The following is a 115,343-nucleotide window of genomic DNA, read 5'->3' on the forward strand; positions in this document are numbered from 1 at the left end:
AATGTATTGCTTTAGTTCCTTTGGAAATCTATTTTCAGCCTGATAATTTAATATGCAGTCTAGTTTAGGATTTCCAAGTGAAATAACCTTTTTATCAAATATAGTTCCAGCAAACTGTTTCTTCACCCAATCGTTTTGAACAACGATATTATCACAATGAATGTATGCAACCATTTCCAGATGAATGTCAGGATAGAGTTTATTTGTATAAAAGTAGGGAACATATACCAATTTATCTGTATACTTTTTTATTTCTTCCGTGAAAAAAGATGGATGTACGCAAGTAACATAATTATAATGGTCATAAGGATTATGAATGAATACAACATCTGGTTTATGCACCGATAATATATACTGTTTCCATGATTCAATAGGTACATATTCTGGATAATCTGCACCTTCATAATGCATATCAAGGAGCTCTCCTTTTGAATTTCTATCATAGTAGGGTATCGGCACCACATGACATTCAACATACGGATTCTGATATGCTGCTTTCCAAATACTCTCCATTGAATCCCACATAGAAACTTTGTATGGTAAAAATACTACCTCTTTAACATCAGTAGATAATTGATATTTAATACCATTTCGTATAACTGATAACATTTTTATCAATTGATTAACTCTTTTTTTCAATTCTTTAAAATTTTGCAAATACTGGGTCAACAGGTAAAGATCTTCACAAAACTCCTCAAGTTGATGAACGATACTATTGCTGCTTGATCCACGCTGTTCGATATCATTTCCTATATTAATTGCACATTGCTGGCATTCTGATAAAACCTCTAAACAGTCAACTTCGGTTGCAGAGTTATTCAAGATTTCTTTCAATGCATTTTCCATTATGTTTATATACTCAAGCAATTGTACTTTTTTCACCTATTCATTTCCTCACGTTCCAATTATCTGCTGTTCTTCCTGTAGTTCATATAATGCTCTGTAAATATAATAATCTGCTGCTTCTGTTATTTTAATATTGTTTTTTGAACTTTTAACCATATACAAAGACACACCGTAACGTCTGCACATACTAGCCGCATCCCAAAATATAACATTTTCCTTTTTTGCTCGATCATAAAGTTCCTTGATCATCCCATATCGAAACGCCTGTGGTGCTTTAATTGCATACATTTCCTGCCTCTCAGGGATAGCTTTGATGCAATTTCCATCCAAACTCTGTGCTATACTTTCTTTAACTGCTTCCACTGTAATGCCATTTCCATACTTTTCCACAGATTCAATACAATCGGAAATTAACTCGCATTGAATTAACGGTCTTACTCCATCATGTAGTAAGACTATATCACTTTCACTGCAATCATCCTTCATAGCAATAATCCCGTTATATATGGATTCATGCCCGGAATCTCCACCTGGAACAATAGATACTACTTTAGTAATATCATAACGTAATATCATTTTTTTAAGCTCGTTTATTTTATCTTCGATACACACAACTACAATCTGATCAATCAAGTCACTGTTTTGAAAGTGCTCCAGAGTATATATAATTATTGGTTTTCCTTGCATTTCTAAAAACTGCTTTGGTTTTGATTTTGTATTCATTCTTTTTCCGACACCACCTGCGAATATAAGTGCTGTTACCATAACATTCCTCCAATCTAATTCTTAGTAATTCAACTTGGCTTTATCTATCTATATGCAAATGTATAATTCACTTGCTAACATCATATATCTCACAAGTTCCTTTTCGAGAGATACTACCAATTTTATAGGAGTATTATTTTTGAGACATACTGACTATGACTTGTTATTGTTTTCAAGCAGTTCAATAAATCCATATCTGCAAAGTTATATCTCCTCTAAATATGCTAAATACCCTTAGATTAATATTCTCTCAAAAATTATTTTAATGTCTTCCTCGAACTTATTTTCTTCCTGTATAATTTTATTTTTATACTCTTTAAAAGCCTCTACTTCTATCTCATATTTTTCTATCATCTCTTTTATTTTATATATAATCTGCTGAATATTCTCCTCTCTATCATATATTTTATAGTCTTCCGGTATCGGTATATCAACTTCATTAGCAGCAGCACCTCTCCGACCGGTCAATATACACAACCCACATAATACTGCTTCTCTAGGGATTCTGTCTTTCCCCGGATGATTTCCAAAATCGATATATATCATACTCCGATTCATTAATATTCGCATTTCTTCTGGTGTATAGTTAATTAAAGGAATCCAGTTAAGCTCTGGAGAAGCTTTAATTATTTTGCTTGTAAATTTATAACCTTTAATCGGATTATATAAAATATTCGGATATCTGTACTTTTCTTTTTTATCACTACACGATTTTTTTACGAACTCATCATTTATATAATCTGAAAGATAATACATTTCATTATCTTTTATTCCGTTCTGTTTTAAATAATCTATTGCATATCGGGATTGTGCAAAGTGCAAGAGACGATTATTCTGATCCTTTTTTTTAATTATATCAAATACATCATCTTCTTTAAAAGAAGTATAACTTATGTTCTTACAAAAGTTATCAACGCTTAACCACCATATAATTATTTTCTTTGCCACCATTGAAAACGTGTATCGAACTAATATCTCAGGTACTATAATTATACTACTCTCTGTATTAATAATTTTAGTAACATACTTATTTCTGTATATTTTATAACTTTCATGAACCGGATTCTCAGGGTTGCTATAATAATACATATATACTTCATATCCTAAGTGATTTAATTTGTAACACAATTGATGTAAAAGCTCCGGTCCTCCCGTAGCCATCCCTCCGGGACACAGAATATATATTACATCATCATTATCTTTTCGTGCCAAGTTCAAAAAGTCTACTGAATTTCCTTCACCAAGGTTTTCCAGCATTTCATAAACAATTCTTCGATGCTCCTCACCAGCACATGCTTTAAAAGCTTTAACTAAGAAACGTTTTGCTGCATTATTATCATGTAATATATTATAAACATAAGCCAGATTATACAATATATCGAAGTTATGTCTATCCATTGTATATGCTTCCAGTAAAAGTAAAGCTGCTGCCTCGAATTCACTCTCCTGAATAGCTATGACTGATTTCATTGAATATATATCTATGTCATTACATTTATCCATTTTCTCATATTCAGCTATGGCTTTTTTAGCATCAGAAAGCATATTATTATGAATCATCCACTCTATGTTGGTTTTAAGTTCTTTTTTTAGCTTATCTATTTCATCACTTCTATCATCTTGATATTCACTACACATATCATTCATATATTTTCTCCTGATCACAGATGTATACTTTATATTTCTTTATCCAATTCATTCAATCTTATTTGTGCAGCCCTATAATCACCGCATTTATTATAATATAACTGCGCTTCCCTTTTTTGGTTCATGCATTCATAGATTACTCCTATATTATAATAGGACAGATAACTATTAACACCCTCCATTTTAGCATTCGAGAATTTTGTTGCTTTAAAAAATTCAGTGATTGCTTCATTAAACTTACTATTGTTCATTAGTATTAAAGCAACTAAGAATAGAAAGTCGGCAGAATTGCTAAATTCATCATATAGATTTAATATTAGCAGAGCTTCCTGTTGCTTTCCCGAATTTAGCATCGCATATCCATAGCTTTCTATCATATCCTGAACAAACTCTAATCGAGTATTTACTACATACATTAATGCTTTTTCAAAATAACAACAAGCTGATATATAATCCTCCTCCATATAATAACTCTTTCCTAATTGATAGAGAATATATGGATCTTCTGGAGTAATTTTTAATACATTTTGTAACAACTCTATATTCCTCTTAGATTTCTTTTTTAAAGTAGGCAAATCACCCTCATAACCGTTATGCAATAAAGTAATAGGAGTATTATACAGTTTACCGCTTTTTTCAAATTGTAGATCAACGCCTTCTTTTAATATAATCTGCTCATGGATGATTCCTTGATATTGATAATATTCCTTGGAAAATACACGGTTGACTCTTTCTTGATATCTGTATTTATTACCTTTTCTTGTATATTCATTTATACGCAGAATCCTACCTATATGTGCTGGATACTCTTCTATTCGTCGTTTCATATCAGCTATATCAATTTCCTGCAAAAACTCATCGCTATCAAGTATTAATACATATTCATTACTAGCTTTACTAATTGAATAGTTTCTGGCTGCAGAAAAATCTTGATTCCAAATGTAGTCAAATACACTTTCTGTGTATTTTCGAGCAATTTCTTTTGTCCTATCTGACGAACCTGTATCTACAATTATAATCTCATCCATATAACCAGCTATCCTACTCAGTGATTTTTCTAAATTCACTTCTTCATCTCTAACTATCATGCACAGACTAATTTCAACCATGTAATCCTACCACTTTCATCATCGCTTTTAATGTCTTTACATAGGTATGATTCTTTTCAACCTTGTCTCTTCCATTTTGTGCTATCTTCCGTCTTTCATTGTCATGTTTTAAATACCAGCTTACCTTATCTTCTAATTCTTCAATACTACCATAATAAACAAAATCAACATCAGGTTCAAAATGTTGTAAAAAATCCTCTTGATAATTTGTAAGCAAAAAACCTCCAGCCCCTAAAATATCCATGGCACGTAAAGGTATTCCTGTTTTAATACTTCTTAAAGTCATATTTAGGTTTATCTTAGCAAATCGAAATGCTAATGGCATTTCATCATAATAATCCACTTTTCCTTTGTTAATTACTTTACCTATTGTAGCAGTATTTGTTGTATAATGATACACTTGGTAATTCTCAGCCAATCGGGTTAATATTCTCGTTCGTTCCAGATATGCCATTCGACGGCAAAGGAAATAATCTGTATAAATCGATTCACAATCAGTTAAGGCTCCCTCCGGTATTTCTACTGGCATACACTTTCTTATTTTTTGTACAATCTGAGGGGATAGACTTTCTTTCAAAAAATTATAGCCATAGACCTTCATTTGAGCTTCCATGATACCTTCAAGATATCCAAGGAGATAGGGATCTTTTGCTTTCTCTTCTAACCGTTCATAAAAATTATGCCCTTCGTTATAAAGCGACCCTACAAATCCCACCTCACATTGATAACGTTTTCTATCCAATTCATTTACCTTTAAACGTGATAATCTATGAATGTTTACAGCCAACGGACTATAAAAGACTGTCGCAACACCCTTTTGCTGCAATTCAATAGCAACCGCACGGTCAAAAATAAATACATAATTACATTCATTAATTATACTTGGATAATATACTTTGAGACTTGGGCTATCATATACCCAAGACATGTATTTTCTACCATACCTATAACATGCTTCTGAAAGGGTAGGGAAAAAATTAAAGGAGAATATTATGTCTATCTTATTATTTTCAAGTATAATTCCTAATGATATAACGAAATCCCAATCAATACGTTCATGACTGGGATCACTAATTTCAACCTCAAAAACAGATGCTCCCATTTCTTGAAATGCTTCTATTACATCTGTTGCACCTAAACACTGCCAATTAGCATATAATATATTCAAATATTACCACCCATTCTTCTCTTGTACTATTTCATTTCTTTTATCAGCTATTTTTCACTTGCTTTTCAAAAGTGTGACTTTCTGTTATACGTCTTTGACCATTTATCTAGGTAATCTATACATCTCATCTCTATAGGTAATTGTACCACAATTTACTATATTTTTGTTCTCTTATCTTTTCACTAGTTTATCCTTGTAAAATTTTATCTTCGTAATTTTCTAAATCAAATCCCAATTTCAGTCCCATAGTTTTATTTTATTATCCGCTAGCTAAGTAAATAAAACATATCTGCTATCCTGTGCTCTAAAGCATAGAACTCATTAACTTTTTTCTTTCCTTTACTAGCAATTTCTCTACGTTCCTCTTCATGTAACATATAATAGTTTATTTTATCTATTAAATCTTTATTATCCTCATAAACTACTATTTCATCACCTATACGAAAATATTCTTCCATACCATGTTGATAATTCGTTATTAAAAATCCGCCCGATCCTATTATTTGAAGAATATCATACGGTATTCCCGTTTTCCATTTTCTTGACGTTATATTTACATTAATCTGACTAATACCTTTATTAATTTTATACGTTCCTTGTTCTTCAATAACTTTTACCACTTCGTCCCGTTCATCTTTTGTAATCGTATCGCATAGAAAATCATCAATCATGTCAGAAACGGCTTTCTTAGTATAATCCTTTCCTCTTTCAGCTTCTGATAAAACTCCTTCTATTTCATTTCTTAATTTCTTTGACAAGAGCTTCGGAAGAAAGTGGTATCCATGAATGCGTTTTTGGGCTTCTACCATCCCTCTGATGTACCCCTTAAGGTATTCTCTACTTTCTTCTTTCATATAGTAACTGGGATACTTAACATCTAAAAACCAAAGTCCTACAGTTTCAGGTATTGTGATTACTTCTTTTATCGCTGCTCCTGGTGATAAGTAGAAAATATGTCCGGGGTTATTCTTATAAAATTTTTCTGCAATTGTTTCTTCACCTATAAAAATATAATTAATAGAATTCTTTATTGTATTCGAGTATAATGTATTCCAGGACTCCCTTATAATCCATGAAATATATAGTTTATGTTTCAGACTACAGACCCTTGAAATTATAGGAAGATAGTCTATGCTCCAAGCCATATCAATTGACTTTTCATCGATAAAATTTACTAGATCTTGAAGATATTCCAAATCATAATCTTGATCTTTTATTTCTTTGCGAAATTCATATATTATATGTCCCAACTTTTTCAGAACCTCTGCTATAGATATCTCTATCTCATGTCCCACACTGCAAATAACTATATTCATCCTCGTTGCTCCACTTCCTCAACTATCTGAAACATTTCTTTTAATCTAATTTTATAGCTATGGTATTTTTTAACCTTCTCATATCCATTTTTCGCTATTTTCCTACGTTCCTCATCATGTTCTAGATAGTAATCAATTTTTCTCATCATATCCTCTTCGTCTATAAAATAATCAAAATCAACTCCAGGTTCAAAATGTTTTAAGAAATCAGCCTGATAATTCGTTAATAAAAAGCCTCCTGCCCCCATAATATCCCATGCTCTAAGAGGAATACCCGTCTGAATGGATCGCAGGGTCATATTCAGGTTTATTTTACTCAAACGAAATACTAAAGGCATTTCTTTATAGTAATCAACAGCTCCTTTATTTATAACTTTTTTAAATTTCTTGATATTGCTATGCGTATAAACGTTAAGATTGTATTTCTGTGAAATACATTTTATCATATTGCTTCGTTCTTTTAATGTCACTGCTTGTCCTAGGTAATAATTAGCATATATCATATTTTTTGATGCAAGCTCACCATGTCCATGCAATTTAACTACTAGCTTATCTACCATATCACTGATATCTTTGGGTTCTAAAATTTCTTCTAAAAAGTTCACTCCTTGAATCATTGTTTGGGCATCTATCACTGCATCCAAATATCCTTTATGGAACTCTAAATTGTTCTTTTTAATTAACTTCGGAAATATACTTTTTTTATCATATAGAGATCCAACAAATGCTACATCTCCTTTAAATTGCTCTTTTTGACTATCAGTTGCTTGAATTTCGTCTAATTTTGCAGTCTCAACTGCTAATGGCATATAGTATACTTTGGGAATTCCTTCTTTTTTCAAACTATCACATAACTTCTGATCAAATGAAAATATATAACATTCCGGATAATATGCCGTTGTGTCCCAGACCCTTGCATAAGGACTATCATAAAGCCAGGATATATATATTATACTATTTTCATGGCATGCATTTGCTATAGCAGGAAAATAATTAGAGCTAAATACTAAATCATAGTATTTGTATGATAAAAGTTCTTTCGCCTTATCTTCATATATGCTATTATCATCTTTTTGATGATCAAATAATATTCTTTCTACTTCAAATCCGAGATCTATTAATCCTTTTACTAAATGTTCTTTCCCATAACTTTTCCAATCAAAAAACAGTATTCTCATGTTATTACCTCTTGAGCTATTCATAGACTATAAAACTAAACTATTACTCTTTTATTCAAATTTTCAGTACCCCAGCTTCTATCGTTAGTATAATCAATTCATCTCATTATTCTTCCAGTACTAGCTATATCGACATTTTTCTTCTCTGATATAACATTAGTATGTATATTTCTTCATAAAAAAAAAGCCGATATAAATATCGACTCTTTTTTTATGAAAATAATTATCTTAATAATGAAAGAACGCCCTGTGTTGCCTGATTTGCCTGAGCAAGCATAGACTGAGCAGCCTGCTGAAGGATACTGTCTTTTGAGTATCCAACCATTTCCTTTGCCATATCTACATCACGGATACGGGACTCAGATGCCTGTAAATTCTCAGCTGTGTTATCAGCATTAGCAATTGTATGCTCCAGACGATTCTGCATAGCACCCATTAAAGAACGTTGCTTAGATACAGACTCTAATGCAGTATCAATTGTTGTAAGTGCTGCTGTTGCTGCTGCATAATCAGATACCTCTCCACTTAAAGAATCTACACTTAAGTTAGTAGCATCCATAGAATCAATTGAGAAAGAGATGCTCTGATCTTCATTGGCACCTACCTGAAGATTAACAGCTGTTAAGGAACCATCTAATAATTTCTGCTTATTGAACTCAGTTTGTGTTGCAATTCTGCTAAGCTCTGATGATAACTGTCCGATTTCTTCCTTAATTGCATCACGGTCAGCAGTTACATTTGTATCATTAGCTGCCTGAACAGTTAACTCTCTCATTCTTTGAAGAATGGAGTGAGTCTCATTTAAAGCTCCTTCTGCTGTCTGGATAAGAGAGATACCATCCTGAGCATTAGTTGAAGCCTGCTCTAAACCTCTAATCTGTCCACGCATTTTCTCTGAAATTGAAAGACCAGCTGCATCATCACCTGCACGGTTAATTTTGTAACCAGATGATAATTTCTCTGTTTTCTTAGCAAGATTGCTATTTGTGATACCTAACTGTCTGTTTGTGTTGGCTGCTGCCATATTGTGCTGTACTATCATAATTAATTCCTCCTTGAATGTTCAGCAGCGTCCATGCTGCTGTTGTTGTAAGTAAATTTGATTTACTTATATTATATATCGACATTATTTTCTTGGACTTAATAGCTTTAGTAAAAAATTATTTTATTTTTTTACTTTTTTTTATCAAGAAAATAAGATTGTCCTTCTTGATGCTGATTAGCCATATTTTGATGATATCTATCAGCTGCAAGGTTAGTTGCTTTAAAACTGCGTATTTCTTGTCGTCTTCCTGCCAGCTGCATAATTAATTTCTCTTTATTTTTTGACTCCAATGCCTGAATGGTCATGCTCTTATCTGTAATATTTCGAATTAGCTTTTGTATCTCCAAAATTTCTCTTTTAATCTGTTCTTTATTAGCAGGAAGTTCTTTCTCTACTCTCTGGTAGATTACCTCAAATCCATTCTCTACCTGGTTTAGCTGATTGATAACTTTATCTTTATCTTGCATAATTGAATCAAATCTATCTAATGAAAATTTACTCTCTGCAAGAATACTATCTTGCTCTTTTGTAAGTTCTATAAGAGTGTTTAATAGTTCCTCTTTTTTACGTAATGTATCAATAAGAACATTCAGGTAAATTGTATTTTGATTCTCTGACATCCCATACTCTTTCTTATTTCTTCTTAGTTGTCTTCATAACTTCTTTCCAAGTATCTCTCATCTCACGGATAAATCCTAGAGCCTCTTCTAATTTCCATTTATCTTTTTTAACATTAGCATCTACAAGACATCTATAAATATAATCATATACCCTATCAAAATCTTCTGCCACCGGATACTTATGATCAAGGGTTGAACGTAGTTCTAGTATAATATTTTCAACTTTTACAATATTCAAATGTACTTTTTCAACATTACCTTCCTCTATTGCCATCAATGCTATATTGGTAAACTTTATAGCACCTTCATATAACATCAATGTGAGTTCTGCGGGAGATGCTGTCTGTATCGCATTATTCTGATATGCTAAAGCTGCGTTTATTGCCATTATTTTGTCCTCCGCTAATTTTAATTTCAATTAATTACATTTCTAATAATTATCAATTACCAAATAATCCAGATAAAGAGTTACTACTTGATTGTAATTTCGCAAGAGCCGTCTCCATAGCTGAATACTGTTTATAATATCGATCTTCCATATCTTGAAGCCTGGTTTCCCATACGGATATTTGCTTTGTGTAATTAGTAACCTGATTCTTCATTTCTTTGTCGTTGTAGAAGGTCATTGCACTGCTTACTGAACTACTCTTCATTTTATCTTGCATAGCAGTATATAAATTAGTGGTAATGCTTGACAAAACACTAGCAACTGCATCTGGGTCTGAAGATAATGCTTCTTTTAACTTATTTGTTTTATCTGAATAAGTAGCATCATCAGAATCTCCTTGAATATGAAGCAGACCCTTTTCTGTGTAAGCACCGGTCGTAATACCCAAACTGGCTAATGAGTAATTCTTGCCGTTTACAGACACACTTCCTTGAAGAGAAGTTCTAAGAGTATTTATTACGCCTCCCAACTTATCATCCCTGCGCAGAAGAGAATCCTTAATCTTATCCTCCCACATCTCAATCTGTTTATCCGACATGGCTTCTTTTTGTTCATCTGTAAGGGGTTCATAACCTTTAGCTGATGTTGCATTATACAATGTATTCATTTCTGTTAAAATTTCATTATAACTTTTAACAAAATTTTTAACCATATCATATACAGCTTGTGTATCATTCGTTACACTTACATTCACAGTAGTCCCCTCTTGGGCATTTTTAAGATTATAGGTAACTCCTGCTGCTGTAAAAGTATTTCCTGCATTGGTAATTGTAGCACCATCTAATAAAATTGTTGAATCAACTGCTGCCTTAAGCTGAAAATCTGATGGTCCGCCGGAACTCACCACAGAAGTCTTCCCATTTACTACGTCTACCTTTATATCAGCAAGTCCTATCGCGGAAAGTTGTCCTGTTTCCACATCAATTGCATTATTGACTGCATTGGCATAATCAACTCTTGCTGTTTTATAATTACTCAGAGCTGTTGAGATTGCCCCGTCTGCTTTTAATGCTTCAACCTCTGTCTTTACCTTAGAAGTTCCTTCTGATGTAGAAGGATATATATTAGCAGAATTGTTCATAGCTGTATCTAGTTGCTTATTATATAGTTCTTGTGTTTTTTTTGCAAGTGCTGTTGTTTCATCAGCATCAATATCATTTAGCAGGCTTGTATATTTATCTTGTATTGCTTGATTTCTTTCCTCAACAGTATCAAATGTTAGAGTACCATCATTCATCCCTTTATTGATGTATGCTGTCGCTTCACTCATTATTGCTGCTTTTGAACTGTTTATTGCAGCCTGGGAGAATGTTTCAGGTGATTTAACCTTGCCATCCGTATCTAACTCATAATATTTCTTTTTTACTGCTGTTTCGATTTCACCATAGACTTTTTTCGCTTCTTCTGAACCATTTCCAGTTGCTGCTTCCTTTAATTCTTCGAGACGTTCAGCTATAACATTTTTACTGGCAGCAGTAGTATAAAAGCTTTCTTCTGTATCTGTAACCTTTTGCTTTGCAGTCTGAAGTTCCATCCATGCCGTAACCTTATCTGTTGCAGCATTATAGGCACTTTCTTTCTTCGCTACATCTTCTAACAAAGACTGATAGGTTGATATTTGAGAATCCGTTACTCCTGCTGCTGACTTTAATGCCTCTGAGGCTGATTTTAAAGCTGCACTTTCTGCAGTATTCAATTTAAAGGTTTGAATAGAAAAAGCATTCGCTTCACCACTGTTTTTACCTGTAATGAAGAATCTTCCCTGTGCTTCGTCAAAACTTGCGGTAAGCCCAGCTGCTTTCATGGTATTTACAAGATCATTAATTGTAGTAGTAGCTGTAATCTCAAGATTTTTAGTAGTTGCGGTACTGCCTGTGCCAGAAGTAATCTTTATTACATTTCCCACATCCATACCGGCATCTTTTAAAGTACTGCTGCCCTTAAGCCCAGTTTTACTACCACCTGTTATGTATTGAGCCGAAGCAAGCTGCTTTATCTCAATCGTATGTGATCCACTACCAGCTGAGGCGCTTGCCGTTGCAGTAACCATATTCTCATTCGAGGAAGTTACTTTCTTGGTAGCATAATTACCCGCCAGACGTACCTTGGAAAGCTGATCTGTATATAATTTATACAGCTTTGTATTTAGGTCTGACCATATCTCCTGTTTCCATTCCACCTTTGTCTTCTGTTGTACAAGTTTCGTCTTCTTGGCAGATTTAGCAGACATAAGCTCTTTTATTATAGAATCCGTATCCAATCCTGATATCATTCCAGACATTCTAATTGCCATGAATATTCACCTCTTTCGTATAACTATCTCTTCTCATCAACAAGTAATCCGGCCAGTTCCCAAACCTTTGCCAACATTTCCAGGCTCTTCTCCGGCGGTATTTCCTTTATTACCTCATCTGTTTGCTCATCGATTAATTTTATTGAAATTCGGTTGGTCTTTTCCTCTACAGAATATTCGCAACGAGTTCTGGTTGCTTTGAAATTAGCTTCCGTCACCGTTGCTTTAATCTGTCTTGCCGCAATTTCACCTTCTTTAGCAGCGTCATCAGCCTTAGTACCATCCAGTCCACTGTCTTTATAAACCGCTGCCTTTGTTCCAGACGTACTGGTTCTGGTTAAGCTAACGGGTGCCTGTTTTACAGGTGCTGCTGCCACATGTGCCGTTTCTTTCTGTACTCTTTTAGCAGCATCACCATAAACACCTGAGTTAATATTATCGATTGCCATAAAAATACACCTCCATGTAATTACTTTTTAAGCTTCCTTGCTTATTGTTGAAGTAATAATAATTTAACATTTACTTATTTTATTCTATTTATTGTTTTATCGGCATTTTTTCCTAATTGTTTATAGTATTCTTTCACAATGCTTTATTTCCCTAAACAGTTATCTTATTCATTTATGAAATAAGTTCTTTAAGCCTTCAACGGTAATCTCACTTTTTGCTGCTTCTTTATTGGATTCCTGAATTTGAAGATAGATTTCCTTACGGTAGACAGGAACCGATTTTGGAGCACTAATTCCTACCTTTACCTGGTCACCCTTCACCTCAAGAATTGTAAGCTCTATATCATTTCCTATTATAATAGATTCTCCAATTTTTCTGGATAGTGCCAGCATAATTTATTTCTCCCCTTTCATGTTCTGAACGGCATCATACACATTATATTTAACGGGGTAGTCATTGTTTTCGACAATTATCTGACACCCTTTACAGGTATCTGTATTGATAATAAACGGTGCTTTAAGATTAACTGTCATTTTTGTAGCGTCTGCAGGTACTGTTACAGTAACCAGAACCAGCGTATTGTCATCATTCATAACACCAAAGGATGTTAACAAAGAATCCTCAATTACCGGGTTATAATCTTCTTTTATATAGAGAGGATTCATAACAGGAATAGCAAGTCCTGGTTCTTCTATACATTGCAGCCAAGATACCAGTGGCCGTTCACCCTCTTCGATATCATATAGCAAGGTGTATTTGTGAACTCCTTCAAATCCCATAATTCCTTGAGGAAATTCAATTATTTTATCTTCTTCAAGATCAATCTCACCAAAAAATTTGGTTGCTATCAACATCTTTCGCTACTTCCCTTCTCTTATATATACCAATTTACATTCTTTCTATATTATTACACTTCTTACAGGAAATCCAGCAGATTTGCTCTTACCACTTTTCCTGCTGCGTTTAATGATGCCGTGTAGATAGTCTCTGCTGAATTTAACTTAATATACGTCTCTGCAATGTCTGCGTCTTCGTTGTTTGACATTAAGTCTTCAAAATCCACTTGCTGGCTTGATAATCTGTCTTCTGTCAGATCCAATCGAATAGTTCGTGTTCCCAAATCCGCAATTGCTGTATTCAGACCATCCTGTGCCTTACTGCTTCCGCGAATACCAATATTGAATTTGCTCTGCATAATATTAGTCTTTAGCTTGAATTCAGTCTCTAAATTCTGCTGTGTTATCTTTAAGGCATCTATTTGTGTCTGTGTAAGGCTTTTATCCTCTAATTGCTTCTTTACTTCTGCTAATTTACTTTCCGTAAGCTCTACATCTTTTACAGCAGATAAAATTTCATCGATATCTCTGCCGATTCCGTGGTCAAAAGCATCCTTGGCCTGCGTATTAACGGTTAGTTTCTGGTTGAAGTTTATTTCATACTGTATCTGCTGATCAGCTACGGTGTAATTCACAATGTTTTTGTTATCTGTACAGTCAAAATAATTTTCCGGCTTTAAATCCCCGGCTTCAAAATTTGTCTTACCATAAGTAACTGAAATCTGTTGCGCTCCTTGCAAAGAGGCATACACCGAATCTGAGAGAATCAACTCTCCGGTTTCCGGTATATAATTTATAGTACCTGCTGCAGGAGAGTATGGATCGATGGTTGTATTACTTAAGGAGGCACTTACTATATTGGCAGCAGCAATCGTTCCCGGATTACCATCTTTATCGATATATGTAATACTTGTAGGGTTCGCCGTATCCAAATTATCGTAAGAAAGCCTTAATCTATGTGTATTTATAGTACTGGGTGCAGAGGTTTCAGGACCGCCTGTTAATCCATAAGTCACTTTTGATATGGCGTTCAGATCTTCCCCGGTAAAATTCTCTTTAATAGTATAGCTGTTTACTGTATCTTCTTCAAAACTCAAAGCTGAATTCGTCTTATATCCGGTAAATACATATCTTCCGGCATAATTGGCATTGCCTTCCTGATATATCTGCTTTTTCATTTCCTCGAGAGTTTCCACAATACTTGAACGGTCGGAAGCGGTAAGAGAGTCAGTGGCACCCTGTACACAGCTGGAATTTATCTTAGTCAGGATTTCATTCATATTTTTCATAGCTTCTTCCGTAACACTCATCCAGGATCTAGCATCCGGAATATTTTTTTCATAATATTGATTCAGCTCTGATAGATTGGTTCTTAGCTTTAAGGCTCTGACCGCTACGATAGGGTCCTCGGAAGGACGCTGAATTTTCTTTCCGGTAGAATACTGCTCGTCCAGTTTGCTTAATAAATTTTTATTCTTATTGATGTTAGACATCATATTATTGGTCATCATCTTATTTGTAATTCGCATCTATAAATCCCTCCAATTTCACCCTTACAGTCTCTCTCTAATGTCAAATCAGTAATATGATATTCCCATAATCCTAATTGAGAAAGCAGCCGTTGATTTTTCAAAGCAGCCCTTTCAGACTAAGGCAAATTATACTCCGGTGTCGTTGATCAGTTTATCATAAATTTCATTCATTACAGAAATTGCTTTTGCAGAAAGATTATAAGCCTTCTGAAATTTCACCATATTCATCGCTTCTTCATCGATATCGACTCCTGATACAGATAGTCTTTGATTTTTAACCAAATCCAGGATATCTTCCTGATTCTTAGCGTTATCCGTAGCTTTTTTTGAGTCGATTCCTATCTCTGCCACGAGGGTTTGGAAATAGGAGGCCGGCGTTCCCTGCTTGAACATTGCGGTTTTGTCCTTTAATGCAAATAGCTTTTGTGCAATTTTACTATTCTCCACTCCATCTGTTATTACTGCATCTGCCGTTACTATCTTTGAGGGATCCTTATATACTTCCTGCGCTACAGTAAAGTTAGCAGCAGTTAGGTACTGATATCCAACAACAGGTTTCGTTGTATTGGTAGCATCATCCAGATTATAATCATCACCCGTCGCAGGCATCTTGGCTGCAAAGAAATTAACACCTTGAGCACCTTTTAGATCGTAACCACTTTTATGAACAGCATTGAACTCCATTGCAAAGGTACGAACTAATTCATTCAGCTGACTCATGTAATAAGGAATTCCTTTATATGCCACACTTTCACCTACTCCAGCGGAGTAGGCTGCGTTAGCTGGGTCAGTGGGATCTGGCAGAACAGATACATCCTCTTCCATCTCAAAAGTATAAGATAGTTTTCCGGCAGTTTCTGTTACCGTATAACTCTTATAGGTAAATGCACGGTTATTAATTGTTATGCTTCCGCTTTCCGGTATATTTAATTTGGCTATATCATTGATTGTACTATTCTCAAGTGTTATGGTATTTGCAGTCGTATCCCGTCCGGTTACAGTACCATTCAGATACACTCCATTATTACCATCTCTCACCTGAAAAAGCGAGTTAAGATAGGAACCGGATACGGTGTTCTGGAATGCAAAATCATTTCCGTTGCTCCATTGGATGTCATATAATCCATCTGCATCATTCTGATTTATCTTATCTTCTCTTGGTACTACCTTCAGAGTATTATAATCATTTGAATTAACAAGAATCTGTCCTTCGATTTTCACCATATAGCTGGTAACACCAACGCCCTGGCCCACTACATTTTCAGAGACTGAGACATTTACTATCTTTGATAATTCATCCACTAAAACATTTCTCTGGTCTCTTAAATCATTAGCAAATCCGCCGCCGGCTTCCAGTGTATTAATCTGCTTTGTTACACCTGCTATCTGCTGCCCCAGTGAATTAATTCGATCTACCTGTGTCTTGATTTCAAAATTACTTTCTTCCTGAATACTTTTGAGACTATTAGCCATTCCGTTGAAATATTCCGTCATATTCTTAGCATAGTTTACAAGCTGTGTCCTTGTTGTCAGACTGGACGGATTCTTTGTAAGCTCCTGCAAGCTGTCAAACACGGAGTTAAAGGAGGTTGTGAAGCCCTTTACTGATACCTCATTAAAATAATTCTCTATTTCTGTTGCATAATACTGTTTCGCACTGTAATCGCCCAAGGCCGCATTGTTCTTGCGATATTTCAGGTCGTAATAGGCATCTCTTGTCTGGCTGATACCAGTAGCATTAACTCCAGCGCCTACCATACCATAAGAACCATTTACCCTGATTGCATCGGCTGCCTTCTGGTTTAATACCTGTCTTGTATATCCTTCTGTCTCTGTATTGGTAATATTGTGGTAGGTTGTATTTAAGGCTGCCTGATATGTATATAACCCGGACGTTCCAATATTTAATCCAAAAAATGTTGACGGCATATTTCCACCTCTTCTCTTATAATCGTGTCAATAAATGTTCCAGCATCTGATCAATAACGGTAATATATCTGGATGAAGCATTATAGGCATGCTGGAATTTTATAAGGTTTGTCAATTCTTCATCAGAAGAGACTCCCATTATTGCCTGTCGTTGATCATCAATATTCTGTGCCATGATAGCCTGATTCTGACTGATGGTATTTAACTCATCCCCTTTTGTTGCAAGCTCACCGGTAAAATTCGTATAGTAGTCCTTAAAGGTACTCACTGCAAGGCTGTTCGGTGAAAGTGAAGCAAATGGTTTACTCCAGAGATCTGTTAAGGCCTGGGCAGTTTTCATATCGACTTCGTTGCCTTCTTTGCTGGTGCTTAACGGGATCTTTGAATAATTATTTTTTATATTAGGATTGATTTCAATCTCTCCGAGTGTAAAAAGAGAATATATATCGGAAGGATCTTCCTCATTATATTTCTTTACGGTTATGGTCTGCAATGTTCCGCTGGCATCATAAACCTGTATGGATTCTTCACTGTATCTCTCAGTAGATTTACGATTAAACAGTGCTTCACCCTGTGTATGATCCGGTAAATCCATACCATAAGGAGCTTTTTCTTCGTCGAGGACCTTAATCTTCTTGACGATCGTGCCGTCGGGTTTTACAATGGCATCCTTTACAACATCTCCGCCGACAGTTACTATTTGATTACCATCTGCATCAACGGTTACCATTCCGCCAATTACGGCCTGCTCGATTTCTTTATTGGGAGCTAGAATGTCATTAATGGCGGTTACCATACCATGTATCAATTGATCAAACTGAGCTTGGGTGGTCATAATGACAGATACATTTACATTTTTGTTATATTCCGCTGCTTTTACTTCATAAGCCGCCAGATCTGCTTTATACTTATTCTGATCCGTATAATCTGCTTCTACGGGTTTAACAGGTATATCCGTATAATTGGCTTTTTCTGAACCCCTTGCTACAAGAAGGCCTCTTAAAGAGCCTATATCAGATTGATTTTCAGTGGTACTGGGTCTGTCTAAGTTAAACACATCCGTATTAAAAGCTACCCACACCGGTTTAAGAAAATCTGATGATTCACTAACCTTGGCAACACCCATTTTGTTGGTTCCGGTTTCGGTTACTAATGGCATATCCTCCGCTGAAACAGTAACTACACCATTTGCGTTTTCCTTATAGGAAATATTTATCAATCCGCCCAATTCATCTAAAAGATTGTTTCTCTCATCTCTTAAATCATTGGCATTTTCTACGCCATTACTTTCATACAGACTTATTCTTCTGTTTAAATCACTGATGCCGGTAGCAATTTCATTTATTCTTGAAACTTTATCCGATATCTGTTTGTTCAGATTCAGCTGATATTCATTCAGCTGCTTGTATATAGTGTTTGCTCTTTCCAGTAAACTCTCAGCATTCTGTACAAGAGTGGCTCTTACTTCGATTGCATCGGGCTGCTTTGACAACTCCTGAATAGAGGTCCAAAAATTCTTAAGTGAATCTTGAAATGCTACTCCTTCCAATTCACCGAACATGCTCTCTACTTCCTGAACACTTTCATACTGAGCTTCGTAAAAAGCCTGACGTCCTACCTCTGTGCGATAGGATTTGTCATAGAAGATACTCCTGACCTGCCGGACAGTTTCAATGTTAACGCCCAGGCCGGTCTGAAGTGTGGAAATGTGGTTAACGCCCCACTTCTGGTAAGCAAAATCCGCCATCACCACCTGTTGTCTTGTATAACCCTTGGTTCCAACATTAGCCAGATTATGGGCAGTAGTGTTTAATGCATTCTGGCTTGCTGTAAGACCTGATACTCCTACCTGTAAACTACTTGATAAGCTCATAAGATTTCACCTTCTTTTGTAAATTTGTGTGTTGGATGTTTCCATTCAAATTTGTTATATGCATTACAATGAAGCAATCACTGTTTTGCGTCAAACATCCCCGCCTGACCCTGGAGTACATCCACTTCAGATGCTCCTCTGTTATAGCTGTGATTCCCCGGTGACATCCTTGTACTCTGTATAAAATTCATATTGAATTCTATCATCTCTAGGGATTGTTGGATTAACGACTTGTTATGATTATTAATTTCTACAAGATTTTGAACGGTTCTTTTTAGAGTGTCATGAATTTCGATTAGTTTGTTCTTTTCTACTGGCTGCTTGTCCATCATTTGGATAACAGCTTTGATATTTATTGTTGCCGGATCTTTGCTGACTACAACTCCAATGTTTCGAATGATCTCTTCACGCCTTTTCTCCAAGGCATTGATGTCATCTGCCAAATGCTGTTCTTTCTCGGTGATTGCGTGAAGAGCATTTAAGTCATTCTTTACAATAATCTGTGTTTTCTCTCTTGCCATGGGGAGAAGCTCTTTATAGATCTCACATTCATGGTCTAATGTTGTGATTAATTCTTCAATCAAACTAGCCACAGCTCAACCTCTTTCTAATACGGATTAAATGGTTTTCTCAAAGTATCTGTCCAGGATATGGGAAGCTACTTCTTCCATGTTTACATTGTACGTTCCGGATTGCATTTTGTTTTTGATATCCTTAACTTTATCTTCCCTGACATCCGGTGCCTGACTGAGAGCCAGTTTCGCTGTCTGGTAGTCCTTTGCTGTATTTGAGATTTCCAGCTTATCTTTTCCAGCTGCATTTACGCTTTTGGAAGTCTTTTGTATGTTATTGGTCTGATACACTTGTGAAATTTTGTTATATGCATCAATTCTCATTTTATTCACCACCTGTCTAATTACTGTATGCTTATCATGTTATATTTATCGGACGTATGACCTATTATATTAAGAGCAAATTGAATTTTTTTATCGGTATTAAGCTTTTTTATAGAGGATTCGTAAGAAATATCCTATATTACAAGGCTTCGTTTCAAGCTTTTGCAATCCAAATAATACCATGGCAAGACAAAAAAGTCCTATGCGACGACTTAATAAATTCGTACTGTCTGTCTATTATATTATATACAATAAATCGATAATTGATTGCATTTATATACAGAAACAAAATTTAACAGGTATAAGGCCGCTTCACAGAACTTAATTAGCTAACTACTAATGTTGTCCTTACCTTAAATTATATGCGAGTACTATGCTGATTTTACTGGTGTATTCATTATCAGCAGCAAAGTATATTGTGTAATGGTCAGTTGTAGTCAGTGCAGATGTCAAGTAAAGTTATATGACTCAGTTTGACAGTTTCACTAATCAGTTGTCATTTTCATGCTGAAAAAAACAGGATCTGGCGCATGCCAAACCCTGTCTCTAATCATTTATTTTACTGACCTTCAAATTATGTCTAATAAATTTTTTCTTATCTAGTATTACTTTTAATACTTCATATCCTTTAAAACATCGCAGAAATCAAAGGTGCTGAAATAGTCCTTAGGCGTTTCTTTTCTTCTTATTAATTTAACAGAACCATCCTCCTGCAGTAAAAGCTCCGCTGATTTTAATTTACCATTATAGTTATATCCCATGGCATAACCATGAGCTCCGGTATCATGAATGACAACAAAATCACCTATATCAATCTTTGGAAGCATGCGGTCTACCGCAAATTTGTCATTGTTTTCGCAAAGAGAGCCGGTAACATCATATTTACAATCACAAGGTTCATTCTCCTTGCCCATTACTGTAATATGGTGATATGCACCGTACATAGCCGGTCTCATAAGGTCTACTGCACAAGCATCAAGGCCAATATATTCCTTATAGATATGCTTCTCATGAATGGCAGTTGTCACAAGATGACCATATGGAGCAAGCATGAAACGGCCAAGCTCCGTAAAGATAGCTACCTCCTCCATACCGGCAGGTACCATTACCTCTTGAAAGGCTTTTCTTACGCCTTCACCGATTACCAGAATATCATTAGGCTCCTGCTCCGGTCTGTAGGGGATACCCACACCACCTGAAAGGTTGATGAATTTAATATCTGCCCCGGTCTTTTCCTTTAACTCAACTGCCAGTTCAAACATTATTTTAGCAAGAACCGGATAGTATTCATTGGTAACTGTATTGCTGGCAAGGAAGGAGTGGATACCAAAGTGCTTGGCACCAAGACCTTTAAGCTTCTTAAACCCTTCAATAAGCTGTTCTTTTGTAAACCCGTATTTAGCATCACCGGGGTTATCCATAATACCGTTGCTTATGGTGAATACACCTCCGGGATTATAACGGCAGCAGATTGTCTCCGGTATTCCTCCAAGCTTATCCAGAAATTCTATATGTGTAAAATCATCCAGATTTATAATGGCATTTAATTCTTTCGCTTTAATATATTCTTCCGGAGGTGTGGTATTTGATGAAAACATAATGTCTGAGTCAGTAAAGCCCAGCGCATCCGACATCATAAGTTCTGTCATGGAGGAGCAGTCCGCCCCGCAGCCTTCCTCCTGTAAGATTTTAAGAATAAATGGGTTGGGAGTTGCTTTTACTGCAAAATATTCTTTAAAGCCCTTATTCCAGGCAAAAGCCTGCTTCAACTTTCTGGCATTCTCTCTGATACCTTTCTCATCATAGAGATGAAAAGGTGTGGGATACTCTTTTACAATTTCCTGTAATTGTTCTTTCGTCACAAAGGTTTTCTTCATACGGCTTCATCCTTTCCACATAAATTGCCTGTACATCTAAGTTAAATATTACCCGTTATTGGCGCTTTGGAAGCGCTCCGAAAAATGTTATTTCATATAAGGAACACTATATTATATCAGATGGCACTTGTCAATATGTTAATAGCCATAAAAGGTCGTTTATTTGAGAAAGATTATCAATATTTATTATTTTACCACAAATGGGATGATTTCTTCTATCTTTCGCTCCTCAACCACCGCCATATAATCCTGTATTGTTAATAAGGGAGCCGTTACCAGTATTCCGCCATGCCTGTCTCTTTTGTGATGTGCATCGGAGCCGCCTGTTACCGGCTTGTCCCACTTAACAGCATAATCTTCTGCCAGATGGTTGAACAGAGCTTCTTTATTCCCTCCGTTCATAACCTCTATAGCATCTGCCAATTCAGGTACAGGCTTTAAGTCTGCTAAAAGCCTGCGGTTTCTGTAAGGATGTGCATGAACTATAAAACCTCCGCTTTCCTTAATCTTCTGATAATGAGTTTGCAGATCCATGTACAGGATATTACGGTTTTCAAGAAGCCACTCTTTACCCAATCCATAAATTAAGAAATCCATTCCTTTTATGCTCTCTTCCCATCCAAAAAATACAGAAAGCCCTATTTCATTTCCTTCTTTCAGAGCCTCTTCATAGCCCTTCACAAAACCATTCACCCACTGTTCCCAGGATAGTTTTCTTGATACGGCAGTGTTACCGTTATAAAAATGATCTGTAATAATTATTCCGTCATACCCAAGTTTTTTATATAACCTCGCCTGATCCCTGCCGCTAAAATCAGCACAGGCGCTTCCTTCTCTTGTGTGAACATGGGTATCATATTTATATAATTTCATGGTTATATACCTTTCCTTCTGTCAACCTATGTAAATAGGTTCCGCTGCTGTTAACTTCTGTTAATATGAAAGCTGTTTTAAATTGTTAATTCCTTTGATTAGTATATCTCCATTGTAATGAAAATAACAGTTCTTTTCATGCATAACATAAGGGAATAATAATTCAATAGAAATCTATATTTACTTTTATTTGCATCAAGTATATACTTTTTATAACCCTAAGTGGTTCTGATGTTTTTTAATTTTTCAGAACTACCAAGGTAATGCATGTAGGGCCTTTTACTACTTGACAATGATCTGAAAAATTGTATGATATGGACTTATACCATAATACCAGATAATTATACAAAAAATTATATATTAATCTGTAATAAACAACAGAAAGGATACTAGGATGGAGTTAGTTGAACAATTAATACATTTCGGGCTTACCAGGCAGGAATCTACCATCTACCTGACACTGCAGGTAAACGGAGAACTAACCGGATATGAGGTTGCAAAGCTGACTGGTATATCCCGCTCCAATACCTATAATGCATTAGCCGGCATAGTAGAAAAAGGGGCAGCTTATGTTATGGAGGGCAATGTAACAAAATATACTGCAGTTCCTTTCGAAGAATTCAGCCGCAATATCATACGCAATCTGGACAGTATACGAGAAATGATTATCAAAAACATGCCCGCCAGAAAAAAAGAAACCGATGGCTATATTACAATTAAAGGAGAAGAAAATATTTTAAATAAACTCCGTAATATGTTAGAGGAATGCCAGAAACGTATTTACATATCTGTCTCTTCCTATATTCTGGATATTATAAAAGCTGACCTTAAAAAGCTCGTGGAACGAGACATTAAGGTTGTTATCCTTACGGATAAGCCACTGAAGCTGGAAGGTGCCATAATATACGGAAAAGAACAGGTTAACTGCCAGGTCCGGTTAATTGTGGATTCCTACAAAGTCCTGACAGGGGAAGTAAATGATAAAGAGTTTTCAACCTGCCTGTATTCAAAGAATCAGAATCTGGTGGATGTATTTAAAGAGATGCTGCAAAACGAGATTACACTGATTCAGATGGCAGAGCAAGCCCATAAGAACTAATATGTATACTACATTCAAAGAAGAAATGACTTATGCGTGGTTGTTTCTTTTTTTGTCCCAGTGTTTAAATATTGATTAAATGCATTATACTCCTTATCATATACTCCTCCCACTGAATCCTTACTCCTTAAATTCAGCACTGTCTAATACCTTACAGGTATAGAAATTCTGGATTTTCACCTTTAAATATGTTAGAATAGAAATAATTGATTGATTTACGAAAGGAAATAAATGTATGGAACAATATACCGGCAGTCAGATAGTAGTCCTTGAAGGTTTGGAGGCTGTAAGAAAGCGCCCTGGTATGTATATCGGCAGTACCGGCTCCAGAGGCCTTCATCATCTTATCTGGGAAATCCTTGATAACGGCATAGATGAGCACCTTGGAGGTTACTGCACACAGATACATGTAACACTGAAAAAGGATGGAGGAATCACATTACGGGATAACGGACGTGGTGTTCCTGTTGATATCCATCCCACCAAACATATTCCTACCGCCCGTGTGGTATATACCATTTTACATGCCGGCGGAAAGTTCGGCGGTACAGCCTATAAGGTATCCGGAGGACTTCACGGCGTAGGCGCTTCCGTTGTAAATGCCTTATCAAAGCGTATGATCGTTGAAATTCATCAGGACGGAAAAATTTATCAGGACGAATACCAAAACGGTGGACATCCTGTCACTGAACTGGTAGACGGTTATCTTCCTGTTGTCGGAAAGTGCAATAAGAGCGACACCGGAACCCAGGTGACCTTCTACCCTGATGATACCATATTTGAAACCGTAGAATTCAAAGCTGATACCATTAAGAAAAAACTAAAAGAAGTAGCTTATTTAAATAAAAATCTCTATATCCGTTTTCAGGATGAGAATACCGGAGAAGATGTAACTTACCAGGAGGAGTTCGGAATCAAAAGCTTCGTTGCTTATTTAAATCGTGATACGGAAATCCTCCACGAAGAACCGGTCTATATTTCAGGTCAGAACGGTGATATTGAAGTTGAAGTGGCTTTTCAGTATACCCAGTCTTACAATGAACAGATTAATGCCTATTGCAACCGTATAAATGTCGTTGACGGCGGAACCCTTGTTACCGGCTTTAAAACAGCCTTAACCAGAGTAATAAATCAGTATGCCAGAGAACTTGGCACCTTAAAGGATAAGGACGAGAATCTGGACGGTAAGGATATCCGTAATGGCCTGGTGGCGATTATATCTATCAAGCATCCGGATCCTCAGTTTGAGGGACAGACAAAAACCAAGCTTGGCAATACCGACGCCAAAAGTGCTGTTGATGATGTTTTTTCCACTGAAGTCCAGAGATATTTTGATAAAAATATAGAAGTATTAAAACGCATAATCGATAACTCCATGAAATCCTACAACGCAAGAAAAGCCGGAGACAAAGCAAGGCTTGCAGTATTAAAACAACTTTCAGACTCAGATGCCAAGACGAAACTTGCCTCCTGTTCCTCCAAAAAAGCAGAGGAATGCGAAGTATATATCGTAGAGGGCGATTCTGCAGGTGGAACTGTAAAAACCGCAAGAGACAGACGTACTCAGGCAGTACTTCCTTTAAGAGGTAAAATCTTAAATGTGGAGAAATCCTCTCTAGAGAAGATCTTAGTAAACAATGAGATCAAATCAATGATTGCCTCCTTTGGCTGCGGTATCGGGGATGATTTTGATATCAATAAATTGCGTTATGGCAAGATAATCATCTTAACCGATGCAGACGTGGACGGTGCACATATCAGTACTCTCCTAATGACTTTCTTTTACCGGTTTATGCCTGAATTGATTCTGGAAGGAAAGATATACAGAGGACTGCCGCCTTTATACAAGGTGGACTACGAAACTACCGTAAAAAATAAGAAAAAGAAGCAATCAGAATATCTCTTTAACGATTTTGAACTGGAGAAATTCCGAAAAATAAAAGAAAATAAGATAATAGCCCTTCAGCGTTATAAAGGTCTTGGTGAAATGGACGCCTCCCAGCTCTGGGAAACCACACTGAACCCGGATACCCGCGTACTTGCTCAGGTTACCATCAGTGATACCATGGAAGCAGATGAAATAACTTCTCTCCTTATGAGCAATAACGTTCCTCCCAGACGAAATTTTATAATGGAAGAAGCAAAATACGCAAAGCTTGATATATAAACGATGACACCATGAATTATGAGAGCGTATAAACTATCATCCTGCTTAGTGTCAGTGCAACATCCGCAGACAAACGCAGTATGTGATAAATGATGTAGGGATTAGTAAGAGTTTTCCACTTTAGATTAGAACATTCCAGGCATGAATAGGTGTTTTGTTTGGAAATTACAGCAATTCCGCTTTTGATTAATACATTCAAAGGCACAAATGGATGCCAGTGTGGAAATTAAACAATTTTCACCTTTGACTGAAGCACGCCTAGATTCCAATGGGTATTAAAAAGCCCAAATAAGCTCAGAGAGTGCAAATCCTGACTTTTTCAGGAATCATATAGGTAACAGAAAAGCACGACATCATGTCGTAAGAAGTGAAGGAAAATTTATTAGAAAGGCTGCCACGCTAAGATTCTTTCACTCATTTTGATTTGTGGCAGTATCGCAGCCTGGCCTGCGATAGACAATGGGTATACACATGAAAGAGACAACGGAAAATATCATACAGCTTGACTATTCGGAGGAAATGCGTAATTCCTTTAGAGATTATGCCATAAGCGTAATTATCGCAAGAGCTCTTCCTGATGTCAGGGACGGCTTGAAGCCGGTACAAAGAAGAATATTGTATGCTATGAAGGAACTGGGCCTGGACCCACAGAAACCGCATCGTAAAAGTGCCCGTATCGTAGGTGATACCATGGGTAAATACCACCCCCACGGTGACAGTTCCATTTATGATGCCCTGGTACGAATGACAGAGGACTATTCCATGTCCATTCCTTTAGTAGACGGCCACGGAAACTTTGGCTCCATTGACGGTGACGGCAGTGCGGCAATGCGTTATACAGAGGCCAGATTATCCGATGGTGCTATGACAATGCTTGACCATCTGGAAAAGGGGCTGGTACCCTTCATTCCCAACTTTGACGACAGCGAGAAAGAACCGGTTGTACTGCCGGCAATGATTCCGAATCTTTTAATCAACGGCTCTACAGGAATTGCTGTAGGTATGGCAACGAACATACCTCCCCATAACCCGGCAGAGGTAATAGACGGTGCCATTGCTTATCTGGACAACCCCGAAATCACCCTTGATAAATTAATGAAATATATACCCGGCCCTGATTTCCCTACGGGCGGTATTATCATAAACCAGGAAGATATCCGTAACATCTATGAAACCGGAGAAGGAAAAATTCGTCTTCGTGCCGCTACGGAAATTGAAAACGGAGAAAACGGCCGTAAAAACATCATAATCACAGAGATTCCCTATACTGTAGCCGGTAATAAGACCAAACTGGTAGAAAATCTGGTTATCCTAATGAAAGACAAGGTCTTTGATGAAATCTATGATGTAAGGGATGAATCCTCAAAAGAAGGAATTCGTGTCGTAATCGAAGTTAAAAAAGACCGTGATACAGAAAATCTGCTTAACGGACTATATAAGAAGACTCTGATGGAAGATACTTACGGTGTTAATATGCTGGCCGTAAAAGAACAGCAGCCTATGGTTTTCTCCTTAAAAGCCATGCTGAAGGAATTTATTGTATTCCAGGAGGAGCTTTATACCAAAGAGTACGAACATCTACTGGCTAAGACAGAAAACAGGCTGGAAATCGTAGACGGATTAATTCGTGCTACCGATGTAATAGACCTGATTATAGAAATACTGCGAGGCAGCTCTTCTATCGGACAAGCCAAAGCCTGTCTGACCGCCGGAGACATTACAGATATCAAGTTCAAATCCAAAGCTTCCGAAAAGCAGGCCAAAACCCTTGACTTTACAGAACGTCAGGCGGAAGCAATCCTTGCCATGCCATTGAGCCGATTAATCGGACTGGAGATTCTTAAACTGCATGAGGAAAATGATTCCTTAAGAAACAGTATAGAAAATTACAAGCTAATCCTAAGTGACAAAGCAGAATTGTACAGGGTAATAAAAACCACCCTGAAAGAATATAAAAAGACTTTTAACATACCAAGAAGAACGCAGCTATCCTCTATAACAAACGTAGATTATGTGGAAGAAGTAAAAATAGAAGACCTATATATCCTCATAGACCGGTTCGGCTATACCAAATCCATAGATTCCGTTTCTTATACAAGGCTTTCAGAGGATACCATAAAGGAATATCCGAATATTATCCTATGCAAAAATACAGATAAGCTATGCCTCTTTACTGCGGAAAGTAATATGCATCAGGTCAAAGTATCACAGATACCCAAATGCAAGATTAAGGATAAAGGCGCCCTGATTCATACGCTTTGCAAGGTAGATAAAGAGAATATCCTCTTATATACCTCCTTCGAACAGCTCTTTGAGTCACAATTAGTATTTTCAACCAAAGCCGGTTTTATAAAACTGGTATCCGGAATAGAGTTTGAGACAATTCGCTCTACGATCTCGGCTACGAAACTGGAAGCGGGAGATGAAATCGTAAGTATCATAATGTTATCAGCCAGTGAAGCACTGGCAAAAGATTCAAAAGTTATACTTCTGACAGAAAAAGGTGCCTCCTTAGGCTTCCAGTTAGAGGAGATACCTGAAATGAAGAAAACCGGCAGAGGTGTTAAATCTATTGAACTTGAAAAAGGTGATTCTGTTGTCCTAACTGTCATCCCCAAACCGACGGATGAATATTTCCTGTTCAAGGAAAAAGAATTATGCATCAAGAAAGTCCGCCTAAGAAAGAGAGCGCAAAAAGGACAGAAGGCACAGCTAGAGAAATAAATTTTAATTACTGATAAGTTTATTACTAATGTCCCGCAACCTTTATCATAGAACCTTAAAACAATTTAATTATAGTTCAAGAGTGTCAAAAACCCATACTTCCATACGATTTCAGGAGAGTTACGCAAAACAGAAAGAACGAATGCGCCTATGGAAAGGCATTAGAAGTCCTTTTCTCTGATGATTTCGTGCTATATTATAAAACTGATTGTTTGAGCGAAGCGAGTTATCAGTTTTATAATATGCCAAGCACAAAATCATCAGAGAATTAGGACTTCTTATGCCTTGGAATTGAAGCATGAGTTCTTTCTGTTTTGCGTAACTCGCCGTCCCCTTGTGAAAACCTCTCTTTTGCCCTAAAATGATAAATTCTTAAATACCAAAAAAACAACCGCCTGGTCTTAAATCTTGTGTTAATACCTTTCATCAGACACATAATTATGTCTAACAATTGTTATTAACTCCATACTTTAAAAACCTGGCGGTTATTTTATTCAGATTTATCTTAAATACACCTATCCTCGAGTCTAGCAGTATTCAGCACAGTGCAATAAGTCCCCAGATACACCCCGGCACTGAAACATCCCGCTCTTATCTGCTTCCTTTATCATAAGGAATTCCTTCCGCCTTAGGCGCCTGCGAATTCCTGGAAGAGAAAGCAAGAATAACAAGAGTCGCAATATAAGGAATCATCTTATACACTTCCGTTGAAATAGGAAGTGTCTTCAAAACCGGAACAACAGAATATGCGGAAGCAAAAGTCTTCATGATACCAAAGAAGAAAGCAGCTGCAATAATCTTGTTTGTTCTCCACTGACCAAAGATCAGTACTGCAAGTGCAAGGAAACCATAACCAGCTACACTGGCATTAAAATTCGTGGAGGTCGGTACGATAAATACCAATCCACCTATACCGGCTAACGCACCGGAAATCACCACACCGGCATAACGAATTTTGTAAACATTGATACCTACAGAATCTGCTGCCTGGGGATGTTCGCCACAAGCCCGCAGTCTTAAACCGAATCTGGTCTTGTTGATAACAATACCAGCCACAATAGCAATACCTAATCCGATATAGGTTGTAATATAAGCATTTCTGAATAATAACGGTCCGATAAACGGAATATCTCCCAGAAACGGAACCTTATTCATATGAAAAGTATCTTTAAACTGGATCTGCTGTACACCCTGAAGCATTCTGGCTACGAATACTACAAAAGCCGGTGCAAATAAATTCAGGGCAGTACCGCTGATGGTCTGATCAGCTTTAAGATTAATAGACGCAAATGCATGTAACAGAGAGAATATACCACCTGATATGGCTGCTACCAATAAAGCCAGTAACAGAAGGAGCTGACCGCTCATCCTGGACTCAAAGATATGGATGAAGCCGATACCAAAGAATCCTCCCATAACCATTATACCTTCTAAGGCAATGTTAACTACACCGCTTCGTTCGGAGAACATTCCTCCTAAGGCCACGATTAAGAGAGGAATTGCGAAAAACATGGTCTGCTGTACGATAAAATATAAAATATCCATTATTTTTCCTCCTTTACTGCGGCTGTCTCAGAAGGTTTTCTTCTTATTTTGCCGATGATACTCTTTATTAACAACGCGAAAGCACCAAAGTATATGATAGTAGCGATAATAATATCTACGATCTCAGGCACGAAATCATAGAGCTGTATATTGTTTCCGCCTACTGTAATGTGTCCGATAAAAAGTCCTGCAAACAGTATACCGATGGGATTGGACATACCAAGGAGCGCTACCGATATACCATTAAAGCCCTGTGGAGCCAGTACATCCAGAACCTGCATATACTTACCGGAACCTGCAAGGTAGAGAAGTCCGCCGCCAAGTCCGGATAATGCTCCGGCTATGGTCATGGATAGAATAATGTTTCGTTTTGCATTGATTCCGGCATAACGGCTGGCATCAGGACTCAATCCGCAGGCTTTCAGCTCAAAACCAAAGGTTGTTTTGTTCAATACAATATAAACGATAATAACAGCTAAGACAGCGATAAAAATACTGATATTTATGTTATTGGATTTGAATAATTTGTCCAGTCCGGCTTTTGGTATAATTGCTGTCTTGGCAACGGGTACGGACTGACTCTTAATAGGATCGTATACGAACTTAACAATTAAGATATTTACCAGATACATACCGATATAATTCATCATAATAGAGGTAATTACTTCATTAACATTTGCAACTGCTTTTAAGATACCGGGAACCATTCCCCATAAAGCTCCGGCTATCAGAGCTCCGATAAGTGCTACCACCCAGTGAATTTCCCCAGGTAAAAAGGTCCATTTTACACCAATGTAAACTGCTGCAAAAGCTCCGCAGGTAAACTGGCCGGAGGAACCTATGTTAAAAAGTCCTGTTTTAAAGGCAAAGCCTACGGATAAACCGGTCAGTATAATGGGTGTGGACAGATAAAATACCTGTGCAATGCCCACCAGACCATCGGTAAATCCTCCCTTTAGTATCATTCCGAAAGCCGGGAAAGCCTGCTTGGAATTACTAAAAAGCAATATGATCAATCCGATAAGAAGTCCGGCAGCAATTGCTATAATGGATGCAATAAAATCCTTGCCGCCCTTGCTTAACATAAATTTCCGCTTCTTCATATATATCCTCTTTCCTGCTCTTGGCATAATTCTTATTTCAGTACCCGAAAATAACTTAAGCGGTTTAACGGAAACCGTCTATTTTAACTGTTTCAGGTTCAGCTGACAGACAACCATACTGCAAAGTTATCCGTTAATAACCGTTTAAATACAAGAATTAAGCACCCGGCTTTTCATTCGCAATTTTTCTTTTGGAGCCGGACATATAAAGTCCAAGTTCCTGTACAGTTACCTCTTTCGGATTAAGGTCAGCAACAATCTCACCCTCATACATAACAAGAATGCGGTCACTGACATCCATTACTTCATCTAATTCAAGGGAAACTAAAAGTACGGCTTTTCCATTATCCCTCTGTTTTATCAGCTGTTTGTGTATATATTCCGTAGCACCGATATCAAGTCCTCTGGTAGGCTGTACGGCAAGTACGATATCCGGGTCCCTGTCAAGTTCCCTGGCAATGATAACTTTCTGCTGGTTACCACCTGACATGCCCCTGGTAACTGATTCTTCGTCCTGAGAACTTCTGATATCATATTGCTTAATCAGTTTTCTTGCATATTCTCTTATGGCATCAAAACGGATAAAGCCCGCTTTTTGAAATCTTGGTTCAAAATATGTCTGAAGTACTGCATTCTGCTGAAGGGTATAGTCAAGAACTAATCCATGTTTGTGTCTGTCCTCCGGTATATGTGCCATACCTGCCAGACTTCTTTTTCTGATGGAATCCTTTGTAATATCCTTACCGTTTAATGATATTTTACCGGATTGTATTGGCATAAGTCCGGTAATACCATATACAAGTTCAGACTGTCCGTTGCCATCAATACCGGCAATGCAAACAATTTCACCTTTTTTTACTTCAAAAGAAACGTCATTGACAACTTTCTTATGAGAAATTTTTGAACTAACGGAAAGCCCTTCTACTTTTAAAGTTACATTTCCTAACTTCTCTTCCGCTTTGTCAAGGTTGAAACTAAGCTTACGGCCAACCATCATCTCTGACATGGTCTCTTTGGTGGCTGTTTCCACATCGATGGTTCCGATGTATTTGCCTTTACGCAAAACAGAGCAGCGATTGGCTACCGCTTTGATTTCATTTAATTTATGTGAAATGAATATAATAGATTTGCCTTCGTCTACTAAATTCTTCATTATCTTCATCAATTCATCGATTTCCTGAGGAGTTAATACAGCAGTGGGCTCATCAAAGATCAGAATTTCATTATCCAGGTAGAGCATCTTAAGGATCTCTACTCTTTGCTGCATACCTACAGTAATATCTGAGATATAGGAATCGGGGTCAATTTTTAGTTTATAATGTTCGCTTAACTCTACAATCTTTTTTCTGGCCTCATCCATCTTAAGGAAGCCGCCTTTTACGGTCTCCCGGCCTAAAACGATACTTTCCAGGACTGTGAAATTATGCACCAGTTTAAAATGCTGGTGTACCATGCCGATATTAAGATTATTGGCATCATTGGGATTGTTGATTTTAACGGTCTTGCCGTTTATTTTAATCTCTCCCTGCTCCGCTTGATATAAACCAAATAAAACGCTCATTAACGTAGATTTTCCTGCTCCGTTCTCACCAAGAAGAGCATGAACTTCTCCTTTTTTAACTCGCAGCGTTACATCATCAAGAGCTTTAAAATTACCGAACTCTTTCGTGATATGATTCATTTCAATGACATATTCCATACAGTCCTCCTAAGCTTTCTTTAAAAATGAGGGTACTTAAACTAATAGGTACCCTCATTGTTATATAAGTTGAACTTTAGTTTTCTTCGGTTAAAAACTTATAACAGCTTATATATAAATAGTCTTTATGCGTTAATTACTTAACTACTTCAACCTTTACACTTTCAACAGGAAGACCACTTGCATCCGCAATAGCTGCACCGTCAGAACCAACTGCTGTTGTGTCATTTAAGATAGTAACTTCTTTCTTAACAATCTTATCATAAATTGCTGCATAATCATCAGCTGTGAACTTTGTAAACTTGGAAGTATCCATAGGAAGCTCAACACCTTCTGTTGTAGCATCAAGTGTTACAGAGGTTCCGCCGGGGAATGCATTTGCGTAATATGTTGCTAAAGCATCATATACGGATTTCTTTAAGTTCTTCATAGAAGAAGTGATAACTGTATCAGACTCGGTAGACTGATCAACGTCAACACCGATTACTTTTGTTCCAGCAGCTTCAGCAGCCTTCATAACAGAGTTACCAACAGCACCACCGCAAGCAAAGATTACTTCTGTTCCTTCATTATACCAGGAAGCTGCTTTTGCCTGATTGTCAGGTGTTGCATCAAAGTTACCAACATAAGTGTATTTAACATCAACGCTGCCAGCAGCAAGACCTAACTCTTTTGCTGCATACTCAGCACCCTGTACAAATCCGTAACCGTAACGGATAACGGCAGGAACAGCAATACCACCCATGAAACCTAACTTGGTGTTGCCTTCTTTTACGATTGCATAACCAGCAAGGAAACCAGCTTCCTGCTCAGCATAGAAAATAGAGTAGGAGTTAGAAGCAATATCAGGAGTATAATCACCAGCGTGAGGAACACCATCTAAGATGATGAATTTTACATCAGGATATTTTGTCTGAGCTGTATGAACAGGTACTTCGAAAAGGTATCCGGGGCAAACGATAAGTTTTGCACCAGCTTTTACTGCAAGGTCAATGCTTGTCAGGTAAGCTTCATCGGATTTCTCAGTAGGTTTGTAGTATTTGTAAGTCTTGTTGTTTTCTTTTGCATAAGCTTCAACACCTTCCCAGGATCCCTGGTTAAAGGACTTGTCATCGATTGTACCGATATCGGTAATCAGAGCGATTTCATAAGTGTCAGAACCGGAATTGTCAGTTGCTTCAGGTGTTGCTTCTGTTGTAGCTTCAGGAGTAGGTGTTGCTTCTCCGGTAGAACCAGTGTTATTACCATTGTTGTTCTTTGAGCCACATGCTGCTAATGAGAATACTAATGTCATGGCTAAAGCAATACTTAATGCTTTTTTAAATAATTTCATTTTTTCATTCCTCCCTAAAAATATGTTTTTGAAAACTTTTCTTAAAATCAGCCGCACCGGGCGGCCGCTTTACAGACATTAACTACAAGCCGCAGTTTTATTTCAACAGCGGTTCTGCTTTTATGATGTGCTTACGCAATTTCCAGCGCAATCTTCATCATGTCGTGGAAGCTTTCCTGGCGTTCTTCTGCCGTTGTTGCTTCTCCTGTAACGATAGAATCGGAAATAGTACAGATAGCCAGTGCATTCTTGCCGGCTCTTGCAGCGTTCATGTAGAGAGCTGCTGCTTCCATCTCTACGCAGAGAACTCCCATTTTAGCCCATTTCATGGTACCCTGGGAATCATCATAAAAAGTATCTGAGGATAAGAAATTACCCGCCATATAGTGAATTCCCATATCTTCTGTCACTTTGATTGCTTTGGAAAGAAGGTCATAGGACGCAATTGGCGCGAAAGTGCCGGGCAATTCAAACTGGCTGGCGAAAGCTGAATTGGTGCAGGCACCCATTGCAAAGGCTACATCTCTGATCTTTAAGTCCTTATGCATGGAACCGGCAGTTCCAATGCGGATAATGTTGTCCACATCATAAAAATGATACAGTTCATAGGAATATATACCAATGGATGGCATTCCCATTCCGCTTGCCATAACGGATACCTTCTTGCCCTTATAGGTTCCGGTATATCCGTTCACTCCTCTTACAGGATTTACTAATACAGCATTTTCAAGGTAATTGTCAGCTACGAATTTAGCTCTTAAGGGATCTCCGGGCATCAATACGGTTTTTGCGAAATCGCCCTTCCCAGCCGCAATATGCGGTGTAGGTGTACTCATAGTGTTCCTCCTCTTTGCATATTTTAAATCATTGTGCACAATCTGTCTATTGGAAACATTCGAACCAAACGATACTGCGTTTATGAATGAATACAGCTGTTTTAACTTAATTATCTTAAAAAAATTCACCAAACAACTAATTAAATTAAGTTTAATGCAATCCAGTCAACAAAAGCTCCAATATATAACAATTATTTAACTTATTAATAACCCTCAGTCTTTAAGCCCTTTACAAAGTTTACTGCAGAGCTTGTGCCGATTCTTGCACATCCCGCATCGATAAAGGCTTTCAGGTCGTCCAGGTTTTTTACTCCTCCTGCAGCTTTTATCTTCACCTTGGGTCCGATATGCTCTTTGAAAAGGTTTACATCTTCCAGAGTAGCACCTCCGGTACCAAAACCTGTGGAAGTCTTGATAAAATCAGCTCCCGCATTGGTAACTGCATGGCACATTGCAATCTTTTCCTCTTTGGTCAGATAGCAGGTTTCGATAATAACCTTAAGGATTTTATCTCCGGTTATCTGCTTAAGCAGAGCAATTTCTTCTTCTACTTTCTTGTAAGCACCGTTTTTAACATCTGTAATATTGATAACCATATCAATTTCAGAAGCTCCGTCCTCCAGAGCCTGCCTGCACTCAAAGGCCTTGGTCTCTGCAGTGCTGTATCCTAAAGGAAACCCGATAACAGTACAAATATTGATCTGATCACCGTATTCCGCTTTAATACGTCCGATATAGCTGGGAGGTACGCATACAGATGCAGTGCCATATTCCAATGCTTCATCACATAATACCTTTATATCTTCCCAGGTTGCCACCGCCTTTAATTGGGTATGGTCAACATAACGCAGCATTTCTAATTCTTTCATAACAGCCTCTTTCCCAAACCTTCCTTGAATTTTTGAGTATTTGGTGATTGGTACTACTTTACTTAAATTCCACTAATGCAGTACCAGGAAACTACACAGCTACAGCATTTCTTATTGATAATATTATTTTCATAAGAAATGTATTAAATCCGCTGATTTTAGAATTTACTTCTTTCAATAGTAATATGCAGAAGAAAACTTCATTCAGCAGTTTTAAACACCCTAAGTTTATCTTACTTCGTATTTCTGCAAATAACCGCATTTTATGCATAAATATAAAACCATGATACCGAAAGAAATTACGGTTAGTATATGGTTTTTTACAAATTTAAAACATAGATTTAGTAATGGCATGCAGTTAAAATAAGATTATGTAGTAGAAAGATAAGCAGCAGAATATGAAACAGTTGCTCATATACAGCATTATCACTATTATCTTTTGTAAGTGAGGGTGCTTTGCTCCGTATATACTATCTGTTTCCTTACCTCTATACTATCACTTTTCCCTGCACTGGTCAACAAATTTTTGTGATACTTCTCACATTTTATAGCGCAAATTGTGATACTTAGAGCAAAACTTAAGGTGTTAAGAATAGTATTGAATATATATCCACAAAATGTTATAATACTAACATAAATTATGAAAAGTCAAAGGGGAGAAACTATGAGCAAGAAGACGGACCGGCTCAGCCGGCTTATTGATATTATCAAGACCAAAAACGGAGCTACCGTTAAAGAGCTTGCTTCCCTTTTAGACGTATCAGAAATGACTATCCGCAGAGATCTTGCAGTGTTAGAGCAGAATTCCATTGTTAATAATGTTTATGGTGCTGCTATCTACAATCCTTCTTATGACAGTATTTCAGATAATCAGAAAGAAGATGAGGCTAACATTACTTCTCCGAAAGGTATCGCTTCCCATAAAAATATAACCTTCCAGCAAGATATTAATTCCTGGAACCAAGCCGCTCTGCAAAAGGAGCCAGCTGCCGGAAAAGGATTCGCATCTTGGACAGAAGCTGCACTCCAAAAGGACGTTTCAAATCAGGGGAATAATAATAATATTGCTTTGCCGAAGGAGAACAATCCGAAAGAAAATAATCCTCTTTATGAATTAAATCATGCCAAAAACACTCAGGATACAGAAAAGAAGAGTATTGGTGCATTTGCTGCTTCTTATATAAATAACGGAGACATTATAGTAATTGACACCGGCTCTACCACAGAAATGCTGGCAGAAAATATTCCGGATGATTTAGAGGCCACCATTCTATGTTATAATGCAAATATCCTTAACTCCTTAAGGTTAAAAGAGAAGCTGACCCTGATATTTTCCGGCGGAAAATATCATCCTACCACACAGATGGTGGAAAGCCCTCAGGGAGTTGAACTTATAAAGAGTATGAGGTTCACAAAAGCCTTTATATCTGCAGCCGGAATTCATGCAGGACTGGGTGTAACCTGTGTCTTTGATTATGAGGTAGCTACCAAAAAGGCTATTATGGATTCCTCCGTTGAAAAAATTCTTCTTTTTGACTCCAGCAAATTCAATCAGGTTAAGCCTGCTTATTTCGGCGATCTAACCGATTTTGACGTTATTATTACCGATAATGATATATCTGAAGAGTGGAGAGAATTAATAAATTCTTATCATATTAAGCTTTATACTGTTCCTGTTTAACTTTAAATATTAACGCCGAAATTTGGGCTTCTACCATTTAAGTGAGATATCTTCAAGCCTGTTTGTAACTTTAGTTGCAGTTACATTTACAGTTGCAGTACAGTTATAGTTACAGCCACAGTTATAGTTACAGTTACAGTTACAGTTACAGTTACAGTTACAGTTACAGTTACAGTTACAGTTACAGTTACAGTTACATAAATATATATTTTTTCATAATATAATTCAAGTGTCAAAATACTAAATTCTTTATCTGATACGATTTCAGGTGAATTGTACAAAACAGAAAGAATGAATGCGCCTATGGAAAGGTATTAGAAATCCTTTTTCTCTGAAGGTTTTGTGCTATACTGTAAAACAGATTGTTTGAGCGAAGCGAGTTATCTGTTTTACAGTATAGCACAAAACCTTCAGAGAATTAGGACTTCTTATGCCTTGGAATTGAAGCATGAATTCTTTCTGTTTTGTGCAATACACCGTCCACTTCCTAAAACCAACCTACTGCACTCATCATATATAAAAGCCTCAGAGTTTATCAGGTTTGATAATTACTCTGAAGCTTTTGAAGTTTAGTGCTCTGCTGTCACAATCGTTATCAACTGCTGCAAGCAAATATTACTGCTCTTATTTCTTCCTCTTCATTAAAGGGAATTCTCCATTCTCTCTTAATTTCTTAAGTTTCTGAGTTTTAAAAGCTTTAAATCTGTCGGAATCCGATTTATCAAGAACCTTATACTCAACCATCTTATCCAATAATTTGGCTTCGTCATCCATCTCCGCTTCTAATAGTGCATAGATATCTTCTTTCTGTTCCTTGGTAAGGGATTGCCAGGCATTTTCTGCTTTTTGTATTTTCTCATCAAAAGCAGCATCTTTGCTGTCCCTATCATTTTTTACCTCTGACAGTGTTGCCGATTCAGTATTTGTATCCGCTGCGTTTACTGTTATCGTTCCTAATCCGGTTAAGCCGATAAAACCGGCCAGAGCAAGACCGCATAACTTTATTTTGTTCATTCAGCTTCCTCACTTTCCTGAACAACAAAACACTAATCTTCTATCTTAGTGTTTCCGGTAATTGTGAAAAAATTGTGAATTTTCAGAAAAGTTTAATTTTCCATTAAAATTCAATAGTCATTAGACATAATCTGCCTTTATTCTGCATAAAAAACTTACACAATCTTTACAACAGCCCACTTGCTCTCTTTCGCCTGCTTCGCTAACATAAGAATTTAGAAGAGTATACCGGCGAAGGGAGAATTGCCATGGTGAATCAATTTCAACTGCTGGAAAAAATATTAGAAGGTCAACATATAACACCTGTATATCAACCTATTGTATCCTTAATTGACGGACAGATTTATGGATATGAAGCTCTCAGCAGAATATCTGCCAAGGAGCTGGAAATGAACATTGAACAAATGTTTAAAATAGCCGATAAGCTAAATAAATCCTGGGAGCTGGAAACCTTATGCAGAACAAAGGCTCTGGAACATTCTATTAATCTAAAGGAAGGAAAAAAGCTTTTTCTTAATGTCAATTCCAATATCATTCATGACAAAAACTTTAGAGAGGGATTTACCAAAAGCAGCCTCACTGCCTATGGGCTGGACTCAGGAAATGTTATTTTTGAAATCACAGAGCGGGTTGCAGTAGTTGACAACAATGCTTTCCTGACCTCTATAAACCATTATAAAAGCCAGAACTACGGAATAGCCATTGATGACTTTGGTGCAGGTTATTCCGGTCTGAATATCATAGCAAGTGTCAGACCGGACTTTATTAAACTGGATATGAATCTTGTCAGAAATATAGATAAAGATGAAATAAAGCAGCTGGTATGCAAAGCTATGGTTGACTTCGGCAGAAATGCAGGAATCCAGTTAATCGCTGAGGGAATCGAGACAGAAGAAGAGTTAAAGACTCTGATAAAACTAAATGTTAATCTTGGGCAGGGTTATTTTCTGGGATATCCAAGAGAGTTCTTTCAAGAGGTAGAACCTTACAAGATTGATTTAATCAGATCACACCGCTCAAAAATATATACGGATAATATCAAAAGCTCCGTTTACCCCCTTATCGGATATCTCGCCAAACCAGGTGTTACCTTCCCGCCGGAGGTGATAGCAGAGGATCTGTATGAAAATCTAAGGCTTAATCCATCCATTACAGAATTTACTGTAGTTGATAAGGAGGCAGCCACAGGCTTTATGACCCGAATGGCTTTAAATGAAATGTTAGGCGGCAGATACGGCTTCAGCCTGTATTCCAAGAAAAAAATACAGCAGCTGATAAAGACAGAATTTCTAAGAGTCAATTACAACGTACCTGTCAATCAGGTTTCCAGACTTGCAATGCAGCGACCCTTTGAGCGGTTGTACAATCCCATCGTAGTGGAAAAGGATAGTAAATACTTCGGTATCGTTACCATCAAAGACTTATTGGATGCCTGCACAAAAGTGGAAGTGGATACTGCAATGCATTGTAATCCCCTTACCGGTTTGCCCGGAAACCTGTTGATTGAAAAGGAAATCTTAAGCCGTGTCTTTGGAAATACCCCTTATTGCATTACATATTATGATATTGATAATTTCAAAGCTTATAATGATGCTTATGGTTTTCAGAATGGTGATATAATGCTTGTATTAGTGGCTGACATTCTGAAAGAATGCGCTAAGAAAAACGAATTTATCGGTCATATAGGTGGCGATGATTTCATTGTGATCTGTGATTATCATGGAGGTGAGGATTATTGCAAAACCATTATAGATCATTTCACCTTAAAAGTTTCTTCACTTTACCGGGATGAAGACTTGAAGAATGGTTATATCGTATCCAAGAACCGCCATGGCGTAACAGAGAACTTTCCCATAGCCAGCTTATCAATTGCAGGTATCTCAAACCAGGTAAAAGCCTATCAAAGTATAGATGACTTCTCAAAGGATATCGCAATGCTTAAGAAAAAATGCAAACGACAGCCCGGTAATTACTATGAGATACAATAACTAACCTTTGACTTTTTCTTCCTGTAATGCGATGATAAGATGGTACATATTATTTACAGCATGGAATTCGTGTGAGCATAGCTGTTTCGATGGATTCCTGACAAAAAAAGGAGAGGTTTACATGGAAGAATGGAAATCAGACCGTATAGCATCTGCATTAAAGGGTGAAAATCCCACCGTGATAACAAGGATGAAGAGTGGATTTGTGGTACTGGCAGATCCTCAGTTCCTGCCGGGTTATTGCATCCTGCTCTCCTATCCTAAGGTATTCAGCTTAAATGACTTAAATCTCTCACAGCGATGGGACTTTCTCCTTGATATGAGCTTAATCGGTGATGCCCTGATTGAAGTGTGCAGCCCGGTAATACGTATTAATTATGATATTCTCGGGAATACCGATAATTATCTCCATGCCCATATCACTCCCCGCTATGAATGGGAAGGGGAAGCGAAAAAGCATCCTATCTGGGATTATCCGAGAGAATACTGGAGTCTTGACAAATATCAATTCTCTGAAGAAAGATGCGGGGAATTAAAGGAGAAACTGAATAGGAAACTGACGGAATTAATGAAAGTAAATTACCTTTGATACTTAGCTCTGTTGATACTTTAGCTCTGTCAGTACAAAGCTCAATCACTACATAGCTCTGTTGATACTTTAGCTCAGTCGGTACTAAAGCTCAGTTACTATTTAGCTCTGCTGATGCTTACCTCAGTCGATACAAAAGCTCTTTTGGTACTTATCTCAGTCGATGCTAAGCTCTGTTGATACTTAGCTCTTTTAAGACTTAGCTCAGCGGCATTAATTTTTACTGATAAGAATTAAAACTAACATCAATACACAGCTAGTCTACTCTCCAAGAAAGGGTGAGTACATCATTAGAGCATGATTTTCAACAATAAGCTCTTCACACAACAGCTCATCCTTTTTATTAAATATCTGGCGATACAGTTCATTATGTCTGCTGAAACCACCCCAGAATTCACTTCTCATTACATGATTTTTCTCTATGATTTTATAAGTATGTGTTGAAGATGCACTTGCTCTTATTTCGCCATTTAGATATTCCTCATCCAGCCACACACAGAGCTGGAAATCTTCTGTTGTATCATTTCTTATCATAAGGTCACCATAAGGATAGAAACAGGTGGCACCACTTCCGAAGGGCTGGGTTCGGTTAGAATCCGGAAATACATCGTAGCCATGGCGGTGTCTTTCTACCACTGTTAAAGGGGTATGCAGCACCATCCAATAGATAAGGTTAGACAGCTGGCACAGTCCGCCTCCCGGTCCATAATGAAAGGCACCTCCCTGTAATACCATTCCGTCCACATATCCTTTGCTATAGGAGGGTTTTCCGATCAGCTTCCAATAGCTTAATATCTCACCGGGACGGATTACGATTCCATTTAGCCGAAGGGCAGCCAATTTCAAATTTATGATTTTATTATATTGGTATTGCATCTCCACATCTTTGAGTTTTCTTAGCAAAATTGTTCTATGACTAAAATGCAGGCAAGGTAAAGGTGTCTCCCTTGTGAACGCAAACTTTTTATTCTTTGTCAGCCATATAGCTTTTCTTAATAGGGAATAATATAAACGCCCGCATTTTAAGCGAAGTTTGGAGCGGTTTTTAGGCTGTTGTATAACATTTTCTGCTTTACCCTTTTTTATCCGATTGTTCTTTCTCATCTTCCCGACCTCCTTATAATGTATTCCAGCTGATTGGAACACAGGTTATGACAACGTTATAGTTGGATGTACCATTAAAAACCAGGCAAATGCAGATAAACACCTTGCTGTCCTTCAAAGCTTACCTATTAAACATAAACTGATAATCTGTCAGCCTTTATTTAGAAGAAATAGACCTAGGGAGATTTTTGGAAAATATTGAACTGGTTGTAGTCGGAGGAGAATCTGAAAAATATGCAAGATCATTGGATTATTCCTGGGTGCTTTCCATCAGAGAGCAATGCCTGAGAAGAAATGTATCCTTCGAGTTCAGGTAATGCGGTACTCATTTTATAAAAGATACCAGGTACTATATCCTGCAGGTCAAAGATCTTCGCTCACAGGCCAAAAAGCGGATATTAACTGGCAGTCTGCAAAGCAGTAATACCATTAAAAGCTATCACTATGCAGCCCTTATTAATAAATTTGTATTTAAATCTTATGGTTGGTCTATAGTATTTGTAGCTTCAATACTAAGAATGTTTACTGGTAGAATATCATTTTATCTCACAAGAAGAAACTTCGCCTCTAACACCGCTTTGTATGGAGGTTATACCACATCTTACCATGGATTCAATAGCCTCCTGCGTATAAAAAGCGTAATGCTGGGTATACAAAACATTCGGAAATTGTTTCAGATACAAAAGGGCTCTGTTATCCATAATCCTTGTACCAACATGTACATGCATAACACCTGTTTCCTCTTCCAGCGTATCAATTCCAGCTCCTCCTACCTGCTCCTCCTCCAGCGCTTTTATCAGACTCTCCGTATCAATAAGTTGTCCTCTGGCTGTATTAATTAAGATTACACCCTTTTTCATCTTGTATATACTCTCATCATTTATCATGTGATAATTCTCATCTGTAAGCGGGGTATGCAATGTAATAATATCACTTTCTTTATATAACCGCTCCAGCTCCACATATTCTGCCAGGCCTTCAATGGAAGGATTACGGTATCTGTCATTGGCAAGAATCCTACAGCCAAATCCACTGAGATTCCTTATAACCGTAGAGCCAATCTTACCGGTACCGATAACTCCAACCGTAAGACTTCTCATCTCCCGTCCCATCATACCATCCAGAGAAAAATCATTTACCAGAGCACGGCAAATGGAAATCTTAGCTTTTCTAAGCATTATGAGCATCATCATAACTGTAAAATCAGCCACATTGTTGGGATTGTAGTAAGCATGGTAAGCATGGATACCAAGTTCCCTTACTGCTGTCATATCGAAATGATCATAACCAATGGTTCTGGTCGACAGGTGCTTGATACCATATTCATTCATTTTGACAAGGACCTCCCTGGAAACATTACTGTATCCCAATACAGAAACTCCGTCAAACTCCCTGGCCTCCTCCAAGGTCTCCAAGGTAAGGTGTTTGTTCGTAAGTACTATTTCGTCCGTAGTTTCTTTCTGGATTGCCTTGAAAATATCTCTTTCAAATTCTGCTACGTCATATACGTAAATCCTCATATCAAGCTCCTATCTGTGTGTTTTAATATGCGTTTAAATAAAGGGGCGGGAAAGTATACTTTTGCTCTTACTTCTTTCCTGTTGTTTTATGGGGTTGACTTTTCTGGTCTTTGGGCTTTTGGTCTTTGAGCTTTTCTGGCCTTTGGGCTTTTCTGGTCTTTCTGGCTTTTATTAGAGTTAATGTAATTATTACTTATGCACCATACCTACTGTATTTCTATAAAAATTAGTGATATTTGCGATCAGAGTTGACTTTGTGCTATCAACTCTACTTGAGAATAGGGCATTCTTGTTTTTGCAGTGACCTCCTCAACGGTCATTCCTGACTTTAGAAACCTCCGCACCACATACTCCATAGTCTCACCAACCTCAATAACATGCTTGTCCGGATCATAGATACGTATTACTCGCTGTCCCCAATCGTGTTCTATGCATTTATTCAGATATTTAATAGAAAAATTACTTTTCTCTAATATATTCAAGAAACCATCAATATTATTTTCTTCAAAATACAGTTCCGCATCGTTACCACCTATTGTTACACTTCTTTCAATGAACTCTTCCCACAGTTTCTTTTCCTGTAATACAAGCCCTTCTGTTAAGATTACATTTTCACCAAAGTCAGAAACTACCTCTAAGCCAAATAAACTCCGATAGAATTCTTTGGATTTTTCAATATCTTGAACGACAAATAGAATATTCTTAAGCTTCATTAATACACTCTCCTAAAATCAACATTATATCTAAACACATCTTTTTTAATTTTATATTGTAGTTACCATTATTTTATCATAGATTTTCTATGTTTCATATAACGCCATTCAAATATTAATTCACTCTTTACAAACCCTAATTATCATAATATATTTAGTTAAAACCAATTCACTCTATAATTGAACAGTTTGAAACATTTTCAGAAGTTTGAAACATTTTAAGAAGCATGCATCAAATTTAATTTTTTACAAGTCAATAATCTGAATTACTTGAGCTATTTCAGTTTTATAATAGAAAAGCTAAAATCGAAAACAGAACAAAAGACTTGAATTTACTAGTAAAACCAGCGTGTCAAATATTTTTTACATACCAATTTGGCTAATGGAAAATCCATTTGATAGAAATAATTTATTTCATGTCATATCATTGGTTCAGGTCAAGAGAACAACAGCATAGAAAGGAGGCATAGTTCAATGGAACTTAACACTCAGATAAAAAAATATCGTGCAAAAATGAATTTATCTCAGGAAGAGCTAGCTGAAAAAGTCTTTGTTACCAGGCAAACCATTTCTAATTGGGAAAACAGCAAAAATTATCCTGATATTCATAGTCTTTTATTGCTTAGTTCATTATTTAATATATCTCTTGATCAACTAATTAAAGGAGATATCGACATTATGAAAGAAGAAATTAAAGAATCCGAACTTCACAAGTTCAATCGAAATGGTAGTAATTTCACCATACTTTTGATTATAACCATTATCTCATTTGTTCCGCTTACAATATTTTTGAACATTTACGGTTTAATTATTTCAATCATTTTATTTATCATAACTTTCATCTATTCACTTAAAGTAGAAAGATTTAAGAAACAAAATAATGTTCAGACCTATAAGGAAATTGTAGCATTTACAGAAGGTAAACGATTAGATGAAATTGAAAAAAATCAAGAATACGGCAAACGTCCATATCAACAAATTTTGTTAATGTTAGGAAGTGCTTTAATAACTCTGTTCATTTCTCTGCTATTACTTTGGTTATTGAAACCGTTCCTATAACTATATTTCTAATGGAATATAATATATTAGGCCAAGTTCCTAATATATATGGTAAAGACAAGCATTAACGACAAGAAATAGTAATGCAATAAAATCTTATTGTATTACTAAATCCCTCCTAATTAGATAGATTAGGAGGGATTTAGTAATTAGTTATTATTTCTCATAACGATTTTTAACGATAGGATCTTACCAATTAGAAAGCATCAAATACTATGAATTAAAATCTGCATCTTTGAACAACTATAACAATCCTTATTTTAGCTATTGTATTTCACTATAATTTTCTTGCTTTGATTACAAATGTTACAGGAAGCATTTTTGCTTTTTTAGCAAAATCACTGTCCTTATACAATTGAATAATCTCATTATCAGATTCCTCGACCATTTGGTCTATGAGAAAACCTGCTTTTGTTAATGCATTGATATAAGTTGATAGTTTACGATCCGATAAAGAAATCGCACCTCCATCCAATGCTACAGAATACCAGGATTCATCGAAATAGCTTTTTTTAAAGATAAGTGAATCATTTTCGCTGGCAACGCATTTATGTATAGGGTGAGACCAGCTAAAAATAAATATGCCGTCTTTTTTCAGATAAGATGCAATCCTGGTAAAAGTACTTTCAAGATCAGTAGCCCAGCCCACACCATAAACTGAATAAACATAGTCAAAATAATCTACTGGTATTCCACATTCTTCTTCCATGGGAGAACAGATTAATTTTGCTGAATAACCACAGGCTGATAAATACTGCTCCGCCTTTTCTATCTGATTCTCAGAAATGTCTATCCCCCATAATTCAGAAGCATTGTGGTCCCCATGGTATTGCAGTGAATGCCCGGTTCCGCAGCCTATTTCTAACAACTTTTTCCCTGAAACATCCCCAAAGAGATGACACTTTTCCTCCGAGACAAATGCTCCATACATAGGAAGTGCCGTTGTACCTATTACCTCATTTCCTTTTGTGTCCCAAAAAGAACCGTTGGTTTTATGAATATCCTTCTTGTCCATATCAACCGTAATGGCATATCCGACTTCACCAGCTCCTATAATATTAGTTCTGTGATTAGGATTCTTTTTCATACCAATCCCCTCCATTAATATTAGTTTGAAGGTCAGGCGTGGAAATGTTTTCAGCGCTACCCCTTCGTCTCGAGCCAAAGAAGGCGCTGCTCCGTGAAACCGGCTGAAGGCTCTTGAAAAAGCAGCTTGAGAATCATATCCATAGCGCATAGCTATATCTATTATTTTTTCACCTTTTCTGATATCTTCTGCAGCTACTGATAATCGCCTGCGGCGAATGTATTCGGACAATGGGATCTGTGCTAAAAAAGAAAAAATTCGGCGAAATTCCCACTCTGAACAGTTCAATATTTTTGCTGCCGCATAATAGTCAATATCTCCAGATAGATTATTTTCAACATAATCAAGTGCTTGGTTCATACACCTCTGCCAATCCATAACCTCACCTCCTGTTACTAATATAGCAAGAATTCAGGGACAAATCATTGCATTAGGTGTATTTAGATGCAATGGGAATGATATTTGAAATATATATTATACTAATATAATATCATAGATACAGCTATATTGGATTTACTTTTATTAAAGGGTAGGATACTCATTTAGAGCTGTAAAAAAAGTATAACGGTAAATATCGTACTCATTAAAATAACAACTGGTGGTTTATTAAATGATTTTAATAAAGAAAGCCTGGAAATCATTTTTATATGGCTTCCCAGGCTAGTTTCCCAATTACTATTACTCAAACTCCAGATTGACAGTTTGGTGTATAAACAGAAATCATCGATTTTAAGGGCTTTTTAGGAAGATAAATAACTATAAAATGATATAAAAAAATGAAAAAATACAATTTTAATGCAATGGAGTACATTCATATTCTACTATTTCTTTAATGACAATAAATTCAAAATCTCAATATTACTTTCAAAGTAGACGTTCGGAAATGATCGTCTATTTTTTATTTGAGAAAAGAATCTTTATATGACATATAGTATTAAGCAAACAGCTAAGATACTTTTAACAATAATTGTATTTAACATATATGAATGATATAATAATCTTATCCTTTGGATATGGAGGCATCAAATGATGACATATTTAAAAACTAATCCCAGTATAATTATTTCTACACTTTCACTGATTGTAGCACTTTTGGCATTTATGGTGAATCGAAAAACATCCAAATTAAACAGCTATAATCAAAAGGCATGTTATAATGTTTTTTTGATTAAAAAAGGCTTATTGGCACATTTGAAAAATAAATATGATTTTAATGTCAAAATATATCCCTCTATATTATCAGAGGTTATTCCTTTTAATTATAGCTTATGTATTCGACCCTACATTGGCGGTATCTACAGAACACAGATTTTTTCTACTTTTGACAATGAGTACTCTCTAGGTATAGATAGAACACTTCCTGTAATTTTATTAGCAAAGCCCAAAGGTCTTTCCCCTAAAAAGTATGCCAATAAAGCAGAGTACTATCTGTCTTCTACTCCCCAATTTCCATATGCGTATGCCTCTGGAAAATTTGATGAAAATACTAGAAAGCCTGATAGACAATTAAACCGGTATCATTTTTACATTGAAATTACAGATTATTGTAATAATATAGAAATATGGTACATGTCTTTTTCACTTTTACTCAGCAACATTAAAGAAGGAAAAGGGAAATGGTATAAATGTACTTATTACCATGGGTATGAATATTATACTTTTAATGACATAAACATCGTATCACCAAAAGATATTCCCAAAAATCTTGACCGAACAAATAATTTTACTAAGACAATAGAAGAAATTGTGGGGAAAAAAGAAAATTCTCTTGATTCTATTAATTTAATTGAACATGGATTTGATAAAATGGAATATGATTTTCAGCTATATGAAATGAAAGAATATATAGCTTTTTTAAAAAGACTTCGTGAAAATAAATTATATAATTAAGCCTCTAACTATTCAAACTCAGCGCCTAGAATCATTTATCAGATACATTTATTTCTGTTTATTGTTTATAAATCGCTGAAGTCCACATATTATTTTGTTTTTCATATGGCGTGAAGATATTTTAGAATCAAAATAGAATCAATAATTTACTTGCTGGCGGTATTAATGAAGTGACCATAAGAAAATATGAAGCCGGTGACAAAAAAACCAAAACCTGACCAGCTTCTTAAAATTTCCAATGCTCTTGGCATAAGTATCAATTTATTTACGGATTTTGATATAGAAACAGTTTCAGATGTGCTGTCCTTAATCTTTAAAATGGACGAGCAGGTGGATGTGGGTTTTCAGGGAAAGAAGAATTCAAGGGGTGCGATTGATCCAAAGACATTGACATTGCGTTTTAATCATCCACAGATAAATGAAAGACTATCTAAGTGGACACAGGCGAAAACTGCTTTACATAAGACTATTGATTCTAAGGATGAATTCGCAAGTGTTGAGGAATATAATTCTGAAGTAGCGGAATTGGAATATGTGAGAGAATTAAGCAGAGCATGGTGAATAGTAATTTGATAGTGAAGAAGGATACCCTTCGCTTATATTCTAAAATTCTTTAATACAAATGGAAGGATAACAATTATGAACTTAAAAAAATTCAAATCTGTATATGGAAATGATCAAATCTTGGAGGAAAACTTTGTAACATTTAGGATTTGGGCTGAAAATACCTATATTTCATTTAAAAAATATTTCGATATACAAAAAGCGGAGTTACAACAGTTTTCATCTCCTAATGAAGATTTTAACTTCTCAGACTCCTACCAAGAATTTATCCAGGAATGGGATTATATATCTATATTCAATATAATTAATGTGTATAGTGAAATGAATTGGCCACTTGATGAAAAACACTCATCACAATCAGTTCAATTCTACCCAGAGCATGATGCATTTGGATATCAAACCTACTTTTCTGATATATATCAAAAAGTCCAAGGAATCAAAGATAATATTGAATTCTTTTATGCATTAATAATATTAATTGATGGAATACAAAAAAATACTCCTCTTTATGCACACTATGCATCTATAATATATAAAGGTGTAAAAAAATATGAATTAAGTAGTGCAAGAGTAGTTTTAGAAACTAAGGAAACTAAAAAGGTATTTGTTGCTATGAGTTTTGATAAAAAATTAAAAACTGCAAGATCAAATATCGAAAAAGCAATCAAAGATACTGGATATACTCCTATACTTATTGATGTTAAAGAACACAATAATCAAATTGTACCAGAAATCTTTAAAGAAATATCAGATAGTCATTTTATAATTGCCGATTTAACAGGGCAAAGAGGTGGTGTATATTTTGAAGCTGGTTATGCTCTAGCTAATAATAAGCCTTTAATTCTTTCATGCGCACAAACCGAATTTAAAAAAGTGCATTTTGATGTTGCACAAATCAACACTATCTTTTGGGAAGATGAATATGATCTATATGAAAGATTAAAGGCACGCATTGATTCAACAATTGGCAATGCTATATAAAGACGAATCAGTACAACAACTCTTAAAATAGAATCAAACTAGAATCACAAAAAAAACAACGCTACAACCCTTCATTTTACTGGGTTGTAGCGTTTCTTCATGTCACTCAAACTCTTGCTGGGCATTTTACCACAACTCGCCAAATGCATAAGGCTTCCCAGACTCGTTGCTACTATTCAAACTCGATAGTTAGTACTATATATTGTATTTCATTATTTCTTTTTGCACTATATTTTGTATTTTTATTCTGTATATTCCATCATTTCCATTGATTTTTGAAGAATTTTGCTGACAAAATGACGACATTTCGTTTTACAACTACTTGTTTTTCTACAATTTAATTAGGTTTTTAAGACGCACCATTTTCATTTTTCTCTAAAATTGAAATAATATCCGTCGATATATTATTTCTAAATTTCAAAGCATTAAATGACCTATTAAACACCTTGTTTTTCTTATATAAATAGGACATAAGATTTCTCATATTTGTACTTGACGCATTGTACGTATCATCTCCTAATGGACTATTTTCCATAATCGTTTTTATGTCTTCAAGCAATAATGGATGATTCAAATCTACATCAAAGTAATAAAATATCGTGGCTAGAACCATAGATACACCTGTATGGAACTTAGTTGAGCGCTTGTCTTCTCCCTTAAAAATTGCAATAGAAAACGGATATTCTACTGCCTCTGCTAACTTCAACATAAAAAAGTTAAATTTATTAAATTCATTTTTTATTGCTTGGAGTGTTTCGCTCCCTGTTTTGTATGCATTTGAACGTTCCTCAAGATATTTATTTGCAATCTCAACTCCATCTTTATACATTACATTTGGTCCATTATTTATGATGCTTAAAATTATACATAGTTCCTGATGATTTCTTTGTTTATTTTTTCTATCACTTGTAACATTATATATTTTTATAAGCTGTGCGGACATATCTGCTTTTTCAATATTTTCAATATTGTGGTTCAGAAAATTAGTAATATAAAGACTAGTAGATGAATAAAAGGTCGCCATTGACATTTCATGTCTTTCAAGAGGCTTAGTATTTCGATTATATCTTTTAAATAACTCAATCTCCATGTCATCACTCGAAAATGACTCAAACTCTAATACAGAAAGATGACTTCCAAGAATTTTAAATTTTATTTCTTTATCAAGTTGAGAAAATCTCTTATTTTTAAATTTTTCATTATCTTTTAAAAGTTCTAAGTCAGTAAGAGAAAATTTATCCTTTATAAACCTATAAATAGCAGTCAATCTATGTTGTCCATCCATAACATGTCTTAGCTGAATCCCATCGTTTCCAGTTCTAACCAAAAATATTTCAGGAATAGGAATTCCTACTATAATTGACTCAATTATTGAGCTTTCTTCCTTTGCTTTTGATCGGTATTCTCTTTGATAATCTGGACTTAAAATAATCCCCTGCAAGAATTCCAGTTGATCTTCCTCACTTAATTCTTCACTAGCTTTCTTTAGATATCTTTCACCTTTATCTATAAAATTAACCATGTCCTGAATGGATATAAGTGGTCTAGTATACTCTACTTTTAACGGTAATTCCATTATTACGGTCTCCTTCCTACATATGTTCTTTAATAAATCGAATAGTTTTAACCATATTATCTTTATCTGGATATATATTTTCAAATGTTATACCTAATTTAAACAGCTCTTTTAATATATCTTCTTTGCAATTCTTATCAATTACAGCTATTTTGGTATAGTTCGACAGCATTGCATCCAATGAGTCGCTTGCTTCCACCTTTAAAAAACAACCTTTTTGAAAATGTATCCGTTCATTACAATTTCCCACACGAACAAAGTATGATTTATCAGAATATTCTCGCTGTAAAGCCATTTTTAATTCATTATCTGAAAAATCAACAAGTTTTCGTTCTGACTTTATTGTACTTTTGTTATGCGATAGAGCATCGACAAAATAAACTATAGAATGATTATCTATATAGTCATATTCTTCCACTGCAAAAAGTAGGGATATCAGATGGGCTTCTGTAAAATCTAAATAATTAGTTGGTAAGCCAAAGTGCTGACCATATGCTCTCAATTCTTCATTGTTCTTTTTTTCTGTTTTATCATCATAATATAGTACACGTTGCTTAAATGTTGATTCATATTGAGACAAATGTCCTATGTAACCATCTTTGTATAACCTATGCAGAGATGGTTCTAATTTATATGTACAATCCTTCTGGCCTCTCGATACATAATTATTTTCTTCAAACGTACTTATAAACTCAATATATGCACCTACGCTATCAATAAAAATTATGTTATCTAAGGGAACCCCTAGTTTTTTTGATAACGTTTCCACAACATTATCATCGCCCCATTTTTTAATGTCTGAAATTCTACTTTTGATCATACTTTCTTCCGAAAAATCATATTTAATTTGAAGAATATTGTCTTGTATTTCAACCTCATCTGGCTCAAGGATTTTAGAAAATAATGAGTATACCATTTTTTTATCATTATCAATTATTTCTGCTTCAACGTCACCCTGAATAATTTCTATTGACTGTTCGATTTTTATTTTTTGAAAGACGTTGAAGAGAATTTTTTGCTTTTCTTCTTCATTTTCATTTTTTTTAATAAATTCATCAATTTCTTGATCTGTCTTTTCTAACTTTTCAATTGATTTAAAGTCTCTGATTTCAGGTTTTTGTAATATTTCATCAACATCATTTGTATTATTCATGATAACGGATACTATTTTATACAAATCATCTAATACCACCTATATTTCCTCCTATCGTATTTTATCAGCATATATTTCCATATGTTTTTATCAATAATCTTTGCTCTTTTCATAAACTTGTTGTAAGTCTTTCCAATTGGTTGGTTTGGTTGAATTGGTTGAATTGGTTGATTTGGTTGATTTTTTATCCAATCACCTTTCCTGTATTATCCAACGACCATTTCTGTTTGATCCATACCGTTTGATTTTTTTATCATCTTTCAACTTCTTAATGTTATATTTTACTTGATTTGAAGTCCAACCTAATGCTTCCTGTATCTCAATTGTTTTTATTTGAGGTTTTTCACTTAGTAATAATAATAATGCTTCTTCTGCACTGCTATCATTTTGACTTTTATGACCAGATACCTTTCCATCATTTATACTACTTGCATCGTAGGTTTCACCATTATTAAAAGTAATGGTTCTATCTGTGGCGATAATCTCACTCATATAGTCAAGCAAAGCATCTACCATTGCACCATCTCCATCAAAAACCAAAGTTTCGTAACTGATTAGATATTTCAGTTCCTCTATGACACGTGCTTTGATTTCATATTGTGATAACTGGCACTCCCTACATTCTTGTAATAGATGGTGATAAGATAAGATTTGACACAGCTCACAATATTCAAACCTTTCTATCAGCTCTTGCATTGGAACCAGACTTTTTGATATCGTAGGTCTTACTTCCATCTCTCCATCCTTCCTCTGAAAGATTGATTGATGATTATTTACTCTTTTGTTATTTACTTTGTTATTAATTACTTGTGTTGGATGTTCCGTATGCGGTATGCCCGTAATCGAAGGAACCGTTTTCGATTTCTCCGTGAACGGATTTACCGTAATCGGATTTTCCAATTGCGGTGGAACTGGTACCTGATGCACTTCAATCACATTTTTACCAAAGCGCCCTCTCCCAGTTCTCTCTTGTCCACCAGTCAGATATCCTCTTTTCATTAATTCATTCACACTAGAACGGATACAATCTACTCCGTCTGGTAGAATTTTTGAAAAGCCTTTCAAATTAAAATCCCAATTGTCTGATAGGGACAATATCGTTACCAGCATTCCTCGATCTCTCAAACTAAGCTTTTTATCAAGTAAAATATCTTTGCTTACATTCACATATAGTCCCTGGGTTTTATTCTTTAAAACTGCCAAAAAATCACTCCTTTCAATTGAAAAGGGGCGGCGACTATGCTAGAATACATTTATATGTAACGTACATGCATAGTCATGTGCCCAAGCTCCTGCGCCAACAGGAGCTTTTTCTTTTCTCTAAACTTCATCATCAGTTACCTCTTCATACATGCTTCTTCGTAGTAGATACGGTTGATTTTCCCACTCATTACAAGCAATTTCGGATTTTCTTTTTTCATTCGTTCCGATAATTCCTTAATAATGGCGTATCCTTTGCTTCGGCAAACTCCCCAATCAGCACATACCTCGTTTACATCTACATAAACTGGTTTTTCCATCACTTCCATACGTTTCTCTCCTCTCGTGTAATATTTGGAATAGAAATAAATTTATTACTATCTTGATTTTATTATACAGAAATATATTTATTTCTGTCAAGTACAAATTAGAAAGATTTTTATTTCTGTTCTTTCTATTTTTTCTATTCTATGATAAAATGGGTTCATCATTAAGAAAATGAGGTGATTTTTGAGATGTCAGTTGGACACAAAATAAGAGCCATACGTGATCTAAGAAGTATGACTCAAAAAGAACTTGGTATCAAAGCTGGATTTTCAGCAGCTACTGCCGATGTTCGAATACGACAGTATGAAAGTCATAAAATGATTCCAAAAGAAGATAAGTTAAAAGAGATTGCAGCCGCTCTTGATGTAGATGTAAGTGCATTAAAAGATCATGATATCTATTCTGATCTAGATCTGATGCAGATCTTATTTGAATTAGAGGAAAATCACGGACTGGTAATAGAAAAAGAAGCTGGTCGGTATGTATTGTCATTTGACGAGTCACATCCATTGTTTCGATACACCAATTATAAGCTCGACAGCTGGTACCGAGCCAAATCACAACTTCTATCCAATTCAGAAGATTCGGGATATGATGATAAAGAATATTTACTTTGGAAATACAGATTCCCACTTGATACTATGGAAATAGAGAAAACGAATGCGGCTAAAGTACAGGAAAAATACAAGCCATTTGTGAATAACACCTATAGTATAAAAAAGGTTAATGAATTCATTCTTTTATTTGAGAGATTAATTAGAAGTGGATTTGATATACAGATTGCATCAGCTCCTGAAAGATCTGGTATCGGAACCTTTGTTTGCTGTGCTATATTTAAACATTCAGAATTATTAGAAGCTACTGGCGAAGCCGCCAATGCTTATGCAGAGTATCTTTCCATGGTAAGTTATCTGGAGAAGTCAGGAATTGAGATTGAACGAGAGACGAACTCGTTTGATGGTGAAACCTTGTTAGGGGTTTACTTTTATAGTTCTGTATTGTCCACTGCGCTGAATCATACGGTACGAGAAATAATTAAGGCTTACAAAGAAGGTATGTTGGATGATAAGATTATGCAGATACAGTATAAGGATTCGTTGCAGACATTTAATGTACCGATCAAAGATTAATAATGTACGTTTTCGCATTATTAATCAAATATTAATTATACTAAGGAGCTAACTTACAATGGATGTAAATAGAATTTTAATTTCTTCTGTGCAGATAAAAAATTTTAGATCTATTAGAAACGAAACTTTAAAAGTCAATAATTTTAATATTTTTGTTGGTTTAAATGATGCAGGAAAATCTAACTTTTTAAAACCACTTAATCTATTTTTTAATAATCAAACAGATTACAATACTCCGTTTAATTTCTCGATAGATTTTTCATTTTTATTTCCAAAAAAGGACATAACACTCGTGAAATTAAGATTATAATAAAGTTCATCGTTCCAGAAGGCTATAAAGGATCCAGATTAATAACTTGAAAAAAAACGATGAAAAAACTGGGAAGTCGCTTATTTAGCGGCTTCCCATCGTTATTAGGTCACTCAAACTCGGCCCGTTTACTTATTGTACGAAACATATTTGTTTAGTTTTCATTTGTAATAAGCCCTTATTTTATCTCTATTTCACATTTTATTTTGGTTCGTAAAGCGAACGTATTGTGCATTCATCTTACAGCGTTCTCTTATTTCTGCGAATGGCAGCAAGCCTGTCCATATCACCATGCTTGATGGCATTGTCCAGTGCCTCTACAATCTTATCTTTTCTCTTCAAAAAATCCGGTCCGGTCATATTTGCCGCTACTGTGTGATGCGTAATGAAAGAGCAATCACAGTTCAAATTCTCAACAAATGTTTTAAGTTCCTCCAGCATTTCCTTTTCACTTAAAGGTTCAAATTCACCTCGCTGTGCTTCTTCTAACAAAGGTGTTCCCGGAAAGAGCGTAAGGCCTCCGGTACCTACTAGCATCGGTTTGCACTGGCTGAATATCTTTGCTGAATTAATGGCATGCTCATGGCTGTGCTCTCTTCCGGCAACACCATTTAAGAACGTCATCCAATAATTGATTCCGGCTTCCTCCAACTTATGACACTGCTCCAGGATATCACTTGCGTGATATCCCTTATTGATGCGGTCCAGCGTCCAGTCATCGCCACTTTCAATACCAAGAGAGACTTCATTCATGCCCAGTTCCTTCAGACTTTTTAACTCTTCCACAGTCTTATTTTTAAGATCTGATACTCTGCCCTGTGTATATATGACTTCCATATTTGGAAGATATTTTTTTATCATTTTCAGAATTGGTGCCAGTTTGTCATAGCTCATTGCCAACGGATTGGCGGACAAAAGCTGTATAGTCTTAGCCTCGGGTACCATTTCTGCAAGTTCTTTAAGGTCTTCCTCAATCCACTCCATTGGTTGCAATCTAAAAGGCACATCCTTATACATAGTGCAGAACTTGCAACTATTATGTGTACAACCTTGTGTAATTTGAAGTAGTGGAAATGTTGGCCAATATGGATTCCTGTATACTGTATCTGTAAAATGCATCTAATTCACCTCCTCTTAACATCCATATCCATTTGCAAGCTCATTTACGATATCCTCGCAGGAATCGATTGTCTTTATGAGACTTGCTGCACTTGATACGGAATTGATACCTGCTTCCATATCTCCTTTAAGCATTCCTGCGTAGAAGCTTCCTATAGACGGCTTCAGGTTTCCTTTATTGTTTTCTTCTATAGCTTCCTTAGCCACCTTATGCGGAGTTGCTCTCCATTTAAGATATCCATCAGCCTCAGTTAAGACTACCAGATCATCTGCACCGGTATTTAAGATATCATCCTTTGTTGCCTGTGCAGCCCTGCATTCCTTGGATAGGACAAAACGTGTTCCTGCATAAGCGCCTTCTGCTCCAACGCAAGCACTGGCCTTTGCCATCGCCTCATTCACGATTCCACCGGCAGCAAGTACCGGTATTTTTACCGCTTCAGCAATCAGCGCTGTCTTCACCATCGTTCCGGTCGCTTCGACAGGCATTCCACCTCCCTCATCACATCCTGTAGCAATGATCACATCAACACCGGCTTCCTCTGCTGCTTTTGCAGATGCCACAGTTGGATACATGTCGCGGTAGATGATCTTAAACCCTGCATCTTTCCACTCTCTAATCTGCGCAGAATCAATCGATCCTATTGCTGCCAGAACTTTTACTCCTTCTTCTTTACAGATCTCGATAGTTGCTTTGGAAAAGCCTGCCCCATCAAACACAGAAGTCATCACATTCATACCAAAAGGTTTGTCTGTCAGTTCCTTTGTCCTGCGGATCACTTTTCGCATTTCTTCCGCTGTTTCTTCTGGTGTTGCTTTTCCTGTCTCAAATCCGGCATTGAATCCTAAGATTCCCAGTCCTCCTGCATTGGATACCGCTGCAACTAATTCCGGGGAAGTGATCCATGTCATAGGTGCCTGTACCACTGGTTTCGTAATTTCTAATACTTCACATACTCTGTTCATCATTGCGCCTCCATTTCTTAAAGATCAAATACAAAATCTTCTATCGGTTTTCTTTCATAGTGCCAGGCGTTCGCTTTCGCCCTGTCATTCGGATAACCAAGACCCAACATCATGACTGGAATCATATGATTCGGAAGTCCAAAGGTATCCACAACTGTCTTAGAATCAAAACCCCTAACCCAAATCGTGTGCACGCCCAGCTCTTCCGCCTCATACATCATGGTTGCTGCCGCTATGCTGGCATCCTGTTCACCGGAATTGTAGTTTCTGTAATACTGATCACCTGGATTCATCCACACCTCCCTGACATCGTAGCAGACAAGGATCATCAGTGGCACATTGTAATGAAAATGAGTTACTGTCTTCAGCTTAGCCAATCCTTCCTCGCTGCGTATCAGGTAAAACTTCTGTGGCTGATAATTGCAAGCTGTCGGGACAGTCCGACCTGCTTCAAGGATCTTATCCAGCTTTTCCTGTTCTACAGGGCGGCTGTCGAAGAATCTCTCCGAGTATCTATTCTTTGCAAGTTCCAAAAATTCCATATGTTTACCGCCTTTCCAATCTTGTTATCTTTTCTTTATGTTCTACATTTTATAATCCATTCTTGCAAAAGTACACATACAGAATTATAATTATGATAGATATTTTTACATGTTTTATATTTTGTAAGAAATGGAGGGCATAATCATGGCTGATCGAACAAAAATATGGATTGCTGATACTATGCGGAAACTCATGGCAAAAAAGCCAATCGACAAGATTCGTGTGACAGAAATATGCAGGGAGGCGGAGATCGAGCGCCCGACTTTCTATTATCACTTCAATGATAAATATGACTTGATGGCATGGATTTTCTTCCAATCCGCTTATAATACAGATGTGTTGGACTTGGAATCTGCCGCCAGTGCACTTGACCAGATGAAAAAAGACTTCATATTTTACAAAAGAGCCTACGAGGATAACTCGCAAACTCCCATGTGGCAATATATGCTTGAATATTTCTCTGACCGCTATACACAGCTTGCAGTGACTTTATGCGGTACAAATACTCTGGATGAACAGACAAAATATAGCATCCGTCTTTACTGCTATGGAGCTCTCGGTATGACCAGAGAATGGCTCTTTAATGACAATATCACACCATCAAAGACTGTCATTCAGATGATGTTTAACTCTATGCCGGAGTCACTAAAGGCGATATATTTTCAATCCTAAAATCTTCACGCATAATACTTGTGGAAACCAAAATTCTCCTGGAATTCGGGCTTTTTAGGCAAGAATATATCCCACAAAAACTTTACCCTCGCTTATTCTTCATAATCATATTATTCTGCTGACATTTTGCTGACGCAAAAACCGGGAAGCCGCTAATTTAGAGGCTTCCCGGCGTTATTATGTTATTCAAACTCTATAGTAGCCGGTGGTTTCCCCGTACAATCATAGAGTACTCTATTTACATGTTTCACTTCATTTACAATCCTTGAAGACACCTTACCAAGTACTTCCCAAGGCAGCTCTGCTGCCTCCGCAGTCATAAAGTCTGTCGTTGTAACAGCTCTTAACGCTACTGCATAGTCATAGGTTCTCTCATCCCCCATAACACCAACTGAACGCATATTAGTAAGAGCGGCAAAATACTGTCCGATGCTTCTGTCTATACCTGCATTTGCAATCTCTTCACGGTAGATAGCATCCGCATCCTGTATTATCTTAACCTTTTCTTCTGTTACATCTCCGATAATACGGATAGCAAGTCCAGGTCCGGGGAAAGGCTGTCTGTATACCAGGTTTTCAGGTATTCCAAGCTCAAGACCGGCTTTACGTACTTCATCCTTGAACAAATCTCTTAAAGGCTCGATTATCTCCTTGAAATCCACATAGTCAGGAAGTCCGCCTACATTGTGGTGGCTCTTGATAACAGCAGATTTTCCCAAGCCGCTTTCGATAACATCGGGATAGATGGTTCCCTGTACTAAGAAATCTACCGTACCGATTTTCTTTGCTTCTTCTTCAAATACACGGATGAACTCTTCACCAATGATCTTTCTCTTTGCTTCCGGTTCGGAAACACCGGCTAATTTATCATAAAATCTCTGCTGTGCATTTACCCTGATAAAATTCAGGTCAAACTGCTCGGTAAAGATCTTCTCAACTTCATCTCCTTCGTTCTTACGAAGTAAGCCGTGATCTACGAAGATACAGGTTAACTGCTTTCCTACTGCTTTGCTGATCATAACTGCAGCAACAGAAGAATCAACACCACCGGATAATGCACAGAGAACTTTTTTGTCACCAATCTTTTCTTTCAGACTGATAATGGATTGCTCTGTAAAGGAATCCATTTTCCAGTCTCCGGAGCAACGGCATATTTCATAAAGGAAGTTATAAAGCATCTTGGTTCCTTCCTGGGTATGAACTACTTCAGGATGGAACTGTACTCCATAAAGTTTCTTTGCTTCCAGCTCAAGTCCTGCAGCCGGGCAGGAATCAGAGGTTGCGGTTACTTCAAAGCCTTCCGGTAATTTCTCTACATAGTCAGTATGGCTCATCCAGCAGACTGAGGTCTCGGTAACTCCTTTGAATAACAGGGATTTCGCATTGACTGTTACATCTGTCTTACCATACTCTCTCTTTGTTGCGCTGGTAACTTTACCTCCTAAAAGGTGCGTCATCAGCTGGCAGCCATAACAGATACCAAGCACCGGTATACCAAGTTCGAAGATTTCCTTATCGCAGTGAGGTGCATCTTCTGCATATACACTTGCAGGACCTCCTGTAAAGATGATACCTTTGGGTGCTATTTCTTTAATCTTTTCAATGCTTGTATTGTAGGGCAATACTTCACAGTATACATTACATTCTCGAACTCTTCTTGCAATGAGCTGATTATACTGTCCGCCAAAATCAAGGACAATTACCATTTCCTTATCCACTGGTTTTTCCTCCTAATGCTGTTTGTATATTCATTTTTCTCAACAGTGACCGTTAATATTCTTCTGTATCCTCTATAGGAAATCCAGACCAAAATATTTTTTTATTATATCAGACTTTCTTACAACTGGCAATGCTATATTAATTACCCTATTTATAACTATTCTTTACCTTATTTATTAAAGGAATAAAACTAACATCAATAAGAGAAAAAGCAGCTCGCAAAGCTGCTTTTATGACAACAACCATTATTACAATTATTGTAACTTACCAATATTATAATAAGAACAAAGAAATATCGTATTACAAGATCCAGCTAACATCATCATTAAGAATTCTAAAATAACACCTTATTAAAAATTCCTTATAATAATTCCTTAAAATAGTTTTTTAAAATAGTTTCTTATACTAAGTTTCTTATACTAAGTTTCTTATACTAAGTTTTTTAAAATAACTTCTTGCCTCATTATAACCTGAAATTGAACTAATTAAATTTATAGCCAGCTTTATCTGTGTTATTATTTAATCCAAACCAAATCGTGTAAAGGATACTCACCATGAACTACCCGAATAATAAAATCAGAATCACATAAAAGCAAACATCTAAATTATCTAACAAGATAATTAAACCTCAACTTGTTTATTGCAATTTACGTATAAAATATATTAAAATAATTCCCTAAAATAATTTCTTTCTACTAGACCATTTGCAAAAAATCAACTGCAAAAAATAGTCTAACTATCATATCACCCATCAGGTCAATTCGTCCAGATTCTTATAGTAGGACTCCATAAACTCCCCCATAAAGATCTCTGCCTCTTCCACCTGTAGTTCTTTAATCGCTTCCGTTATACTTTCCTTGGCACTTGAGAACTCCGTATTACCGGCCTTCTCCTCCTGAATACATTTTATAAGGGCTGAAAGCTTATCTGCTGCTTTTACCAGTTTCCATATGTATTCTTCTTCCTGCTTGGGAAAAAATATAGATTCATAATCTTCTTTAAAATCCTCCGGCAGCATAGAGAGCAGTCTTCTTGCCGCTTCTGCTTCAATCTCCTTAAAGGCTCCCTGTATGTTTCCGTTATAATATTTGATTGGTGTTGGCATATCCCCAGTAATTATCTCAGTGGAATCATGGAAGAGAGCTATTAAAGCGGCTCTCTCCCCATTTAAGTTCTTATTTAATCTTTTATTTCCTATGACCGCAAGGGCATGGGCTAATATACTGACCTCAAGTGTATGTTCAGAGACATTTTCAGGTCTGGAATTTCTCATTAATGCCCAACGCTCAATATATTTCATGCGAGACATCATGGCATAAAAATTATTCTCCATTTATACTACCGCCTCTTTATGATCTTCCAGCATCTTCTTAATATAGTATCCGGTATAGGATTTAGGAGACGCTGCTACTTCTTCCGGTGTACCTTTGGCAATTACTGTACCGCCTTTGTCTCCGCCTTCCGGTCCCATATCGATAATATAATCCGCTGTCTTGATAACCTCCAGATTATGCTCAATGACCACAACTGAATTCCCTCCCTCAGAGAGTCGTCTCAGTATCTCAATAAGCTTATGAACATCCGCAAAATGAAGTCCTGTAGTAGGCTCATCCAGAATATATATGGTCTTTCCTGTACTTCTCTTACTTAATTCAGTGGCAAGCTTGATTCTCTGTGCTTCACCACCGGATAACGTGGTTGAGGGTTGTCCCAGTCTGATATAAGATAAGCCTACATCATAAAGGGTCTCAATCTTTCTTCGGATAGAAGGCATATTTTCAAAGAATTTCATTGCTTCTTCTACTGTCATGTCAAGAACATCATAGATATTCTTACCCTTATAACGTACTTCAAGAGTTTCACGGTTGTAACGTTTACCGCCGCACACTTCACAAGGTACATATACATCGGGAAGGAAGTTCATCTCGATCTTTAAGATACCATCACCGGAGCAGGCCTCACAGCGACCACCTTTTACATTAAAGCTGAATCTTCCTTTGGTATAGCCCTTCATTTTTGCATCAGCTGTTGCTGAGAATAAGTCTCTTATCTGGTCAAATACACCAGTATAGGTTGCAGGATTGGATCTTGGTGTCCTTCCAATAGGTGACTGATCGATGTTGATTACTTTATCCAGCTTGTCTATGCCAATCATAGCCTCATGTTTACCGGGAATACAACGTGCCCTGTTTAAGTCTCTGGATAATCTCTTATTAAGTATTTCTGTTACCAGTGAGCTCTTACCGGAACCGGATACTCCGGTTACACAGGTCATAATGCCTAAAGGTATATCCACAGAAACATTCTTAAGATTGTTCTCGGTAGCACCTTTTATAGTCAGGTATCCCGTAGGTTTCCTGCGTTCATCAGGAACGGGAATTTTGATTCTTCCGCTTAGATAAGCACCGGTGATGGATTCTTCCACCTTCATAATCTCCTGGGCAGTTCCCGCTGCAATTACCTCACCACCGTGTTCACCGGCTCCGGGCCCTATATCGATAATATAGTCTGCTGCAAACATGGTGTCTTCATCATGTTCAACTACTATTAGTGTATTTCCTAACTCTTTCAGGTTCTTAAGAGTCTTAAGAAGTTTGTCGTTATCTCTCTGGTGGAGTCCAATACTAGGTTCATCCAGAATATAAGCAACACCTACAAGTCCGGAACCAATCTGTGTTGCCAGACGTATTCTCTGTGCTTCCCCACCGGATAGGGAACCAGTAGCACGGGAAAGAGAAAGATAATCTAGTCCTACATCCATTAAGAAACCGACTCTTGCGCAAATTTCCTTTAACACCAGTTCACCGATTTTAAGCTGGGTAGGTGTCAGTTTGAGATTTTTTAAAAAAGAACTTAAATCTCTGATGGAATAATCCGTTACTTCTGATATATTTTTATCTCCCACAGTTACTGCCAGAGAACCTTTTTTCAGTCTTCGTCCTCCGCATTCCTTACAGGGGGTAGTCTTCATAAAGCTTTCATATTCTTGTTTCGTTGTTTCTGAACCGGTCTCACGGTAACGGCGTTCCAGATTCTTAATGAGACCTTCAAAAGCAACATCATATACGCCTTCGCCTCTTTGTCCCTTATATCTTACCTTAACGACTTTTCCGTTGGTGCCGTGCATAAGCATATGCTTGATATTATCCGGAAGTTCCTCATAAGGTGTATTAAGGTTAAAGTTATATTCCTTTGAAAGTGCTTCCAAGGTACATCTGGTATAACTGCTCCTATCTGTTGCAGACTGCCAGCCAAGAGCAGCAATAGCTCCGTCTGCCAGACTGATAGAACCATCGGGAATTATCAGTTCTTCTGCAAATTCCATCTTGATACCCAGCCCGTGGCATTCCGGGCAGGCTCCAAAAGGATTATTAAAAGAGAAGCTTCTTGGCTCGATTTCTTCAATGCTTATATTACAATCCGGGCAGGCAAAGTTCTGACTGAAGCTTAAGGGCTTTTCTCCTGCTACGTCTATCATTAACAGACCTTCTGAAAGTTTCAGAACACTTTCAATAGAGTCGGAAAGACGTTTCTCAATTCCTTCCTTCACAATCAGACGGTCTACAATAATCTCAATATTATGTTTAATATTCTTTTCCAGTTTAATCTCTTCTGTCAGTTCGTATAGATGGCCGTCAATCATAACTCGGATATAGCCGCTTTTCTTAGCCTGCTCCAGTAATTTGACATGTTCACCTTTTCTTCCCCTTACAACAGGTGCCAGAAGCTGAATTCTGCTGCCTTCCTTTAACCGCATGATTTCATCTACCATCTGATCCACGGTCTGCTTCTTGATTTCCTTACCGCACTTAGGGCAATGAGGAATTCCTACTCTGGCATAAAGCAAGCGGAAATAATCATAGATTTCTGTAACGGTTCCTACAGTGGAACGGGGATTACGGTTGGTAGACTTCTGGTCAATGGAGATTGCCGGTGACAGACCTTCAATGCTCTCTACATTGGGTTTTTCCATCTGTCCCAAGAACTGTCTCGCATAAGATGAGAGAGATTCCATATATCTTCTCTGTCCCTCTGCATATATGGTATCAAAGGCCAGAGAGGACTTACCGGATCCGCTTAAGCCTGTTAACACTACAAATTCATCCCTGGGGATATTTACTGTGACATTCTTTAAATTATGTTCCTTGGCTCCTCTTATCTTTATATAATGTTTCTTATCAGCCATTTTAACCTCTTTCTTCCTATCAAAGCTCAGCTTGATATTCATTAAATAGCAGTACTTCTATGTTTTACTAAACTTGTTGCCAGTGTCCAGACATCATCATTCATTTTGGCGCATTTAATGCTGTCTGTATATATTTAATTAATTCCTGTTATGGTTAGAAATCTCAATATCGTGAAAAATCCAATATCTTTTCTTTTTGAAATCATATCATAACGCATAAATTAGCATATTATTAACTACAAAGAATCTATAAATAAAAATACGGATTGAATATCTGTCGTCTCTGTCTTGCGAACAAGGCTTTAAATAGTTGGTTGTATCATATTCGCAAACTGTAACTAACTGCCTGGACAAATCTCACCTAATACAACATCTGTAATTTAAGCTAATACCACTAATGCTTTGTTGTCATGATACTATCCTCTTCCGTAAGAGAAGAAAGCAGCCTGGAAGAATGCCGCTAATGCTTTGTTGTCATGACAGGACAGCTTACACGGCTTTACAGCGGATGGCTGTATAAGCCTATTCCTCATTCTCTGATTTGTTTCCGCATAAATATCAGGCATAAATATCAAGTACAAATATTTATTCATTTTCGCATAAAGACAGTACCAATACTCTAGTCTTCCATATCATGGAGCTGCTTCTTTAATTCCATCAAATGATCTCTTAACTCGGCTGCAAGTTCGAAATTCAGCTCTGCAGCTGCTGTCTGCATATCCTTGGTAACTTTCTTGACAACTGCCTCCAGCTCTTTGCGGGACATGGATTCCGGATCCTTATCCATCTTATAGAAGTTCTTATCGGCCTTTTTCGAGATTCGTATTAGTTCTCGTACCTTCTTCTGAATGGTGGTAGGTGTTATACCATGCTCTTCATTATATTTCTGCTGGATGGCTCTTCTTCGGTTGGTCTCTGATATCGCTTTATTCATCGAATCTGTCATCTTATCCGCATACATGATAACTCTTCCTTCTGAGTTACGGGCTGCACGTCCGATTGTCTGGATAAGCGAAGTCTCTGAACGTAAGAAACCTTCCTTATCAGCGTCTAAGATGGCTACCAGAGTGATTTCCGGAATATCAAGACCTTCCCTAAGTAAGTTAATACCCACCAATACATCGAATACATCCATACGCATGTCACGAATAATTTCAGATCGTTCCAGGGTATCGATATCAGAATGGAGATATTTCACACGGATTCCAACTTCTCTCATATAAGCAGTCAGATCCTCTGCCATCCTCTTGGTCAGTGTGGTAACTAATATCTTATTCTTATTCGCTACTTCCTTATTTACTTCGCCAATCAGGTCATCAATCTGCCCGTTAACAGGTCTGACCATAACCTCCGGGTCCAAAAGACCGGTAGGTCTGATAATCTGTTCCGTACGTAATAATTCGTGTTCTTTCTCGTAAACAGAGGGGGTTGCAGATACAAACATCATCTGATTAATCTTATTCTCAAACTCTTCAAAATTCAAAGGTCTGTTGTCCTTAGCAGATGGCAGACGGAAACCATAGTTAACCAAGGTACTCTTTCTGGCCTGGTCGCCTGCATACATACCTCTAATCTGTGGTATGGTAATATGGGACTCATCCACGATAATTAAGAAGTCATCGGGAAAATAATCTATCAGGGTATGAGGAGTACTTCCCGGTTCCAGTCCCGAAAGATGTCTGGAGTAATTCTCAATACCTGAGCAGAAGCCGGTCTCCCGAAGCATCTCTATATCAAAGTTCGTTCTCTCTGCAATTCTCTGAGCTTCCAGGAGCTTGTCTTCACTCTTAAAATAGAGTACTCTTTCATCTAATTCTTCCTGAATTGTCTTAATAGCACCCTCTAACTTTTCCTGTGATACTACGTAATGGGAAGCCGGAAAGATTGCCATGTGTTCCAAGGTACATTTAATTTCTCCTGTAAGTACATCAATCTCTGTTATCCGGTCAATCTCATCACCAAAGAATTCCACACGGACAGCCCTGTCATCGGAAGTAACAGGGAATATCTCTACCACATCTCCGTTAACACGGAAGGTACCACGCTTGAAATCCATATTGTTTCTGGTATATTGAAGGTCTACCAGCTTTCTTAATATCTCATCCCTCTCCCTTACCATTCCGGGACGTAAGGATATTACCATCTCCTGATAGTCAATGGGATCTCCTAAACCATAGATACAGGACACACTGGCTACAATAATTACATCTCTTCGTTCTGATAAGGCTGCTGTAGCAGAATGCCTCAGCTTATCAATCTCATCGTTAATTGCTGAATCCTTCTCAATATAGGTATCTGTTGAAGGCACATAAGCTTCCGGCTGATAATAATCATAATAGCTGACAAAGTACTCTACGGAATTCTCAGGAAAAAACTCTTTAAATTCACCATACAGCTGCGCTGCCAGGGTCTTATTATGTGCTATTACCAGAGTTGGCCGGTTAAGCTCCTGAATAACATTGGCCATGGTAAAAGTCTTTCCGGAACCAGTTACGCCAAGGAGAGTCTCAAACTGGTTTCCTTCCCGGAAACCTTGCAAAAGCTGCTTTATCGCCTCTGGCTGATCTCCAGTAGGAGCATATTCCGAAACAAGCTTAAATTCACTCATTTTACTATCCTTTCTTATAGCGCACTGCCTTCTTACGACCATCTGACTTATGGGGTGTTACGACACTTGCAGAACGCTGCATCCTTCCTCGTTAACTTCGTCTATATAAGTATGGGTTTCTGATCTTCCTTTCTAAACCGGAATCCAGAATAACCAGTATATTTACCTAATATCAATTTCATGTCATTATATCATACCTGTAAATTGAATGCAATAATTTTTCGAATGTTTGTTCTGTATTTGCATAGAGAAAAACAGCCAGCTGTTATCGGTTTTCTTGTCACATTTTACAATAATCTCCGATTATAAGCTGGCTGTTCACTATATGATTATTTATGGGTATTGCTTCAAATTCGATTTGACGAAAAGACCCGTGGCACGCTGCTAGCACCCCATGCTCTGCCTCGCTCAGAGGAGCAAGACAGAGCTCAAAAAGTGTCTCTGTGAACTATTTTCGGCAAATTAACACTTTCACTTTATCTACTTATTTTTTTGCTTTTATTTCTTTGTTCAGAATACTGATAGCCTTTTGAAGCTGATTATCTTCCTTCTTCTCAATTACGACTTTCTTACGAAGTGCTTCATCAAGCTCAACTGTTACATCAGGAGAAATACCAATCTTATGGATGTTTCTACCCTTAGGAGTATAATATTTGGATACGGTAACTTTAATTGCAGTCCCATCGGTTAAAGGAAGAATGGACTGAACAATACCTTTACCAAAGCTTGTAGTTCCGACGATTGTTCCCTTTTCATAATCCTGAATGGCACCGGCAAAGATTTCAGAAGCACTTGCGCTGTTTCCGTTAATCAGCACAGCCAAAGGTTTATTAAATTCCTCTTTGCCGTCGGATTTGTATTCATCACGGTTGCCGTATTTGTCTTCTGTATATACAATCAATCCGTTGGGGAGCATACGGTCCAGCATATCTACCACGGTATCAAGTAATCCTCCCGGGTTATTTCTGATGTCAATTACAAGACCTTTCTGTCCCTGTTTCTCAAGGTCTGCAAGTGCCTGTCGGAACTGTTCTGCTGTAACCTCATCAAACTCAGAGATAGCAATATATCCTATCTTATTATCAAGCATTTCATACTCAATGGTAGGCACTTCTACTTTACGTCTGGTTATTGTAAATTCAATGGGATCAGCTTCACCTTCCCTGACAATGGTTACATTAACAGTGGTACCTTCTTCTCCTTTGATTTTACCGACAACTTCCGTGATATCTTTGCCTGTTACTTCTTCCTCATTTACTTTATAAAGTACATCTCCCGGCAGAAGACCTGCTTCATAAGCAGGACCGCCTACAAAAGGTTTCACGATTGAGAGTACTCCCGTCTTAACATCGGAGGAAACTGTTGCACCAATACCATAATATACACCGCTGGAGGATTCCATTAAGGCCGTATACTCCTCTTTGGTATAATATACGGAATAAGGATCATCAAGACTTTGCAGAAGCCCTTTGTAAATACCCTCTGCCATGGTATTCTTATCTACCTTTTCCATATAATACTTATCTATCAGGCCTTCCAGTTTATCGATTTTCTTAAGGATATCCTGATCTGTTACCTGCGCTGCAGCAGATGCACTGGTATTCTCTGTCTTAACAGAATCATTTTCCCTCAGCAGGTTCTCATTTATCTTATTGGCAAAGACCGTTACAACAATTGCTACAATAACAAAAGTTGCAGCTAACCCGGATAAAAATCCGTTCAGAAATTTATTCTTCATTGCTTTTACCTCTTTTCCGGGTCAGTCGGTACAATGGCTGCCCCTAATTTTAAAGTCGTTGTATATCGCAAGGGTATTTTATTGAATTCTTTTCTCGTTAGTAACTGACGTAGTTCATGGGATTCTTATATTCACCGTTTACAGTGACAGCAAAGTGCAGATGAGGTCCGGTGGATATTCCTGTTGACCCTACGAGAGCTATCGACTGTCCCTGGCTCACTTCATCGCCTACCGATACCAGAAGCTTAGAACAATGCATATAGATCGTATAGGTACTGTTACCATGATAAATCATAATGTAATTACCACCAGAAACACTATAAGAGGCGGTTACAACACTTCCTCCAGCAGCCGCAACAATCGTTGTACCGGTAGGGGCGCCAATGTCAATTCCTTTATGGTATGTACTGGCACCTTCCGTAGGCTGGTCACGGTAACCAAATCCGGAGGTTATTCTGCTGCTTGAAGGAACAGGCCACTTAAAGCCGTTTACCGTAGTTCCTGAAGAACCGCTATCACCTGAGGAGGAATTGTTGCCCGTAGAATTATTGTCTGAATCAGAGGAGTTTTGATTCTTGGCTTCTTCCTGCTTTCTTCGCTCTTCCTCTTCTTTTCTTTTACGTTCTTCCTCTTCTTTCCTTCTGCGCTCTTCTTCTTCGATTCTCTTTCTCTCAGCTTCTAACAATTGCTCGATAGCCGCTTCTTGATCCGCGATTTTCTGCGTATATTCAGCTGACAGTGCCTCTGACTGGTTTATACTCTTCTGGTACTTGACAACTTCCGCATTCTTATCCTTCAGCAATCTCTCGATGGTACCCTGTTCAAAGGTAAGTTCATCCTTTAAGGTATTCAAATCCTCCAGTACTACCTTTTGTTCGGCTTCTTTTTTTGTTACTTCTTCTTTTAGTTTCTTGTAGCCTTCTAAAAGCCCGTTATCATACTCTGTGATTTTCTCCTTATATTCCATTTGATTCAGCATATCGGAAAAATCCTCTGACTGCAGGAGTATTTCAAGAATACCTGTATCGCCGTTCTCATACATATATTTAATACGGCTCTTCATAACAGAATACTGGTCTTTTTCTTTCTCTTTCGCTTTTACTAAATCTTCTTCAATAATTTTCAAATCACTTTCTGCTGTCTTTATCTTCTCATTGAGTTTATCAACTTCCTCGGTAAGATCATTCAGCTCCAAATCTAATTTCTCGATATATTTAAGTATATCATCTTTTTCTTTTTCTAATTCCTTAATTTTCGATTCAGTTTCTTCCTTTTTTCGTTCAAGGGCTGTCTTATTCTGTTTCGCTTTATCAATTTCACCAGCATAACTCAAGATATTCTGAGTAGCAAATATCAGAACCAATAATACTATCGGAACAAGCTTTAATTTTCTATGTACTAATTTTTTAAAATCAACAGGACGGCCTTTTCGATCTGTAAACTGTATCCTCTTCATTCGCACCTCTTCCCCTTTTTCATTGCATGTCTACTTGCCTTCTTTTAAACGCAGCTGCTTTCTAACAGTGAGATAGCTGCCAAAGAATCCGATTCCCACTCCCAAAATAAGGCTTAAGGGAACCAGTGTTTTAAATATACCATTAACTTCAATAAATTGAAAGGTCCTGAAGATATTATTATATTTTCCAGATATGTAATCTATCAATCTATTATACATAAAATATAGAAATACCAACGGAATTACCGAGCCCAAAAACCCAATTGTAATTCCTTCTACAATAAACGGTGCCCGGATAAAGGAATCCTTTGCTCCGATTAATTTCATAATTGAAATCTCTTCTCTTCTTACGGCAATACCCATTGTTACAGTTGTATTAATGAGGAATATGGCCACACCAAAGAGTATAATGATAATCGCTCCCGACACATAACCTACTAAGGCATTAAAGGTTTTAAAGGTATCTGCGATTGTGTCCGAATGATTAACCTGCCTTACTCCATCCAGTCTTTCAATAAAAGATACCAGGTCCTTTTGCATGGAGACATCATTTAATTTTACCGTATAGGATGCAGAATCCTTGAGAGGATTATCTTCCCCAAAGCTTTCTGCCAATTCTTTATTCAGATATTTTTCTTTATAGTTATTCCAGGTTTCCTCTGCGGAGACAAAGGTGATCGAAGCCACTTCTGCTCTTGTTCTGATCTCATCCCCTATAGTATCTATCTGATCCTGGCTGATGCCTTTGTCAAAAAATACTGTTACACCTACAGAGGTCTCAGCTGTCTTAACCATAAATTGAAAATTAGCAACCACAAAGTAAAAGATACCAAAAAGAAACAAGCAGGCTCCAATAGTTCCCACGGAAGCTGCTGAGAACATCCTGTTTCTGCGGATATTCTTAAAACCCTGTTTCATGCTGTAAATTATCGTACTAATACGCATGGGAATATCCACCTCTTTGCTCATCGCTGATTAATATGCCTTTACTCATAGTAATCACTCTCTTTTGCATTTTGTCTACAATTTCCTTGTTATGTGTTACTACAACTACGGTTGTTCCTCTTTTGTTAATATCCTCAAGCAAACGCATAATTTCCCAGGAATTCTTAGGGTCCAGGTTACCGGTAGGTTCGTCTGCCAGTAAAATGACCGGATTATTCACGAGGGCTCTGGCTAAGGCAACTCTTTGCTGTTCACCGCCGGAAAGCTCTGTAGGCAGGGATTTCTGCTTATCTAAGAGCCCCATAAGGGATAGCATAAGGGGAACCTGTCTTCTGATAGTACTTGCGGACACCTCGATTACCCGCTGGGCAAAGGCAACATTTTCATAAACGTTTCGATCTTTTAACAATCGGAAATTCTGGAACACAACTCCGATTCCTCTTCTGTATTTTGCAACCTGTCTATGTCTCATTCTTGTCAAATCTTTAAAATTTACATATATTTTCCCGCTGGTGGGTTCAATTTCCTTTAAAATCAATTTTATCAGCGTTGATTTTCCTGAACCGCTGCTGCCAACTATAAACACGAACTCTCCTTTTGTAATCTGAAAGCTTATATTATTGATAGCCGGAGTCCCCTTTTGATAGGACTTTGATACTTTGTCAAAAACTATCACCGGAGCATCTGCTTCTTCCAAACTCTTATTTCTATTGTTATTCATTCCCAACACCTTTCTAAAACCTGGTGAACTCCTCATCCTTTTTGTAATTAATAGCTTATGAATACCGAACGTATAGATACTGAATTAATAAATATAGAACCAATAAGTACTGTCCAATAAATACCTATCTATTACCAATCTATAAGTAACAATTTTTATAAGCAACATTCCGTAAATATTAATCCGTAAGTAACGATTTATAGGTAACGTTTCTCAAGTAACAATCCAAAATTCCATATGTAACGATTTATAAGTAACGTTTCTTAAGTAACAATCCGTAAGTACCAATCTATAAGTAATTTCATATGTACTAATTCATAAGTACCTATTCATATGTGTTAATCCATAAGTACTAATTATAAGTATGGACTTATAATTAGTATTCCATAATTTCTAATCCATAAATACTGATTCTATATACCAGTGATAAAGTATTTATCTCAAAACTGTCAAAGAACATATCTAAATATATAACAATATAAATGAATCCTGTGTAAAAGAATAGAGGGGGGCTCTCAAAGAGAAAGCCTTACCCTCTTACTAAACACTATGATATCTCCAGCTTTTCTCTAGTATTCCAGTGTTTCCATGTACTTCATATATTTAACAACCATTAATGCAATCTTGAAGGTGATAGCATCTTCAAAAACCCTTAAATCCAGATTAGTGCTCTTCTGAAGCTTATCCAGACGGTAAACCAGAGTATTTCTATGAATATATAACTGTCTGGAAGTCTCTGATACGTTCAGATTATTCTCAAAGAATTTGTTGATGGTAGTTAAAGTTTCCTCATCAAATTCATCAGGAGATTTTCCGTCAAAGATTTCCTTTATGAACATCTTGCATAAAGGCATGGGAAGCTGGTAAATAAGTCGTCCAATACCCAAATTACTGTAAGCCATTACATTTCTGTCACTGTAGAAGATCTTTCCAACGTCCAGCGCCATCTTAGCTTCTTTATAAGATCTTGAAACATCCTTAATCTCATTTACGATAGTACCAAAGGCTACATGAACCTTAGTCATTGCTTCTGTGTTAAGCATGTCCAAAATTATCTTAGCCGTCTTATTCATATCGTCATAAGTTTCATTGGGCTTTAACTCTTTTACCAGGATAATGTTCTTCTCATCAACTGCAGTTATAAAATCCTTGGTCTTGCCTGAGAAAAGTCCTCTTACGGTTTCAAGAGCATTGATGTCCTTCTCGTTCTTTGTCTCAATTATGAAGACAACTCTTCTGACATCAGTCTCGATATGAAGCTTTTTTGCTCTGTTGTAGATATCTACTAACAAGAGATTGTCAAGGAGAAGGTTCTTAATAAAGTTATCCTTATCATATCTCTCCTTATAAGCAACTAACAGGTTCTGTATCTGGAAAGAAGCAATCTTACCTACCATATAGACATCATCACTGTCGCCTTTTGCTAATATTACATATTCCAACTGGTGCTCATCAAAAACCTTAAAGAACTGATAACCCTGAAGCACCTGGCTGTCGGCAGGGGATTCCACAAAGTTCAGAACTGCATTTTCATAGTCATCTGCATTATTTATAGTAGTTGCCAGAGTTTTTCCTTCTGTATCCATTACACAGAGATCTATTCTGGTAATACCTTTTAAGCCTTCAATGGTGCTCTGCAGAATTTGATTCGATATCATATTGTCACTCCTTTTTTTATTCGTACTTAAAACCAAAAATTTATAACCCTTATTTTAGCATTGTTTTCGTAGAAAGTAAACTAAATTTACACAAATTTAATAATATTATTCGTACAATACTGTTAATTCCTCTGGTTTTCTATATAGTTTATTTACTAAACTTTTATTGGGCGTTAGTATTCTTACTTTTAATTTTAAAAAGCTACTTTATAATACTGACCTTCAGATTTTATAACTATACAAATAATTTGCATTATCAGTTAAGTTAAGTATAAACCTTGTACATGTGTATTAATAAGAACTTCTTGTTTTTTGCGGATACTACTTTTATTCTTTTATATATAGCATCCATTCATAAGCTACTGGTTCCATACATAAACTAGGTTAAGTCATTCGCTAGATTCAAGAATAACTAAGTTAGGCCCTAAGCTGGGTCTTTCCATAGTATAGCTTAGGTCACGAGCTGGTTTCAGGTATATAATTACCTCGGTCTTGCGCTGGTTTCAGATATTTTATTGCCTCGATTTTGCGCTGCTCAGATATATAAATGCCTCGGTCTCGCACTGGTTCAGGTATGTAATTGCCTCAATTTTGAGCTGGTCTCAGATATATAATTGCCTTGATCTTGCGCTGGTTTCAGGTATATAATTGCCTCAATCTTGTGCTGATTTCAGCTATATAATTGCCTTGATCTTACGATGGTTTCAGATATGTAATTACCCCTATCTTGCGCGAGTCACAGGTATATAATTGCCTCAATCTTGCATTGGTTTCAGATATATAACAGCCTCTGCCATAAATTAGTTTTATGCATTTATTGACTTTCGTCTATGATTAGGCCATGCGCCATGCGTATTATTTGCTAAAGCAAAAAGTAAGCAACTTCTGTGGATCCCCCTATAATTGATTTTATAAAGCAAAAACAGAGAACCCATAAGAGTTCTCTGCTTATATTAATAATAAATTATATTTGCTTTTAAACAGTGATTAATGTACCGCTTTACCATCCTTGATAATAGAATGATTAGTGTGTAATAACCTGCTCTGTCTCTTTATCAAATACATGAATCTTAGTTAAGTCAAATGCTACCTTGATTGTATCGCCAGGTCTAGCAGTTGTACGAGGATTTACTCTTGCAGTTACATCGAACTGATCTACTGAGAAATACAGGTAAACTTCAGCACCTAATAACTCGTATACTCTTACAGTTGCATTAACAACACTGTCAGGTGAGCTGCTGATGAACATTTCTTCATCTTTCACATCTTCAGGACGAATTCCTAAGATAACAGTCTTATTCTCATATCCGCCTTCAAGAACCTTCTTGCCTTTAGCTTCAGGTAATTTGATGGAGTGTGAACCAAACTTTAAGGAAACTGTGCTGCCATCTTTTACTACAGTAGCTTCGATTACGTTCATCTGAGGTGAACCAATAAAGGTTGCTACGAATAAATTGTTAGGCATGTTGTACAGGTTCTGAGGAGAATCAACCTGCTGAACAACACCGTCTTTCATTACAACGATTCTTGTTCCAAGTGTCATAGCCTCTGTCTGATCATGTGTAACGTAGATGATAGTTGTCTGAAGTCTCTGATGTAACTTGGAGATCTCAATACGCATCTGTACTCTTAGCTTAGCATCCAAGTTGGATAAAGGCTCATCCATAAGGAATACTTTAGGATTACGAACGATAGCACGACCCATGGCAACACGCTGTCTCTGTCCACCGGATAAAGCCTTAGGCTTACGGTCTAATAAGTGCTCAATGTCAAGGATCTTAGCTGCTTCACGTACTAATTTCTCGATCTGGTCTTTAGGAGTTTTTCTTAACTTAAGACCAAATGCCATATTATCATAAACAGACATGTGAGGATATAAAGCGTAGTTCTGGAAAACCATCGCGATATCTCTGTCTTTGGGTTCTACATCATTTACTAACTTATCGGCAATCCATAACTCACCGCCTGTGATTTCCTCCAGACCTGCGATCATACGTAATGTTGTGGACTTTCCACAACCTGAGGGTCCTACGAAGATGATGAATTCTTTGTCAGCGATTTCAAGATTAAAATCTTTAACAGCTACAAAACCGTTGGGGTATGTTTTGTTGATGTTCTTTAAAGATAAACTTGCCATTTTATAATTTCCTCCCTAAATTTTAATGCCATCATGTGCTCTGTCTTGTACTATTACTATATGTCTAACTATACACTATTAGCACAATGAAAGCCATATCCCAATTCCACAAATTAATTTTTGCCATTTTGTGTACTTTGTATATTCAACTTAAAAATAAGTACTTTTACCGATATTTTGTTGACTGCCCGTTAATTTTACTGTCTATATTCTCTAAAACCCTCGCCCATAACCTCTCTGGCATCACTCACAATGATGAAAGCTCTGGGGTCGACTTCCGCAACCAGTTCTTTTAATTCAACAATTTCCTTCTTGGAAACTACACAAAACAGCATTTTCTTTTCCTTATTTGAGTACATACCGGTAGCAGAAATACCGGTGACCCCCCTGTCCAGGTCAGCTATAATGCGCTCAGCAATTTTTTCATAATGCTCAGAAATGATATAGGCCATTTTGGCAAACTTAAGACCTTCCAGAATGCTGTCAGATATTTTTGCAGTGATGTATACAGCAATTATTGCGTAAAGTGCCTTTGTAATACCAAAGCTTATAATACCGATAGTAACTACGATAGCATCTATAACAATAAGAATTCTTGGAACTGTATGATAAGGAATAAATTTATGAATTATCATAGCTAACATGTCCGTACCACCGGTAGAGGCATTGGCAGCAAATACAAGACCAATTCCTACTCCTCCGATTACTCCGCCAAAAACCGCTGCCAGCAGATAGTCGTGTCCCAGAAAATTAATATCAGAAGGTACGAGAGCAAGGGCTAAGGTGAAACTGATCTCCGCTAAAAAAGCATGTTTAACAAAAGTCTTACCACGAACCAGTATAGCTGCAATAAATAAAGGTACATTCAGCGCCAGGTTGGTAATCCAGATGGGTATTCCGTCCTCAATAACCAAACCAGTCAGCTTCTTTATAACAATAGCAAGACCGGACAAGCCTCCTGTTACCATTTCCATTGGTTCATATACCAGGTTCACAGACACTGCCATTAAGATTGTTCCTACTATAATAAGTATATAGTGGGTAAACTTATTTTTATAAACATGCATTTCCATATCGTATCACCTTTTCTGTAGGTATTTTTCAACTATTATTAAGCTAAACTTAATATTTAACTTTAAAATTTGTTATGGCCCGGATATACTTTTATCATATCACTGTATATTCTTATTTAATTTTAGCCCTTTCACGGTTCTTTATACTTTTGATTTTAATCAGAGTTGTGAAGACAAAATTAACTCATGGATATTTTATCCATTAAGAGCCATTTTATAGTATAACAGAAAAGTTTTAGATAGACAAGACAGATTAATGAGTACCTCTTGAGGTCCAATCTCCGTTGACATTTTTATTAGCATAATAGATGATGTAGTCACCATCCTGAAAATTAAAGGTTATACCGCCATAACTGGTCTTCTGATACTGATACCCTTCTCTTTTCCACATGTTACAATAGCCGTTAGTGCTGTTCTTTTCATTAATATAGCTTAGATTTAGTGTGCCGTGTTTTACCGTTGTAATGTCAAAGTTCACGATGATATAGCCTTCTTTTAGCCAAAAGGATTCCTTATAATTCAACCCTCCATTATTTATAGCATATTGAGTTACATCAAAGCCTTTTGGTACTATATGTACTTCCGCCGGCAGATAATATTCACCATACCATTTCTGTACGCTGGTTGCGACTTGTTTTGCCGTTACTCCTGAGGGAATCTGTGTGATGGTACCAACATACATCCTAAGGCTGGAAGGTAACATGATATTCATAAAATTATATACCTTTTTATGCTGTGATTTGATTTTTTGTAACGTTACTCCCTCAAAAAAAGCTGTCTTTTCAAGTTCACTTTCCGGAATACCCAGGTAAGGATCTCCTGTCTTGATGGACTTATCATTCTCAAGGTCAATATTTCCACCCATCTTAACCATGACATTTTGCTTGCCACCAAAAGTTTCAGAGTAGTAAATATCAACTTCCTTACGATTGTTACCCTTCTTATCTACATAGTAGAACTTAGGCTGTATTCTTACATAATCATCCTTCTCTGCCATACTACCAACTGTAGTAAGCGAAAAACGTGTCATGTACCCGGTTTTTAAGATACCCTGATTCTTATATACAGGATGGCTGCCGTTTACCATTGTTAGTGTGTACTTAGCATCCTGTCCATTACTGTTTCCATTCTGATCTTTTGTACCAACAGTATATTTAAATCCGGTCATTTTAAGGGAATTAGACAAACGAAATACTTTTTCCCAAATTGGATAGTCTGTAACATCGTAGATATTTAATCCGTAAATTCTTCCGGATATCTGAACAATAGAGTTATCTTCTGCTGCATAATTATCAAGTCGTGTATTTGCCACGTCTTCAACTTTTTCCAACTTATCATTCGCAGCTGCGTTAATAGCAGTACTCCTATACCGGATTTCATATCTTCCTTCAGGAACCCATATGGGTACATAGAACAATGTGTTTTCAGTAACGCTAGTCCAGGTATTTTGGGGAATGTATGTCCCGCTTGTTGAGCTACCTTTGTATACATCAAATGCAAATTTAACTTGCCTGCTTGCTATGTATTTTGAATAATCTCGGTATCCGTATCCTTTTATATCCCTGTGACTTCCCGTTGTTGGAAGTGTTACATAAAAAGGTCTATCAAGTACCAGGGATGCATAAACCGGATCTGGTGTAATCATCTGGTTGTCTTTCCGGTTATCCTGTACCATTCCATCACATACAACCGGAGTATGTACTACCACTGGATTTATATCACTGATTTCATATTGTTCTTCAATTTCAAATATCGTTTCGTTTCCGATATTAACAATAGGTTTGTAATTAACTATTCCCTCGCTTGAGTACTCTTCATTTGCCAATGTTCCTGGTATAACTAATCCAGATTTAAAGAAAACATTATCTCTTACCTCCTCTTGTCCTTCCGGAATGGCAATGGGATTAGTTGTTTCTTCTTCCTTTATTGCATCTGATATGATTGTTTGTCCATTAAATACTAACTTATCATTTTTACATTTAATCTTGACGATGGCTGCTTCCGCTTTATCTTTCCAATCCTCTGTAGGTATCGAAGGTTCTGTAGATTCACCATTGATAGTTTCTCCCGGCAACCTAACTGTTTTCACTTCTCCATCATTAAGAGGAGTAACTAAGTGTTCGCTTTCCTCTGTAGAATTCGTATAACTCACTGTGGGTGAAGTATAACTTGCGGGAGTCATTTCTACTTTACCACCTGGTAAGGCATCATTAAGTACTATTGCTTTATCAAGGCCGTATACCACTAAGGCATCAATATACCAATATGAATATTTACGCTCGATGTAATATGTCTTCGTTATTGGAACAATGGAGCTTTTATCATGCTTTTCTCCCTTTGTATCCGTTTCCGTCCAGGTAAGTGTATAATTCTTTGTTACATTTACCGGATAGACTTTCGTTCCGGATTTTTTGATAAAGTTATAAGCGGAAAGATACTTACTTGTTTTTACATTGGCATAGAGACTTTCTGTGCCTGGGATTCCGTCCAGGACATCGTAAGTTTCATTCCCCCTGGTATCTGCAGCTATTACGGCTGTTGGATCTATTATTTCAACCTCCCTTGACATATTGTCCTCTGTTTCACTGGGGAGTTTCTCACTGAATTTACGGTACATTGCAACAATCTTAAGTCCCTTGTCTTTGACTGTATATTCCCTATCCCTTAAATAGCTGATTGCTGAAGCATATTCACTTGCTGATAAAAAGGGATTGATATCCGTTTTTCGATTTCCTACGTTCTTCTTTGGCTCTCGAAGATTAACATAATAGAGTCTGTAAAGATAGTATTTTGTACCGTCTATATGATCCGATATCTTAGTGCTATTGGTTGTGAAGATTGTATTTTTAGTCTGTGCTGTATAGCTTTTTGAATCGTGCAGCGTGCTTGTACCATTACTATAAATTCTTCTTTCAATTGCAATTGGTTCTTTGTTGTCAGTTCCGTAATGGAATTCAAGTTCAAGATCAAAACGATCTTCAAAATCAGATGTATCATTCCAAGTCTCCGCTGTTGCAATTCCATAAGGTTTTCCGGATAAATTATAGTATTCAAAATTATTTTCTTTATCACCATACACGGTGTGAAAAATACCATTAAAATATATAGTATCATTTTCTTTGACTTCATCTAATTTCGTTTTACTAAATGCCGCATTTACTTGGCTAATATTAAAAGTAAATGTTGTATATACTTTTCCATCAGCACCATTCACAGATTTTTTCTGTCCATCTTCAAGCTTAAAAATAGCATATTCTTTGTCTTTTCGTGGAAATCCTTTTGTTTTATCTCTACGAACCGTAAATCCTATGGTTTTCCATCTTATTTCGGAAGTAGCTTTTGTATCTCTTGTTGTAAATGTTATATCACCATTCTTTATATTCATTCTTAAATCTGGTTTATCATCATCGTCATCAGCATAAGTTATAATGCTAGGCAGCAATATAATCATCAAGCAAAACAAAATGAATATTATTCCCTTTATAATTCTTTCCATTTCTGATATTTTCCTTATTCTCCTTTGTAAAAATAATCGTCCAAAGCATCATCAAATATAGCAAAATCACTTCCATTACTAGAACCATTTGCAGTTGCAAGTTCAATATCATAAACCCCCTCAAACCATTTATCTCTAATTAATCCCTGAAAATTCACATGTTTTCTTGAAAAGAATAAATCTTCTTGGGCTTTTTTTTCACCAGGAAAAGATACTTTAAATTTTACATATACTCTTATTCTATAACTCTGGTCAAAGTATAAAGAAGATGGCTCAACAGAAATCACCGAACTTTTTATGACTACTTTATTTTTCTTAACAGAACTCACATATGTTTTTATATCATCAGTTGTCTTTTTATTAGATGATGCATTACTATAAACAAAATATGTTTTCCTTAAGTTGTTTACCCATGTATTATTGACAGTACGATAATCTATGTTTAAACGATATTTTAGATTATCTTCAACTTTCTTTACCCAGGTATCAGCGAATTGATAAATACTTGTGGGGTCTGAAGCTTCATTTTCTTTCTCTCTTGCAATATATGCTGCAGATGCATAGTCCTTTCCCTCTACTGGTTCCCATGAATATGTAGCCCTTTGGTACATAAACTTCATTTCATAAAAAGAATTTGGATAAGCTTCTAATATGTAAGGATAACTTTTTGCATTCTTCGGAAGATTTGTTGTCCTTATCAACTGCCCATCAGGACTAAGTTTTGCCCTGCCTTTCGTATTCTTCAGCAAAGCTACAACTTTTTTTGCATCTGCAGTAGTCAAATAATCATAGCCATCAAATGCTCTGTTCTGTATGTACATTCCATTGCTTTTTCCAACAATAAGACCTTTTGCATAAACCTTTGCAACAGCTTCTCTTTTCCCTGCAGGTATTTTCTTAATATCAGAAATTCTTTTGGCTAGAATAATTTCAAGTAACTCAGCATCAACTTTATCACCATTTAAATATTCATCGGCACGATTAAGAAGTACTGCTGCATCCACTCTTGTTAGATCTGCTTTATAATCTTTGAAATCCCCTTCTTTAACAATTCCGGCAGCTAATGCAGCTTTCAAATAAGGACTTTTAGCTGTAGTATCTACTTCAAGTCCTACAGCAGGTACCAGCAGCTTAATAAAATTATAAATTTTAATTTTATTACTTGCTGCCGCTGAAGTCTGCGCTGGTATTAAAATACACGAAAATATAATAGTTAAAACTAGTAATAGGCATATTCCTCTGTTTTTAAGTATTTTCTTAGTCATTATAATATTCCCTCCATCATCTTTCTTTTGTAAAAAATATTTAATTTCTTATACAGAATAGTTCCAATACAGAAATCCTTATCCGAACAAAGAATAACCACCAACAAAAGCATTCATTACGAAAATTTATTTCAAATTTGCATCATTTGGTTAGTTTTCAAATTTATCAGATATTCTGTCTAGGATTCTCCTATTTTTTCTGAAATTCTTTATTTTTTTACTAATTTTACCACACCAACTATGAAATGACTATATTCATAATCGGTTAATTTTGAGATACTTTCACAAATTTTAGTTAGTTAGCTGAATGTTTCTGATAATCTTGATTATTGAATGGAATTTGTTAAACAGACTAAACATAGTGTAACTCAAGAAAAATATTAATATTAGACGTTTATTACTCAATTAGACTAATTAGATATAATGATAATTATTGATTCCCAGCATCTATCTTTTATTTATTCCTGGTAAGTAGGGAATAATTAATTTCCAGACAGCAAGAATAAAAAACTCTTACAGTACTATAACATATATTTCCACTTTAAGCAAGCATTCCTTCTATATAATTTATACTTCACACTTCATCCTTTCTATAAATTTCATACTTCATTTCATACTTCATTATATTTTCAATTTCATACTCTACTCTACTACCGGTACATACTACCTCTACCGTTATAGAGCAAATTTCATAATATTTTGTATCCCATCACCACTGGACACATACTCAACTAATAAGAACATATCGCAAAAAAGCTGTATAATAAAACGATATGTTCTTATTAAAATAACACAGCGGACAAATATAAATATTTTAAGAATCCATCCAAATCACCTGCTATTCAAAATCAAATTCTCCATCAAAATAATCCTTTAACTCTGCATAGGGTATTTTTACCTGAGTCATGGTATCTCTGTCTCTGATGGTTACAATTCCTGAGTCAAGAGTCTCATCATCTATTGTGATTGCATAAGGTGTACCGATAGCATCACCCCTGCGGTATCGTTTTCCGATATTTCCGGCATCGTCATAGGTTACCATATATCTCTTCTTCAAAGCATTGTATATCTCTGTAGCTTTCTCACCATGGCGTTTTTTGATCAAAGGCAGGATATTTATTTTAACCGGCGCCAAAGCTGGTGGAATACGAAGTACCAGTCTGGTGTCTCCTTTATCCAATTCTTCCTCTGCAAGAGCTTCCAGCAATACCGCAAGTACGACTCTATCCAGACCACAGGTGGATTCTATTATATAAGGAATGAACTTTTCCTTGGTCTCTTCCTCATAGTATTCAAGGCTTTTTCCGGAATACTCCTGATGCCTTGTCAGGTCAAAATCCGTACGGTTATGGGTTCCGTTAATCTCTCCCCAGCCAAAAGGAAAGAGATATTCGATATCACAGGCAGACTTTGCATAGTGGGCAAGTTTTTCATGGTCATGATACCTTAAATGTTCTCTGTCTATTCCCAAGAATTGAAAGAACTCAATACCATAGTTTTTGAAATACTCATATAACGCCTCGTCTTCTCCTTTTTTACAAAAGGTCTGGTATTCCATCTGCTCAAATTCTATGGTACGAAAAGTGAAATTTCCGGGAGTAATTTCATTTCGAAAGGCTTTTCCAATCTGACCAATTCCAAAGGGCAGTTTGGTTCGCATGGTCCTCATTACATTCAGGAAATTCACATACTCTCCCTGGGCATTTTCCGGTCTCAGATATATTGTTGCGGAAGTCTCTGCCGTAACTCCCCTCTGTGTGGCAAACATCAGGTTAAACTGTCTTATATCCGTATAATCCGATTTGCCGCATTTCGGACAGGGTATCTTCTTCTGTATATAATGAAGCATTTCCTCCTGGGTCATGGTATCTGCATTTATTTCATCTGTATAATCATTTATCAGGTTATCGGCCCGATGTCTTGCATTACAGCTCGTACAGTCTAATAAGGGGTCTGAAAAGCCTGCCAGATGTCCGCTGGCTTCCCATACTGTGGGATTCATCAGAATATCTGAATCCAGTTCGTAACTGTTATCTCTTGCCTGTATAAAATAATATCTCCAGGCCTCCTTGATATTGTTCTTCAGTCGCGTTCCAAGGGGACCATAATCCCAGGTATTGGCAAGCCCTCCGTATATTTCACTTCCCTGGAAAATAAATCCGTACTGGCTGCAATATGCTGATAAATCCTCCATTGTAAATTTCTTCATAATAAAACCTCCTTATTCTTATTGGAATTTAATACGAGCCACAAGCTATGGGTGTTAAGTAACCCTTATGAATATAAGCTTTTACTGGCAGTTATCTGATAATAAAAAACAGCAATTACCACTTAAATACATAATATAATTTTTTAAGAAGAGCATAGTGCCCTTTCGTAGGATTCTCTACCTGGATTAGAGGGTCAGAATTATTTTTCACTGCATTTCTACAGCCCGGAATACTCCCTGTAATAGGAAGTATTTTCTATAGCAGACAGAGAATCTGGATTGACAGGCTCTGTCACTGACCTGCTGCTACGCTTGTGACAATCTTACTTAAGCGGGGCATGCCTCCCCAGTTTTTATCTCCATTCCCTATTGCATAAAAAAAAGCCCTAAGCAATCAATAATTGCTTAGGGCGAACATTATATGTCCGTGGTACCACCTAATTTCAGGATAACCTGCACTCTATTACGGTACGAGCATACACTTTATACCGCTTTCCCTGGTAACGGTGGAAGTTCCGTTGGCCTCTACTAGGGTTACCCCGTTCAATCCACAGCTTAAGGGCGCCTTCCCTGCACTTTTTCATGAAGATTCGCACCAACCATCTTCTCTCTGTTATCAAAGCAGCAGTTACTATTCCCTGTCATAGCCTTTTCGTATTGGATGTATTGTAACACAGCTCACTCCCGGAGGCAAGAGAAAAATACACATTTTTATACCTCTCTTTTCCGCATCCAGTAATGCTCTCTGCCTTCTATCTCTATCGGTGTAAATCCACTTTTACCCGAAGCTGCTATACGCTCAATTGCCTCTGGTTCTACTTTATGCAACACAATTTCACTATGATAAATCTTAAAAAATATGTGGCTGGATATCTCAAGCAGCTCCCTTAAATAAACTTCTTTCTCAAAACCCGATAAAATATCCATTCTTAGAACTCCAATATTTCGGTTTTTCTTCTGATATTTCCTGTCATAAGTTTCAATGGTACCTATGACCTTCCCTGTTGGTTTATCTATGACAGCAAAACGTATAAAATATCTATTAGCGTAATCCTGATTAAGCCATCCTTCTATCACCTGCTCCATTCTGTCTGCAAAGTCAAACTCCTCTGGCGGACAGCCATCTCTATTTATTAATTTTGAGACCGTAGAATCTCTGTAACATATCTGTAAGTCCTCTGCATCTTCTTTGATAACAAGCCTAAGCTTAAAATGCTCTGTTTCATATACAGGACATTTTTCATAAGGGTTACATCTTCCAAACTGCAGAAGCTCCATAATCTCATCCTCGGAATCAAGACAGTCATAATCTCCTTTTCCTCCCTGCGGGTCATGATAGAAAATTCCATTACTGTAATTCTCTCGTAAGCGTTCCAGCAGTGCCCTTTCCCCGAATTGAGCGGCATATTGATTAAAGGCTCTCACCCGAACATTCTGGAAAATTCCTTCCTTGCAAGGATACTCACTGCACTGATAGCATCCCTCCAACTCTTTTTTTGCTGCACAAGCATAAATGGCACAGGCACTCTTATTGAAATGTCCCTTATCAGCACACCCCTTCGCTTTACATCCCGGACATTCCTCGCTACTGCATAATACACAGGCTAAACCACACATAGCCAGTCCTTTATTTTCATAATAACTCATTTATCTTACCTCCTTTTTTAAAGAAGATAACATATGAATAACGACAACTATCTGTCGCTATTTAAAAATTATTAATAGATATTTTATATGTCACTTCACATATTAGGCTTTTTCAAATTTTAAGCTTTTCTCACATTTTAGCTCTTCTCATATCTTATGCTCTTCTTACATTTTAGGCCCTTCTCACATTCTAGGCCCTTCTCACATTTTAAGCCCTTTCGCATTTTAACCTCTTCTCATATATTAGGCTCTTCTCACATTTTAAACTCTTCTTACATGTTGTTAAAAGGCTCAGGAATTTGCAGCAGTAGCTATTCAGAGTTTCAATAAGTTTGCAATCCTTGTCCTTTTCCGATATAATCTATAGCAATAAAGTTAATTTCGGGAGGTCCTATGAAATCCAAAACCATACTGATAACCGGTGCTTCCAGAGGTATTGGAAAAGCTATTGCTTTGCGTTATGCCAGAGAAGGTTTTCGTATAGCCATAACTGGCAGAAGCCATAAGAATGAACTGATGCGGACCAAAGCAGAGGTAGAGAGTCTTGGCTCACCTTGTTTGGCTTATCTGGGTGATATGGGCAGTTACGCTGCTGTTACAGAACTCTTTGGTCTAATCAGGAAAACCTTTGGCCCAGTGCATATACTGGTTAATAATGCCGGTATTTCCCACGTAGGGTTATTTACCGATACGGATATTGATACCTGGAATTCCATTCTCTCCTCCAATCTTACTTCCGTTTATAACTGCTGTAATCAGGCGGTTCCTGATATGATACGAGCCAAACAGGGTAAGATTATCAATATATCCTCCGTCTGGGGTATTAGCGGTGCCTCCTGTGAAGTAGCCTACTCTGCTTCTAAAGGCGGAATGAATGCTTTTACAAAAGCACTTGCAAAAGAACTTGCCCCCAGTAATATTCAGGTAAACGCTATTGCCTGCGGTGCTATTGATACTTCAATGAATTCCTTCTTATCCGTTACCGATAAAGAATCCCTGGAAGAAGAAATTCCCGCAGGCCGCATGGGGCGAACAGAGGAAGTAGCTGAACTTGTGTGGCAATTATCTAACGGGAACGATTATTTAAACGGACAGGTCATAGCTTTGGATGGTGCTTGGATCTAATGCAGAACTGGTTAATATTTCTACCAAAACATTAATACCGATAAGTTCTATAGCAATATCATCCAGCCAATTATGCATCAGGTTAACTGCTAATCTTTCGTTCATCTTGATAAATAAAAAAACTTTGTGCAAGAGGATATCCCTTAAGCGCCCCACAAAGTTAGACCTGAAAAATCTAACTTTGTGGGGTCGGTTTACCCTCATCACAAAGTCTTTTTTATGTAATACTTCTTATTCTATAATCAAAAATTATAAAAAATACTATCTTTACTATACCGCAAATAAACTCCCTTCTAGAAATTCATACTCAGGAATGCTGATAATTCGAAAGGTTATTCAATGTTTCTGCCATACCGACTATCTCGTCTACAAATTCAACGATTGTCTTCATAGCCTCTTCCTGCTGCCTGGTTATTTCCAAGGTGGAGCTGCTCATATCACTAGTCTGGGCTACGGAATTGTTAATCTGTGAAGTAAATTGCTGTATGCCATCAACTGCTTTTCTGGAATCATCGGACATACGGTTGATCTCTTTTGCAACCACTGCAAAACCACGTCCGGCTTCTCCTGCCCTGGCCGCTTCTATGGAGGCATTGAGACCCAGCATTTTTGTCTGGTTAGCAAGACCTTTCACATTCTCAGAGAGCTTCTCTATTTTTTCAGATACCGTACTTACATTCTTTATCTCATTGTTTAACTGAGACTGGTATTCTGTTACATTAGTGGCTGTAGCCGTTAATTCCTCCACGGTGGACATCATCTGCGTTACACTGTCATAGAGCTTTTCTACGATTCCTTTCAGTATAAGACGCTGATAGCCCATTTGGGAAATCTCACTGGTAACAATAAATAACAAATCTGCAGCCGCTCTTAGCTGTTCCTCTGAGACAATCTTTACATTGTCAAGGGCCTTCACGTACTCATCAGGATCTACCCCGATTTCTTCTGCTATCTTAATGTATTTCTCCTTCTGCGGTGCCTCCGGCAAGACCTGCCCTCCCAGAACAGAGCCAATCTGCTTTCCGTTTATGATAATGGGTGCTCCAAAATCCATAAGGCCGCTGCCACAATAGTATACTGCCGGTTTACCCGTTCTGGCACTTTCCTTACCACCGAAAGCATCACTTTCTCTGCATCTTCTTGCGCCTTCCTTGGTCTGCCTGGACAGCTTCATACAAAAGTCAGTAAAATTTGATGGCTGAGTAACCGGTACCCCATTATCATCGGTGGTCAATCCTGCTACTCCCATAGCCTTAGAAAATGCATCCTGAAACTTCTGCAAAAACTCCACACTAATAATCTCTGTTAATGAAATATTGTCCAGCTCCTGATAATTCCCTCTTCTGTCTTTACTTCTTGCCGCATCATCTGTCATAATTGCTCCTATCCGCTTTGGGAAAATCCCTGCAATTTTATTGAATAACAATTTAAGACTGAACCAATATGCTCCATCCGCCATATTTAGGTATATTATACCAAATAATTCATTATCATTCAACTATTTTACGACAATTTACACTATAATAAGACTTGTTTTGATGTCCTTTCATACAGATATTCCTTTGCTTCAAAATGTCTTTTACCGTCCATACTGTCATATGCCCTATCCTTTGTATAGTGAAAACCTAACTTTTCCATAACTTTTCCGGAATTGGGGTTCTCCTTGGCGTGATAGGCAAATAATCTTGTCTGCTCCAAATCCTTAACAGCGAACTCCAGTATCTTTGCCACTGCTTCTGTTGTATATCCCTGATTCCAGCAGTCTCTCATCAGGTTATAACCAACTGTGAACATACCTCTCTCTTCCTTAAAATATATTCCTCCGCTTCCAATAAGTTTATTGTCAGATTTTCTTACAAATCCCCAGTCATATTTATCCTCTGCTGCTATGTTTGCTTGAATACTTTGAAGCCATTCCCTTGTTACCTCTATATCAGAATGGGTGCTCCAGCTCATATATTTTGCAACTTCGGGATCACTTGCCCAGTTCGTAAAGATTTCTTCTGCATCCGATTCTTTTAAAGGGTGAAGAAGAAGTCTTTCTGTTTCCAATACCGGTGTTAGCATAAACTCACTCCTTTCTCAGAATGTCCAGGCTGTGATTAGTTGCACCAATCAAATCCTGCCTCTCACATATGGTTAAATGGTATCTAATATAGTAATCAAATAATTCATCATCCATTTCTTCAATTACTTCTCTCATATAGTTGGTAGCACCGTCTGTGGCTATTAAGTTAACCCTTTCCACTCCCATACCTTTGGTCAGCTCCTTTATATCCTCTGTCCTTACCAGTTCAAAAAGATCCTTGGGTGTGGATATACAATGAAAATCTTCTGTCAGCATGTTCTTCTCCAGACATTCTCTTAATTTGTTCTGTTCAAAACAATACTGCAGCACCGTAGCATCATTCATACAGTATGCTGCCAAAATATAACCGCCTGTTTTCGTAACCCGGACAGCCTCTCTTAAAGCCTGTTTCTTCTCTTCTTCCTTATATAGGTGGTACATTGGCCCAAGGACCAAAGTCATATCAAAGGTTTCACTTGGATATACAGATAAATCCAAGACATTGCCTTGTATTGCAGTAATCTTATATTCCTCTTTTATTTTGGACTTCAGGATATTCAGATTATGTTCTATTAACTCAACAGAATCTATCAGGTATCCTTCCCTGGCAAGTGCTATTGAATACCTTCCGGTGCCTGCTCCAACCTCCAGAATACGGTATTCTGCCTGGTCTTTCTCTGGAAGATATTTGTGAATGTAGGTCATTGTGGTTAGATATTCCACCTGCCCGAATTTACGCAATAGCCTCCCTTCCTCATCATAACCGCTGTAGTACTGTTCCAAATAATTGACTGCTTCCATTATGTACTCTCCTTTCAAAATTAACTCCGGACCAATGTATTCTGCAAACAAAAAACCGGTGTCTGCTTATACAAACACCGGTTAGATAATATACTTTTGGTCTGTTTCAGAATATAAAAAGTTCCTTATGACCTGGTCCGGTATCTGTATTATTAGATATACGAGGGGATGGCACGTTAGTATAACCGGCGTTAACAGAGTAACCCCAGCTCATAAAATACACAACTTTTGTTATTTTCATGCTTGCTTGTGCCATAATGTCCTTCTTTCTTCCAATTACAGCTTTATCTGTAATCCCGCATATATGTCATCTGTCAATGACAGTTCCTTTACCAGACGGTCATAAAATAAGTTTGGTATTTAACTTCTAAGTAAACAAAAGCCATTTAATCCATATTCTTATGTCGAAGATTTAGATTAAAACCTCAACTTATATAAATACTTTTTTTGTCATTATAATCATTTTACTGAAAATGTCAATTCTTTTCACCTAATTTATGATATAATCTTAGAACTTTTCAGTTAACTCTCCGACTTTCTCTACAGGTTCGCTCACTTACTCTACCAGTTCTCTCACTTCCTCTACCGGTTCTCTCACTTACTCTACCGGTTCTCTTACTTACTCTACCAGTTCTCTCACTTACTCTACTGGTTCTCTCACTTACTCTACCGGTTCTCCCTCTTCCTCTACCGGCCTCATAAGCGGAAACAGTATCAGATCCTTCAGATTCTCTTCCCCTGTTAATACCTGAAGGATACGGTCAACACCCATACCCCAGCCGGAAATAGGCGGCATACCGTACTCCATGGCAGTAATATAATCTTTGTCCATGACCATGGCCTCTTCATCCCCTTTACCATGGGAAGCTGCCTGCTGCTGTAAACGATTGTACTGCTCAATTGGGTCTACCAGTTCGGAATAGCCGTTAATTACCTCTGCACCGTTGACAATAAGCTGAAACCGGTCGGTAATTTCTGCATTATCATCCTTTGCTCTAGCCAGCGGAGAAAGGTCAATGGGGTGTTCCACCAGAAATACCGGGCCTGTAAGCCTGGGTCTGCTGACCTTCTTATACAGCTGGTCTATGAGATTTCCCCTTCCAAGGTTTTGAAGCTCCCCTGAGGTTTCCAGCTTGATATTCTGTCTCATAATTTCCTTAAGTAATTCTTCTGCACTTTGAAAATTATCGATATCAATACCACAGTCCCTCTCTATCAGCTCCTTAAAGGTCACTACCGGCCACTCTCCCTCAAAGCTGAGTGTCCGCCCATTTACTTCTATTGTTTTACTGCCAAATACTTCATAGACAGCCTGTGCCAGGAGCCTTTGGGTAAACTTCATATTGTCCTTGTAGTTGGCATATGCCAGATAGCATTCCAGCATGGTAAAATCCTGCAGATGTGTTGGGTCAATTCCTTCATTACGAAAACATCTTGCAAATTCAAATACTTTATTAAACCCGCCAACTACAGCTCTCTTTAGATAAGTTTCCGGTGCAATACGAAGATACACCTCCATATCCAAGGCATTATGATGAGAAACAAATGGCTTTGCAAGGGCGCCAGAAGGTTTGTTAATAAGTACCGGCGTTTCAATCTCAATATAAGCCTCATCTTCCAGAAATCTTCTGACCGCCTTAACAAAGCTGCTCTTTAAGAGGAATCTGTCCCTGGTTTTCTGGTTCATGATAAGGTCCAGATATCTCTTGCGGTAACAGCTGTCCTTGTCATTTAATCCATGAAACTTTTCCGGCAGCGGCTTAAGCGCCTTCCCCAAAAAAGTGAACTGCTCTGCCCTTACTGTCTTCTCACCGGCCTGGGTAGTAAATATCTCACCGGTTACTCCAACAAAATCTCCAAGATCCAGCTGCTTCTTTACAAATTGATAGACCTCTTCTCCCAATACATCCTTCTTAAGAGCAATCTGAACTCTTCCTTCAATATCTCCTAATACTCCAAAGGTAAGCTTTCCCATACGTCTAATGGACAGCAGTCTGCCAGCTATACTAACTGCTGCGGTACCATCCTTTAGATTTCCTGCCTCCTTTAAGGAATGGGAAAGTGGAAATCTCTCCGGGGAGGGGTTTACCGTCTCCCTTATCTGGCTTAACTTTTCTCTTCTTATAATTTCCTGTTCTGTTAACATATGTTCTCCTTTACTATGCATCTACCACTTCTTAATTGTTAAGAATAAATTTTTGTTCATTGTCTTTACACTTAATGTCTTTGCATTTTATTGTCTTTGCATTTGCTATTTTTTCATTTACCGCCTTTGCATTTGTTGTCTTTGCATTTGCTATCTTTTCGTTTACCGCCTTTGTATTAACTATCTGTTCGTTTACTGCCTTTTCGCTTATTGTATATTCGTTTATTGTCTGTTCGTTTATTCTTTTATGTTCATGTCACCAGGACAATAATTCTTATAATAAAAAAAACCCTCCTCCCTGATTTTATTCAAGGACGAGAGCTTATGCTTCGTGTTACCACCCTGTTTCATTCCCTTTTCACAAAAGGAACCTCTTCAAGTACGGACCTCCGGCTTATTAGTCATCGGTCGATACTCTGGCGCTGTAATGGGCGCTCCCATCGTAGCCTCAGGAGAATGTCTCTTTCGGTACGCGGCTCCGAGGCTTTTTTTCCACCATACCTTTTGCGCCTCTTCTCAGCAAACTGAGGCTCTCTGTGGCATCCATTATAGTGTACTCTTCTCTTCACTGCCTTTGATTTATAAATTTTTGTTATGATAGCATATATTTTTAAGTCTGTCAACATTCTGACTTTTGATGCTTTTAATTTACTAGCTTTTATACTTTTAACGACTGACTTTTTTTATTTAATAACTGACTTTCATTTCATTTAATAACCGGCTTTTTTCGTTTAATAACCGACTTTTTTCGTTTAATAACCGGCTTTTTTCATTTAATAACCGGCTTTTTTCATTTAATAACCGGCTTTTTTCATTTAATAACCGACTTTTACTGCTTTTAGCGAGTTTAGTGATAGCTGTAAAATTGATACTAACTTATTAATATTTGGATTCGTTCAATAGAAGCCAGGTTTTAAGTAAGCGATTATCATTATTCAGCTCTTAATTCCTTAAGCACTTTCTCTGCAGCAGCTACTATTTCTCTTTCTATATCCAGTACCTGCTTTAACAGCTCTGCCTGCTTTTTGCGAAAGTCTCTACTGAAATTACGTCCCGTATCAATTTCATTATAATGTACCTTTTCCGTAGCTGTCTTCTTTGACTGTTCTCTGAAATTCTTAAGGCTTTCTGCAATTTCATTATAATTTGTACTTAACAGGCTAATTGACTTTTGATACTCTTCAGGAGCAAAGGCTGCAGCTTCCTTTAAATAAACCCCTGCGCTTCTTCTGGCATCAATAAGATTTAAGAGGGTGGTATCATTGACACCGATTCTTCTGTCAATATCCTCGTACCTGCTATGGCCATCCCATAATTCTTCTTTTAACAGACCCTCAATCCATCTCTCATATGCTTCCTGTCCCTGGTAATAACCGTTCTGCACAGATGCCCGGAAAGACTTTATCAGTAACTCCAGTGAGGCAAGCAAGCTTTCATAATCCGAAGGTTTATCTCTTCTTTCTCCGATATGTGTTATCAGAAAAGGCCAGAAATCCGCCTCCAAATAATCCATCCCTTTTTCTTTTAACAGCTCTCCGTCAAAATAAGTTCTGCAAAGGAGCGTCTTGCCATTATCTCTATAACCGGTTATAACACCCCATTCCGGTGCAATCCTTAGATTAATGGCAATAACAGGTTTTCCTTCATTAATGTCGGCAACAATTCTATGCCTCTCTGCTGTCCTTTCTTCTTTTCTAAGACGTTCAGCCCAGATTTGTTCATAGCCTGCCGCTTTAAAGAGTGGGGTGGAGTAATCATAGGCCACCAGCGCATCCACGGCGCTGTAATCCCAGACCTCTGTAAAGGCAATACGGTAGCAGGCACCGGAAAGTCCCATCAGCTGTTCGTAGGTACAGGTCTCTCCCAGATATTGAAAAGCTCTGGTCAGCGCCCCTGCCCAGGTACAGTCCATGCCCTTTTCCCATTCCAGAGGAGCAATACCGGCCAGCTCCGCACAGGACGTATCTTTTCTGTATAAATCCTTCCCGTCTTTTGAGTAACACAGCGCTTCACCTTCTCTGCAGCTGACGACACGAATCCCGTCCCCGTTACTGTAGATCAGCGTCAGATATTCCTGTTTCTCTGTCTTTGTAGAACTCGGGAAACTCTCATGACCTACAGGTATTTCCTTCCAGGCAAAATAATCATAGTGTTTTATCTTTACCATGCAGTCCCTGTAATCCTCCCGATTGCCATAAAATGCACCGATAATCTGTCTGTTGTCCTCCTTTTTGTACCTGCCTTCCTTAAGGTTCAGGGACAGAAAACCATCTTCTGTAACATAGTCGTGAAAGATTCCATCCGGTGTTCGGTAAGTTACTGCCAGTATTTTAAGCCGCTCACTCTCCTTTATAAAACCCATGGTCTTTGCATTTGCACTGATGTACAGGGCATTTCCGTTAATATTGCTGTTAAGTATCCTTGTAACATCCACCTGAGTTTCTCCGTCCGTAAACACGGCTTCCAAAACAACCAGTTCCTGGGGTAATAACAGGGAATCTATGGAGGTCCCAAGAACACCTGCTATACCAGGTAAAAGATACGTTTCCGGAAGACTTTTACCGTTCTCCCATTTACTTACTGCCTGGGGCGTTACGTGAAGCAGCTCTGCAAAACGTTCACCTGTCAGATTCTTTGCTTTTCTTAATACCGCAATCCTGCTTCCGACTTTTTCATTATCTATCATAGTAGCTCCTATCTGTGTGCGTTAACACATGTTTAAAATACTCACTAACAGTTATATTTTATTTTTACAATCTACTCTCCATAAGGATCATATCCATCCTCTGGTCTTAGGAAAGATTCGTTTGTAATGTAATGCTACAGCGCTGTATTTATACTATAATAGTTAATGGAGCCTTTTTCCATCTATTCAGGATTAAGTTTTGCAATTATTTCTAAACCACCGGTTGATAATCAGCAATATCTTCATCTGATTTGTTGTACTGTTACTAGTGCCTGCTGCTATTTCCTGCGACAACTACAACTACCTGTCTGCCATACTAATCGCTTCAATAGCCACACTTCCACCTTTGATTACCTCAATGCGGTTGGGAAAGGAACTCTTAAACAGCTTAATCAGTGCATTATTTTTACTCTCCGTATGAACACATTCCAGAAGCAGATTACTGCGGTCACAGTCTATTACGGATATTCCATAAATCTGCGCAATACGGAATACCTCCTCTTTCTCTCCTGCATTCAGGCTGTTAACTTTTATAAACAATATTTCCTTCATATGGATTGGAATATCAGTAAAATCCACTACCTTGATTACCTCAACGCATCGGTTCAACTGTTTCTTAATCTGCTCAAAGGTACTCTCATCACTGGTAACACTGATGGTCATTCTGGAGATTGTCTCATCCTCCGTCTCGCCAACGGTCAGACTGTCCAGATTGTAGGATTTCCCGGAAAAAAGTCCGGAGATCTTTGCAAGAACTCCAATCTCATTCTCAACATAAAGAGAAATCCATCTCTTTTTTATGATATTCTCTGCTGCTTTTCCCATCTTTCTCCTGCCTTCCTCTATCTTATTATCCTGTACAATGTACTTTTCCTCTGTTCTAATCCATTACCATTTCGCTTAAAGGTTTACCGGTAGGAACAATAGGGTACACATTAGCTTCGGGCTCTATGATGAATTCTATGAGAGTAGGCGTATCTGTCCTCTTAAGGGCAGCCTCCAGTGCTCCATCAATGTCCTCGGTTTTTTCTACCCGGATTCCTGCTGCATCATAGCTTTCCGCCAGTTTTACAAAATCAGGCGAGTATTTCGGACAGCATTTTTCAGGATTCTTACAATCCTTAGCACAGCTTCTTCTGGCAGTGAGGCAGGTATAGGCATAACGCCCTCCATAGAACATTTCCTGCCACTGGCGTACATTTCCAAGATAAGAGTTGTTAAAGACACAAAGAATCAAGGGAAGCTCCAAAGCAACTGCCGTTGCCATCTCCTGTATGTTCATCTGCATTCCGCCGTCACCGGAAATACATACTACGGGAGTACCTGGGTTACCAAGCTGCGCTCCGATGGCAGCCGGCAGTCCGTAGCCCATTGTGCCAAGTCCGCCGGAGGTCAGAAGCTTTCTGTTATGATCCATTTCAAGATACTGTGTGGTCCACATCTGATTCTGTCCTACATCCGTTACTACAATAAGGTCTTTAAATTTATTATTAATTTTATTAATAATTATTTCCGGCGTCATACCTTCGTATTTCTTCATTTCCAAAGGATACTCCTGCTTCCAGCTCTTAACCTCTTCTGTCCACTCCTTAACAGGCAAAGCTTCCGCTTCCTCCAATATCTTTAAGATAGCGGTTTTGGCATCGGCTACAATAGGTATATCCACCTGAATATTTCTGGAGATGGAAGCCGCATCAATATCAATATGAATGATCGAAGCCAGCTTGGCAAACTCTGTAATCTTTCCGGTTATTCGGTCATTGAACCTGGTACCGATGGAAAAGAGCACATCGCATTCACTAATTGCACGATTGGCTGCATAGTTACCATGAATTCCGATGTTGCCGATGTACAGAGGATGATTTGTGGGTATCGCGCCTTTTCCCATTATGGTAGTAATTACCGGCATACCGGTAAGTTCGGCCAGACGGGTAAACTCTCTGCCCGCATCGGCGATGTTAACGCCGCCGCCTACTAAGAACAAGGGCTTCTTCGCCTGACTTAAGATACTCAGTGCTCTCCTTACCTGTCCTACATGGACACCCGTGTTGGGCTTATACCCTCTGATGGATACTTCCTTGGGATACTCGTCACTTCCCATAGCCTGCTGAATATCCTTTGGCAGGTCAACTACTACCGGCCCCGGCTTACCGGACCTTGCAATAAAGAAAGCTTCTTTGATAATCCTACCCAGGTCTTTTCTGTCTCTTACCGTTATGGCATGTTTACAGATATTTCTGGAAATACCTACGATATCTACCTCCTGAAAGGCATCGTTGCCAATCAGATGAGTGGGTACCTGTCCCGTAAAGCAAACCAAAGGAACGCTGTCATAGTTGGCAGTTGCAATACCGGTAACCAGATTGGTGGCACCTGGTCCGCTGGTAACCAGACAGACACCCACTTTACCTGTTGACCGGGCATAACCGTCTGCAGCATGTATCAACCCCTGTTCATGTCTTGGCAGAATTACCTCGATACCCTCTGAATCATAAAGGGCATCAAACAAATCGATTACCTGTCCTCCCGGATAGGCAAAGAGTGTATCAACACCTTCTTCCTTCAGTGCTTTGATAAAAAGTGATGTTCCTTTCATTTCCATGGTTCTCCTCCTTCTAAACTGTACGGCAACTCTATATACCGCAAAATGGGACGCTAATAGTACTTCTTCCTATTCCTCATAAGTTAAACGAAAAAAAGCCCTAAGCTAAAGTTTTAGCTTAGGGCGAATAATTATCCGTGTTACCACCTAAATTCAGAGAAAATTCTCTGCACTCATTACGATACGGACTCTTGCCATAGTGCTCAAAGATATCGATACCGCTTTCCGTGTAACGGCAGAAAATTCCGTTGAAGTCTACTAAAAAACAGCCTGTTTCCATAGGTTTACCGGCCGTTCCCGTTGGGTTCACTGCTCAAAGGCTACTTCCATACTACCTGAATGAAGACTTTCACCAACCGTCTTCTCTCTGCAAATCGGATTAGTATGTACTCCTCCTTGTCACTGCATTTAATATATATATTTATTAACTTGTATATTTATTAGTTTACAATTTATCATATGCACTTCAATCTGTCAACGAAAATTTGAAATACTTTTATTATTATAATATATTTCAAACACTATCAATACTTATTAAATGATTCAAGCGAAAAAACGTTCTTCCAAATGAGTACAGGCAAATTGTACAAACCAGAAACAACGAATGCGCCTATGGAAAGGTATTAGAAGTCCTTTTCTCTGGATATTTTGTGCTATATTCTAAAACAGATTGTTTGAGCGCAAGCGAGTTATCTGTTTTAGAATATGTCAAGCACAAAATACCCAGAGAATTAGGACTTCTTATACCTTGAAATCGAAGCATACGTTTTTCTGGTTTGCACAATTTGCCGTCCCCTTGAGACTACCTGCCCTTTTGCCACTTCCGTCCCCTTGAAACTACCTGCCCTTTTGCCACTTAAATTCTAATTCAGTTCCAAAAGCATAGCCTTCACATTATCCTGGTTACCAATCTCCTGAAAGCCGTTTTCCAGGTACATATTTACGCTTCCCCTATAATGTGTTTCCGCAGGAGTATCCGCAACTACAGGAAACGCTAGTAAATGGTCAAAACCTTTCTGTCTAAAGTCTTCCACTGCATATTGAAGCAGTAACCTTGCCACTCCCTGTCTTCGGTACTCAGGGTGTATCACATAACAGATGGTACAGCCTGTCCGCTTTCCCTCTATCAGATGGCTGACATCCTCTGACAGCCTCGGAAATCTTACGATGTCATTGGCACTGCACCAGCCGATGCATTTATCTCCGTCAAAGGCAAGATACCCTTTCATATTTCCCTTACGTATATCCTCCAGGGCTTCTGCCTTATTGGTCTCACCGCTTTTCGCTGCCCATTCTTCTATGCTGCAGTCGCTGTAATAAAACCGGCAGAAACAGGTTGCCCAATGGGGGGTAAGACTAAAGTCCAGATTTCCCAGAAAATCTGTAAATACCTCTCCGTTGCTGCTATCCAGAGGTTTAACCGTATAATTCATCCATTCCTTCTCCTTCATGGTTATTTTCGCTCATTCTATCAATTATGCCGCCCTCCGTCAAGGAAGGGATTGTTTTATAATTATTTTCTCCCGGTAAGGTAATATACCGCTACCTGGGTACGGTGGGACAGATTGCCTTTCTCAAGAATGGTACTGATATGATTCTTTACGGTTCCTTCACTGATAAAAAGCTTCTCTGCAATTTCACGATTGGACAAGCCTTCTGCCACAGCTCCGATAATATCCATCTCCCTGGCTGTGAAAATACTGCTGTCAAAGCCTGCATTTGCCCTGATAGCCGTGTCTTTGAATTTTGAAAAGACCTTTCCGTCCAAAATATTTATACCGTGATGAATGGATTTAATCATCTGCTTTAACTGCTCCGGAGTATGATTCTTAATGAGATAACCGTCTGCACCGTTCTTAATAGCCTTTTCTACCAGCTCATCCTCATCGAAGGTGGTCAGGATCAATATCTTTCCAAGGCTTCTCTGTACGATTTCCCGTGTTGCTTCGATGCCGTCCATAACAGGCATCTGGATATCCATCAGCACCACATCTGCTTTCTCGGTCATTGCCAGTTCCAAAGCCTCTTTCCCGTTTTTAGCACAGCCTACCACCTTAAATTCTTCATCTACACTGAGAATTATGCGCATACCGTCTCTGACAAAATCACTGTCATCTGCAATTATCACCTTTATTTTCTCCATTTTTTACTCCTTTACTGGCACTGCAGAGAATCTCTGACCGTGGTTATTTTACGAAAGCGGAATTATCATATTAATCTGAAACCCCTCCTTGCTGCTGATATCAATATATCCGTTTACATTGCGTATCCGGTTTTTCATGCCCTGAATTCCCATCCCCTCTTTTAATAGTTCACAGCCGTTACCATTGTCCCTGATACTGCAGCGAATCACCTTATGCAGGATGATAATCTCTATGTACAATTCTGTACAACCGGCATATTTCAGGGCATTGGTCACTGCTTCTATGGAATTGTCCAATATAACCTCCCAGACAGGCTCCGAAACCTCCCTGTCTTCACCGGTAATCGTAAATTCTGTCTTTATTCCGAACTTCTCCCTGCATTCCTCACTGAGCTGCACCAGCTTTAGATATGCCATCCGTTTCTTATCCGGCTTCTCTCTTCGTAAGATAACACGAATCTCATCCATACTGGTTCTTAAGCTGTCAATGACCGCCTGCATGATTCGCTCACTTTCCTCCGATTCCGTCTTCATTAGTACCTTACAGGCCTCCAGCTGATAGATAGAACCATTAATACTATGCCCCAGCTTATCATGAAGTGCCTGGGACAACACAGCCTTTTCCTCCAGCATCCGATTCTCAAAGGATAGGCTGCTTCTTGCCAATTGCTCCTTATAGACTGCATCCTGTATGTTGAGGCTGTCTTTAAGCTGATATTCCTTCTGCTCATAACCCTCAATGTATCGCTTGTATTTCTCTATGATGATATTATTCTGAAAATATATAATCATAAGAAACAAACAGTAAATGGCATACAGATAGATATTTTCAGGTTGAAGCAGCAAGCCGGAAAAGGTAAACAAATAGGCTGTCATATGCAATCGAAAAAATACAGCCAGATCCAGTACGACCAGGGGAAACAAAAACAGACCATTATTGCTTTTCTTAAATATCACAAGGAACATAATTGTTAATAACACTTCAAAACATAGAAAAATAAATTTCTTTTCTTTCTTCTCCACCAGCTCAATACCAAGGGCCGCAATCATGACTACAGCAAGAAGAAACCACTCCACACTGATGTTGTGAAGTGATTCCATACTGTTGCTGATAAAATATCCAATCAGCATAATCATGCAAAATAATTTTACAGCAGAGAAATAATAGTGCTTTCCATTCACACCCATAGCCGCCCCCGAATTCTCCTGCTTTTTTAACCTGGCCCTGCTACCGGTTCTGACCGGCTTCCTGGCTTCATTTTAACATACCCCTCCTGCCTGTGCAACTGCTGCCCAGCTGTGAGACACAGCAAACCCATGCAGATATCTATAGAAATATCCAGAAAGTTTTGAGCCGATGCAGCTATTCCGTTCGTTTTATCCTTGTACCCAGATAACCAATACAAAGTATTACTATAAGGTAACTGCATACCACCAGGAGAAACATGCTGTATACACCACTTTTCTCTGCCATCAGCATTTCAGCTGCTTTTACAACCCAGCGCTGGGGCATCAGCATGGATAATTTCGTCCACCAGTCAGAGGCTCCATCTAAAGGAAAATACAGTCCAGCTAACATGGCTGATATAAACCACATGATAAAAGCAATATAATTAGCCGTCAATACATTGTTTACCAATATACCGATTACTACACTTAAGGTATTAAAGATAAGTCCCAGGCAAAAAACAAAAAAGAGATAGCTTGCAAAGGGAATACCATAATCGGTTTTTACTAATAGCTTAATAGAAATCCCCATAATTCCTGTCTGCATCAAGACAGTTAAGATAATCATCATAAGCTTTGCCAGACTATAGCTCCCCACACTGGCTCTGGATAACAGAACGCGGTTATATACTCTGTTCTGACGTTCTTCAATAACATTAGCCGCTATAAACACGCCACTGAACAGGAAGGCAATTGTAAGAAATGCCAGAGAATAACCGATACTGGAGCTGCTGTCCAGCTGTTTTGCGGTGAGATTTAAGGTTTCGCCAACTTCAATGCTGACAGATTCCTTAACCGGTTCTCCTTTTTCAGAAGTATTTATAAGAGAATATAGTTCTTCTTTCTGAAACCCTGTTAAAGCGGCATAACGGTAAAGCCCCTGAAGATACACATTCAGATCATTGTAAAGCAAAGCATTCCTTCCATCCTCCATCCCCTCAAATACCCTCATACTGCTTTCCTGTCCTGCCAGTATCTCCGCTTCAAAGGAAGGCGGAATATATATAATCCCACCGATAACATTATGATTTGCTGAATAAAGTGCTCTCTCTCTGACCTCTTCTATATCCATTGCCTGTGATTTATAACGGTATATTCGATAAGAGCCGTTTTTTGCCAATTTGTGTAAAATATATTCCGAAAGCTCACTTTGACTGCTGTCGTAAACCTTAATGTTTAATTTATTATTCGATATATTTAATATCAGCTTATTCTCCTGATCCATTTCCTGTATGGTATAGGCACTGTCCTGTGAATCTGCCGTATTAATATTCTGTACATTCAGAATGATAACTGCCAGTATTGGCAGCAATATCAGAAAACAGAGATAACCCTTATTCCTTAAGAGCAATTTCATATTCATTTTTATTATTGTATTAAAACCATTCATAGTTTCCCCCATTCCACCGCTGAGACAGTATAAAAGCTTAACCTGCTTCCTCCGTTTTACGATTTATCATAAGTACACCAATTAAACTAAAGACAGCAATCATTCCCAGGAGCATAAGGATGCATTTAGCAGTATAGTCGCTGTACCCTTTCACCGAGTACTCAACCAGCGTTCGGTTCAAATAATAAAAGGGGGATAGTTCTATCAGAACTTTCGGCAAATGGGCATACATGTATGTCTGAAAGCACCCGCCCAAAAAACCTGCCACCCAGGTTATTACAAACCCCAGGACAATACCTACCCCTATATTGCGAAACAGTTGGAACAATACGATACCAAAAGCACTGGAGCCCATTGAAACCAGAAAGATTATTAAGGCAGACAGCAAAATATTTCCCCAGTGAATGTCATAAAGCATTACCGACAATGCCCAGGCTGCACTTACTTCCAGGAAGATAGCCAGAGTACAGGGAATAAATTTTCCCAGGTAATAGCTTAGGTTCGACAGATGAGATACCTTCATTCTCTTTGGTATTGCACTTTTTCTCTCACTGGAAATGACCGCCACCAGGGATACCATCCCGCACCAGGCGAAATAGACAATATAGACAATACCATAATAATCCGTAGAGGAAGGCACCGGGTCTGTTTTCAGTTTCTCACTATGTACCTGCGGAGCCTTTATTTTCGGTATTTCCGTTATACCTTGCTCCCTGCTGTAGATTGCAAGATTCCTGGCCTCATTTACCTGGTAGAAGAAATTTGAAAATATATTCTCCGTAATTGCAGCCTCCGTATTCCTGTCATTGGATTTATATATAACATAAGAATCTTCTGCTTTGATATCAACAAAAACCGCTACTGCCTCACTCTTAAGCAGAACCTCCATGTCTCCCTCCGGAAATTCCTGAAGAAGTATGCTATTTTCCTTGCAGACAGCCTGAAAAGGCTCCAGCAACTCTTTATAACCGCTGTCCTTTTCTACCCGGTATCCCACCTTGAATTCTTCCATTTTATAAGCTGAATCAAGCATTTCCCGAAAAGCATTGGCCAGTAAAGCAATGGTGACCAGAGGGAAGATGAGCATCAGGATTAAGATCCACTTACTCCGAAGCATCAGTTTCAAATTATTTTTCATCAGAATGAACGGCATGTTACATCTCCCCCTCTGCATAATCTCTCAGCTTTTTCCCGGTAAGGGTTAGAAATACCTCCTCTAAGGTCATTTGAGAATTATTGTCCGAAGTTACCAATTCCACAAGTTCTTCTTTGGTCCCGATGGCAACGATCTTTCCGTTGTCCATAATTGCTATTCTGGTGCAGATAGCCTCTATTTCCTCCATGTAGTGACTGGTGTAAATAACAGTCGCTCCCTGTCTGTTGACATATTTGATTTTCTCCAGAATAAAATTTCTGGATTGAGGATCGATTCCAACCGTAGGTTCGTCAAATATAAGCAGTTCCGGCTTGTGTCCGATGGCACAGGCAATATTCAGCCTTCTTTTCATTCCGCCGGAAAAAGTCTTGGCAAACCCATTACGCTTATCCTCAAGCCCGACAAATTCAAGAGACTCTGTTACTGCTTTACGGAGTTTATCTCCTTTTATGCCATAAAGAGAAGTGAAGAGCTCCACATTCTCCCAGGCCTTCAGATTACCGTGAATGGCCAGCTCCTGCGGAATGTAGCCTAATTTCTGCTTTATCTTTTTCATATCAGTCTTCGTATCCAGACCGAACAATTCGATACGCCCTGCCGTAGGCTTTACCAGGGAGCATACCATGTTCATGGTAGTGCTCTTGCCTGCTCCGTTGGGACCAAGAAGTCCAAATATCTCTCCTTTTTTGATATCCAGATTTATATGGTCCACCACCGGTTTATTATCATATTTCTTTGTCAGTCCTTCTAACTTTAATATAGAATCCATCACTTTTCCCTCCATCCCCTGCCGCTGGTATACCAGCAATCCGTATTTAATTCATAGTACGAGCCTGCTTGCAATACTGCTAAAATGAAAAAAATAAAAATGTAACGCATTTTCCAATGTAACTCCTTGTACTTTGGCTCACTCCAATCAAAAACTTACTTCAGTATAGCAGTTAGATATCCATTCTTTAAGTGCCAAAAGATAGAAAAGGCTATGACAAAAGTCATAGCCCACTTTATTTTTTATTCTCAAAGTTTATAGTATCTTTCTTAATTGTTCACAATATCTTCAATATTCCTTCAAACTCTATACACATGTGAACGTTATAATAATATCATACATTAAAGAAACAAACACACAAACAAAATTTTTAAATCGGGTAAATCAAGGCTCCCCAACCTTGTTGACATAAACTTTTTTTCATAAATGGCCGGCAGAATTTCTGCCGGCCCCTCCTCTTTGTAGAGACATATTTATGGTATGGTCATTCTAGTATAAATACATATTTCCAAGTTCCTTTTCTTCCTCTTTTGTCACCTTTAATGCTTTACTGATAAACTCAGAAAAAGAACCGTAATGTTTCTCAGCCGCAAGATAAGCCGCCTCCAGATATTCTGCTTTAACCGTCAGCGCCGTTTCTGCTATTTTACATCTTTCCTCTGAAAAGCCCTTCTCCTTTAATTCTTTAAGAAGTATGCTGTTCTCTTCTTTTCGTTGTTCATTGGTCTTTAGATAATCCCAAAATATATCTTCTTTTGCGACACCAAGAATGGTTAAAATAATCGCAGCTGCCAGTCCGGTTCTATCCTTTCCTGCAAAACAGTGAAACAGCAAAGCCCCTTCCTTCTGCAACAGCAGCAGGTCTATCAGTTTCCGGTAGCTGTTTACAGCCTCTGTGTTTTGTATCATCTGTTCATAAAGACCACGCATATAGAAGTCTACGGTACCTATATCCGGTATGGTCTCAAAACTGCCCATATCTGCGCCTGCCTCATGTATTGCCTTTATAACGTCAATATTATGATAGACTGTACCTGTAATTCCGTCATCGGGATTCTCCCTGCATTCTCTTTCTCCTCTTAAATCTACGATGGTGCGCAATTGATATTCCTTTGTAAGTATTTCTTTATCATCTTCTGATAACCTTACCAGTTCACCTGATCGGAGCAGCCTGCAGGGAAGCAGCTTCCTGCCTCCGCTTCCTTCTAAGCCTCCAAGATCCCTGAAATTTACCGGCCTGAAATTCATGAATGTTTCCGCCTTTCTGTGCTAAAACCATAAGTCAGACTGTTACTGATTTTAAGTGTAGCAAAACCCTCCTGTATAGTCAAATTATAAGGTCAATATTTCTCATGAAAGTGTATCTGCTGTTTTTCTGCAGGATTTTAGTTGCATAGCAGGTATGCGCGTGAAAGAAAATAATAAATTGAAAAAATGTCGTTGAGCTTCTTTCGCTCCTTTTTATTAGTGGCATTATCGCAGGCCCTGCGATATGCAATGGGTATAATAATGAAATACCGTCTGCCCGTTTTTTTGTTTCATTATAAAAACAAGAACAGTTTGAACTGCCCCCCATAAGTTAGACCCAAATTCTAACGTATGGGAGGTCAGTTTTTTATGGATAGGTTATAAATTAAAAGTTAAAAACTGTACTCCAATCAAAATTTCCTGAATCCTCTACATTTTTTGGCCAGCCGGAACACCAATCCGGCATTAGTGGATTTTCTACCCTGTCCAGACTGGGTGTGTACGGTTTGATATCTAATATCGGAGTACCATCATCAGCATCTATATAGGCTAAATGGATAATTCCGTTTTCGTAATCAACAGAAGTAATATAGCAGCAAGTTAGTCCAATTGGATTTGGTCTCTCTGGTGAGCGGGTTGCAAAAGTGCCTAACAACTCTGGTGCATTTTTATAGGGACTTTTTTCAATAAGTTTTGATCTGGCATCAACATTATCACATCGATCAAACCACCAGAACACATTAATATAACTAAAATCATTAATATTTGTAAGTCCAGGAATATACTCCTTATCAATTAATAATTTCATACCATCGTCATTTACTTGTATTTTTCCTATTGCTTTTAAATTGATTTGTTCCATAAATAAAATCTCCTTTTTTATTATTTACGGCGCCGTTAATACCAGTATACTGGAATAAATTAACACTACAACCCCTTTTTTCAAAAATAAAATTTACATTATCTCCCTCTTTACACCAGAACAAATGTTTGCTATAATTTGTTTCAAGGAGGCGAACATATGTTTGATTCGATAATTTTTCATGTGGATGTTAATTCTGCTTTTTTAAGCTGGGAAGCGGTACACCGATTAAAGCATTTAAGCGGTACACTGGATTTAAGAGAAATTCCTTCTGCTGTAGGAGGAGATGTTAAGAATCGCGGCGGCATCATACTTGCCAAGTCCATTCCTGCCAAAAAGTATGGAATAAAGACCGGCGAGACTCTTCAGGAAGCTCTAAGGAAATGTCCTGATTTGAAAGTGGTTTCGCCTCATTACAACCTCTATGACGAATGTTCTGCTGCTTTTTTTGATATTCTCAGGAGCTTTGCTCCCTCCGTAGAGGCATTTTCCGTAGATGAAGCCTACTGTGATATGACCGGAACCGCCGGTCTTTATGGACCTCCTGCCACAGTGGCGGCTCTGATAAAAGATACCATCCACAAGGAGCTTGGATTCACGGTTAACGTTGGTGTATCCAGTAACAAGCTTCTTGCCAAAATGGCTGGTGATTTTAAGAAGCCTAACCTGGTCCACACTCTCTTCCCCTCAGAAATTCCGGCAAAAATGTGGCCTTTGCCCGTTTCCGAGCTGTTCTTTGTAGGCAGAGCTACTGCTGCCAAATTGTTTTCCTTAGGTATTAAGACCATTGGAGAGCTTGCCGCCACGGATATCTCCATTCTGCGTTCCCATCTTAAGAAACATGGAGAGATCCTCTACCTTTTTTCCAATGGAATGGATCCTTCTCGGGTAATTGATACACCTCCTGCCAATAAGGGTTACGGTAATTCCACTACCATTCCCTATGATATAAATGATCCTTCAGCAGCCAGGCTGATTCTCCTTTCTCTTAGTGAGACCGTAGGCACCAGGCTGCGCAAAGACTCTGTCAAGATTCAGGTAGTCGCTGTATCTATTACCTACTATGACTTTACCTATGCTTCTCATCAGGTGACACTCTTTTCCGCCTCCAATGAGACCGGTGAGATTTTTACTGCTGCCAACAGGCTTTTTACGGAGCTATGGAACGGTATGCCGGTAAGAAAGCTTGGTATCCACACCAGTCATGCAAGACCCGATGACGGTATCGACCAACTGACTTTCTATAACCTGCACACTCTGGAGAAACACAAAAGACTGGAACAGGCTGTTGACGGAATCAGAGATAAATACGGCAGCGATGCTGTTATGCGGGCGGTCTTTTTAAATAATCCTGTCTGTCATATGTCCGGGGGAGTAGCAAGAGAAAAATTATCAGTTAATTATGAGGAAGTGAATATAGAATGAATATACCCGTTGATGTCATTGCCGTATTTGATTCTGTTGGTAAGGTCACACCTGCCTATGTACGCCTGGAGGATGAGAAACACACTCTGGTAACTTACAAAATTGAAGATATCTCACTTTCAAACGAGGAACGGTTTGCCGGATTGTACCATCTGGTTTTTGTCTGTCATATACACAACGGTAACATAAAACAACAGCTGAAACTGTCCTTTAGTGTACAGAACCACCGTTGGCTGCTTCTAACCTAAGCGTTTCAGTTACACGGATATCCTTAGATTAGACCTATGTGTGAAAATTGCTTGTACCGTTTGTTTATAAGCACTGAATGTATTGATACTCAAAACATGAAGAGTACTTTGTCCCTCAAGGGACTCCAAAATCCAAGGAGCTTTATATCAGACCGGCTTAGCGGCTTTTATATTCTTCCAAGAACAAATCAAAGTATTTATAAAACTCCACCTTATCAGCTAAATGAACATTATGATCCGGGTTTGTCATTTCATAAGCTAAACAATGGGAGATCAAGGATTGCATCCTATCAAAATCTTCATCAGAAACTGCAGCATTTCCTTTTGCTCTGATCAGTAATACCAGGCACTTAAGCTTTGGCAGCAGATGATACCAGTCCGTATAATAGGTACGATAGGCTGCCATTGCCTGTGAACTGAACATCATATGATAGCCTTCCACGGTTTCTGTCAGACTGTTCATGAAATAATGATATTCCAGCTCAGAACCTGATGCATGTCTGATATAGGCTTTTGCTTCCTGCAAACTTGAAAAGGGCATGGGCCAGCCTTTTGTAAAAGGTGCTTCTTCTGGCAGCTGTTCTAAGGGCAGAGTACTTCTCCTTTGCGGCCCCGAAGCTGACATATCAAGTATTGCCAGGGCATCTATATAATCAGGAAACACAGCCCCTAAATATCCGGCGATTCCTCCTCCCATTGAATGTCCTACCAGTATCACTGAATCCACCTTCAGATAATCAAGCAGCTCTATTATATCTCCAGCCATTTCTTCTGCCGTATATCTTGCAATGGGTTTGCTGCTCAGACCGTGTCCTCTTTGGTCCGGAGCAATAATTCGATATTCCTTTCCATAACGGTTCATAAAGTCAACCCAGGTCTCAGCTCTTCCATACATTCCATGCAGGCATAAAATAGTCTTATCACCACACTGAGTATCAAAATAAAACATGTCAATTTTCTTTAGCTTTGCAACTTTTCTGTAAATTTTAATTGTCTCCATATTAGCCTCTTCCATAAAAATTGTATTTTCTGTTTATTTCACACTAAATCTTTTCCTTTTGAGATTAATTAGTTTTAGATTGATTAAATTTTATTTTCCAATTTCACATTGATTAATTTTTAGCTTCTATTAATTTTTAGCTTCTATTAATTTTTAGATTATGCAGTAAATTCTTTCATCTTTAGCTTAAAGAGTAGAATAAATAAATAGCAAGATTATCATTTTTTCAAATTAGTTTTATATCAAACTTTTTTATTAAAAAAATTATTTAAAATTATTTTTTATTTTTGTTAAAGTTTCAATTAGCCGTTCCTTCTCCTCCTGAGATATTTCATTATAGGCAGTAGCTATTAGTTCTTTTGAAATGGTTTCAAACATAGGCTTAAGTTCTTTTCCCTTTTCCGTTAAAGTAACAAATACTATACGGTTATCCTCATCATCCCTGGCTTTCTCAACATAACCCTGTTTCAGCAGTTTATCTACAAGAACGGTAACCGTTGACTTATCTCTGCCTATCCTTTCAGTTAAGTCCTTCATAGATAGTTTGTCATTCTCAAACAGCTCACACAGAATATCCCCATGAGAAGTAACAAGGCCTTTTATTCCCCAGGCTTCCATTTGGGCTATAATAAAACTATTTGCATTTTCCCGTACTTTTGATATTAATGATATTATATCTCTTTCATTCATAATTGCATTATAGTTTTATATCAAACTAATGTCAAGACATATTTTCATCTTATCTAATCTTTCAGTATTTTAGACTAGTTCATATTCTATATATATCCTTCGGTTAATTTGCTGCTACTATCCTTTCTCATATTAATTAGCTATTATACCGCTTTTATTAACTGAAATCTCTGGCTTTGAGTTACACTATTGGATACAGGGAAGCTGACAGTGTCAGATTTCCCTGTATTCCATATAGTAAACCGCAAATTGGATATTCGGACATTTATCTGCCTAAAGTAATCACCTTGGTAGATACTTTTTCCCCGAACCACTCGTCATGTTCTACGAATACCAGGGTAGGCTCTATTGCAAGAATTGCCTTCTCAAGCTGTTCTCTAAAATAAATATCCATATAATTGAGGGGTTCATCAAAGAGAATAAGATGATTTCCCAGAGACAGTGCCCTTGCGACTTCAATTTTCTTTAACTCTCCTCTGCTAAAGGTCTCCAGGGGCCGTTCAAACAGAGATTCCGGAAGTTCAAATAGCCGGCATAAATCTGTAAAGAGTGCCACTCGCATCTCATCTTCCCCCGTTTCCTCCGCTAAATGTGCCTTTAGATATCCTTCCTTCCACAAGGGTTCCTGGAGCGATTCGGTAATCTGCAGATCCTCTGCTCGCTGGATTCCTCTGGTTTTAATCTCACCGGAAATTATTTTAAGAAGAGTAGATTTTCCGGTACCGTTCTCTCCCTGAACCCAGATCCGTTCTCCCGTCTTTACGATAAAAGACAGGCCAAAGAACAACTCTCTGTTGTCATAGGAGAACATGATATCTTTTCCTTTTATCAGCCAGGCGGCTTCTGTTTCCAGCTGTTCAAAATTCAGATCAGCCACGGTCTCAAAGTTCTGTAATAGGGATTTCTTTTCTTCTATCTTCTCCCTTATCTGCTCCTCGGAGCGCTTTGCCTGCCCCATGTAAGATTTGGTGCCATTGGTTCTGGAATGGGTGGCAAAGGCATACTTCTGGGTATTGGCTACCCCTGCCCATAAACGGCTCTCTTTCGCACGCCTTTCCAGCTGGCGTACTTCCCTGGCCAACCGTTCTCCGGTACGTGCCTCGTATTCATCCTTTAGATCCTTGTTCTGTTTCCAGGTCGTAAAATTACCCTTTTCAACAATGATATCTGCTTTGTTAATAGCCATTACATGGTCTATTACCGAGTCCAGAAATTCTCTGTCATGGGAAACTACCAGAAATCCTTTCTTCTGCCTTAAATACTCTGCCACTTCTCTCTTTCCTTTAATATCCAGATGATTCGTAGGCTCATCCAGCAGTAGAAACGTGTCCTTTCGAAGAAATAGTGCAATCAGCAGAAGCTTTGTCCGTTCTCCATAGGATAGTAAGGAAAATTCCCTGTCTAACAGTTCCTCGGACAGCTTCATCCGGTACATCTCCTTGCGTATCCGGCTATCCATTTCAAAACCGTCCAGATCCAGATATTGCTGCAGTGCTTCCATGTCCGTAAGATTGTCTTCCAGTGTCCTCAAGTTTCCTATATACTCTTTTATAACGTCTATTGCCAGGGTATAACTTACTTCTTTTTCGTAAGGAAAAAGCTCGGTTTTTGATTCCAGCTGTATCTTTCCTTTGTCCGGCTTTAACTCTCCATGGAGCAGCTTCAAGAGGGTGGTTTTCCCTCTTCCGTTTCTTCCGATCAGCCCTAACTTCCAGTCTGTGTCCAGATTTACTGTCACACCGTTAAAGACCGGCTCGTAAAAGGTCTTATAACTAAAACTCATATCATTTATAATAATTTGTGCCATATTTTTTCTTCCTTTCCTGACTAATCTTTCCTGTCAGGACAGACACCGTAATTGGGGCGGGTCTATTCTGACTCTTTCATTATACGTAAACGTATTTTCCACATGACCGCAATCCCTCCTTTGATTATTTCTGTTATAAGCTGAGATAAGTTATCTTAGTGTTACTGATTACCATAATCTATCTTTCTGCATTCCTCATTTACAGGCATAAAAAAACCTACCTTAAACAGATTACTGCAGACAGATAAATTCCGCATCAGTAACCCCGGTAAAGCGCACTCAAATAATACCCTGCATTCAGAGTCAGTATCTTAAGGCTAGCGCAATTTACCGTTGTTTAAAAGTAGGTTAATAATCATTATTCTTGTTTCAACCTCTGCTTTCAGAAGTATTTTGTGTTTGGGTTCCAGGGAACCAGAGTGACAGATTTGCCACAACAACTTTACAATAACACAATTTCCCTCTTAGGGCAACATATTTTTACATCTTTATGGTAAGGTGCAGCAACAAAAAATCTGTAGCTGCACCTGTTTCTTATTTCATTTTACCAATGATACGTTGTATACTCTTAACGGACAAAAAATACTTATCGGCAATTTCTGTCCCTTTCATTCCGTTTTTATAGTCAAGATAGATGTTATGATTTCGTTCTTTTAATTCTTCTCTGATACTGGTACTCTCTCCCCAGTCCCGTCGGTTATTTTCTTTTCTGGGAATGTAGATACATTCCCCATCTACGTAATTCTGAATCAATTCAATAATTTCATTCGGCAGAATCTGTTCTGCTTTCCTATAGCCCATTGCGCCCTCCTAATAATATTATTCTTAGGATTAGCAGCAGCTATAACATATTTATTCTCTAAAAATGCAATAGCTGATGCTACGCATTCATAACATGCCTTCGTCTCATATAATAGCCTCCTTTTTTTGTTCATGTCTTCTGCACAGTCTGCAGAAGCAGTATAACATCTTGTATGATACATACGGAATATATATTTAATACTAATTGTAATATTACCCCATTGAAATTCAGTTAGCAACTGTTTTCAGTAAATATGTGTTTCTAAAATCTGCTTTCTTTATGATTTATATTATATTCCAAGGAGTTCTTTTGCCTTTGAAAGCCTTGCTTCAAATTGCTGGTAGAAATCTAAAGCCTTCTCATATTTCATAAGATAAAAGAGATTCAGGATAAGCATGTTGATTTCTTTGATTCTCTTCTCATCTCCTGCCTTCTTTACTTCCATTTCTGCAGTATTAATAAAATAATGCCAGCTAATAAGAAATTTCTCGTTTCTCTCCAAATCCTCTGTGGCTATCCATTTGCTTATCTTTACCTGAGTCTTGCTGCTGTTTCTGCACTCTCCGGTCTGAAGGAAATACTGAAAGCTGTTGTTCTCGTAAACCCTTCCAAGGGGAAATATTCTGCATATTCCGGATCTGAAGTTATGAATACTACACTTTCCTCTCTCATCCAGAAATGAACATTGCTCTTTGGCGCCTATCATTTTAAGATTGGGAAGTATAATTCCATCTACCACATTCAGTTCAAGCTTTCCTGCCAATAATTGTTCAAAGGACACATTAAGGCCGGTTGTCAGCCTATAGGTATCATAAGGATCCAGAATAATGGAATTCCCCATGCCGTGACAGCAGGAAGCCTTTCCGTGACATCCGTTGCAGCTGGCTTCCACCAAATCCTTGGCACTGTATAATTTACCATCTGATATTTCATCTAGACTACATTGTCTCTTCATATATTCCTCACATTCAGCCACCCATGGCAGCAATACATCTAATAGTAAAGGTTGCAGTGCTCTTATCCTGTTGTAAACTGTAAAGCTTAATTCTTAAAAGCCGCAACTTCTTCTATTATAGCATATGTATTAATTCTTCCCAATCATCAATTTTAAGGTAAGGTACACTGGGAGCAATTCCAGTATTTTCGAACATACAGGCCGTATACCATACAGGTTTCATCCCCGCATTATAAGCTCCTTCTATATCACATATGGGATTATCTCCGCAAAACCATATCTGCTCCGCTGGAAGCTTAGTCTTCACAAGTGCCATTTCAAAGATTCTTTTATGAGGTTTACGAAATATATAGTCACTGGAGGCCAGAATAAATTCGAAATGATTATACGGAAGAAGTTCATTGATCCTGTTTGTAAGGGTATTTGTACTGGCGGTAATATTGCTTATGACTCCGGTACGTACTCCTATCTCCTGTAAATACATCAGCAGCTTCTCAATATTCTCTGTAGGCCTTCCCGGTGCTGCATTATCCCAGAAAATGCGTTCAAGTACTTCTGTGCTTTCTGCAAATTCCACCTCATAGTATTCATACAGATAACGGTGAAATGCATAATTACTTATTTCCAGCAGATTTCTGCTTCTGTTATCCCCAATAAGCTCATTTGCGATTTCACTGCTTAATGTATCTGCCAGTTCCTGTATCTGAAGAGCAGTAACACCATTGGGATTACTCTTTGCATGCTTTAACATCGCCTGAGTCCCTCTTACTGGGTTAAACTTCTCTTCTCTTGTTAATGTCTGTCCGTAGTCAAACAATATCATTTCCGGCTTCTGATACATTCTAAGCCTCCTTCTAATTATTAATTACAAAGGAATTTACTATTTTATTAGAAAAATCCAGCTTCTTTCGCATATTCCAATAATTTTGGCTGAATAAGCGGATATGTCCAATTAGTTGGCATTTCCTCGGTAATTAAGATGGATTCAATTTCACTATGGAGCTCACCTTCAAATTCCTCAATTTCAGCAAAATAGAGCATGCCATAGCTTTCATCCGCCTCAGCTTTGCTGTCTGTGTCATGGGCTGCTGTATCCTCATTTCTTACAACTGAATAAACGCAGACAGGGGTAATGTCAAATAAAAGAGCTCCTGTTTCTTCGTACAGCTCTCTCATAGCTGTATGAAGAATACTCTCTCCAGGTTCTCTTCGTCCTCCCGGAACTTCATAGGTCATACGTTCCTTATGCTTGCAAAATACCCATTTTCCCTTTGTCTTCGCCAGAATGACTGCAAACTTTAATTTCTCGTCCGCTATTTCATCATAAAATTTCACTTCTATCATATAGGCTGTTCTCCTTATCATTCACTTCTATATCGGCTGTATTCTTTATTTTCCATATTTCGAACTTCTTTTCTGTGATATCCTATCAGGGTTGATACTGTACCCAATATACCTGTTATCAAAAACATTACTGCCATTCCGCTGCCTTTGCCCCTTCCTACCAGACTGCCAAGAAAAGCTGCAAGTAAATTTTCAGAACTCATAAACGGTTCAAATACAAAATCTGCCAGAACCCCTCCAAGTAATATACCAAAAGGTATAGTCGAGTATTGAATGGCATTACGTACTGCAAATATCCTGCCAAGCATCTCCTTTGGTATTTTTTCATACATAATGATACGCTGTCCAGCACTAATAAAGGGAATTGGTATACTGGCAGCCAACCCGGCAATTACCCATAGATAAACATTCCTTCCAAGTCCCATCAACAGATCTCCTAACAGGAAGCTACAAGCTGCCGAATAATAGATCATTTTCAGATTACTTTTAAATATTTTACCCGCAGATACCAGAATCCCTCCTATTAAACCGCCTATACCAAGTACAGCGCTTACTATACCAAAAGCGATATCACTACCGCCGCTTCTGGCAATAAGCATAGGTGACAGTATATTCTCATAAGTCAGCCTGGAAAAGAAATTCATGAAAGCAATACTTATCATAATGTACAAAAGACCCTTATTCTCCATTAGATATAAATACCCGCTCTTAAGGCTAGATAAATAATCT

General features: G+C 37.7%; 95 protein-coding genes and 3 other annotated features (2 of these 98 running past the window's edge). Of the genes, 17 read left to right on the forward strand and 78 right to left on the reverse strand.

The genetic code is table 11. The features are described from left to right. The 21 genes from BR73_RS0125655 to BR73_RS0125755 all read right to left on the reverse strand — a co-directional run. Positions 1–882 carry the 5' end (the start) of a hypothetical protein gene (locus BR73_RS0125655; protein ID WP_033168595.1) on the reverse strand. The gene continues 1,608 nt to the left of window position 1, outside the view, so 882 of the gene's 2,490 nt are visible here — the first part of the coding sequence; it begins with the start codon at positions 880–882; the stop codon falls past the left edge of the window. Positions 883–894: 12 nt separating this feature from the next. After that, positions 895–1,611: an IspD/TarI family cytidylyltransferase gene (locus BR73_RS0125660; protein ID WP_033168596.1), complete on the reverse strand. Its 717-nt coding sequence runs from the start codon at positions 1,609–1,611 to the stop codon at positions 895–897. A 234-nt stretch (positions 1,612–1,845) separates the two neighbouring features. Beyond that, a complete protein-coding gene (locus BR73_RS0125665; RefSeq protein ID WP_051685585.1) occupies positions 1,846–3,258 on the reverse strand; it encodes a hypothetical protein in 1,413 nt (470 codons plus the stop codon). A 29-nt stretch (positions 3,259–3,287) separates the two neighbouring features. Continuing rightward, positions 3,288–4,367, reverse strand: a complete 1,080-nt coding sequence (locus BR73_RS0125670; protein WP_033168597.1) for a glycosyltransferase family 2 protein — start codon at positions 4,365–4,367, stop codon at positions 3,288–3,290. Next, positions 4,360–5,535: a DUF3880 domain-containing protein gene (locus BR73_RS0125675; protein WP_033168598.1), complete on the reverse strand. Its 1,176-nt coding sequence runs from the start codon at positions 5,533–5,535 to the stop codon at positions 4,360–4,362. The genes BR73_RS0125670 and BR73_RS0125675 overlap by 8 nt, the downstream gene beginning before the upstream one ends. Before the next feature lie 266 nt (positions 5,536–5,801). Further along, positions 5,802–6,851: a glycosyltransferase gene (locus tag BR73_RS0125680; RefSeq protein ID WP_033168599.1), complete on the reverse strand. Its 1,050-nt coding sequence runs from the start codon at positions 6,849–6,851 to the stop codon at positions 5,802–5,804. After that, a complete protein-coding gene (locus tag BR73_RS0125685; protein ID WP_033168600.1) occupies positions 6,848–8,029 on the reverse strand; it encodes a glycosyltransferase in 1,182 nt (393 codons plus the stop codon). The genes BR73_RS0125680 and BR73_RS0125685 overlap by 4 nt, the downstream gene beginning before the upstream one ends. A gap of 223 nt (positions 8,030–8,252) precedes the next feature. Continuing rightward, complete coding sequence (locus BR73_RS0125690; RefSeq protein WP_033168601.1) at positions 8,253–9,071, reverse strand: flagellin; 819 nt, start codon at positions 9,069–9,071, stop codon at positions 8,253–8,255. 131 nt (positions 9,072–9,202) lie between these two features. After that, on the reverse strand, positions 9,203–9,694 hold the full coding sequence (locus BR73_RS0125695; protein ID WP_033168602.1) for a flagellar export chaperone FlgN: 492 nt from the start codon (positions 9,692–9,694) through the stop codon (positions 9,203–9,205). A 13-nt stretch (positions 9,695–9,707) separates the two neighbouring features. Further along, positions 9,708–10,082 carry a flagellar export chaperone FliS gene (fliS, locus tag BR73_RS0125700; RefSeq protein WP_033168603.1) on the reverse strand — a complete coding sequence of 125 codons (375 nt, stop codon included), beginning with the start codon at positions 10,080–10,082 and terminating at the stop codon, positions 9,708–9,710. Between the two features lie 52 nt (positions 10,083–10,134). Next, complete coding sequence (gene fliD, locus BR73_RS0125705; RefSeq protein WP_033168604.1) at positions 10,135–12,435, reverse strand: flagellar filament capping protein FliD; 2,301 nt, start codon at positions 12,433–12,435, stop codon at positions 10,135–10,137. A 23-nt stretch (positions 12,436–12,458) separates the two neighbouring features. After that, positions 12,459–12,884 (reverse strand): flagellar protein FlaG, encoded by a 426-nt coding sequence (locus BR73_RS28000; protein ID WP_051685586.1) that lies wholly within the window; start codon positions 12,882–12,884, stop codon positions 12,459–12,461. 168 nt (positions 12,885–13,052) lie between these two features. Next, the gene (csrA, locus tag BR73_RS0125715) at positions 13,053–13,277 is read right to left on the reverse strand and encodes a carbon storage regulator CsrA (protein ID WP_033168605.1); all 225 of its coding nucleotides are present in this window, start codon (positions 13,275–13,277) and stop codon (positions 13,053–13,055) included. A 3-nt stretch (positions 13,278–13,280) separates the two neighbouring features. Then, positions 13,281–13,739, reverse strand: a complete 459-nt coding sequence (locus tag BR73_RS0125720) for a flagellar assembly protein FliW (protein WP_033168606.1) — start codon at positions 13,737–13,739, stop codon at positions 13,281–13,283. A gap of 62 nt (positions 13,740–13,801) precedes the next feature. Next, entirely contained in the window at positions 13,802–15,250 is a 1,449-nt protein-coding gene (flgL, locus tag BR73_RS0125725) for a flagellar hook-associated protein FlgL (RefSeq protein WP_033168607.1), read from the reverse strand. A gap of 129 nt (positions 15,251–15,379) precedes the next feature. Beyond that, the gene (flgK, locus tag BR73_RS0125730; protein ID WP_033168608.1) at positions 15,380–17,182 is read right to left on the reverse strand and encodes a flagellar hook-associated protein FlgK; all 1,803 of its coding nucleotides are present in this window, start codon (positions 17,180–17,182) and stop codon (positions 15,380–15,382) included. Positions 17,183–17,198: 16 nt separating this feature from the next. After that, a complete protein-coding gene (gene flgK / locus BR73_RS0125735; protein WP_033168609.1) occupies positions 17,199–19,055 on the reverse strand; it encodes a flagellar hook-associated protein FlgK in 1,857 nt (618 codons plus the stop codon). A 77-nt stretch (positions 19,056–19,132) separates the two neighbouring features. Then, positions 19,133–19,648 carry a flagellar protein FlgN gene (locus tag BR73_RS0125740; protein WP_033168610.1) on the reverse strand — a complete coding sequence of 172 codons (516 nt, stop codon included), beginning with the start codon at positions 19,646–19,648 and terminating at the stop codon, positions 19,133–19,135. A gap of 24 nt (positions 19,649–19,672) precedes the next feature. Further along, positions 19,673–19,951 (reverse strand): flagellar biosynthesis anti-sigma factor FlgM, encoded by a 279-nt coding sequence (gene flgM, locus BR73_RS0125745; RefSeq protein ID WP_033168611.1) that lies wholly within the window; start codon positions 19,949–19,951, stop codon positions 19,673–19,675. A 611-nt stretch (positions 19,952–20,562) separates the two neighbouring features. Next, positions 20,563–21,828: a diaminopimelate decarboxylase gene (locus tag BR73_RS0125750; protein ID WP_033168612.1), complete on the reverse strand. Its 1,266-nt coding sequence runs from the start codon at positions 21,826–21,828 to the stop codon at positions 20,563–20,565. Between the two features lie 186 nt (positions 21,829–22,014). After that, positions 22,015–22,701, reverse strand: coding sequence for a PHP domain-containing protein (locus BR73_RS0125755; RefSeq protein ID WP_033168613.1), 687 nt, complete (start codon positions 22,699–22,701; stop codon positions 22,015–22,017). A 394-nt stretch (positions 22,702–23,095) separates the two neighbouring features. Here BR73_RS0125755 and BR73_RS0125760 point away from each other — a divergent pair, with 394 nt between their 5' ends. The 3 genes from BR73_RS0125760 to BR73_RS0125770 all read left to right on the forward strand — a co-directional run bounded on the left by BR73_RS0125760 (position 23,096) and on the right by BR73_RS0125770 (position 28,691). Next, positions 23,096–23,800 carry a helix-turn-helix domain-containing protein gene (locus tag BR73_RS0125760; protein WP_033168614.1) on the forward strand — a complete coding sequence of 235 codons (705 nt, stop codon included), beginning with the start codon at positions 23,096–23,098 and terminating at the stop codon, positions 23,798–23,800. Between the two features lie 235 nt (positions 23,801–24,035). Further along, positions 24,036–25,967, forward strand: coding sequence for a DNA gyrase subunit B (locus BR73_RS0125765; protein ID WP_033168615.1), 1,932 nt, complete (start codon positions 24,036–24,038; stop codon positions 25,965–25,967). A gap of 471 nt (positions 25,968–26,438) precedes the next feature. Further along, entirely contained in the window at positions 26,439–28,691 is a 2,253-nt protein-coding gene (locus BR73_RS0125770) for a DNA topoisomerase (ATP-hydrolyzing) (RefSeq protein WP_051685623.1), read from the forward strand. A gap of 591 nt (positions 28,692–29,282) precedes the next feature. Here BR73_RS0125770 and BR73_RS0125775 read toward each other — a convergent pair. The 6 genes from BR73_RS0125775 to deoC form a co-directional block, all read right to left on the reverse strand. Beyond that, positions 29,283–30,236 carry an ABC transporter permease gene (locus BR73_RS0125775; protein WP_033168617.1) on the reverse strand — a complete coding sequence of 318 codons (954 nt, stop codon included), beginning with the start codon at positions 30,234–30,236 and terminating at the stop codon, positions 29,283–29,285. Next, a complete protein-coding gene (locus tag BR73_RS0125780) occupies positions 30,236–31,339 on the reverse strand; it encodes an ABC transporter permease (RefSeq protein WP_033168618.1) in 1,104 nt (367 codons plus the stop codon). Before BR73_RS0125780 ends, BR73_RS0125775 begins: the two co-directional genes overlap by 1 nt. 157 nt (positions 31,340–31,496) lie before the next feature. Then, on the reverse strand, positions 31,497–33,038 hold the full coding sequence (locus tag BR73_RS0125785) for an ABC transporter ATP-binding protein (protein ID WP_033168619.1): 1,542 nt from the start codon (positions 33,036–33,038) through the stop codon (positions 31,497–31,499). Positions 33,039–33,174: 136 nt separating this feature from the next. After that, positions 33,175–34,371 carry a BMP family ABC transporter substrate-binding protein gene (locus BR73_RS0125790; RefSeq protein WP_033168620.1) on the reverse strand — a complete coding sequence of 399 codons (1,197 nt, stop codon included), beginning with the start codon at positions 34,369–34,371 and terminating at the stop codon, positions 33,175–33,177. Positions 34,372–34,502: 131 nt separating this feature from the next. Further along, complete coding sequence (deoD, locus tag BR73_RS0125795) at positions 34,503–35,207, reverse strand: purine-nucleoside phosphorylase (protein WP_033168621.1); 705 nt, start codon at positions 35,205–35,207, stop codon at positions 34,503–34,505. Between the two features lie 203 nt (positions 35,208–35,410). Next, positions 35,411–36,076 (reverse strand): deoxyribose-phosphate aldolase, encoded by a 666-nt coding sequence (deoC, locus tag BR73_RS0125800; RefSeq protein WP_033168622.1) that lies wholly within the window; start codon positions 36,074–36,076, stop codon positions 35,411–35,413. A gap of 664 nt (positions 36,077–36,740) precedes the next feature. On the opposite strand from deoC, the gene BR73_RS29225 reads away from it, so the two are divergent. After that, positions 36,741–37,757 carry a DeoR/GlpR family DNA-binding transcription regulator gene (locus tag BR73_RS29225; protein WP_051685587.1) on the forward strand — a complete coding sequence of 339 codons (1,017 nt, stop codon included), beginning with the start codon at positions 36,741–36,743 and terminating at the stop codon, positions 37,755–37,757. Positions 37,758–38,381: 624 nt separating this feature from the next. On the opposite strand, the gene BR73_RS0125810 is transcribed toward BR73_RS29225, so the two are convergent. Continuing rightward, a complete protein-coding gene (locus tag BR73_RS0125810; protein ID WP_033168623.1) occupies positions 38,382–38,771 on the reverse strand; it encodes a hypothetical protein in 390 nt (129 codons plus the stop codon). Positions 38,772–39,019: 248 nt separating this feature from the next. Here BR73_RS0125810 and BR73_RS0125815 point away from each other — a divergent pair, with 248 nt between their 5' ends. Beyond that, positions 39,020–40,759: a GGDEF domain-containing protein gene (locus BR73_RS0125815; RefSeq protein WP_033168624.1), complete on the forward strand. Its 1,740-nt coding sequence runs from the start codon at positions 39,020–39,022 to the stop codon at positions 40,757–40,759. A gap of 121 nt (positions 40,760–40,880) precedes the next feature. Continuing rightward, on the forward strand, positions 40,881–41,348 hold the full coding sequence (locus BR73_RS0125820) for a DeoR family transcriptional regulator (RefSeq protein WP_033168625.1): 468 nt from the start codon (positions 40,881–40,883) through the stop codon (positions 41,346–41,348). Positions 41,349–41,609: 261 nt separating this feature from the next. Here the strand turns inward: BR73_RS0125820 and BR73_RS0125825 are convergent, their stop codons facing one another. Beyond that, positions 41,610–42,452 (reverse strand): VanW family protein, encoded by an 843-nt coding sequence (locus BR73_RS0125825; RefSeq protein WP_051685588.1) that lies wholly within the window; start codon positions 42,450–42,452, stop codon positions 41,610–41,612. A gap of 188 nt (positions 42,453–42,640) precedes the next feature. On the opposite strand from BR73_RS0125825, the gene BR73_RS29835 reads away from it, so the two are divergent. Next, positions 42,641–42,769 (forward strand): DUF5131 family protein, encoded by a 129-nt coding sequence (locus tag BR73_RS29835; protein ID WP_347463636.1) that lies wholly within the window; start codon positions 42,641–42,643, stop codon positions 42,767–42,769. A 219-nt stretch (positions 42,770–42,988) separates the two neighbouring features. Here BR73_RS29835 and BR73_RS0125835 read toward each other — a convergent pair whose 3' ends face one another. Beyond that, a complete protein-coding gene (locus BR73_RS0125835) occupies positions 42,989–43,972 on the reverse strand; it encodes an NAD(P)-dependent oxidoreductase (protein WP_033168626.1) in 984 nt (327 codons plus the stop codon). Between the two features lie 242 nt (positions 43,973–44,214). Continuing rightward, entirely contained in the window at positions 44,215–44,685 is a 471-nt protein-coding gene (locus tag BR73_RS0125840) for a VOC family protein (protein WP_033168627.1), read from the reverse strand. Between the two features lie 474 nt (positions 44,686–45,159). On the opposite strand from BR73_RS0125840, the gene BR73_RS0125845 reads away from it, so the two are divergent. Further along, positions 45,160–45,744, forward strand: coding sequence for a helix-turn-helix transcriptional regulator (locus BR73_RS0125845; RefSeq protein WP_033168628.1), 585 nt, complete (start codon positions 45,160–45,162; stop codon positions 45,742–45,744). 277 nt (positions 45,745–46,021) lie between these two features. Here the strand turns inward: BR73_RS0125845 and BR73_RS0125850 are convergent, their stop codons facing one another. Continuing rightward, complete coding sequence (locus tag BR73_RS0125850; protein WP_033168629.1) at positions 46,022–47,209, reverse strand: helix-turn-helix domain-containing protein; 1,188 nt, start codon at positions 47,207–47,209, stop codon at positions 46,022–46,024. Between the two features lie 648 nt (positions 47,210–47,857). Here BR73_RS0125850 and BR73_RS0125855 point away from each other — a divergent pair. From BR73_RS0125855 to BR73_RS28005, 3 genes are all read left to right on the forward strand, one after another. Next, positions 47,858–48,721, forward strand: a complete 864-nt coding sequence (locus tag BR73_RS0125855; protein ID WP_033168630.1) for a hypothetical protein — start codon at positions 47,858–47,860, stop codon at positions 48,719–48,721. 186 nt (positions 48,722–48,907) lie between these two features. Continuing rightward, positions 48,908–49,282 (forward strand): hypothetical protein, encoded by a 375-nt coding sequence (locus tag BR73_RS26920; RefSeq protein ID WP_051685589.1) that lies wholly within the window; start codon positions 48,908–48,910, stop codon positions 49,280–49,282. 78 nt (positions 49,283–49,360) lie between these two features. Continuing rightward, positions 49,361–50,266: a hypothetical protein gene (locus BR73_RS28005; RefSeq protein WP_051685590.1), complete on the forward strand. Its 906-nt coding sequence runs from the start codon at positions 49,361–49,363 to the stop codon at positions 50,264–50,266. Between the two features lie 349 nt (positions 50,267–50,615). Here BR73_RS28005 and BR73_RS0125870 read toward each other — a convergent pair whose 3' ends face one another. From BR73_RS0125870 to BR73_RS0125885, 4 genes are all read right to left on the reverse strand, one after another. After that, positions 50,616–51,842: a DUF262 domain-containing protein gene (locus tag BR73_RS0125870; RefSeq protein ID WP_033168631.1), complete on the reverse strand. Its 1,227-nt coding sequence runs from the start codon at positions 51,840–51,842 to the stop codon at positions 50,616–50,618. A 16-nt stretch (positions 51,843–51,858) separates the two neighbouring features. Further along, positions 51,859–53,034: an FRG domain-containing protein gene (locus tag BR73_RS0125875; RefSeq protein ID WP_033168632.1), complete on the reverse strand. Its 1,176-nt coding sequence runs from the start codon at positions 53,032–53,034 to the stop codon at positions 51,859–51,861. Positions 53,035–53,187: 153 nt separating this feature from the next. Beyond that, the gene (locus BR73_RS0125880; RefSeq protein WP_033168633.1) at positions 53,188–54,198 is read right to left on the reverse strand and encodes a hypothetical protein; all 1,011 of its coding nucleotides are present in this window, start codon (positions 54,196–54,198) and stop codon (positions 53,188–53,190) included. Positions 54,199–54,332: 134 nt separating this feature from the next. Further along, complete coding sequence (locus BR73_RS0125885; protein ID WP_242860757.1) at positions 54,333–54,524, reverse strand: hypothetical protein; 192 nt, start codon at positions 54,522–54,524, stop codon at positions 54,333–54,335. Positions 54,525–54,710: 186 nt separating this feature from the next. Here BR73_RS0125885 and BR73_RS28010 point away from each other — a divergent pair, with 186 nt between their 5' ends. Both BR73_RS28010 and BR73_RS0125895 read left to right on the forward strand, forming a co-directional pair. Further along, complete coding sequence (locus BR73_RS28010; RefSeq protein ID WP_051685591.1) at positions 54,711–55,652, forward strand: helix-turn-helix transcriptional regulator; 942 nt, start codon at positions 54,711–54,713, stop codon at positions 55,650–55,652. A gap of 58 nt (positions 55,653–55,710) precedes the next feature. Further along, entirely contained in the window at positions 55,711–55,962 is a 252-nt protein-coding gene (locus tag BR73_RS0125895) for an AAA family ATPase (protein ID WP_033168634.1), read from the forward strand. Between the two features lie 240 nt (positions 55,963–56,202). Here BR73_RS0125895 and BR73_RS0125900 read toward each other — a convergent pair whose 3' ends face one another. Genes BR73_RS0125900 through BR73_RS0125910 form a run of 3 tightly spaced genes read right to left on the reverse strand, consistent with a single transcriptional unit; the run spans position 56,203 to position 58,589 of the window. Next, positions 56,203–57,081, reverse strand: a complete 879-nt coding sequence (locus tag BR73_RS0125900) for a radical SAM protein (protein ID WP_033168635.1) — start codon at positions 57,079–57,081, stop codon at positions 56,203–56,205. A 15-nt stretch (positions 57,082–57,096) separates the two neighbouring features. After that, complete coding sequence (locus BR73_RS0125905; RefSeq protein WP_033168636.1) at positions 57,097–58,050, reverse strand: nitronate monooxygenase; 954 nt, start codon at positions 58,048–58,050, stop codon at positions 57,097–57,099. Between the two features lie 14 nt (positions 58,051–58,064). After that, positions 58,065–58,589, reverse strand: coding sequence for a nitroreductase family protein (locus tag BR73_RS0125910; RefSeq protein ID WP_033168637.1), 525 nt, complete (start codon positions 58,587–58,589; stop codon positions 58,065–58,067). 145 nt (positions 58,590–58,734) lie between these two features. On the opposite strand from BR73_RS0125910, the gene BR73_RS0125915 reads away from it, so the two are divergent. Further along, a complete protein-coding gene (locus BR73_RS0125915; protein WP_033168638.1) occupies positions 58,735–59,262 on the forward strand; it encodes a TetR/AcrR family transcriptional regulator C-terminal domain-containing protein in 528 nt (175 codons plus the stop codon). A 182-nt stretch (positions 59,263–59,444) separates the two neighbouring features. Here BR73_RS0125915 and guaA read toward each other — a convergent pair whose 3' ends face one another. The 15 genes from guaA to BR73_RS28015 all read right to left on the reverse strand — a co-directional run bounded on the left by guaA (position 59,445) and on the right by BR73_RS28015 (position 86,120). Then, positions 59,445–60,980, reverse strand: coding sequence for a glutamine-hydrolyzing GMP synthase (guaA, locus tag BR73_RS0125920; RefSeq protein ID WP_033168639.1), 1,536 nt, complete (start codon positions 60,978–60,980; stop codon positions 59,445–59,447). A gap of 752 nt (positions 60,981–61,732) precedes the next feature. After that, positions 61,733–62,314 (reverse strand): 5'-deoxynucleotidase, encoded by a 582-nt coding sequence (gene yfbR, locus BR73_RS0125925; protein ID WP_033168640.1) that lies wholly within the window; start codon positions 62,312–62,314, stop codon positions 61,733–61,735. Next, the gene (gene uvrA, locus BR73_RS0125930; RefSeq protein WP_033168641.1) at positions 62,315–65,167 is read right to left on the reverse strand and encodes an excinuclease ABC subunit UvrA; all 2,853 of its coding nucleotides are present in this window, start codon (positions 65,165–65,167) and stop codon (positions 62,315–62,317) included. A 619-nt stretch (positions 65,168–65,786) separates the two neighbouring features. Then, positions 65,787–67,775 carry an excinuclease ABC subunit UvrB gene (gene uvrB / locus BR73_RS0125935; protein WP_033168642.1) on the reverse strand — a complete coding sequence of 663 codons (1,989 nt, stop codon included), beginning with the start codon at positions 67,773–67,775 and terminating at the stop codon, positions 65,787–65,789. Between the two features lie 484 nt (positions 67,776–68,259). Then, positions 68,260–69,513 (reverse strand): S41 family peptidase, encoded by a 1,254-nt coding sequence (locus BR73_RS0125940; protein ID WP_033168643.1) that lies wholly within the window; start codon positions 69,511–69,513, stop codon positions 68,260–68,262. A 97-nt stretch (positions 69,514–69,610) separates the two neighbouring features. Beyond that, a complete protein-coding gene (locus tag BR73_RS0125945) occupies positions 69,611–70,969 on the reverse strand; it encodes a M23 family metallopeptidase (protein WP_051685593.1) in 1,359 nt (452 codons plus the stop codon). Positions 70,970–70,999: 30 nt separating this feature from the next. Then, positions 71,000–71,914 carry a permease-like cell division protein FtsX gene (gene ftsX / locus BR73_RS0125950; protein WP_033168644.1) on the reverse strand — a complete coding sequence of 305 codons (915 nt, stop codon included), beginning with the start codon at positions 71,912–71,914 and terminating at the stop codon, positions 71,000–71,002. After that, complete coding sequence (ftsE, locus tag BR73_RS0125955; RefSeq protein ID WP_033168985.1) at positions 71,904–72,590, reverse strand: cell division ATP-binding protein FtsE; 687 nt, start codon at positions 72,588–72,590, stop codon at positions 71,904–71,906. Before ftsE ends, ftsX begins: the two co-directional genes overlap by 11 nt. A 614-nt stretch (positions 72,591–73,204) precedes the next feature. Beyond that, positions 73,205–74,293: a helix-turn-helix domain-containing protein gene (locus BR73_RS0125960; RefSeq protein ID WP_033168645.1), complete on the reverse strand. Its 1,089-nt coding sequence runs from the start codon at positions 74,291–74,293 to the stop codon at positions 73,205–73,207. Between the two features lie 1,024 nt (positions 74,294–75,317). After that, positions 75,318–76,430, reverse strand: coding sequence for a sn-glycerol-3-phosphate ABC transporter ATP-binding protein UgpC (gene ugpC / locus BR73_RS0125965; RefSeq protein WP_033168646.1), 1,113 nt, complete (start codon positions 76,428–76,430; stop codon positions 75,318–75,320). 197 nt (positions 76,431–76,627) lie between these two features. Then, on the reverse strand, positions 76,628–77,503 hold the full coding sequence (locus tag BR73_RS0125970; RefSeq protein ID WP_033168647.1) for a YitT family protein: 876 nt from the start codon (positions 77,501–77,503) through the stop codon (positions 76,628–76,630). Positions 77,504–77,756: 253 nt separating this feature from the next. Continuing rightward, complete coding sequence (locus BR73_RS0125975; RefSeq protein WP_051685594.1) at positions 77,757–80,999, reverse strand: DUF5704 domain-containing protein; 3,243 nt, start codon at positions 80,997–80,999, stop codon at positions 77,757–77,759. Between the two features lie 14 nt (positions 81,000–81,013). Then, positions 81,014–82,264 carry an S-layer homology domain-containing protein gene (locus BR73_RS0125980; RefSeq protein WP_033168648.1) on the reverse strand — a complete coding sequence of 417 codons (1,251 nt, stop codon included), beginning with the start codon at positions 82,262–82,264 and terminating at the stop codon, positions 81,014–81,016. Positions 82,265–83,102: 838 nt separating this feature from the next. Beyond that, the gene (locus BR73_RS0125985; protein ID WP_033168649.1) at positions 83,103–84,473 is read right to left on the reverse strand and encodes a glycine--tRNA ligase; all 1,371 of its coding nucleotides are present in this window, start codon (positions 84,471–84,473) and stop codon (positions 83,103–83,105) included. A gap of 403 nt (positions 84,474–84,876) precedes the next feature. Beyond that, positions 84,877–85,127 (reverse strand) — a binding site (T-box leader). Between the two features lie 57 nt (positions 85,128–85,184). Beyond that, positions 85,185–86,120, reverse strand: a complete 936-nt coding sequence (locus tag BR73_RS28015; RefSeq protein ID WP_051685595.1) for a DUF3795 domain-containing protein — start codon at positions 86,118–86,120, stop codon at positions 85,185–85,187. Positions 86,121–86,513: 393 nt separating this feature from the next. Here BR73_RS28015 and BR73_RS0126000 point away from each other — a divergent pair, with 393 nt between their 5' ends. Beyond that, a complete protein-coding gene (locus BR73_RS0126000) occupies positions 86,514–87,245 on the forward strand; it encodes an SDR family NAD(P)-dependent oxidoreductase (protein WP_033168650.1) in 732 nt (243 codons plus the stop codon). 307 nt (positions 87,246–87,552) lie between these two features. On the opposite strand, the gene BR73_RS0126005 is transcribed toward BR73_RS0126000, so the two are convergent. The 16 genes from BR73_RS0126005 to BR73_RS0126075 form a co-directional block, all read right to left on the reverse strand. Then, entirely contained in the window at positions 87,553–88,620 is a 1,068-nt protein-coding gene (locus BR73_RS0126005; RefSeq protein WP_051685596.1) for a PocR ligand-binding domain-containing protein, read from the reverse strand. A gap of 143 nt (positions 88,621–88,763) precedes the next feature. After that, a complete protein-coding gene (locus BR73_RS0126010; RefSeq protein ID WP_051685597.1) occupies positions 88,764–89,312 on the reverse strand; it encodes a GNAT family N-acetyltransferase in 549 nt (182 codons plus the stop codon). Between the two features lie 4 nt (positions 89,313–89,316). Further along, positions 89,317–90,114, reverse strand: a complete 798-nt coding sequence (locus BR73_RS0126015) for a class I SAM-dependent methyltransferase (protein ID WP_033168651.1) — start codon at positions 90,112–90,114, stop codon at positions 89,317–89,319. 106 nt (positions 90,115–90,220) lie between these two features. Then, positions 90,221–90,370: a hypothetical protein gene (locus tag BR73_RS28990; RefSeq protein ID WP_156034957.1), complete on the reverse strand. Its 150-nt coding sequence runs from the start codon at positions 90,368–90,370 to the stop codon at positions 90,221–90,223. 405 nt (positions 90,371–90,775) lie between these two features. Continuing rightward, a complete protein-coding gene (gene lysS / locus BR73_RS0126020) occupies positions 90,776–92,260 on the reverse strand; it encodes a lysine--tRNA ligase (RefSeq protein WP_033168652.1) in 1,485 nt (494 codons plus the stop codon). 307 nt (positions 92,261–92,567) lie between these two features. Then, positions 92,568–92,838 (reverse strand) — a binding site (T-box leader). Between the two features lie 353 nt (positions 92,839–93,191). Further along, positions 93,192–94,946: a helix-turn-helix domain-containing protein gene (locus BR73_RS28020; protein ID WP_051685598.1), complete on the reverse strand. Its 1,755-nt coding sequence runs from the start codon at positions 94,944–94,946 to the stop codon at positions 93,192–93,194. 300 nt (positions 94,947–95,246) lie between these two features. Further along, the gene (gene ilvN / locus BR73_RS0126030) at positions 95,247–95,771 is read right to left on the reverse strand and encodes an acetolactate synthase small subunit (RefSeq protein ID WP_347463649.1); all 525 of its coding nucleotides are present in this window, start codon (positions 95,769–95,771) and stop codon (positions 95,247–95,249) included. Positions 95,772–95,826: 55 nt separating this feature from the next. Then, positions 95,827–97,548 (reverse strand): biosynthetic-type acetolactate synthase large subunit, encoded by a 1,722-nt coding sequence (ilvB, locus tag BR73_RS0126035; protein ID WP_033168653.1) that lies wholly within the window; start codon positions 97,546–97,548, stop codon positions 95,827–95,829. A 116-nt stretch (positions 97,549–97,664) separates the two neighbouring features. Continuing rightward, positions 97,665–97,960: a binding site (T-box leader), on the reverse strand. A 451-nt stretch (positions 97,961–98,411) separates the two neighbouring features. Next, positions 98,412–98,981 (reverse strand): GNAT family N-acetyltransferase, encoded by a 570-nt coding sequence (locus BR73_RS0126040; RefSeq protein WP_033168993.1) that lies wholly within the window; start codon positions 98,979–98,981, stop codon positions 98,412–98,414. Positions 98,982–99,061: 80 nt separating this feature from the next. Next, entirely contained in the window at positions 99,062–99,691 is a 630-nt protein-coding gene (locus BR73_RS0126045; RefSeq protein ID WP_033168654.1) for a response regulator transcription factor, read from the reverse strand. Positions 99,692–99,739: 48 nt separating this feature from the next. After that, positions 99,740–100,879, reverse strand: a complete 1,140-nt coding sequence (locus BR73_RS0126050; protein ID WP_033168655.1) for a histidine kinase — start codon at positions 100,877–100,879, stop codon at positions 99,740–99,742. Positions 100,880–101,054: 175 nt separating this feature from the next. Further along, positions 101,055–102,308 carry an ABC transporter permease gene (locus BR73_RS0126055; protein ID WP_197032726.1) on the reverse strand — a complete coding sequence of 418 codons (1,254 nt, stop codon included), beginning with the start codon at positions 102,306–102,308 and terminating at the stop codon, positions 101,055–101,057. A gap of 37 nt (positions 102,309–102,345) precedes the next feature. Further along, on the reverse strand, positions 102,346–103,461 hold the full coding sequence (locus tag BR73_RS0126060) for an ABC transporter permease (protein ID WP_033168657.1): 1,116 nt from the start codon (positions 103,459–103,461) through the stop codon (positions 102,346–102,348). A 1-nt stretch (position 103,462) separates the two neighbouring features. Beyond that, positions 103,463–104,233 (reverse strand): ABC transporter ATP-binding protein, encoded by a 771-nt coding sequence (locus BR73_RS0126065; RefSeq protein WP_033168658.1) that lies wholly within the window; start codon positions 104,231–104,233, stop codon positions 103,463–103,465. A 489-nt stretch (positions 104,234–104,722) separates the two neighbouring features. Beyond that, a complete protein-coding gene (locus tag BR73_RS0126070; protein ID WP_033168659.1) occupies positions 104,723–105,481 on the reverse strand; it encodes a tyrosine-protein phosphatase in 759 nt (252 codons plus the stop codon). A 385-nt stretch (positions 105,482–105,866) separates the two neighbouring features. After that, entirely contained in the window at positions 105,867–106,343 is a 477-nt protein-coding gene (locus tag BR73_RS0126075; RefSeq protein ID WP_033168660.1) for an SAM-dependent methyltransferase, read from the reverse strand. Between the two features lie 159 nt (positions 106,344–106,502). Here BR73_RS0126075 and BR73_RS0126080 point away from each other — a divergent pair, with 159 nt between their 5' ends. Both BR73_RS0126080 and BR73_RS0126085 read left to right on the forward strand, forming a co-directional pair. Further along, positions 106,503–107,768 carry a DNA polymerase IV gene (locus BR73_RS0126080; protein ID WP_033168661.1) on the forward strand — a complete coding sequence of 422 codons (1,266 nt, stop codon included), beginning with the start codon at positions 106,503–106,505 and terminating at the stop codon, positions 107,766–107,768. Further along, positions 107,765–108,016 (forward strand): hypothetical protein, encoded by a 252-nt coding sequence (locus BR73_RS0126085; protein ID WP_033168662.1) that lies wholly within the window; start codon positions 107,765–107,767, stop codon positions 108,014–108,016. Before BR73_RS0126080 ends, BR73_RS0126085 begins: the two co-directional genes overlap by 4 nt. Positions 108,017–108,173: 157 nt before the next feature. Here BR73_RS0126085 and BR73_RS0126090 read toward each other — a convergent pair whose 3' ends face one another. The 8 genes from BR73_RS0126090 to BR73_RS0126125 form a co-directional block, all read right to left on the reverse strand. Next, on the reverse strand, positions 108,174–109,016 hold the full coding sequence (locus tag BR73_RS0126090; RefSeq protein ID WP_033168663.1) for an alpha/beta hydrolase: 843 nt from the start codon (positions 109,014–109,016) through the stop codon (positions 108,174–108,176). 264 nt (positions 109,017–109,280) lie between these two features. Further along, a complete protein-coding gene (locus BR73_RS0126095; protein ID WP_033168664.1) occupies positions 109,281–109,706 on the reverse strand; it encodes a MarR family transcriptional regulator in 426 nt (141 codons plus the stop codon). Positions 109,707–109,971: 265 nt separating this feature from the next. Next, complete coding sequence (gene abc-f, locus BR73_RS0126100; RefSeq protein ID WP_033168665.1) at positions 109,972–111,513, reverse strand: ribosomal protection-like ABC-F family protein; 1,542 nt, start codon at positions 111,511–111,513, stop codon at positions 109,972–109,974. 534 nt (positions 111,514–112,047) lie between these two features. Next, positions 112,048–112,314 carry a CD3324 family protein gene (locus BR73_RS0126105; protein WP_033168666.1) on the reverse strand — a complete coding sequence of 89 codons (267 nt, stop codon included), beginning with the start codon at positions 112,312–112,314 and terminating at the stop codon, positions 112,048–112,050. A gap of 290 nt (positions 112,315–112,604) precedes the next feature. Then, positions 112,605–113,270, reverse strand: a complete 666-nt coding sequence (locus BR73_RS0126110) for a zinc/iron-chelating domain-containing protein (RefSeq protein ID WP_033168667.1) — start codon at positions 113,268–113,270, stop codon at positions 112,605–112,607. Between the two features lie 115 nt (positions 113,271–113,385). Next, on the reverse strand, positions 113,386–114,111 hold the full coding sequence (locus BR73_RS0126115) for an HAD family hydrolase (RefSeq protein ID WP_033168668.1): 726 nt from the start codon (positions 114,109–114,111) through the stop codon (positions 113,386–113,388). A 47-nt stretch (positions 114,112–114,158) separates the two neighbouring features. Then, positions 114,159–114,614: an NUDIX domain-containing protein gene (locus BR73_RS0126120; protein WP_033168669.1), complete on the reverse strand. Its 456-nt coding sequence runs from the start codon at positions 114,612–114,614 to the stop codon at positions 114,159–114,161. 17 nt (positions 114,615–114,631) lie between these two features. Continuing rightward, positions 114,632–115,343, reverse strand: the 3' portion of a protein-coding gene (locus tag BR73_RS0126125; protein WP_033168670.1) for an MFS transporter. 602 nt of this gene lie beyond the right edge of the window; only the last 712 of its 1,314 coding nucleotides appear in the window; its start codon lies off the right edge, out of view; its stop codon occupies positions 114,632–114,634.

The organism is Clostridium sp. KNHs205 (genome assembly GCF_000702945.1).
GTDB lineage: Bacteria > Bacillota > Clostridia > Lachnospirales > Lachnospiraceae > Anaerocolumna.

Bases quoted from the DNA above. Each gene is read 5' to 3' on its own strand.
- BR73_RS0125900 (WP_033168635.1), bottom strand. From the start codon at position 57,081: ATGCATTTTACAGATACAGTATACAGGAATCCATATTGGCCAACATTT.
- ilvB (WP_033168653.1), bottom strand. From the start codon at position 97,548: ATGGAAATGAAAGGAACATCACTTTTTATCAAAGCACTGAAGGAAGAA.
- BR73_RS0126065 (WP_033168658.1), bottom strand. From the start codon at position 104,233: ATGGATTCTATATTAAAGTTAGAAGGACTGACAAAGAAATATGATAAT.
- BR73_RS0125960 (WP_033168645.1), bottom strand. From the start codon at position 74,293: ATGATATCGAATCAAATTCTGCAGAGCACCATTGAAGGCTTAAAAGGT.
- BR73_RS0126120 (WP_033168669.1), bottom strand. From the start codon at position 114,614: ATGATAGAAGTGAAATTTTATGATGAAATAGCGGACGAGAAATTAAAG.
- BR73_RS0126050 (WP_033168655.1), bottom strand. From the start codon at position 100,879: ATGGGTGTGAATGGAAAGCACTATTATTTCTCTGCTGTAAAATTATTT.
- abc-f (WP_033168665.1), bottom strand. From the start codon at position 111,513: ATGGCACAAATTATTATAAATGATATGAGTTTTAGTTATAAGACCTTT.
- BR73_RS0125915 (WP_033168638.1), top strand. From the start codon at position 58,735: ATGGCTGATCGAACAAAAATATGGATTGCTGATACTATGCGGAAACTC.
- BR73_RS0126040 (WP_033168993.1), bottom strand. From the start codon at position 98,981: ATGAATTATACGGTTAAACCTCTGGATAGCAGCAACGGAGAGGTATTT.
- BR73_RS0126060 (WP_033168657.1), bottom strand. From the start codon at position 103,461: ATGCCGTTCATTCTGATGAAAAATAATTTGAAACTGATGCTTCGGAGT.
- BR73_RS0125840 (WP_033168627.1), bottom strand. From the start codon at position 44,685: ATGAAGCTTAAGAATATTCTATTTGTCGTTCAAGATATTGAAAAATCC.
- BR73_RS0126105 (WP_033168666.1), bottom strand. From the start codon at position 112,314: ATGGGCTATAGGAAAGCAGAACAGATTCTGCCGAATGAAATTATTGAA.
- BR73_RS0125790 (WP_033168620.1), bottom strand. From the start codon at position 34,371: ATGAAATTATTTAAAAAAGCATTAAGTATTGCTTTAGCCATGACATTA.
- flgL (WP_033168607.1), bottom strand. From the start codon at position 15,250: ATGCGAATTACAAATAAGATGATGACCAATAATATGATGTCTAACATC.
- BR73_RS0126010 (WP_051685597.1), bottom strand. From the start codon at position 89,312: ATGCTAACACCGGTATTGGAAACAGAAAGACTTCTTCTTCACCCTTTA.
- BR73_RS0125785 (WP_033168619.1), bottom strand. From the start codon at position 33,038: ATGGAATATGTCATTGAAATGAATCATATCACGAAAGAGTTCGGTAAT.
- deoC (WP_033168622.1), bottom strand. From the start codon at position 36,076: ATGAAAGAATTAGAAATGCTGCGTTATGTTGACCATACCCAATTAAAG.
- BR73_RS0125905 (WP_033168636.1), bottom strand. From the start codon at position 58,050: ATGATGAACAGAGTATGTGAAGTATTAGAAATTACGAAACCAGTGGTA.
- BR73_RS28000 (WP_051685586.1), bottom strand. From the start codon at position 12,884: ATGGCAATCGATAATATTAACTCAGGTGTTTATGGTGATGCTGCTAAA.
- BR73_RS0125755 (WP_033168613.1), bottom strand. From the start codon at position 22,701: ATGAAATTATATAAATATGATACCCATGTTCACACAAGAGAAGGAAGC.
- BR73_RS0125770 (WP_051685623.1), top strand. From the start codon at position 26,439: ATGAAAGAGACAACGGAAAATATCATACAGCTTGACTATTCGGAGGAA.
- BR73_RS0126095 (WP_033168664.1), bottom strand. From the start codon at position 109,706: ATGAATGAAAGAGATATAATATCATTAATATCAAAAGTACGGGAAAAT.
- flgM (WP_033168611.1), bottom strand. From the start codon at position 19,951: ATGAGAATTGATGCATATAACAAAATTTCACAAGTGTATCAGACCAAT.
- BR73_RS0125765 (WP_033168615.1), top strand. From the start codon at position 24,036: ATGGAACAATATACCGGCAGTCAGATAGTAGTCCTTGAAGGTTTGGAG.
- BR73_RS0125940 (WP_033168643.1), bottom strand. From the start codon at position 69,513: ATGAAGAATAAATTTCTGAACGGATTTTTATCCGGGTTAGCTGCAACT.
- BR73_RS0126015 (WP_033168651.1), bottom strand. From the start codon at position 90,114: ATGGAAGCAGTCAATTATTTGGAACAGTACTACAGCGGTTATGATGAG.
- BR73_RS0125825 (WP_051685588.1), bottom strand. From the start codon at position 42,452: ATGAGAAAGAACAATCGGATAAAAAAGGGTAAAGCAGAAAATGTTATA.
- fliD (WP_033168604.1), bottom strand. From the start codon at position 12,435: ATGGCAATTAGAATGTCTGGAATGATATCAGGATTGGATACGGATTCT.
- BR73_RS0126080 (WP_033168661.1), top strand. From the start codon at position 106,503: ATGTTTGATTCGATAATTTTTCATGTGGATGTTAATTCTGCTTTTTTA.
- BR73_RS28005 (WP_051685590.1), top strand. From the start codon at position 49,361: ATGAACTTAAAAAAATTCAAATCTGTATATGGAAATGATCAAATCTTG.
- BR73_RS0125815 (WP_033168624.1), top strand. From the start codon at position 39,020: ATGGTGAATCAATTTCAACTGCTGGAAAAAATATTAGAAGGTCAACAT.
- deoD (WP_033168621.1), bottom strand. From the start codon at position 35,207: ATGAGTACACCTACACCGCATATTGCGGCTGGGAAGGGCGATTTCGCA.
- BR73_RS0125720 (WP_033168606.1), bottom strand. From the start codon at position 13,739: ATGTTGATAGCAACCAAATTTTTTGGTGAGATTGATCTTGAAGAAGAT.
- BR73_RS0125810 (WP_033168623.1), bottom strand. From the start codon at position 38,771: ATGAACAAAATAAAGTTATGCGGTCTTGCTCTGGCCGGTTTTATCGGC.
- uvrA (WP_033168641.1), bottom strand. From the start codon at position 65,167: ATGGCTGATAAGAAACATTATATAAAGATAAGAGGAGCCAAGGAACAT.
- ftsX (WP_033168644.1), bottom strand. From the start codon at position 71,914: ATGCGTATTAGTACGATAATTTACAGCATGAAACAGGGTTTTAAGAAT.
- BR73_RS29225 (WP_051685587.1), top strand. From the start codon at position 36,741: ATGAGCAAGAAGACGGACCGGCTCAGCCGGCTTATTGATATTATCAAG.
- BR73_RS0125945 (WP_051685593.1), bottom strand. From the start codon at position 70,969: ATGAAGAGGATACAGTTTACAGATCGAAAAGGCCGTCCTGTTGATTTT.
- BR73_RS0125680 (WP_033168599.1), bottom strand. From the start codon at position 6,851: ATGAATATAGTTATTTGCAGTGTGGGACATGAGATAGAGATATCTATA.
- BR73_RS0126110 (WP_033168667.1), bottom strand. From the start codon at position 113,270: ATGAAGAGACAATGTAGTCTAGATGAAATATCAGATGGTAAATTATAC.
- BR73_RS0125670 (WP_033168597.1), bottom strand. From the start codon at position 4,367: ATGGTTGAAATTAGTCTGTGCATGATAGTTAGAGATGAAGAAGTGAAT.
- BR73_RS0125895 (WP_033168634.1), top strand. From the start codon at position 55,711: ATGGATGTAAATAGAATTTTAATTTCTTCTGTGCAGATAAAAAATTTT.
- BR73_RS0125690 (WP_033168601.1), bottom strand. From the start codon at position 9,071: ATGATAGTACAGCACAATATGGCAGCAGCCAACACAAACAGACAGTTA.
- BR73_RS26920 (WP_051685589.1), top strand. From the start codon at position 48,908: ATGAAGCCGGTGACAAAAAAACCAAAACCTGACCAGCTTCTTAAAATT.
- yfbR (WP_033168640.1), bottom strand. From the start codon at position 62,314: ATGGAGAATAATTTTTATGCCATGATGTCTCGCATGAAATATATTGAG.
- csrA (WP_033168605.1), bottom strand. From the start codon at position 13,277: ATGCTGGCACTATCCAGAAAAATTGGAGAATCTATTATAATAGGAAAT.
- BR73_RS0126045 (WP_033168654.1), bottom strand. From the start codon at position 99,691: ATGGAGAAAATAAAGGTGATAATTGCAGATGACAGTGATTTTGTCAGA.
- BR73_RS0126115 (WP_033168668.1), bottom strand. From the start codon at position 114,111: ATGTATCAGAAGCCGGAAATGATATTGTTTGACTACGGACAGACATTA.
- BR73_RS0126085 (WP_033168662.1), top strand. From the start codon at position 107,765: ATGAATATACCCGTTGATGTCATTGCCGTATTTGATTCTGTTGGTAAG.
- BR73_RS0125845 (WP_033168628.1), top strand. From the start codon at position 45,160: ATGGAACTTAACACTCAGATAAAAAAATATCGTGCAAAAATGAATTTA.
- BR73_RS0125660 (WP_033168596.1), bottom strand. From the start codon at position 1,611: ATGGTAACAGCACTTATATTCGCAGGTGGTGTCGGAAAAAGAATGAAT.
- BR73_RS0125850 (WP_033168629.1), bottom strand. From the start codon at position 47,209: ATGGATTGGCAGAGGTGTATGAACCAAGCACTTGATTATGTTGAAAAT.
- BR73_RS0125885 (WP_242860757.1), bottom strand. From the start codon at position 54,524: ATGGAAGTGATGGAAAAACCAGTTTATGTAGATGTAAACGAGGTATGT.
- BR73_RS0126055 (WP_197032726.1), bottom strand. From the start codon at position 102,308: ATGAATGGTTTTAATACAATAATAAAAATGAATATGAAATTGCTCTTA.
- flgK (WP_033168608.1), bottom strand. From the start codon at position 17,182: ATGCCGTCAACATTTTTTGGATTAAATATTGGAACGTCCGGGTTATAT.
- BR73_RS0125820 (WP_033168625.1), top strand. From the start codon at position 40,881: ATGGAAGAATGGAAATCAGACCGTATAGCATCTGCATTAAAGGGTGAA.
- BR73_RS0125985 (WP_033168649.1), bottom strand. From the start codon at position 84,473: ATGAAGAAATTTACAATGGAGGATTTATCAGCATATTGCAGCCAGTAC.
- BR73_RS0125970 (WP_033168647.1), bottom strand. From the start codon at position 77,503: ATGGAAATGCATGTTTATAAAAATAAGTTTACCCACTATATACTTATT.
- BR73_RS28020 (WP_051685598.1), bottom strand. From the start codon at position 94,946: ATGATAGATAATGAAAAAGTCGGAAGCAGGATTGCGGTATTAAGAAAA.
- BR73_RS0126075 (WP_033168660.1), bottom strand. From the start codon at position 106,343: ATGGAACAAATCAATTTAAAAGCAATAGGAAAAATACAAGTAAATGAC.
- flgK (WP_033168609.1), bottom strand. From the start codon at position 19,055: ATGAGCTTATCAAGTAGTTTACAGGTAGGAGTATCAGGTCTTACAGCA.
- BR73_RS0126005 (WP_051685596.1), bottom strand. From the start codon at position 88,620: ATGACAGATGATGCGGCAAGAAGTAAAGACAGAAGAGGGAATTATCAG.
- BR73_RS0125870 (WP_033168631.1), bottom strand. From the start codon at position 51,842: ATGGAATTACCGTTAAAAGTAGAGTATACTAGACCACTTATATCCATT.
- lysS (WP_033168652.1), bottom strand. From the start codon at position 92,260: ATGTTAACAGAACAGGAAATTATAAGAAGAGAAAAGTTAAGCCAGATA.
- BR73_RS0125695 (WP_033168602.1), bottom strand. From the start codon at position 9,694: ATGTCAGAGAATCAAAATACAATTTACCTGAATGTTCTTATTGATACA.
- BR73_RS0126090 (WP_033168663.1), bottom strand. From the start codon at position 109,016: ATGGAGACAATTAAAATTTACAGAAAAGTTGCAAAGCTAAAGAAAATT.
- BR73_RS0125835 (WP_033168626.1), bottom strand. From the start codon at position 43,972: ATGAGGATTTACGTATATGACGTAGCAGAATTTGAAAGAGATATTTTC.
- BR73_RS0126000 (WP_033168650.1), top strand. From the start codon at position 86,514: ATGAAATCCAAAACCATACTGATAACCGGTGCTTCCAGAGGTATTGGA.
- BR73_RS0125910 (WP_033168637.1), bottom strand. From the start codon at position 58,589: ATGGAATTTTTGGAACTTGCAAAGAATAGATACTCGGAGAGATTCTTC.
- BR73_RS28010 (WP_051685591.1), top strand. From the start codon at position 54,711: ATGTCAGTTGGACACAAAATAAGAGCCATACGTGATCTAAGAAGTATG.
- BR73_RS0125980 (WP_033168648.1), bottom strand. From the start codon at position 82,264: ATGACTAAGAAAATACTTAAAAACAGAGGAATATGCCTATTACTAGTT.
- fliS (WP_033168603.1), bottom strand. From the start codon at position 10,082: ATGGCAATAAACGCAGCTTTAGCATATCAGAATAATGCGATACAGACA.
- BR73_RS0125855 (WP_033168630.1), top strand. From the start codon at position 47,858: ATGATGACATATTTAAAAACTAATCCCAGTATAATTATTTCTACACTT.
- BR73_RS0125760 (WP_033168614.1), top strand. From the start codon at position 23,096: ATGGAGTTAGTTGAACAATTAATACATTTCGGGCTTACCAGGCAGGAA.
- ugpC (WP_033168646.1), bottom strand. From the start codon at position 76,430: ATGGCAAGTTTATCTTTAAAGAACATCAACAAAACATACCCCAACGGT.
- BR73_RS0125665 (WP_051685585.1), bottom strand. From the start codon at position 3,258: ATGAATGATATGTGTAGTGAATATCAAGATGATAGAAGTGATGAAATA.
- BR73_RS0125780 (WP_033168618.1), bottom strand. From the start codon at position 31,339: ATGAAGAAGCGGAAATTTATGTTAAGCAAGGGCGGCAAGGATTTTATT.
- uvrB (WP_033168642.1), bottom strand. From the start codon at position 67,775: ATGAGTGAATTTAAGCTTGTTTCGGAATATGCTCCTACTGGAGATCAG.
- BR73_RS28015 (WP_051685595.1), bottom strand. From the start codon at position 86,120: ATGAGTTATTATGAAAATAAAGGACTGGCTATGTGTGGTTTAGCCTGT.
- BR73_RS0125750 (WP_033168612.1), bottom strand. From the start codon at position 21,828: ATGAAGAAAACCTTTGTGACGAAAGAACAATTACAGGAAATTGTAAAA.
- BR73_RS0126070 (WP_033168659.1), bottom strand. From the start codon at position 105,481: ATGAATTTCAGGCCGGTAAATTTCAGGGATCTTGGAGGCTTAGAAGGA.
- BR73_RS0125975 (WP_051685594.1), bottom strand. From the start codon at position 80,999: ATGGAAAGAATTATAAAGGGAATAATATTCATTTTGTTTTGCTTGATG.
- BR73_RS28990 (WP_156034957.1), bottom strand. From the start codon at position 90,370: ATGGCACAAGCAAGCATGAAAATAACAAAAGTTGTGTATTTTATGAGC.
- ilvN (WP_347463649.1), bottom strand. From the start codon at position 95,771: ATGGGAAAAGCAGCAGAGAATATCATAAAAAAGAGATGGATTTCTCTT.
- BR73_RS0125775 (WP_033168617.1), bottom strand. From the start codon at position 30,236: ATGGATATTTTATATTTTATCGTACAGCAGACCATGTTTTTCGCAATT.
- BR73_RS0125685 (WP_033168600.1), bottom strand. From the start codon at position 8,029: ATGAGAATACTGTTTTTTGATTGGAAAAGTTATGGGAAAGAACATTTA.